The sequence below is a fragment of the Dulcicalothrix desertica PCC 7102 genome, assembly GCF_003991905.1.
GTDB classification, from domain to species: domain Bacteria; phylum Cyanobacteriota; class Cyanobacteriia; order Cyanobacteriales; family Nostocaceae; genus Dulcicalothrix; species Dulcicalothrix desertica.
Genome location: NZ_RSCL01000005.1, coordinates 115,344 through 230,686, shown reverse-complemented (window position 1 = coordinate 230,686; position 115,343 = coordinate 115,344). Strand labels below are relative to the sequence as shown.

The following is a 115,343-nucleotide window of genomic DNA, read 5'->3' as shown; positions in this document are numbered from 1 at the left end:
AGATTATTGAAAAAAATGATTATTTATATGAATTTAATATTTTAAAGTTTTCTAGATATAGTAAATAAAAACTACTTGTAAATTGAAAATATAATTACTGTTGGGTTTGACATTGGGTCATTTTTCCAAAGAAACTCTGTACGCATCAAACAAGAGATAGAAACTATTTTAAGTGCGCTTACTTACTGCATAATGATATGAAAACCTCCAAAAATATTGGTTTAAGCGAACATCTTACTTATAAGGGTAATCTCAAGCAAACTCGCTATGGATGGTTGAGACTAACACCTGCATATTCTGTCCATCTTGTTTCAGATATCTTAAAGAACTACAAAGATAAAAATCTAGTTGTTCTTGACCCTTTTTGCGGCACTGGTACGACAGCACTGGTTTGTGCAGAACAAGGAATAGAAAGTGATACAACTGATATTAACCCATTTCTAAGATGGTTAGCATATGCTAAAGTCAACTCATATTCGACAGAAGATATTAAAAATTTTGAAAAATCTTCTGACCTGATTGTTGAAAAAATATCAATCTCTCAAATAGAAACTTCATGGGTTCCTCCTTTACATCAAATAGAAAAGTGGTGGGATGAAAAAACACTCTTCGCACTGAGCAGTATTATAGAAAATATTAATTTAATTGAAAATTCAATATCTTTTCACACAAGTGGCTTACTTAAACTAGCATTTTGTCGTTTGATGATTGAACGTGCTAATGTGAGTTTTGGGCATCAGTCTATGTCTTTTCAAAAAAATATTCCTCCAAAATATCCATTGTTGGAAATGCTTGAGAATCCAATTATACTTCAATGGAAAGAAATAGTTCATACAATTAAACAATCAGCATCCTCTAAAATTATTAGTCAACCGCGCGTTTTTCTTTGTGATGCTCGCAATTTAAGCCTGAAATTAGAGCCAAATCGCTACACATGTGTCATTACTTCCCCTCCTTATCCTAATCGTATGAGTTATATACGTGAATTGCGTCCTTATATGTATTGGTTGGGTTATTTGCAAAGCGGTCGAGAAGCGGGTGAACTCGATTGGCAAGCAATTGGTGGAACTTGGGGTTGTGCTACTAGTAATGTTGGGTTCAGGGGCGCCGGAATCTGATTTGAAAATTCCCTATAAGGATTTTTACACAATCATAGATCAAATTGCTCAAACAAGTGATTTGCTCGCGCGCTATGTTCATAAGTATTTTTCTGATATTGTCCTTCATAGTCAAGAGCTTTATAAGGTAGTTAAGCATGGAGGTTTTATTCATTATATTGTGGGCAATTCAAAGTTTTATGATGTAATGCTTCCTGTTGAATCTATTTTTGCCAGCATATTTCAAGATGTGGGGTTTATTAATATTAGTGTTTAAATAATTCGTAAACGTACATCTAAGAAAGAGCTTTTTGAGTTTCTCGTTTCAGCCAAGAAACCGGGTTTCTTTCGTTGAGTATCGAAGATTGTCGTACTTAGTGGAAAAGAAACCCGGTTTCTTAATGTTCTCCTGAGAAGGGGTCGCGTTTTGCTTCTATGTCGTTGGGTTGAGGTTGGAGTGCGTCGCGAAATACACATCCTTCTTGGAGTAGACATTCAGAGCTATTTGATGTCCAGTAAGGGATTTCAAAGGCGTGAACTCTTAGTATTCCTTTGGATGTTAGTGATACATAATACCTGCACGGGAATTCGCTACTGACTTGCGGTTGGGGTAGTTCACCAATTAATTCCCATTGTTTTGATTTTGGATTGTGGTATTGAAAGTAAAATGTGTGTTTACCGCTAATTGGGAAGGGTGGTAGTTCTGCTATTAGTCCAGTAAATTCTGATGTTGTGTTTTCTTCATCGCGGAAAATTTCAATTAGGTTACTGTAATCTTTTTCTCCTGAGAATAATAATGTGTGAGCGTCGGTTTTTAAGGCATTTGCTGATTCGATGATGTTTACCGCTATATCACCCGCGACTTTACCATCATCTGTCACCATGATTGGAATATTAATGGCTTTAGCTGCGTCTATATATGGGATGTTGCTTGAGATAAAGTAATGTGGTAAACCACGACATAGTAATAAATCAATTTCTAGTTTCTGATTAATTTCAAACTGGATTTTGATGTGATTTTTAAAATCATCTTCACTAATATCAAGCTGTCTACGCAGTGCATCACCGTTATAACTACCCCAAAGCTGGGGTTTGATATTTTCAAAGTCTTGACGAATAATATTATTCGTTAACTGCATTCCCTGCCAACCACTACGGAATTTAGCTATACCTTCTTTGGGTTGAAGTTGGTAGAGTTCCTGTCCTGCGTTAAATATTGGTTCTGGACTGGCGCCTATTACTTCGCGTGTAAACGAACAAGGTAAAAAGTAAAATAGATTTTTAACATCTATATATAACTGATTGGCGCCTTTTCGCAATAGTTCTTTAGATTCTTTCGGTGCAAACCCAAGTTGACGGAGCTTTTCGGCAAAACAGGCGCCTGCGGATGTGGCAAGTTTAGTATACTCAGGTTCAAAGGTAACTCGTTCAGAGTTCCAAATAAAATAGTCAGACTGGCTAAATACTCTATATAGTTCACGTGTGACTAAATCTAAATTGCATGTTTTACCAGAAAGAATTAACCAATCGACTTGTTCATCGTAGTGATTGTAATTTGGTTTCTCGTGGTATTGATGCGATGTTCCAGATTTATGAGAGAGCGCATTTTCTACCAAACCCTGAGCAATAGCTACAGCTTCCTTGACTACAGGCGCCGTTGCTTTCTCAAATTGTTCTACTGTAAGAGTTACACTCAAACTATCTATCAGCGCACTTGGTAGCTTAATATCATTTTGCGCGAGCAGTTCAGCAATTTTCTGTCCGTCGAGAATGTACATTGGTTCGGGTGCATCTTTGTGACGCTTTTGCCCTAGCGTTAATTTCGCATCTTCTGCATGTTCCCACAAACTGTAAAAGCTTTGAGCGCGTGATGGTGAATTTTTCCACCTTGTTGGAATAACTCTCTCAGCAGCGTTAAGTGCTTCTTTGTAAGCTTCGTCTTCGCGAATTTCTTTATCTACACACGCAAGCAGTGAACCCGGATGAAATTTACCGCTTTCTAAAAATCTATCGCTTAACTCTTCTGGTTGTATCTTTAAAATATCTTTACCCATACGGTCATCAGCGACAGCAGTTAATAAACAATCCGCAACCGCAGCTTTTAACAGCAAAAATAATCGTAGTGTTATTAATTCCCCACCTAACTGTAAATGTCCCGATGACCCCAATAATTTTGGTGTCAACTTATAATATCGGCCTCCGTCACCTCTGTCTTCTCCTGGTTCAAACGGGTTTATTTCTTCCAAAGTTAATCTAATTAGCGCTAAATCGGTCGTTCCCCCACCAATATCTAACACCAATACATTTTGCCACCACTTCTCGTTGTCATAACGACAACGACTTTTAAATGATTCAATTCCTACATTCAAATCACCGCTAAACTCTCTCCATAAAAAGAAAATAGCGACAGATACTGCTTCATCATAAGCCATTTGGACATCAGCAATATCAAGCTTTTGTACCAAACTCTCAATTTCGCGTCTTACAAATGGTGATGCAATCGTTGGATACGTTACAACTGCACGGTAAAATTTACCCTCTGAACATTTACCTACATTTGAGGTGCGATATTTTTCAATTAAATCAATTAGGTGTGCATATGCTGACTGCAACAAAGTATTGATAGGTATTGTTTCAACTTCACCATCGAGCGAAATTTTACATGGTCTATCTTGACCGAAGTAGCGTTTAGGTGAATGTAAAAATCTTCCTTCAATATCTTCTTCACCTCTTTTTATCGCATCTAACCGATGCTGTTTGGCTTGTTCACCTAAAATAACTTTAACTTCCGCATCTTTTTCTGATGTCGCGATTTTATGCAAGCTAATAACTTCTAACTCGCTTGGTATTTCTGTAGAACGGCGATTTTTATCGAGTTCTACTGGTATTAAACTTTGCCACTCTAACGCAGGTACTCGAAATACCTCATGATATATCAAATTAAGATGTTTACTAGCTGCACGACGAAACCAATCCATCCGTTTACCTAAACAGATTTCGATTTGGCGAATTACTTCTAGTAACTGTATGCTATTTACACCTTGAATTAATAACTCACCAAAGTTGTAGCGATTTGCAGCATTAGTACAGGGATAATCTTTGCCTAATTCAGAAAGAAACTTCTGCCATTCTACATCCCAGGCGCCGCGACTAGAGGTAGTAGCTTCTTCGACAGGACGCTTGTTTAACCAAGATGCAATACGTTCGCGCAGTTTTGTCTCTTGCTCAATAGGTAAAGTATCGGGAGTGATAATAACTTTAGGGTCATATAGCGTCACAGTTGAGTTTGAAGTACCAAAGTCAATTGCAAACCAACCAGGGTAGGTAAGATGTGACTTAATAGGCATTGGTTCGGGTGGAATTAATTTTGCAGTCATTTGCACAAAACGTGAGGATTCAGCGGCAAAAGTCCAAATATTACACTCTGCCGTTGTTTTTTTCATTACATTCAAAATCGGATTATTTTCAGCATCAGATTCAAAATATTCAACCGTCACAAGCATTGTACAATTTACCCCAGCTTGTATTGGTTGATACCAGTGACAATTAGCTTGTTTTAATCGCTGTGGAGTAGATAGTTTTAGTAGTTTATTGGTGCTAAAAGCGACACTTTTATATGCCGATTGAATTGCAATAGCTAAATCTTCTGGAACTCCGCCGACTGTGATATTAATTCGAGATACAAAGGGAATATTGGCGCCGTCAGCAGGTTTGATTTCGATAACAGGTAAAACGAGTAAGTCCTGCGTCTTTACACGTAATTGATAGCGGTTTAAAAGCTCAATTTTGATACTCATCGATTATTCTTCTGGATAACTTATGGCGACAATTTGCGAAAGTGCTTCTAACCAAGGTGGTTGTGGCGCCCTACCTTCACGGTTACTTCGTTCTTCAGCACTGGCTATATACCTGAGTAACGGCTCATTTTTAGACTTGAGTAAATCTTGTAAGCTATCAACAATTTCTTTAGTGGCAACCGTGAATGAAGATTTAACCTGTTTAGTTAACTGACTAACATACTGAATTAAATGCAAACCCGAACTCGTAGTAATTTCATCGCGTAACCTTAAAACAGCAATTTGATGATTAAAGGGTCGTGGTGTAACTGGATATGATTTTTGCGGACTCCAGTCAAAAATTTGACATTGATTATGCTTGCTATCTCTTTGTGCCAGAGGAAATAAAGCATCCGCTTGAATAGGTGTAATGCTTCCAGATAAAGCACTGCGTTCAATAATTAACTTTTGCCACTTACTTACAGGCTCAATTGCTCTAAGTAAATTGCGGAAAAGACGAGCTTGTTTATTACCATAATTATGCAGAATATACTGTTCCATTTCTGGAAGAATAAGCGAGTTGATTTTACTGCGCTCAAGTTCGACATTGCGAGAAATTTTACCAAACAAATCAATAACAGCTTCTGTAATGCGGTCGTGAGCAAAAGCTTGCATATCCCGAAGAGTCTGAACAAACGCTGGATAAAAATCTTCTGATGTCGTGGGTATTGAGTCATCAAACTCATCTTCCTCAAAAAATCTTTCACCCTTATCAAGCGAGATAATACCGTTTTTGGTACGGTCTAATAACAAAGTCCACTCGCTCCAGTCAAAAAATATCTTGTTCGTCAGTTCATCCTTAACAATATCGCTAACTGAAACACCGCTACGGTTGGTTAAAATAGGTTGCCTGTCTAAATCTTCTTGAAATTGCCTATAAACACCTACCAAAGTTTCCACCGCTTGTCTTAACGTCAAAAATGCCGGATTCTCTACAACAGGCATGTATGCAGCAACTTCCTGTAATGTATTTTCTAACTTCACCTGTTCACTCCGCAACACTTGAGCAGTTCGCTGCACATCTTCGAGTAACTGCTTCATTCCGTGAACTGATACATGTTCTTTAAGTAAAGAACGTAAGCGACTAATTCCACCATCATCAATATAATGACTAAGTTGTTTAGAAAGCGTGCTAGAAGCTGGTAATAACTCGCTCAACTGCTGCCACTTGTCGCGTGCGCGTAATTCCTCTAATTTATTAGGTATCTCTAAATCTGGCAAAAACTCAGGTGAACAAACTTGTACTAACCGCGAAACCTCAGCCAACTTATTCAAACCATGTAGCTGTGACAACAAAACAATATTTTTCTTCTCTGTCGTTAAATTACTCGCACTCGCAACAATCAATTGCAAAATCGGTAATTGTTCTAATACAACTTCTTCATTTAGCGGTTCGTTGAACACCGAAAATATCGCGTCATTATCTCCAGGTTCAGAAACTTGCTGCACTAATATATCTAACGCACGCTCATCGCTAGGACTCATCGGCAACTGATTAAACCGTCCAACCCCTACAATAATGCGGTCTTTGAGGTCTTCACCCTTATTACGTTCCAACATACTACGAATTTTTGCCGCAGTGGCGCCTCCAGGATATCTACCATTGAGTAACAGCAATATTGTTTGTACTTCAGCTAGTTCGCGTAATGACAAAAAAGTATCACGAACACTAGAATCAGCGGCGCCTAATCCTGGAAAATCGAGCAAGATAAACTCGTTAGTTCCCTGTAAACCCGATAAATCCCAAATTTCGCGCGATAACTCGACGGTTACATCAATTCGACTAATCAGGGAAAACGTGTGTTGTAAATCTTCAGAATTAGGCGCCTGTAAATTATTCCAACGTTTATAAGGAGTAGGTATTCGTTCAAACTCAAGTTCCAAAATATTCATCGGTGGTTCAACAAGTCGTAACCCTTTTTTCGCTATTAATTGGTCAACTTGATAAACTCTGCCACAAATATCTGTTCCATATAAAGTGTAAGTTCGTACAAAAATAACTAATTCACGCAGTAAACACCGTAACTCTAAACTTTGGGTTTGATTCCACGCCAACTCACACCATGTCAGAATACTTTTAGCATCAATAAAGGTAGTGGGTTGTAAAGAACGTAATGTCGCAATTGGCGCCGGAGGTAACTTTGCTGCTTGCGCGCGTATTTCAACTTCTTTGAGCATAAACCGCAAGCACTCACGCACACCTTCGTGCGATAAATACTGCACAGTAAAATGACCAACTTTAGTAGTTTGCAAACCCTGCTGCTGTATTAAATGAATTGCCGTCACGTTACCAGTAGTGGGAGTTTCACTTACAGGTAAAGCATCTGCATATCCAATCAAACTCCCCAGTAACAGAGTTTTACCACTACTAAATTCTCCCATAATGCCAATTTTGACAGGAGAGGAAGAAATTTCAATCGTTTTTTGAGCGTAGTGCTGAAAGGTTTGAATTGATTCACTTATCGTCGTTTGTACCCAAGCTTGTGTAGGAGGAGGATTTTCTGCTACCAAATTCAAACACTGAAGTATCGACTCACCATATTCCTTGTAGCGGCGTAACAATTCAACTGCCGTATCGCTTTTCATAATCGTTTCTTCCCATTTCCCCTATGGCTGTTCAATATAAAAAATGCCAAACGTAGAGACGCGATTAATCGCGTCTCTACAACGCGCGGTTTTTACGTCGGGTTGCGCGATACATCTTTTAAAAACAAATTACTTATATCACCTACAAAGTAAAATTTACTTCTAAACATAATAATCAATTAATAATTTAACAGCTTAATAACAGCACAATATCAAATTTACGTCATACTGAACGTAGTGAAGTATCTCTTGAACCTTCACAACTTTACTAGATTGTTTGCTACTAGAAGAATGACAAGCTACTAGAAGAATGACAAATATATTTTTTTAAAACTGGGATGCTCCCCACTTGATGTTTTTCCGACGCACCTGCTGTTTGGTAGTTGCCCGCTATGTGTTAAATTTTTCCGATTTTGATTACGGCTAACAGTTAGTATAACCACTTATTCAAAATTCGCCAAATATTTATTTTAAAATTTCTCATCATTCAGATTTAATTAGTAACAATAAATACACATTAATTTTTGTAATAAAAATAAATGTATAAAAATATAGCAGGAGTAAATGGAAAAACCAGGCTTTAGCAAGAAACCTGGTTTTGAATTTTGAAGAATGTGTATAAAATAATGTTTTTGAATCACTAAAGTGATTAGTACGAATTTAATGTTTACACTTACCCTCTGCATGGTGATGATTATGCTCGTGACCATGAGCGCAGCCTTGCAAATCTTGACGCATCAGTTCTGCACTAACCGCTCGTTGTGAATCATCAACAGGTTCCAAACCTATCCAAGCACTGATATTATCAACATCAAAACCGACTTCTCTACGTTCTCCAACTTGAATTAACGGGCGCCGAATCAGTAAAGGGTCTTGTATCATCAGCTTAATAGCTGTATCAGCATCGATTTTATCAGGAACTATATCACCCGACTTAATGCTAGGCGCCGCTTTATTGAACCAGTCAGCTATTGGACGGTTGCCAAAAAATGATCTGAGCGCATCAGGTGTCCACGCATAAGTCCGAATATCATACGTTTCTAACTCATGTCCAGCCGCCGTCAATAGTACTTTTTGCTTAGTATTGTTCTTACAACCGGGTTTTTCGTAAAAAACTACCTTTGCCATTTCCCTATCTACCTATCTAGAATTTTTTAGCTTTTTTGTTTACCGGGTCAAACTCATACCGCTGTTTAGGGTCAGTTTCTCCATATATATTGAAAGTGACGGTCGGAGTATCACCCATAGCTTCTACACAATGAATAGCACTACTGTCAAAACTAATAATGTCTCCAGGAAACAAAGTTAATTCTTCCGTCTGTTCAATAGGATAGTTTTGAGTGCTGAGTGCTGAGTGCTGAGTGGAATCAGGATTTGAGTTACGTTTCCAAAGGGTATTTTTTTCCTCTCCTTGTAATACAGCGACAATACCCCATGTGCCATGATTATGAATACTAGACTTAACACCTGGTGCAAAAGTAACAGTTTGAACAGTAAGAGGAAAACCTAACTCATCATATAAAAGTAAAACCTTTTCTCCATTTTCAGAAACCTCTGGTACTTGACTTTGCACCCAGTAAGAGTTCGTAATTAGGCGCCGTACTAGCATCCGCATTTCCGGAAGACAACTAGACTCATCCTCGGCGCCGCTAAGAACATCTTCCACCTCAGTCAAAAACCGATACAAACGATAATTATCTCGTAACAAATCCCACTCACGCGGAGACTTACAAGCAGTATATTGACCATCTTCACCTACAAACCAATCACGATTTTTCATATCTAGAACTCCCGTTTAATTTTTGAAATACAACGTATGGTGGGCACTGCCCACCATACAAATACTAAATAATTAGATTCCTAAAACTTCTTACCAATTAGGAATACTGTGTCAAAATTTATGCTTCCTCACCACTCTTAGCCCCCCTTATTAAGGGGGGTTGGGGGGATTTAATTTATTACAGCTTCATACAAAATTTTCAGTAGCAAAAATCACTATTAATACCAAATTTATATCTTAAAATCAACTAGCTATTATTCGATTATAAACTTGAAAATTTGATTATAAAAAATTGAAATTTGATACAATTTGCAAATTAACCAAACACGTAGAGACGTTACATGTAACGTCTCTACATTTAACGTCCCCATCAAATATTAATCGGGCATCTCATCAATACTGCGTGGCTCAACTCGTGGTTGCTGGTTCATTTCATGGCGGAAACGGCTAGAAGTTTCATAAGCCTTCAAGCGTACCCGTTGGATCGAACCCAGAGGTCGATGCTCAGGAATACAATGCCACGAACTAAAAGACAGTACCTCATCAGCGTAAACACGACGCGCGGGACTATATGCATCCTGTGGGGGAATCGTAATTTTTGCAATTGCCTGGTACTGGCTTTCTTCTTCTGGCCAAACAATCCCAGCATCTTCCACAGGCATCCGCTCTAAATTAGTGCAAAGCTGCGTGCGTAATTCGTATTCGGCGCCGTTCTCACGGAAAAACTCAACAATTAAATCTCTAAGAACGGAATGATTATCGACTTTAATATGCTTTCCAATTAGCGGAATAAGGCTCTCCGATACAGGAACAGCACTAATTTTAGCAATATAGTCACCATAGCGAAGTGCCGCCGTAGTGAAGAAAGTCTCACCCAAAATATGAGTTTCCGGCTTTGTTATCCCCAAAGAAGTGGGGTATAGTTCTACACCAACCTTTTCAGTAACAGCATTTACGGTGCGAAGGGCAGTAGTTACCACTTGCAGTGCTTCTTCGGGAACTGTTACAACTTTTTCCTGCGCTAACTGTTCCAAAAGGTATTTTTTCACATCACCACTTGGGAAAGAAGGATGATTAATCATTAAAAAGTCTTGAGTAAGTGCCGAAGCTTTCTCCTCTAAAACCTTATGCCCTTCAACCCCAATAACCTTAATTGCCATACCACGAAACGAAGACACAGCATCGGGGATAATATCACCAGGGGCATTCGAGAACCGAATAATAACATCATAAGTTCGAGGTTCGCGGAACAAACCCTGCCTCAGTTCTGTTGGTAAATTATCATAAATCGTTAACTTTCCCTTAACGGCGCCGTGACCCTTAGCATGGGCGCCACGTAGTGCATGGCGATGCTTATCATATACAAAACGTCGCATCCTCTCAAAAGAAGCGATAATATCCTCAATAGTTTTTTCCTCATCAGGTTGCTTAACCTCGACGTCATCTGAGTATCGGATATACGATAGGTCTTGGTTCGACATATGAACATTCCTTAGTAATATAGCCACGCTATCAGCACACTTCCACCGCATACTTAGTAGCATACAACACTTTATCTGTGCTGTGTTGAATGGAAAAGATGGAAAAGAATGTGGCGCCAATTCATACTTAACAATAAAAAGCTGTAAATTATACAAATTTCGGGAAAATTCTATTACGCCTTTTGATTCCAACAAAATACTACTAAGAACACTAGCTTATAAAGCCAAAGAGTAATCAAATGTGAGGGAACAATACTTTTATTCTACGTATTCCAAACATGGAAAATCTTTGGGTAAATCTAGCAAGCGTATGGCATTCGCCAACACAGTTACTAGCGGTTTTTGGGTTATCGGCGCCAATAAAAGACCCAGTGGCTGTATTTTTAATAATCATGGCGATTATGCTAGTCGCTCCACTAGTGTTTGAGCGGTTGCGTCTGCCTGGTATTGTTGGCTTAATTATTGCAGGGGTGATTGTCGGGCCAAATGGCTTGGGTCTATTGGCAAGAGATAGCACAATAATTTTACTAGGAACAGTGGGGCTACTGTTCCTTATGTTTATGGCGGGGTTGGAGACAAGTATAGATGACCTAAAACTTAATGCTAATAAAGCGATAATTTTTGGACTAGCAACCTTTGTCATACCAATGGTGTTAGGTACTGGCGCCATGCTGCTATTGGGTTATAGTTTTTTAGCAGCTATTTTAGTGGCATCTTGTTTTGCGTCTCATACTTTGCTAGCACTGCCAGTTGCAACTAAACTAGGCATCATGCGAACCCAAGCGGTAACGGTTACTTTGGGAGGAACGCTAATTGCTAACATACTAGCTTTGTTGGTCTTAGCAGTAGTCGTTAAAGCTCATCAGGGCAGTCTAACCCTTAACTTTTGGCTATTTTTGATACCTTCTTTAGGCATTTACACCTTTGCGACGTTGTGGGGAGTTCCTAAAATTGGTCGTTGGTTTTTCCAGAAATTTGGACATGATGATGGCGCCGAATTTATCTTTGTGGTTGCCACGCTATTTATAGTGTCTTACGCAGCACAGTTAATTGAAATTGAACCAATTATCGGCGCCTTTCTGGTAGGTATTGCAATTTCCCAACTCATACCACAACTAAGTCCTTTGATGAACAGGATTCAGTTTATTGGTAATACGTTGTTTGTACCCTTTTTCTTAATTTCTGTGGGGATGCTAGTTAATCCCTGGATTTTGTTTAAAGAACCACGCTCGATGTTGGTGTCCCTGGTAATGGTATTAGTAGCCATCATCGCCAAATTTCTACCAGCTTGGGGTTCGGGAAAACTATTTAAATTTGATTTTGCCAATATTATGGTTATGTTTGGGCTTTCCGTAGCTCAAGCTGCCTCAACCTTGGCTGCAATTACTGTGGCATTCAATATTAAGCTGGTAGATGAACTCACAGTTAATGGCACGGTAGCGATGATATTAGTTACCTGTATTGCCTCTCCTTGGATAACTAACCGTTGGGGTACAAGCTCAAACAACGGTACAAAAAGTTCAAGTACAAATAGCCAACAGGAATTAGTAACCGTTGGAAACTATAAAGTGCCTCGTTATCGTATCTTAGTTCCCGTCGCTAACCCCAATACAGAAGCGAATATGCTGGAACTAGCAATGATTTTAGCTAAAGCTACCGACGGAACGCTTTTGCCGCTACATATTCTAGTGGATAACCAACCAAAAATTTCAGCAGATGCAAAGACCCAGCAGGAACAGTTGCTAGCAGCAGCAGAAACCATTGCCCATTCTACAGATACAAACGTTGAAGCTATTGGTCGGTTGGACGACTCAATTGAAAAAGGAATTTTGCGAACTGCCTTCGAGCGCAACGCCAATCTGATTATCTGTGGTTGGAAAGGTTTTGCTACATATCGTGATAACTTTTTTGGCGGCGCCATTGATAACGTAATACGGCGCAGTACAATACCAGTATTGATTACACGCTTCACCCATCCAATTAAGACAACTCAACGAGTACTTTTACCAATTGTCGAAACAGACTTAACTTCAGTCACATTTCTACGTACCTTAGCACTGACCCGTATTTTAGCGAATGAACTCAAAGCATCGCTACTATTATTACAAGTATCCCCTCCTCGAAAACGCTCAAAAGATATAGAAATTCCTGAAATTATTTTGGACATTCCGATACAGCGTATACAAGGAAAATTCACCAACAGCATCTTAAAAATTTTGCAACCCGATGATTTATTAATACTAACCCATAACAGTGATTCTACTATCCCAGGTCTACCCAGTTTAGGGATTACAACCGAGGCAATTGCTCGTAATTCTAAAGAAATTTCTTTGATTGTTTTCCACTTTCCCAGTCGTATTCCGCTTGCAGACGATAATTTAGCTACATTACAAACGCAAGCGGTGGCGCCGTCCTAACCGAGGGTTTCGACACGGAGCATCCAACGAATGGAAGGAACATAACAATTATGATTTAGTCCTCTTGAGCGAGGACTTTTTCTCGACCGCATGGGATTTTTGACCCAGAAGCGGGTAGGATTAGTGAGATGGTAGAAATTATGCAGGAAAAAGGTTTATTTGACTAAAATAATTAAGCGAAAGTGAGTAGTTTTGATAATCGTAGGTAATTTTTCTGCACTACTTGACGCTTGTGTTATTATTCCTTATACTTTCTTTTCTCAAATATTGTAGTAAAAAATTCATGATTTTGGCAATAAGTTTAGTTTGAAAGCTGATAATAAAAATAACAAGCATATTAGGCTTATTTGATTAACAATGATGGTAAATTAAATAAACATTGCTTTCATTATGTCTGGAGACAGACATAATGTTAATGTTGCCAAGCAGGTAAATTGAACTTAAATATTTATGGTTAGCAGTGCCCGACTTCTAATTTCTAAGTTAAGCCATGTGCAAAAACAGTTAGAAACTAGAAAGCAAGAATATCCAGAAACTACCTACGTGCATCTAGTCCATTCGTTAGAGGGTCTTATTAATGCAATAATAAAAGTCAATGAGCAACTTTCAAATACGATTATCATAGATAAAAAGAAAAATCAGTATCTAGAAACTTTAAAACTAATTGCAATTAATATAACTAATTTTGGTAACAAATGGAACCTAACATATTTAGCTGATGCATCTGCGGTTGTAGGAACTGACCCTAATAAAGACCTATCTAAACTAGAACGAAAAATCCTAAGTAAAATTAAGGGAGGTACAAAAATGCTAGCACGACTTGATAACCCAAGAGAGACTCTTGAACATAAGATATCTTTGCGGGAAGAAGCAAGAGTTGCTTTAGATGCTGTTAGGAGGGGTGAAAAAGTTGAGGAAGTTCAACAAACGATAGAAAAGGAGGGGAAAAAAGCAGCAAAGAAAGACAAAGGTGAAATTGATGTTTTGACCGAGACGGAAATTATTGAAGTCAAAGGTTCAGCATCTTATGGAACTGCAACGAGACCAGACATTACTCTCATAGGTCAAATCGAAAAATATATTCAAAAAATAAAGAAAGATGCCAAAGTGAATCCTTCCTTACCTCCCAGAAAAATTGTTGTGCATTTAACGCAAGGAGTATCGGACGATGTTCGCAAATGGTTTATAGGTAAAGCAGCAAAATCGGGTGTAATAATAGAAATACGTACTGGACAGAGGTAAAACAGAGATGAGTGATCATTGGGAAATAATCATAATGATGCCTGAAGGCTTACCTGCTAGAGAGGTTGTTCAAACTACACATCAAGTAATAAGCGAGCTTGACGGAATTATAGACGAAGACTGCCTTCTTATTTTGCATGATACAGCAACTGAGAGTCCAGATGTAGAATATGTAGAGGATTCGCAGGCTGCACTTGAGAAATTGTCAACCTGGTCGGAATTAGGAGGCATAGAATATTACATGCCAGATGGAATGATGACTGTTGAATATGCGGGTCCCTCTAATTCTGGAGTTGTAGAGTATATCAAAATAACTATTCCAAACCTAGAATTTTTTAAAGTAGATGGAGAAGAAAGTAAAAATAGATATATTAATCTAGCAAAAGTTTTGCATAGTAAGCTTCAAGCAAAGCGGACAATTATGGACTGGAATGTAGGACTATTGTATACTAGTGAACCTTGGAATCAGGAAATGAATCGGCTTAAAAATAGTGAATTTATTGGAGAACATTTAATTGACATTAGAAGAATCGAAGAACGTTCCAATACAGGAATGGTCGCATAAATTCCCACAGTGCTTATTATACCGATTATGGTTTAATCAAAATAGCAGTCCCTAGCTTGCTGGGGGCTGTTTTTTATAAATTTACGAATTTTCCATATTGTATAGGAAATTTCATATAAAATGAGAGTACAAGCAGGAGAAACACCGATGGAAGCCAAACTCTTTAAAGGTGTTGGAAGTGGTGTTTACGAAATCATCAAACGCTATGATACCGATACCTACAGAGCGGTTTACACTGTTAAAATAGGTAAGAAAGTCTATGTTTTACACGCTTTCCGGAAAAAATCTAAGCAAGGGATTAAAACCCCGCAAGCTGATATCGACTTGATTAAACAACGCTATAAGGACGCACAGGAAAGGGAAAAACAACCATGACACAAGAGTCTGTTTTTGAAGAAAGCAGTGGTAATGTGTTCGCGCTCCCTCGGTTTAGAGGATGCAGACGAACTTTTTACCCGTGGTAAAATTGGGATTCAGGTACTCCGTATTTTAAGACAACGCGACCTCAAGCAGCGTGAGATTTATGGCAGCTAAAGAACCAAAGTATAGTAAAGAAGAATTTGCGCGTCACGGCGCACGCAAATTTACGAACGCGATATCTATCCAGTACTTCAACCAGATAGTAAAGGTAAGATAGTAGCAATTGATATTACTACAGGTGCTTGGGAAATAGATAAGTCGGAAATTGTTGCTTGTCGGCGCCTAGAAGAACGTTATCCTGATGCACAAGTTTGGATTGTACGTGTTGGCTATAAGTATGTTCGTAAATTTAGGGCTAGTCGCAATAAGAGCGTAGCATGATTACTGAATTTTTCTAATACAACGAATTCCCAACGTATAACCAAAGAAATCTCTGCTACTATTAGAAGAGTAGGTAATATCTAAATTTATAATAATCAAAGTGAAAGACTTAACAAATTTGCAGAATGGTCGGGTTTTTCCATCATTCGAGAAATTTCGCATAGAAGGAGCGAAAGCCCTTGAATCGGTTAAAGATGGAAAAATAACCACTTTACAAACGAAAACGGGGCAATATCGAATTTTGGAAGAGAGCGACTTTCAAAATCTTTTAGGCTTGGCTCGTGATGTTGAACGCTTGCGTGGTGGGCTGCGTGTGCTATTACGTACTGCGCGCGTCTTGCAAAAACACCCTGATGCTGAAAGTATTGACCTATTAGTAGAAACAGTTACAATGTTGGGCAACTTACCCGAACTTCCCACGCGCGACCACTTTGAGCCTTTGCAACCTGAAACTGATGATATAGATTTGGACGATGAGGTTATTCTAGACCCAAGCCTTATTAGGCGCCCACTAGATGCATCTAACACTTCGGAATGGGAGTAATGTTGATTGACTATAGCAACTAACTCAGGTTTGCCTGAAAACTTAGCAGAACTTGAAGCACGTCTTTCAACTCTTTCTCACGATGACCAAGCACTCAAAATTATCCAAAATTTTGCTCAAAAACTTGGTAAAACAAGCAAGCGTCAGGATTTGTTTAACTTCAAAGGCGCTCTCGTTCGTGAACCAATCATTTATCAGGATGTGCTAAGTCGGGGTCTAATAAATGCAGACGAAGACCCCTTTACCCTTTTACAAGGTGACATTATTAGTACGGACGCTGCCTATTTTTTAGGGGAGCGTATCACTGGAATGAAATTTGCAGTCGCTACCTCTACCTGTGATTTGGTACCAGGGCGCCGCGAATACGCAGTCCTGTTGCGTGTGCAGCCAATTAAAACCAATGACCCTAACGCTAAACAATTACTTGGGGAGCTATTGAAGTTTAATTCTACGCAGCGTATGTACTTACCACCTTTACCGGGTGATTCATCTGATGTTGTCGCGAACTCTCTAGTTTTTGATGGAATTATACAGGTACGATTGTCAGATTTACTGATAGCAACCAGATACGCAAGTTTAAGCCTAGTAGGATGGCGTATTTTTGGGTCTTTAGTTCGATCAATTATCGTGCGTGCCGGAGCGAGTGAAGTGAGAATGCGGTCTAGCATACAGGAACTGGAGTAAGATTGGCGCACTTAAACAGTATTGTGGATTATGCCAAACATAAAGCTGGGGTGTTTTAATTATCCTGCTTGATCACTATTCACGTTCTAACATCTATAAAACGAGAATAAATCTCAGAATAGTGTATAAATATATACTTAATCTCGATGCAAATCAAAGCTTAGAGCTACTAATGCTTGATAAATAATCTTCAATGCTTTTCAAAAGAAACAGGAAAATCCTAGTATTTTTTCTGATGCAATGTAATAAAAGAGGCTAGCACAATGGTAATTGTAAGTACTATTAAACTCGACAAATGCCTGTAGGACTACCAGAATTTGTTTTTAACCCTGAGCCACGATGCCCTGTTATTTTGCTACTTGATACTTCAGGCTCTATGAGCGGTCAACCAATCAAAGAGTTAAATGATGGAATTATGGCTTTCAAACAGTCAATTCAACAAGACGGACTTGCTAGTCTTAGAGTTGAAGTAGCTATTGTCACATTTGGTGAGTCAGTAAGTGTGGCTCAAAATCTTCGTCACTATCGACCAGTTCGTTCCTTCCGGCTTGAAAGCTTACGGTGCTACTCCTATGGGAGAAGCTATTAACTATGCTTTAGATTTGCTTGAGGAACGTAAAGAAAATTATAGAGAAAACGGTATCCAATACTATCGCCCTTGGGTATGGTTAATTACGGATGGGGCGCCAACAGATTATTGGCAGAATGCAGCACAGCGTGTTAGAGATGCAGAAAATAATCGGAAAATCTCCTTCTTTACAGTTGGTGTCAAAGGAGCGGATATAACGACTTTAAGCCAGATAGCTCCACCAGAACGTCCACCTATATGGCTAGATGGATTGAAATTTAGAGATATGTTTCTCTGGCTAAGTCAGTCAATGAAACAGGTTTCTCACAGCAAACCGGGAGGAACAATGATAGCGCTTCCTTCTGTAGGATGGAGTCAAGTATCTGTTTAAAAGGTGAGGTATTTTATGGGGTGGAAAGCTATTGGAAGTTCTGTTAAAGGAACTAGTCATAAACAGGGCAATATACCGTGTCAAGACTATAGTGAACATAAAGTTATTGATGATGTGATTGTAGGTGCAGTTGCTGATGGGGCTGGTAGTGCCAAATTCTCTAACATTGGTGCAAAGTTAGCAGTTAAAACGGCTCTTTTTCACTTGGAGGAATTCTTTAAAAATCTCAAGGAAGAAAAGAAACGTGATTTACAGCAACCAATAGTAAGTGAATTAGCTAGGGAAGTTTTTAGGGAAGTTTTTAGGGAAATTTTAGATAAGGTAAAAAATGAATTAAAAGCAAAAGCATCTGAGCAAGAATGTGATTTTAACGATTTAGCTTGTACTTTACTAGCTTTTATTGCCACTCCTGATTGGATTGCTGCAATGCAAATTGGGGATGGCTTTATTGTAATACGTGCTGAAAATTCCAATGAATATAAATTATTTTTTCCGCCTGATAAAGGAGAATATGCCAACGAAACAATATTTGTAACATCAAAGGATGCAGATTATAAAATGGATGTATTATACAATCCTAAATTTATTTGTGCTTCCACAGATGGACTAGAAAGACTTGCAATTAACTTCCGTGACTGGAAGCCCTCCTCTGGCTTCTTTAAACCCTTTGAGGAAGGGCTAAAAATTACGGAAAAACTTGAGCAAGAAGAAGAGGATATTAAAAAGTGGCTAACTTCAGAAGATGTAAATACACGTACTGATGATGATAAAACTCTGCTTTTGTGCTTGTATGAAGGAGAAAGTAAATCTAAAATTTACTCATCACATGCACCATCAATAAATTTATATTACATAAAGCCTAAAGAAGTAGCAAAGCAAGCTATTTCATCTCCAATAATTAAGGACTCAGTAAAGGTTTCTTGGGATTTTCTAATAGTTAGCTTCCTATGTAATATGTTAGCAGGCTATTTACTAGCATCTTTATGGATGCAACAAAACCCAAGAAAATGGATAGTTTTTGGATTTGGCATTGCTGTTGTAATTTGTGTTTTATCCATGACTTTTACTAATCTATTTAAATGGTTTAATAAAACCAGGAATAAACCTATTAATTATAAATATAAAATTAAAAATCACAGTACATTAATACAACTTATATATAGGATTAGAGCAGTAATAATTGTGACTTTAAGCAATACTATTTTAGGATTATTGCTAGGGACTGTTTTATACTTACCTTTTCGCTGATGTTAGAAAGATGATTTGAGACTACCCTATATGACACAATATCGTGATAGCAAAGGTCAGTCTATTTTGTTGACAAAAAAGCTGACTAGTGGTGGAGAAGGAGAGGTTTGGCAAACAAATCGTAGTGGATATTTAGCTAAGTTCTATTGTTCGCCTGATGCAGAAAGGGTCAAAAAACTGCAACTGATGCTGGCAAATCCACCAGAAGACCCGACAAGAAGCCAAAATCATATTTCTATTGCCTGGGTACAGGAATTATTAATAGATCTTCAAGGAAACTGCGTTGGCTTTTTGATGCCGATTATTAACCAAGCAAAGGAACTACCCTACGTATATAGCCCGCAGCACCGACTAAACTATGCTCCTAGATTTAATTGGTATTACTTAAACGCGACAGCATATAATGTAGCGCTTATTGCAAGTGCGATTCACGCTAAGGGCTATATTATCGGTGATATGAATCCAAAAAATTTTCTTGTCAATGATAAGGGATTGGTATCTATAATCGATACTGATTCATTTCAAGTGACTGATGCCAAAACTGGGATAGTTTACCGATGTAATGTTGCTTTAGAAGGTTTTACCCCTCCTGAACTGCTGAATAAAGAATTGTCTTCATTAAATCAAACCAGATATCACGACCGCTTTCGATTAGCCGTAATCATTCATCATTTGCTTTTTGGCTATCATCCGTTTATGGGAAAGTGGGTTGGTCATGGAGACCAATTAGAACAAAATGAACTTATTAGGCAAGGCTTTTGGTTGTACAGTCAAAATAGTCCTCTCCAACCTACCCAAAATACAATACCTTTAAATGTTGTTCATCCAGAAATTCAAAAATTATTTTTAAAATGTTTTAACGATGGTCATATATCTCCCAGATTACGACCAACAGCACAAGATTGGTGTAATGCTTTGCGAATAGCGCTTTCTGATTTAACTGCTTGTCGTAAAGTAGCAAATCACTCCTACAGTAAAGTTTATGGCAAGTGCTATTGGTGTGAACGTGAACACCAACTTGGAATAGATATTTTCCCGCATGTTGCAAATGCAGTTACACCACCACAAGCAAAACAGCAATCACAACAAGGGCCACAAACTCTGAATATTCCTGCAAACGGTGCTACTATGTTTACTCCTACATCGTCAAAGGGACAATCCCAACTAAAACAAAATCATAAATTACAAGCACCAATAACCATAGCACAAAAAGGTGAGGATTGGAAAATTGTATTAAAAATTCTCGGTATTGGTTCTTTTATTACGGCTGCGATACCCATAATACATTCTTTCTTTTTTACAGTAAAAGTTAATGATTATAAATATCTAACGCAAAATAACTCTAATCAAATAACTCAAGAAAGTACAGAGACACCTAAGAAGTCTGTAGATTCAAATACTAGCCCAGTATATTATCAACAGGGAATAGAACATTATCAAAAAGGTAATTATTATGAGGCTATTAATAGTTTAAATCTGGCGTTAACAGAAACTCCTCATTTATCTGACAATATTAATCAATATCTTACAGAGTCCCATTTAGCACAAGGAATAATTGAAGCCAAAAATGGTAGGCATATAGTAGCTATTGATAATTACAATCAAGCAATAAATATCAACTCTAAGCACGCCGAAACCTACTATCAAAAAGCTTTAGCTTATCGTGATATGCAAAAATACGCAGATGCAATTATTAACTATAACAAAGCTATTGATTTAAATCCACAAAATTCTTACTATTACAATAGTAGAGGAGTTATATACTATAATTTAGATAAATTTAATCTAGCTCTTGAAAATTTTAATAAAGCTATCGAAATAAACTCTAATATTATATATTTTTATAGTAACAGAGGTAGAACTAATTATCAGCTAAAAAATTATCAAGCTGCAATCGATGACTTTACCAAAACAATTACAGAAGAATCTAAAGATGGTTATTACTACAATTTACGAGGTTTTGCTTACTTTCAATTAGACAAACTTGAGGCAGCAATCAATGATTTTAATAAAGCAATTGAAATTAATTCTAAGGAACCTACTTTTTATACCAATAGAAGTGGTATATACGAGCAACAGGGAAATATCTCAGCAGCTATTAATGACTTAGAAAAAGCTGCCACATTATATTTACAGCAGGGTAATAAGCAAGAATATACTAAAAGAATAAATAAAATTCAGATACTAAAGTCAAAGTAAAAAACTTCAATCAAAAAATATTCAATTGCCCATGAAGCCATAAATAATACATAAATTTTATTTACTGCATCCCTAAATAATAAATTATCATTTTGAGAAATTATTCAGAATTGTAACATATACCAGTCCCACATGATTTGTGAAAAAGACCTAAATGTAGAGACGCGATTAATCGCGTCTCTACAATGCGGGGATTTTAATCATCTTCGTTTTCAGGTGGACGAGTGAGAATATCAAGCAAAATACTGGCGCCAGCAAATTCGTTATTTACATCAATTTCTTTAATACGCTCGCAAATAGTTTTAGCCTGTTCAATATCACCAAGCTTTGCTAGCACTAATCCTGAAGCTGCATAAGCATTTAAATAAAGTCGAATTTGCGAGTCTTCTTTACGACTAAATAACACAGGTTGAAGTTGTTCCCAGTTATCCGGTAAATTTTCTGAGTCTTTAATATTATTTATAACCTGATTAGCTGTACTTAGTGCCATTTCATAATTATTTTTATAGTAAAAGTAACGATATGCAGCAACTAAAACATCTATAGAATTATCTGTTTGACTTAGTGCTTGATTTATATAGTGCTGTGATTTTGACGTATCTTGCCAGTTATCAGCAGCAAGTATTAATAGTTGTTTAATATCATCCGGAACGTTAAACCAAGAAAACATAATAAAAAATATCGAGGAAAATGTTATTGTAGGGGCGGGTTAACCCACAACTTTAAACAGTAACGAAAAATCCTGTAAACCCGCCCCGTCCGAATCGATAACAAAAAACCAAAATCGAAAACAACAATGATTTTTCGTTATCACCCGCCCCCAACATCAAAAAACAAAACCCATACCCTAAAACTGAGTCATTACATACAAAAGCAAAAACAGGATAATCCAAATAATATCCACAAAGTGCCAGTATATTTCTGCCATTTCGATACCAGTGTGCTTATGGGCAGAATAATGGCCCTGGCGCCGCGACCGCCAAATTACACCCAAAATCAACAACAGTCCGATAAAAACGTGTAAACCGTGAAACCCAGTCAAAATGTAAAAGCAGTTGGAAAATATATTTGTCGTTAGACCGTATCCCAAATGCTGGTACTCGTAAATTTGACCAGCTAAAAAGGTGGCGCCCATAATAGCGGTAACAAAATACCAAAACCGCATTCCCCAGACACTGCCACGCTTAATTGCTGCATCCCCAAGGTGAATCACAAAGCTACTAGAAACCAGAATAGCAGTGTTAATAGCAGGTAAATATAACTCTACCTCGGTACCTTTAGGCGGAAAAACAGGAGTTACTCCTTTGAAAAACAAGTAAGTTGCAAAGAATCCACCGAACATCAGCGACTCTGAAGCAAGAAAGGTTAATAAACCTATAACCCGTAAATCAGGATGTTCCTCGTGGTGGGATGTATCTGTTGGTGTTACTGCTGTCATATAAGTTAAAAGTGCTGAGTGCTGAGTGTTGAGTGCTGAGTGCTGAGTTAAGAGTCGTAAGTTAAAAAGTTATGAGTTAGGAATTATAAGTTATTAACTCCCAACTCCTAACTCCTAACTCCTAACTCCTAACTCCGCGCCTCTGATAGTCCGTCCGCGCGATGATTATCGGTTAGACCATATTCATATGGCCCATGTATAACAACAGGTAATTCTTCCCAGTTTTCAATTGCTGGGGGAGAAGCAGTTGTCCATTCCAGAGTGAGCGCATTCCAAGGGTTATCACCTGCGACTTCGCCTTTTCTCCAACTTGTAATCACGTTGATAGTAAAAGGTATTACAGAGAAAGCTAATAAAAAGGCGCCGTAAGTACAAAGTTGGTTGATAGCTGTAAATTGTGGGTCATACATAGCAACACGACGAGGCATTCCTTGTAGTCCCAATTCGTGCATAGGGAAGAAAGTAAGGTGAGTACCAACGAAAGTTAGAGCAAAATGAACTCGTCCCCAAGTTTCGTTAAGCATTCTTCCAGTCATTTTGGGGAACCAGTGGTAAATACCTGAGTAAATACCAAATACTGAACCACCAAATAGTACGTAATGGAAGTGAGCAACTATATAGTATGAGTCGTGAACGTGAATATCGAAGGGAGTGGTTCCAAGCATGACACCACCAATACCCCCTAACACAAACATTGACAGTAAACCAATGGCAAATAGCATTGCACTGGTATAACGAATTTTACCTTGCCAAAGTGTTGCAACCCAACCAAAGATTTTTACACCTGTGGGTACAGCAACTAATAAAGTAGAAATAGTAAAGAACATCCGCATCCAACCTGGGGTACCACTGGTAAACATGTGGTGAACCCACACAAACAAACCTACTACGCAAATCGCCAAGCTAGAGTAAGCAATTGCTTTATAACCAAAGATATGTTTGCGTGAATGTACAGGAATCACTTCGGACATGATACCGAACACAGGCAGAATCATTAAATACACTGCCGGGTGCGAGTAGAACCAGAACAAGTGTTGATATAAAACGACGTTTCCACCCGCATCTGGTTTAAAAAATGATGTTCCAAAGTTGATATCAAACAGTAATAAAACTAACCCCGACGCTAATACAGGAGTAGACACTAACGCTAGAACAGAGGTTGCTAAAATTGCCCAGCAAAATAAAGGTAGTTGGTCCCAGCGCATACTGGGTACTTTCATCTTTAATATGGTGACGACAAAGTTTACCGAACCCAAAATTGATGAAGTACCTACTAGTACAATTGCCAGAATCCACAAACTCTGAGCGATAGGCGCCGTTATCAGTGACAATGGAGGATATGCCGTCCACCCTGACTGTGAACCACCAAAAAAGAAACTTGCAACTAGCAAAAGTCCCGCAGGTGGGTTAAGCCAAAACGCAATGGCATTCAATTTTGGAAATGCCATATCACGGGCGCCTATCATTAGTGGTACAAGATAGTTACCAAAACCACCAATAGCACTAGGCACAATCCAAAGAAATATCATGATGGTGCCGTGATTAGTCATGAAAGCGTTGTACAAGTTTGGGTCAAGTACATCGGGGTCGGGAGTGGCTAACTCAGTACGCATTGCCACTGCCATCAACCCACCAATCAGATAAAAGCCAAATGCAGTAACTAAATACTGTATGCCAATTACCTTGTGGTCAACGTTAAATGTAAAGTAGTGGTACCATTTCCAAGCTTTTTGATGGGTGGTGTGGCTGGTAACGACCACATTCTCTGGTTTTTTCCCAGGAGGACTATTTTGTGGAAGTTGTAATGTCATAAAATTTGTATGAGTATGGATTACCCACCCCCTTTGAAGGGGAGAAAGGTTAGTGGGTTTGTAAAGCTGCTGCTATTTGTTGATTTTGTGCGCTAGCAATACGATTTGATTCGAGCCATTCTTGATATTCATCGGGTGTATGAACAATGACTTGAGAACGCATCGAACCATGATATCCTCCGCAAAGTTCTGCACAAACTATCGGATATGTACCTGGTCTGGTAGCTTTAAATCTTAAACCCGTTGCTTGTCCGGGTATAGCGTCTTGTTTTAGTCGGAATTGCGGTATCCACAAAGAGTGAATAACATCTGACGCTGCAAGATTTACTTGAACATCGGCGCCCACAGGTACATGTAGCTCACCAGATGTAATATCAGTTTCAGGATAATTAAATATCCAAGCAAATTGCATACCTGTTACATTCACAACTAAATCCGCAGCATTACCCAAAACTTTTGGGTTGGCGCCAATACCAATACCTGGTTGAGGTACATTTACCAATTTTTTGACTGGTCTTTTTATTGGTGTTTTAACAGGGAGAGTTATAGGTTCTTCGATAGGCGCCAGTAATGGTGCTTCAACAGGTGCTTCTTCTAATGATGTTTCTGCTCTCGCTGGTTCTGGAATAACTTCGTCTTTCGGTATTTCTTCAGTTAGTGCTTCAATATCAGAAGTTTCACTCAGTGTTCCAGCCAAGGCAGTTCCCTTAACTGGTGCAGCAGCATGTTCAGCCATTGAATGATGCCCTACACTCAAACCACCCATCTGCGTGTATACATCAACGCTGTATATTCCAAGTCCAATGACTATTATCGAGGGAATCGCTGTCCAGAATATTTCTAACGGGAAATTTCCTTCGATTAACGTTCCATCACGGTCATCACCTTGACGCTGCCGATATTGAAACATGAAAAGAACAATGGCGCCTTGCACTATCAAAAACAATGCCGTACCAATACCAACCAAAATTTGGAAAAATCTGTCTACTAGTGGAGCTTGTTCAGATGCTTGCACTGGTAACAAACTAGCCGAGTGCTGACCTACCCAGATGCTTACAAGTGTAACGAGTATGCCAGCAACAAGGGTCAAAAGAGAAACAGGAACTTGTTGCATACTAAAAACGATAAGTGTTTCTTGTCGTTGAGGGTGTTGCTTTTATAGATACGTGGGTATTGCTACAAATAAATACTTGAAGGTTAATAACTTGATAGCAATTGCCTCTTACACCTTTAAACCTGTTTTTACTATTTCTAGTTTTGACACACTTTGATAGATTTTAGTTAAATTTTTAAGTTTTTTTAATATCTTATTTTTTATTATATATGTTAATAATAAACATAAATGTAGAGACGCAAATTTGCGCGTCTCTACAACGTGTTATAAAAATATTTAAAAACAAATTGTAGCACAGGCATCTTGCCTGTGCAGCCTGTGCATTCAATTAATTATCCAACGACGCATGAGTATAGCAATTTTTCGAGCAAATTTTGGCACAAGCTTCACAACCAATACAATTGTCAGGATTTTTTACAGTCATGACTTTCTTTTCAATTTCATCGTCTTCTTCATCTTCGACAAACTCACCTTCTTCATTCATTGCTTTTAACAGCAATACATCGTGTCCACAGATTTTGAAGCATCTGCCACAACCGATACATTTATCTTGGTCAATTTCTTGAACAAATTTAGGTGTCCAAGTTTTTCCACCAAATGTCAAACCTGTTAGAGTAGCCATGTGTTAACCTTCAGCAATTTTTTGTTTAATTTTGTGCTAGATTTTACCCTATGCACTAGTACTTTATTCACTCTCTAGTTTTGATGTTATCAGATGCTTTTTTTTGAAAAAGTAACATTATTGTCTATGTTAAAAAATAGTTTTTATTCTTTTTTGTAAATATGCTAATTAAATATTTTTATTTGTAATGCAAATTATTTTTATTAACCGTTTGTTAAATGTCATGATTCACCGTAGTGAAGCATCTCTTTCCAACTGCAATATTATAGATTCTTCGCTACGGTGACTAATGACATTTTATAATTTTTAAAACATCCTTCATTGATATTTGTTCTCAATTAATAAAAAATTATAATATGGTGCGTGACGTTACGGGGTTATTTGCTTCGTTTGAGTTTGTTGTAAACGTCACGCACCCTACAATATTATTTATACAAAGGGTTATTTTGGTTACATTTTTATATTTTTTATTATTTATTAATAATATTAACAAAGGCGCCGAAGTTTTAAATATAGTCGCTTGTGTTACTCAAGAACTATTAGCTTGTACAGATAAATAAATAGGAAGGATTAGGAAATTTTATTGGGGCTATGAATATGAAAAATCAAGACATCTTGGCTCGTTATGAACAACTTTGTAAAGTTGTTTGTGGAATTGTTATGAATAGAAAACATTCAGAATAAAACGAATCGACTAATAACCCTGAATAGTATTCAAATCAAAGTATTCTAAATACTTATATGAACTAACATTCTGCTATCCAGGGGCTAATTTATAACCAAGCATACGAATGAAGTAATGTGGCCATTACCTTATGCCTTACACAATTCCAAATAGCAGTTGCATTGAATGCGATAAATGTCGTCCTCAATGCCCTGTGGGTGCTATCAAGCTTGTAAATGACGAATATTGGATTGACCCTTGTCTATGTAATAACTGTGAGGGTTTTTACTCCGAACCTCAATGTTTGACCATATGTCCGACTAAATCTCCTATTCCCTTACAGGTGAAACGCGGAAGATGCAAGATTGAACCACGCGAAGTCACTAGTTCAAATTTATTTGCTAACGGCAAGAATAATCCCTTTGCTTCTGCAATTGCAATTTGGGAAGCTTCTAATGTTTTAGCACAACGCACGTCTCTACCGTGGGAACTCGATGAAGATGGGTATATCTGCTATCAGCGCCAAGTTAACCAAGGTAAGGGTAACATAGCATTTCATCTAGCAGTACCATTTAGCGACCAACTGGCGACAACAACAGCAGCAGTTGAAGCTCTAGATATTCGTGCTGCACTCGTAAATCTAATTTTTGCAGCACATGCAACTGCCCTCCTCGAACCGTGGAACCAAGAGTTTGTTATAGATGACAAACAAATCGAGAAATATTTGGGATTAGAGAAGCGTAAAGACCTCAACAAAACTGCGAAGCTAACATTAATGAAAAACTGGGTTCGCAGTTGTTGTTCACTAATGACATCAATTAGTTGGGCACAGCAGGGTAGAGTACCAGGATTTGAAATAGAAAAAAGTCCTTTGTGGCACTTGGTTGATATTCAACACCACTTCCAAGAAGACGACAAGGGATGTAAATATCTAATTGGATTAACTTTTAAAGTCAAAGCCGGAATTTGGGCACAATATTTTCTAAACAAGCAAGGCTGTAAGCAGCGTAACGCCTATTATCAATATGGTAGTTTGCCTAAATCGCTGTTGAATACAGTGATGAGTATATGGCAGCAACACGAAGGCGCCGCGCGTTTAATGCTGTGGTTATTATTCAAAACCAAAATGGGTAAAGAACAGCGCATCACCGTCCCTACATTACTGCGCGTAGCCTACGGAGAAAAAAAAGTTGCCACAGCTTGTAGACAGCGTGACGACCGTAAACGCTTATTGAAAACCTTTGAAAGTGACTTGGAAGTACTAAATCACTACGGAATGAAACCCAAATTCGACCCCATCACCTATCCACCCAATATTCAGCCAATGTGGGCAAAGCTAGTTGATATTCCCGAAGACCCCGACGAAGCTATCGAATTTTGGATTAATGACGGAGGTGGTAACTCACGTCTCACCGACGCAGGTCCAAGAGGCAAATGGAATTTACTCATGAACGCGCGCATTTTATCATTCGACCTACCACCCGAACTTGAGCAAGCACTATCCGAAGCTAAAAAAAAGCATCTCACCACAACAAGAAACCGAAAAAAGACTAAAACCACATCAGGACTAATAGGTGACCAAATTTCCCAAGCAAGAAAAAAACTCAACCTCTCCCAACGCGAACTAGCTAAACTCGCAGGCAAAAGCCAAAGCTGGATACGCGACATCGAAAATGGGCGCCTAAAAGTCAAATCAGAAGACCAAACAGTTCTACGCAAAGTACTAGGCATCGCGTAACCCAATTTGTAGGTTGGGTGGAGGAACGGAACCCAACACCAAATATATGGAGCAATTGTTGGATTACCCACTCGCGTTCCAGTCAACCTACAAATCTTCTTAACCCAGCATTACTGCGTCTAAGCAAGTTTGGATTCAGGCACTTCCAAATAATAAAACACCCAAAATTATCTTGTAAGATGGGCTTTCTCTTGCCCTGTCGATATTGAGGGCGTTTGCGTTGATGCCCACCCCACAAGATAGTTAATTAAATTTTGGAAGTCCCTAATTGCAACGTTGTGCTAAAAACTTCAAAATTAACCTCCTCTTACGTGTAGGTACCTGTATGTTGTTTAATTAGGTGTCGTCCACAAATGCACTGAATAAACTGTTTAACTTAAAACAATCTATTTTTTACCTAGCTATATCAAAATAAAGAATATTTGTAAACTTTTTTATTATCGCTAGGTTCTTCATTATCGCTATGTTGTTTAACACTATAGTACTGTCTTATAATTGATGGCTCTTTCTGTTTGATAAGTTCTACGACTTTGCCTTGTTTTACCAGTGTTAGAGTATCCTGTATTAAATAATCATCGCTGCTTTCCTCAAGAAATATGTCGTTGATAGTATCTATATTTTCATACATACCTAAAATTAAAATATAGTTCTTTTTAAGTCTAGTGAATGGCTGAGGGTTGCTTTTTAAAGCATTAACAATACTTTGAATATGCGTAGATTGAACATAAATTAGTTTTTATACGACTATAAAAAAACACCTCGCGATAAAGCAGGGGTGTTTACTTAATTAATAAATTAAAAACATGAATTATTATAACATGTTGTCTCCTGATTCTTTACCACTAGAGAGCCAGGAACACCAGGTTGACTGTGTTTCTGAGGCGCAAATCGCGCTCAAAATTAGCTGCTTGAAAACAATAGGAGAGTTAACTCAAACGCATGGTGTAGATACTGTGGAGCGTTGGATGCAATCAATTGGGTTGTTTCAACTAAAGCCTGACTTTTCGCTTAATCGTAAAGATGACTTAAATATTTCTCTTGTAAGTGGCATTGACATGATTAGCGATGTTGAAGCTCTAGGGGTAAAAATGACTCCTGACATCATTGCTTTAGTGGCTAATTCTACTGTTAAGCAAGTCAAAATTGCTATTGCTAACTACAAAACTACGAAACCATACAAAAGTGCGGAAGACTTGTTTTACACAATTCTAAAGAACGTGCATAAATCAAGCCAATAGCGATTCTAGAAATATCAGGAGGTATTACATATGCCAGATGGAAAGAATCTTTATAATCAGCCAAAACCAAAGCGGCATCGAAGAAAAATTCTCAGGCGTATACTTCATTTAGAAGAACGCATTGATTGTATTGAGCAAAGACTTGATGAGCTAGAATTTCTACCAATCGACGTAGCTGGCGAAATAATTTCTGTTGCGGATTGGCGCGAAAGCGATAGCTTAAGACATTGACTTTGCTTGGATGAATACCCGGTTTTATACCGGGTTTTAATATGCTTAATAAATTTCCTTGGCGCATCTGTTGAGCGCCAAAATAAAAACGTGATTATAAACCTTTAAAATAACAATATACCATATAAATGTTTAATCTGCTTAACGTGTGTATTTTGAAAGAAAATAGTTCTTTGGCAGGGAAAAATAATGTCCGGGGCTAAAGGCGCCTGTGATAGAGTAAATTGGCAGAGACATATTTTATACCATATTTAAGAACTGCGTTACATAAGATTTGGTTCAGGTTTACCGATTCCTAAGTCCATTAATTTAGTTCTAATGTCATCCCACTCTGTACCACAGTAGTAGTATTTTTTGTGCAAAACGTTTGCCAAGTAGTAACCTGGAGCAGCATTATTGATTGAGCGCAGGTGTTCGATAACCTCGCTTATTGATGTGCGAAAACACCAAAGTAAAACTTCGATACTTTGAGGTATTGGCAAATTTAAGGGATTCCAAAATACCTCACCATGCAAAAAACACCATCTATCACTTTTGCGCTCGATTGGTAGGTAGTAAACGGGTCGAATAAATGAATTGTTACTCATAGTATGAATGTAAAATAGAGGAAAGCCCCTAGTTGCTGCTAGGGACGGGTATAAAAAGGGAGCCTCATTTAGCTGTCAGTGTCCGGGAACTCTGGGGGGTCTAGTCTATCCTCCAGTTCCTTGGAAACTGTGTCACCATCAACCACATCAGTTGAACCCGATACTCGGTTCTGTCTTATCCAAATATTTTGAAAAAGACGAATAAATACAATTACCGGGTCGAATAAGTTGCGACGACTTTTTCCATTGCCATTCTCGGACATTTATATCACCTCCTCCTGGTTGTTGTTTTAGCGTGAGAGTTTGCGTTCCTCTCACGCAGCCAATTTTACCATGATTTTTATCATGATAAAAAAGAAATTATGCTAATTTATATCTAAATAATTATCATGATATATTGGAGCAAGTGGAATTGAGGAAAAACAGTGCCCCGGAAAAAACTAAACCGTCCAAGAGATTTTATACAGATAGTTGTCGATCCGGAAGATAAGGCTGCTTTTGACGCTTGGTGTATGGCTAACAGTACCACTATGAGTGAAGTGATCAGAAAACAGATAGCCCCTTTTATAGCCAAGGGTAAAAAAATTGTGGCTCTGCCAATCTCAGATAAAACTGGTTGAAAAATTTGTCAGTCTGTTGCAAATGAAAAACGCCCAATTGTCAAGCATTTTGCTAGTTTTTACATCAACTGCAAAAAGCAGAGGCAACATCCTGTTCATGAAAGATGGCGGGCAAGGAGTAGAACCATGAAAGTTACAGCACGCAATCCAGAAATTTTAAAGTCTGTAAAGTTAGAAAATTTAAGAAATTATTTGCTTGACTCTGGTTGGTATGAAGACCGTCCTTTCCTTGAAAATGCGACTATTTGGTTGAAGCAAGAACCTAACAATGGTGAGTTTGAAATTTTACTTCCTTTAAGGCAAGATGTAGGAGATTATGCTATTCGAGTTGGTGAAGCAGTTAAAACTCTAGCAGAAGTAGAAAATCGTACACCAATTGGTATTTTAGGTGTAGCTCTTGACAACGTTTCCTACACTTCAAATTCAGGGATTAGTTTCTCGCTCTTCAGGCGCCGAGTAATGAAAACAGTGGAAAAGTGACACTATTTGGCGTAGTTTTTGACAAATTACGTAAGATTAATGTTTTACTTACTGGTGACTATAACAATATTGCCATAAAAGCTTACCAAGAACGCTTACCAGTTTTATGTGTAGGAAATCTAAATAAGGTAGATGATGTTTTGATGTTGAATAATTTGCTCCCGTTTGAACTGGATAACATCTAATTAAGTTAAAATTACTTGTCCTAGCCGCTTCATAATTCGCAACACTTCCCCTAACTCATGGCGCCTTGGCAACATGGAGAAAGTTCTTGATACATCATATTGCGGCGCCTCTCCAGTAACAAGTTTCAAAAATACAAACTCATCACCATTGGTTGCCATACCAAAAGCTGGTTTATCACGTTGAGGTGTAGTAAGCATATAAGCTAACAACTGCGGTAAAGCTGCGGGTACAGGAACACTTGTACGCTTAGATTCCACAAGTAAAATCCACAGTTGTTCCTGCACAACCAACGCATCGATAAAACCTCGAACTGGTTCATCTGGGTCTTCTAGTTCCAGAAAAATACCGTAAGGTGAACGGATACGAAACGGAGGGTCTAGAAAACCAGCAACTTCCAACAAAGGAGACACAACTATTAAGTTAACGGTACCTTCAAGTAACAACCCGTCAACTTGATGATAATCGTAACGCTGCTTAATACGTGCGACTCCTAATTGCTCTTGTTGAGTTAGTTCTGGTAAGTCTTCTACCCATTCACGAAAAAATTGGTCATCTGAAGCTTGACGAAGGTGGAGAGCGTTTTTCCAAGTCGCTTAAGCTTTTTATTTGGTCGGTTATCCCTTGTGTAGATACCATCTGCTATCAAATATAGTGTAAATACTAGTATAGCTGCACCAGCTACATTCTGATTACAACTCATACCGTTCCATTTGCCAAAATGCAATTAGTAGAAACAATATAGTTAACAAAAGCGTTGTACCCATAGCTATCCAAGCTTCGGGATGAAAACGACCGGATACTATTTCCACTGCGTAACGTTGTAATGCTGAAAATGTATAAGGCTCTATCTTTTGCAATTGTTGATTAGAATTTAAACTTGCTCCCCCGACATAAACGAAGAAGGCAATTGCTGTTACAGTTCCAATATGATTAAAACAGGCGCCAAGCATTAGGGTCAGTGCTAAAAGAAATAGAAGTAATAAATATATCATTAGCAGGCTGATGAGAAAACCTGGTAAAAACGTCAGTAGAGGAAGTCCATATATTATTGCAGTAATATAAGTAATGAGGGCAGGCACACCAAGAACAATAGAACCAAGAAATACTGCATAACCTGCAAATTTTCCCATAATCAAAGCTGGACGTGATAAAGGTTTAGAGCATATCCACAGTAAAGTCTGGGTCATTTTCTCTTCAATAATGGCGCCTTGAGTCAGTATTATTGTTCCAATAGACATTGGCACTGTACCCAGCCACAAAAATAATGTTAAAAGTGAAGTTCCTCGTACTATGGGTAATTCTGTACTGCCACCGAAAGTAAGTCCGATAGCAGGAGATGCAGAAATTGCACACCACAAAACTAATTGAGATAAAAAGCGCTTATTACCAAAGTGACGCACGAGTTCTTTATTATATACAGCACGAAAACCGCGTAACCAACTGTTTGTAATGGGTTGTAATTCAGATTTACTTCTAACTACCATTTTTTGTTGCTTCCTCGACTAAATCTACAAACACATCTTCAAGTTCGTAAGATACTCTCCCATATTCCGTTACCACAACTTCATTATCTGCCATCATTACAATCCGCAAAAGCTCATTTTCTGCAACGTTTGGGTTAGTTACGTTAATTTGAAGCTTGGTTGTGGGATTATTATCGACATCTGGTAATCCCTCTTCAAGGACAATCGTTTTTATCCAAGGTATACTTTTCAAAAGTTCGCGCGTTGTTAACCCATCACCACGCACCGTTAAGTAAAATTGACTGCGGTCTCCTGCGAGTAGTTCTTGGATGGAACCTTGAGCAATTAATCTGCCACGTTTCATAATTACCACAGTATCGCTGACCCGCTGCACATCATCCAAAATATGCGTCGAATAAAAAACTGTACTGCGTCCGCGAAAACTCTCAAGTATTTGTAACATATCCCGGCGCCCTAATGGGTCAAGGGCAGATGCAGGCTCATCGAGTATAATTAACTCTGGGTTATTAATTGCAGCTTGAGCAATACCAAGACGTTGACGTTCACCACCTGAGAAACCTCGAACCGGACGGTCGGCTTTTCCATCCAACCCGACAAGCTGAATCATTTCATCAATTCGATTTTCGATTGCTATTGGAGAACCTTTGAAAAAGAACGAAGCAACAAAACGCAAAGTTTCACGTGCGCTCAAATATCCATAAAAGCGTGGGTCTTGCGCGAGAAACCCAACTCGCTCCCTAATTGCTACACTATCATTTACAATATTTTTACCAAGAATGGCGCCGTTCCCACTAGAAGGCTTTATTAATCCAAGTAACAATTTAATAGTAGTACTTTTGCCCGCCCCATTCGGACCAAGGAAGCCACAAATTGAACCACGTGGTACAGCTAGATTTAGTTTATCAACAACAGGCTTTCTACCATAGGTTTTTGTTAGGTCTTTCGTAGAAATAATTAAGTCAGATTGTATGGCCACGTTCTTCGCAATAATTTACACTCTACCGGACGGGTGTTTTCAGCTTGAAGTTTCTGGCATCAGTTGAGCGATGAAATACACTAAATATAATATTTCCCGCTTTGATGAAGTACACAAAGGCGGGCAAGGATGACCGCTCCACAAGAACTTTACTAATTTGATTTGTACCTAACTTGACTAAGAAATGCTATGTTACAAACAAAAGTCTCATTGTCAATAGCAATTTATATTTAATTTGCAGGTGGATGCCAATTACTCTTAATCCACAATGCTCTTGCCTCTGTAATAGTTTCATTATTAAGTCGCAAAGCAATTACAGGTTCGGGAAGTTCAACCGTGACCTTTTGTGTTGCCATTGATTGCTGTATGTGGCATGAGTGTTGATATCTATAATATTAGTGTATCGTCCGTTTGTTCTACGGCGCCATCTATAATTAAGTTCTAATATAAACTTGTCAAAGTCACAAAATATAAGCTGAGTGGGGGTTATAATCGAATATGGCAAAAACACTTACTTTCATACTAATAGTTGTACTTAGCTTTACAATCGCGCTTCCTGCTAAGGCTTTCACATGTCGTAGCGACAACGGGCATAAGATTTGTATCCTCAGTATTAAGCGAAGTGCTAAAAAATACTGGCAATATCAGGCATCAGTAAGCATTGATGGCGCCAAAACACCAGTTGAAACATACGACTGTCGTCAACATCGGATTCAAAATGATGGCAAGATTATACCGTTTGGAGAAGATAATGCAGGCGCCCTGATTTGCAGCTTTTTCAAAAACGCTTAAAACCCTGACATCATGACGACTTTTCTCTCTACTAAGCTGCTTGATCTAAATTGTTACAGCCACTATTCTGACAAGGCGCCAAGTTGATTAAATCTTCTACATTCCTTTTCATCGTATTACAAATCACATCTAGAGGCAAATCATTCGGGTCATGTCCAAAGGGTTCTTCAATCTCGGAGCCAATTTCGTCAATGCCAAGCACTATAAAGCTAATAAAACCTAATATTGGACTTGTCCACCAAGTTAAACCGTTGACTAATTCCCAAGGTAGTAACAGTAAATAAATTACCAGTAATGTTTTCAATGTGATAGTGTAAATTAGTGGTACTGGTGTTTTCAAGATGCGCTCGCAACCTCCTAAAATATCTACTAACTTATCAATCAATTCATGCAGAGTATTCAATTGAAATATATTTACCTGTTGACGCTGATAGCGACTTTGCAAATAATCTCCTATCCACAATGATATTTCTAATGGTGGATGGTTTACATCCTTGAGTTGATGGTACTGAAACGATGACATTAAAGGCGCCAATTCTAAATTTACAGGGTCACGACGTAAATGTAACTTCATTGCGACTGTAAAAGCTAACACTAGGCGCATTGCTGCTTCTTTTTCACTTCTATGTCCCGGTTCGGGTTCTTCGATATATATCCACATACCCCTGGCTAAATTGCGAACCGCGTTCACTAGGGCGCCCCAGAGCTTTCGTCCTTCCCAAAACCGCTCATGCGCTGTGTTTGTACGAAAAACCAATAGCAAACTCAAAACAATGTTCAGACTCAAGACAACATGGGGGAGAACTTTACTGTCGCTAAAAACTGATAAATGTCCAAAATGATTGAGCAATGAAACAGTAAACCCATATCCACTCGATAATAAAGCCCAAGGCAAAATAGCGGAAATAAGTGTTTTTGCCAAACGAAAAATCACTTGTGTTCCATGAAGCTGTTCGCCAGTATAAAGTCGGAACTTCTCTTTGAATGAGCGCAAAGAAGTGTTTGCGCTTTTACTACCTTTAGACTGTCTTCGATCCGTATTCGACTGTTTATTGAATGAGCCACACAGAATATTATTTTTATTGGCTTTTTTGTAACCTTGTTTGCGACGAGCATTTTTATTGATTGGTAACACCATATTTAACTCTCCATTATCATGTAGTAAAATTTTCTTACTCTTCCCTCTGCGTTCTCTGCGTCTCTGTGGTAAATTAGTAAAGATTATCACCACAGAGGCACAGAGGTAACAGAGAGAATTATTCATTCATATTTCTAAGGGTTGCGACTGCTGAGGGAGAAATTTTGCTTAAGTATCTAAATATCCAATACTTACAGATTGTATCTAGGACAACTGGGAATGTAGCGATAAAAAGACCGATGAAGCTTTTATTTGCAGCGATACCTAGATGTGAAGCTATACCTTCTACAATTACTTCCCATCCATGAGGAGAGTGGAAACCTACAAAGATATCTGTACACAAAATGATAATGAATGCTTTGGCACTATCACTCAGTCCGTAAACAATATCATCCATAAAAGACTTCAAAACAATGATTTCTTTGCGGCTTGTAATAATCACTAAGCCGAAAGCTATAAGTGCAGCCATATCCGCAAAAACATTACTAACAGCACTGTTACTTTTATGATGGAACTCTTTTGCTAGTTCACTTGCTTTATGTTTAACTTTATCTTCAACTACTTCTGGAGATAAAGGTGGCGCCTGATGAATTAAGTTTTCAAATTTCAAAACTTCTTCGTAGCTTTGTAATTCGTGTAGTGCTTCTTCCTTCATTTCGTAATTAAGAAACAGTTGCGAATCATCTGTACCCCTAGTTTTCTCTACAATTGGACTAATCAAGAACTGTTTAGAAAAATGCTGAGTTAAGACAGGAACAATGATTAAAGTAATAATAAACCTAACTGCGGTTTTTGTCTTAGCTCTAGAATTGCGGTATTTTCTGACATATTCTGCTTCTGCCTTGGGGTTAAATTCATCGGAAATTTTATGCAATGTACGACCGATTGACCTAGGTAACACAGCAGTTTTATCATTGACTGTTTCTACATTTATTGCATCTGCATTACCGACTACATTTACCGTATTTGCAAGGGGTTCGCTGATTGTATACTTTGCCAAAAATTCTTCTACTAGCTTTAACTTTCCTAAATTTTTGGTACTTAGATTGCCCAGAACGAAACAACTTGCTTTAAATTCAGCTAATCTCATCTTGGTCATCGTTACTTGCTTTTCAACATCTGTACGCAAAACTGATGCAAAGCAAGTAGAATCTTGAACGGGTTCAGTTAAAATTGTCTTACCGCCAAAATGCTCATCTTCAATGGCTTTAATTTTTAAGACTGACTGATAAGCACAATCAAGCGAACGCTCTGGTGTTTTTGATATTCTTTCGCTAGCAGAATGCCAGTAATATTTGAGCTTGTCGAGTAAATATGTTTGTTTACTGGATAAACTAGAAGTCATGACATGAAACTCCAATTTTTCACTTTCTATTGGTCAAAAGTCATTCGTCGTTCGTCATTAGCAAGCAAGAGCAGCTATTCTCTAGAATTAATTTTGCTACGAGTAAAGGGTAAGCAGTTTGCGGCAGCTTGAGTATTAACTATTGCTCCTGCCGGAATTCGTCTATTATCTGAAACGTTTAAGTTCTGGCTGATAATATGGGGTTGACAAGTGTGGCGTTTGCCCCCATTAATTACTCTTAGTTTAGGAATTGTCATGAAGTTTTCCTCCTAATAGTTTTTTACAGTGCCCAGTGCTGAGTGCTAAGTGCTGAGTCAAGATGTATTTACGCGATTGAGAGAAACTAAGCACTCAGCACTCAAAACTCAGCACTCTTATTTATGCAGCGAGGAAGAGTGTAAGATTTTCTTTGTCGTGGTAACCTTCAGCAAGTTCTGTGTTTACGTGTACTACTGCTTTGTTCAGACTTCTGAGGGGGTAACTATTACTGATCAAAGGTAAATTATCGGCAGCTTCTTGAGTCGTGATTAAGGCGCCTGCAGGTACATATCTGCCATCGGATATATTGACACCCATAACTAAAGCTTTTGGCTCGATAACGCAATTTTTTCCAACCGAGGCACGAAAAACTAAAGCTTGCATTCCCACAAAAGTGTCAGAACCGATATAAGCAGGGCCATGCACCTGACACTGATGAGCTAAAGATACGCGCGGGCTGATATATACTCCATAGAATTCACCATCAACTTCCACCACTGCTTCCCGCACTAATACCCCATCAACATGGGTTTCTAAAGCATGAAGCACAACACAATCTTGGATATTTACATCATCATCCACCCAAAGTGGTTGACCTTCATCACCACGAACAGAAGCTGCTGGTGCAACCATCACTCGTTTCCCAAGATGAACATTACCAATTACCGCTGCTAAAGGATGAATATAAGCTGTATTGTGGATTTCGGGATTTTTTTCTACAGAGTTGAAAGATGTACGTACATTGCCGTGAATGTGGATGTTGTTGAACGCAATGACATTGTTCATAATCCTTTCCTGTTTCTATGAATGTGGTTGAGCTTACTTCCAGTGGCATTAACGTCAGAAACGAATCATTAGTAATTTTTATGCCATCTAGAAGCTTTGTTTATGTCTATGTTTTTATTTAAGTACTACGAACGTGACAAAACCGGGACAAAAAAAGGACAATTCGAGGAAATTTGAATTTAATCTAAAATTTACTCATAAATTTATCGCGCATAGCTTGCATTGCCGTATTTTTCGATGTGTGGACAGTTTCCAAAGTGTCCTCTACTTGTGTATTGTAGATATCATTGCTTGTAGTGTACTTAGTAGTTCAATACTTTGGAACTACACAATCTAACCTTTTGGGAAGAATTACTTAGTGATGATTTCTAAAGGGTTTTGAGAAGAGTGCCCAACTTTAGGTAACAGAGGTAACAGTTGATATGACATGAAATTCATACAATAATACCGATTATTGTGAGGCTCGATGCTTCCCTTGAAACTTCGGTCTGACCATTTTAAGTCGGTATATCTTGTTCAGCTTATCTAGAGTCCAAACGCTATAGCTAATTGATTGTTAACCAAAGTATCGAAGTCTCTGTCCCGGCTCTTGAGTAGCTAACAATTCTAAGTACTGTAGATACCAGGTAAAATATAAAACATGAAAATTCTGTTAGCAGAAGATGACTGTCGAATTGCACAATCGCTTACAGAAGCACTTGCTGACCAACATTATCTAGTTGATGCCGTTGCCAATGGGCAAGAGGGTTTGGATTTTGTAACGGCGTTTACTTATGATTTACTTATTTTAGATGTAACACTACCAAAGCTGGATGGTATCAGTTTGTGTCGTCGCTTACGTTCTCAAGGTAATCAAGTACCCGTAATGATGTTGACAGCGCGTGATACTCCAGTAGATAAAGTCGAAGGTTTAGATGCAGGAGCAGACGATTATGTAGTTAAACCTTACAACTTGCAAGAACTATCTGCACGCATCCGCGCACTACTGCGTCGAGGTAGTAGTACCTTGTCTACGCTCTTGGAATGGGGAAAGTTGCAAGTCAATCCAAATTTACATCAAGCTACTTACGATCAGCAACTTTTACAACTTACTCCTAAAGAGTATTGTCTTTTGGAACTTTTAGCCCGCTCCGGTGGTAAGGTGTTAAGTCGCAGCACAATAATCGAAAGTCTATGGTCTTTTGATGAACCACCTACAGAAGATGCCGTCAAAGCCTTGATTAAGCGTTTAAGACAAAAACTCAAATTAGCAGGCGCCTGTGATGATTTTGTCACGACTGCTTATGGTTTTGGCTACCACCTCAAAGATTTTGGGAACACCGCATTATTGTAAAATAGTTACTCTTAGGTAAACTACTTCCAGTCGAGATTTGATCATGAGAAGCTTCTCATCGGACTTTCATAGTTTCTTCATTGAGACATGTGAAGCTGTATACACATAATCAGAAACCCGTGCGTGTTTCTCTCCACTCACTTTAGTTTGTGCTTTCTTAAGGAAGTGATTCCCAATGCCGAAAACACAAATTAAAGCGCCTGGAGCTACTAATGAGTTATGGTGTGATTGCTGCCTATGACTTGGACTACGGTCTCAAGGTATATCCAAAGTAAAATATCAAAATCTTTATCCTGGCGTATTTGGCTGGCATACCTGACAGCTATGTCAGCAATTTTTAGTATATCCGCAACGTCTATTTATTATTTTTTTCGGGCGGACTTGCTTAAAGACCAGGATGAACGCTTGCAAACTTTGGCTCAAGCGGCTGTTCCCAGCTTACAAACAATCAAAACCAAAGGAACTAAAGACCTTAATAAAGACCTGCCTTGGCGGAATCTATTTGACAGTCAGCAAAGCTTAGAATGGTTTGATGCCGATGGCAAGCTGATAGCTAGAGAGGGAACTAATTTCCCTAACTTTCCCCTAGCCAAAAGCGCTTCTACTAATCGCTTAAATGAAGGTTCTCCTTTAGTTGAACAGCATGGTAACATCCGCTCTGTATCAATAGCCGTCTACACAGATAGCTTAAATAAAAAGATATTACAACTTGAAGGCTATATTCGCGTCAATGAATCGACTAAAGAATTTGATCAAAGAATGGGTCAATTACAACTTGGTTTGGAAGTAGGAGGTGTAATTGTTTTAACTCTTAGCAGTGTTAGTGGTATGTTCTTAACATTGTTAGTCATTCAACCCATCAAGCAAAGTTTTCAAAATCTCAAACAGTTTACTGCTGACGCATCGCACGAGTTACGCAATCCATTGACGGTAATTATGACTACCGTTGAACTCATGGAAAGCCACTCAGAACAATTTTCTGCCGATGATGTGCGAAAATTCAAAACTATTAGCACCGCTACACAGCAAATCCGCCATTTAGTTGAAGATTTACGCTTCCTCTCTCACACCGATGCTCTTACTGATACTAATGTCCTAGATTATCCGAAAGTTCCCCTGGATGAAATATTACAGGATTTAGCAGATACCTTTGAAACAGATGCTCAAAATAAAAAATTAAGTTTTGAGTCATATTTATCAACAGATATCCACATTAAAGGTGACACTCGTCAGTTAAAACGCTTGTTTGCAAATCTATTAGAGAATGCTATCAAATACAGCAGAACTGGAGGTGTAGTAAAACTTTTCTTAGAAAAGCACAAACTATTCGCTGTTGTGCGTGTAGAAGATACTGGAATCGGTATTCCTCAAGAATATATACCCCTAGTCTTTCAACGGTTTTGGCGCGCGGAAACTGCGCGTCTTCAAGCCAAAGAAGGTTTAGGATTGGGGTTAGCCATTGCTCAAGCAATAGTCCAACGGCATTTGGGAAAGATTACCGTCAGTAGCAAGGTAGGAGTTGGTAGTTGCTTTCAAGTTCACTTGCCATTGGCTTAAAGATAAAGTGTGGCATCACAACCGCATTCATCTACTAAGTAACATAAAGCACGCAGCCGTAGACTTACAATTTCTTCATACAATGGATTAAGCTTGCACAAGGGTGGGATGTGAACAACATTACCACCCCAAAATTTAATTGCTTGCTCAAAAGGACAACTAGCTGGTATTAATTTACATAACCAATCAGCTAATTTGTAATCATGCACTTCTAAATTATTTAGCCATCCGCGCGCAAAAGTAAGTATACCGAATCTAAAGCTGTATAAATGTTGAATTAAGCTTGCCACAAAATACCTCCTTGATAAATCATGGTGGAAAAAACTCTTATTTGTATTCAATAGCTTTAGTCATTGATACGTAATTACAAGTTTTTTAACCTTTGTTTACAAGACTAACTTCAAGGAGGTGATAAAGTTAGAACAAAAAAGTGGCATTTATGGGACAAATTCTTGTAACGGATACAACGGATGAGTTACTCATATAAAACAAAGTTTAGTTATTTAAAATCGCCTATCCGTTACATCCGCTTATCATCCGTTGCCAGGATTTTAGTTATAACTGTAATCAACTGCACGGGCGCCTATAATTTGTGGGGCATCAACTCGCAAGTTCAAATTATCGCACCAAGCACTTAAAAGCGGCGCCCCCAAATTTAACGAAGCAAACGGACTTTCTAGAGGAACTTCTAACTTAGAACTAATCAAACCTAAATTAAACTCAAATCCAAACGGAAAAGATAGTATATTTGCATTCTTGGTACTAAAACTCGACCATCCCAAAGGTAGGCGCCAATTCATCCAACTTTGCTTATTAAAATCTAGAGTACAAAGCGTTCTACCTGCTTGCTGTACAAAAACACGTTTGTCAAGCCAAGTGAAATCAGCAAGTTCCTTGGGTAGTCCCCAAATTTCTCGACCACCTGCAACTGAGTCAAGATTATCTACATATATATGTGATACCCAACCACTAACCTTGCCTTGATATGTAACTAAAGCAGGTACAACAATCAACTCGCTATATTCGAGTACCGAACCTGGTTGATAATTAGACACATACACTGCACCAACTGTTTTACCAGGAAAAACAGAAAAAATCTCAAACTCAGAGGGAATTAATGGACGAACGCGGTCTATATCTGTTAGATGCACAGTTGCCACCGCATAACCCTGTAAATTCCAAGGCGCCATCGGATATGTCATTTTTGCCTCCTGCATTAACTTATGAATCTATGGTATTACCGAAATATCTAGGTTATGCTCCCACCAATATATTAAATAGCTTAGGGTCATCATCCAAAATTACCTGCTTCAAATTTTGGTCTTATTTAACCTTAGCAAGAGTATAGATTACTGTTATCGTTCGCGCTACTATCAAAGGTTTTAGCTTAAAAGACATAAGCTTTCTTCTTAGGCACCGTTTACTCATTATCCAGTCATAAAAGCGTACAACCTCTGGAGCATAATATTGTTCTTTGTTGTCAAATGTTAAATAATATATATTTAAAACCCAGCAAAACCTGTATCATTTTTCAAAGCAATGTCAATGATTTAGTTTGCAGTTTTTTTTTACAAGATGTAAATTAACTATGGAAAACCAACAGCAATTTTTAGACGCAATCAAACACACTATTATTGATTATAATATCAATCTTACGAGTATACCAATTTTAAAAATTTTGCTTTTTGTCCTAATTATTGTAATCACACAAGCTTCAAAACATTTTTTTCTATCTGTAATTATTCGTAGGCTTGAATTATTAGCAAGTGAAGATAAAACGTCTTTAGATGATGAATTAATTGAAATTCTCAAGCAACCGACTGGCTGGTTAATTTTGTTAGCTGGACTGTGGGTTGGACAGTTAATTCTGGCGCCAGAACTTGGAGTTCAAATAACTCAACTAAGTGGAAAAATTATAAATTTTCTAGCTATTAGTATCGGTGCCTATATTGTATACCATGTTTCACCGTTACTTGGCAAAGCGCTCAGAAAGTTCGCAGCTAGTACCGAAACTGAACTTGATAATTTACTTCTTCCCTATTTACCAAAGTTATTTCAGGTCGCTGCTATTTTAGTTGTAGTTATCAAGGCATCTGAAATATTGCTAGGTGCATCTGCCTCAGCGCTAATTGGTTTATTAGGTGGAGCAGGTGTAGCTTTTGGTTTACTAATTAAAGATGTGATTTATGACTGGTTTTGCACTGTAATTATTTTCCTCGATAAGCTGTATCAACCGGGAGATAGATTAATTATTGCAGGAATTGACGGTTTTGCCAACGTTCTAGAAATCGGTTTGAGAAGTACAAAATTGCGTGTTGCTAAATGGAATTCTATCCAAAAAATTCCTAACTCAAAAATGATTACTGGTATTGTAGAAAATTGGACACAAAATCCCTCAGATAAACCTTCATATGGTCTTAATTTCACCCTAAAAATCGATAAACTTTCTGCAGAACAATCTGCTATTATTTACCAAGCTTTACAAGAAATACCAAAGACCATTGATTTAGTTTCCCCTAACTGTCAAGTTCGACTACAAGGAATTGAAGCAAATGCTCGCGTGTTTAGGCTACGCACGTTTACCGACGATTTTAACAAGTATCACGACGCTGAAGCCGCGATTAATTTAGCTATAATTCAAATGTTGGAAAAGCAATCAATAGAAGAATTACAAGTTTCGCTTTTGGTGGAAATAGACAAATATTAAGCGAATTAAACTGCATCTTTAAAGTGTAGTGTTCCATGTCATTAAATTTGGTGGGTAAAATAATTAGCAACGGATGATGAACGGATGTAACGGATAAGTAGTTTTAAATAACTAAACTCTGTTTGTAACAAATAAATCATCCGTTACATCCGTTACATCCGTTGCAAAACAACCCCCTCTTAACAACAAAAACCCACACTAACAAAAGCTAGTGTGGATATTTTAATGTTCCCAGATTTAACCTGGAAATGTAATTACGAAATAATTACTTAGATTCAGTGAAATCCGCGTCAATTACGTCATCACCGCTACCACCTTCCGATGCTCCGCCAGCAGAACCAGGATCAGCACCAGGGGCACCAGCACCAGGGGCGCCAGCGTCACCACCTTGTTGATAGATGCTGCTACCAACTGCAAATAGTGCTTGTTGCAATTCGGGCATAATGCGTTTGATTTGCTCGTCGTCTTCTTTTGCAACAGCGTCTTTGAGGTCTTTAACCAAACCTTCAACTTTGGTTTTGTCTGCTGCGGGTACTTTGTCACCAAGTTCTTGAATTTGCTTCTCTGCTTGGTATGCCAAAGAGTCAGCTTGGTTTTTACGGTCGATTTTTTCGCGACGTTCTTTGTCGGTTGATGCGTTTTGTTCTGCATCACGTACCATGCGCTCAACGTCTGTCTTGTCGAGGGTGGAGGCGCCAGTAATACTAATAGACTGTTCCTTACCTGTACCCTTGTCTTTTGCAGTTACGTTCAAGATACCATTAGCGTCGATATCGAACACAACTTCAATTTGGGGAACACCACGAGGTGCTGGAGGAATACCATCAAGACGGAAAGTTCCTAAGCTCTTGTTGTCGTTGGACATTTCACGCTCACCTTGGAGGACGTGAATTTCTACGTTTGTTTGTCCGTCAACTGCGGTAGAGAATACTTCTGACTTCTTGGTAGGAATGGTTGTGTTACGAGGAATAATCTTAGTCATTACACCACCCAAGGTTTCCACACCTAGAGAAAGTGGTGTTACGTCTAACAATAAGATACCAGTAACGTCACCAGCTAATACACCAGCTTGAATTGCGGCGCCAACAGCTACCACTTCATCAGGGTTTACTGTTTGGTTAGGGTCTTTACCTAATGCAGTCTTAACTAACTGTTGTACTGCAGGGATACGAGTCGAACCACCAACTAATACAACTTCATCAATATCAGTCTTGCTGAGTTTCGCGTCACGTAACGCATTTTCAACAGGAATGCGGCAACGGTCAATCAAGTCAGAGCAAAGTTCCTCGAAGCGTGCGCGTGTTAACGTTGTGTCGAGGTGCTTAGGACCATCTTGTGTTGCAGTGATAAAAGGCAGGTTGATTTCGGCTTGGGTAACGCTCGAAAGTTCGATTTTTGCTTTCTCTGCTGCTTCTGTTAAACGTTGTAACGCTTGTTTGTCCTTACGAAGGTCGATACCTTCCGCTCTGCGGAATTCTTCAGCAAGGAAGTCAACGATTTTTTTGTCGAAGTCGTCACCACCTAAGTGGGTATCACCAGAGGTTGCAAGTACTTCAAATACTCCATCTCCTACTTCAAGGACAGATACGTCGAAAGTACCACCACCAAGGTCAAATACAAGAATTGTTTCGTTGCTCTTCTTATCAAAACCGTATGCTAACGATGCAGCAGTAGGTTCGTTGATAATCCGTAATACTTCAATACCCGCAATTTTACCTGCGTCTTTGGTTGCTTGACGTTGTGAGTCGTTAAAGTAAGCAGGTACGGTAATTACTGCCTGAGTGACAGTTTCACCAAGATACTTACTAGCGTCTTCAACTAATTTACGAAGAACTTGTGCGGAAATTTCTTCTGGTGCAAACTGCTTGCCTGCTGCAGAGCAGTCTAATTTAATGTTTCCACCGCTCTGTAAAATTTTATATGAGATTTCCGTAGCTTCATTTGTAACTTCCTCGAAGCGGCGTCCGATAAAGCGTTTTACTGAATAAAAAGTATTCTCAGGGTTCATTACCGCTTGACGTTTGGCGATTTGACCAACCAAGCGGTCTCCATTTTTCGCAAACGCAACAACCGAGGGAGTGGTGCGAAAACCTTCAGCGTTAGCAATAACTGTGGGTTTACCACCTTCCATGACTGCCACGCAGGAGTTAGTTGTTCCTAAGTCTATTCCAACTACTTTTGCCATTGTAGGTGCTGGCTCCGTTTAACTACAAATTAATAAATGGACGTAATAAGGGCGAGAAAATTAAACCAACCTAGTTGCGCGATTTGCAACCAGTTCAGCACTTCAAACCTTAGATTTTGGCTTCAAGAGGGTGAAAACCCATAACTATGCTGATATATATACTGAGCCTGTGTAGCCTCTCCATGAAGGGTGGTTTCCCGAACAATTTAACGGACGGTCAGCCAATTGACTCCATGCAGCAGCTTTCAAACTCACAATTTGTTTTATTTCACTTCGTCTAATGTATGAGAAATAATACTGTAAGTAATTCGCGTCAACCGTAAACCCTAAGTGGTGTTTGCCGCCAAAATCCACTATAGTCGCAATATTTGGCATCAAAATCAGCATTACACTCCTGTAACGCAGCATTTTTGAGCGTGAAATTTCGAGTGGCGCCGTTCAAAATACCTAACCTTAGATGCAGGATACCAGTTAGCAGTTAGGGGTAATGTTGACGAATATTCAAGTTGACTTCATAGCCAAAACGCTTATCTATATGGTTGTGCGTTTGTTTTGGCATGTCAATCAAACTCAACATCAGGCTAAGTAACAGAGAGAATAAACATGACTAACTCAAACGGAAACAACGGCGACAGCATCAAAAAAGTTAGAGAATTAATCAAAGATATCGACTATGCCATGCTAACGACTGTTGACAGTGAAGGTAAATTACACAGTCGTCCGATGGCAACCAATAAAGAAGTAGAGTTTAACGGTGATGTATGGTTTTTTACCTACGCAAGCTCGCTTAAGGTCAATGAAATTAATCGGCGCCATGAAGTAAACGTCAGTTACGCTGACCCCAAAAAACAAAGCTATGTTTCTCTAACTGGTACGGCAGAAATTGTTAGAGATAGAGAAAAACTTGAAGAGTTATGGCAACCCCAGCTTAAAGCTTGGTTCCCCAAAGAGCTTGAAGAACCAGATATTGCCCTTATTAAAGTCAATGTTGAAAATGCTGAGTACTGGGATTCTCCTTCAAGTGTTGTTGCTAATGCTGTCAGTTTGGTGAAAGCTGTAGCAACAGGTAAACCTGCCAGTAATGTTGGTGAACATGAGAAGCTGGAATTGAAATAATATCGTGTTTGGTTAATTGCCACCCCTGTAGAGACGTTACATGTAACGTCTCTACGATGATTTTATTATGTCATGCTGAGGTACGAAGCATCTTAGACAACTCGAATTTTACCAAGTTTTTTCGCTTCACCAAATCATGTTGCTGGTAATATTGATAGTTATAGGTGAATTAGCAACAACTTCAGATGATTCAAGTTGGACATCAGTCAACAAAGATTTCACGGTGATAATAAATAGTTTTTTTGTACTTTTTATTATAACTAGAACTGATGCCAAGAAATCGGCGCCACTGTTTAATGGTGCGGTCTGCGCTTTACTGCCACTCACCTTGCATTGTAAACGCCGCCCAATAATATGGCGCCTTTGTAGCTGGTGTTTTCCACATTTCTAATTGTGCCGCGCCTTATATCTTGCAAGACGATTATTAATACTAACAAAGCGCAAAGATTACTCACAAATAAAACATTACAAAATGAAATCGGGTTTTTACCATCCACAAAATTGTTAGCACCAATTTCCGTCAGCTTGCGGGTAACAGAATTTGCAGCACCAAAGATAAGAACAGCACTCCAATACAAAGCTAAAAACAAAATGGATTTATCACTCTTTCAAAATTCATGAAAATGGATACAACCCTTGAGTGCAGTCTAAAATCTGGAACTGCCGCCCAACGCAATTACACTTTTTCTTTGTTGCTCAACTTCACTAAAAGCATTTTGCTGTAAGTTTTCTAGCACCCGCGATAGAAAATTTAAGTATTGTCTAGCTAAAACAATACCTACAGCTAATACACTAGTTATAAAAAAATACTAATAGTAAACGCTTGTAATGATAAGATGTGCTTTTGTAAATAAGGTCAGCTATATTTTTGTATTGACTATTAATATTTTTTTTTCATTATTGTATTAACTCCAAATGGTCGCCACCTTCAACGTTGTTAATTAATACAGCGATAATTAGTTGTTTTGGCTGTACTGGTGTGCCCGCAGTATTACAGTCGCGCCACAGAGCGTCAACTAATGATGATGTAAAAACAAGCATTAACAAGATTACAAATAGACGAACTTTATAAATACATCTTTTTGACGCTGACCTTATATTTCCCTCTTTAATCGCCAAAATTAGTCAATAATTGCTTATAATGCGGATTTATTGACAATCTTTATTTTAATTATCATTATCAAAATATTCAGTATCCGTAAGTATACTCTGCCCTAATCTTAACATGTAAGTTGTTTCAAATCCTTATAGTTATGATGATTGCTGCTAGCCAAAAGTAATCTACCGTCTTTAGTTCTGACTAATTGAATAGCCTCTTCAATCCTATCACCGGCTTTCCAAGAAGATAATTTAGAACTTTCAGGTACTATAGACTGTGCGTTTACACTTGCTGACGTTGGCATCACCTGCAATAGAGAATATTCTATATTTGGAGTATCAGGAGCTTCTGGAACACCTCCATTACCTGTAACCACAAATTGACTAGTTTGAGCATTGCGATTCACTAAACAACTATTTGCCACAATAGTTTCCTGTATCACAAAATTACTAGGTTGTTGTTGTAAATTATTTTCTTGCTTAATATCAGGAGTTATAATTTGAACTACACCATCGATACCAACTTCGGAAGAAGCTGTAATTTCACTATTGGGTGAGCTAAAAATACCTTGAGTATTAATATTAATACGTCCTCCTTGACCGCGAATAGCATTTGCAGTAATATTACTGTTTTCTAGCAAAACAATGCTATCGGTATTTAAATTAATGTTTCCTCCTTGACCTGTACCACCAGCAGCAGCACTAATCAGACTATTTTTTTGTAATTGCATTTCATTAGCTTGCACGTAAATATTACCACCGAAACCATTTTGACTCCGTGATTGAATTTTCCCCCCCTTTTTGAATTGAATTGAATTTGCAATAATTTGAAGCTCCCCACCGTTACCTTGACCAGCGTTTCTCACGCTAACCGCACCTAGATTTGTTATGGTTAATTGTGGTGTTTTAATTAACACCGTGCCAGCATTTGCTGTCGGGTTGCCAGATATTCCTAATATTCTTTGAAATTCAAGAGGCGCTATAGTTACAGAGGAGTTAATAGTACTGTTACCTAGGGCTTGGTTTGAACCAATAACTTTAATTGAGTTAGCAGCATTGATATTAACATTACCAGCGTCTCCACTAGCAAAAGCGGTTGCTGAAACTGAAGCACTTTCTAGAAGTTGCAATGTTTTAGTATTTACAGTTAAATTGCCAGCTTTTGCTGCACCAAAACTTGCAGAAGCGATTGCAGTTGTTGATGCTAGGGGAGTGGCGCCAGAAACTTGAATATCATCAGCATTGACAATGACATTACCACCCATACCCAAACTAGAACGGCTGTAAGTATTACTAGATAAGAAAGAACCACCTAACATTAATATCTTTTGGGCATTAACTTTAATATTTCCAGCGACTCCTGTCCCATATGTTGCCGTAGTTAGCGCAGTTGCAATTGCTGGATTTGTAGCAGAGGCACCGATTAATCTAATATCATTAGCATTTACGTTTATTTCTCCGGTAGTACCCACATTAAAGCTAGAATTTACTATACCAGCACCCTGTTGTTGTAATAGTAATGGTGTTTTGACATCAATATTACTACTTCTACCCCTAGCTAAAGTTTCGCTATGAAATCCTGTGCGAACTCGACCATTTCTATTAGTACCGCTTAACTCAATAGCTTCAGATGCATGAATTTTCATGTCCGACGCATTATTATTGCCCAAATTTTGAGAAAGTACCACAGAAGCATCACTGAGATTGATTCGACGACCTTGAATTTGTAGTTGACCCGCATTTACGCCACTAACATCAACTAAGGATTGGTTTTTAAGAAAAATATCACCAAAATTTGAGGTACTTGCATAATCCAAAGCAAATCCTGAGTCAGTTGGTGTTATTTTAACTTGTCCACTACCGACACCACCAATTTCTATCCTCCCTGTTTCTGCAGTCAAAACACCACCATCAAGGTTAACATTTCCGCCGACTAATGCTAATGTTTTACCTGGAGATACACGTAAACCCTGATTAAGAGTTCGGACAGTTGGTGCATTTCCTGCTGGTAGTCTTGTATCTGTAGTGAGATTATGACCTTTACCATTAACTGTAATAGACGCTTGTTGACTTCCAAATCCTAATCCTATTGGTACACTTTGAGTAATTAGAGGAGTGCTTTGTGTTGAATTGGTGGCAGTAGTGAACATAGAACCGTCAGCAAAGTTAATTGTATCTGCTGTAGTTCCCAAAAACGAACCTTTTATATCTAATTTCGCATTAGTTCCAAATACAATTCCATTCGGATTCATTAAAAATAAATTTGCATTCCCCAATACTCCAAGCGTATCATTAATACTTGATGAATTATTGCCTGTAATTCGGGTAAATATATTGGTAATATTATTAGGGTTGGCAAAGTATACTGCACGTCCAGCATTGACATTAAATTCGCTAAAACTATGAAATAAGTTACCACCACTTATTAAACCACCGTTGATTATGTCACCATTCATCAAGGTATCAGGTATTATTTGCGTTTTAGTCGTTCTATCAGGAAGAATCTGTGCAGAACCAACACCTGGAAGTAGTAGCAATAACCCTAAGAAATAAGTCGATATATATGATGGCTTCATCTATTTTTTATGATTGAATAAAAATAATATCACTAATGTTTGATTCTATTCCATTATCATTATAAATGTGTTTAGTGAAAATACTTATTTCAATTATTCCGAACTCTCAGTTGTGGTTATAGGCTTCAATACTTCTGATTATTTTTTAGTTCAATCTGGGAACACTAAGTTAAGAAGAACAAAAAACAAGCTGTTTGCAGGATGATGGGGGATACAATGGTCAACGTTTTGGGTTACAGCATCAAGGAACAAATCTACGCAGGTACTAGAACATTAGTATATAGAGCCATACGGGAAAAAGACCTTCAGACTGTTATTATCAAGCTGATGCGGAATGAATATCCCAGTTTTAGCGAAATTGTTCAGTTCCGTAACCAGTACACTATTGCCCTCAACCTGGACATTCCTGGCATTATCAAACCCTACAGCTTAGAAACTCACTACAATGGCTATGCTCTGGTGATGGAAGATTTTGATGGTGTTTCCCTTAAAGAGTGGGTAGTGCAAAACGGGGACTGGGGAGCGAAGGATAAAGCAGATTTTTTGAGTATTGCTGTACAAATTGCCACAATTCTTGACGGATTACATCGTCACCACGTTATCCATAAAGATATCAAACCTGCAAATATATTAATTCATCCGCAAACGAGACAAATAAAACTCATAGATTTAAGCATTTCCTCACTTCTACCACGAGAAACACAACAACTACAAAATCCAAATATTTTGGAAGGTACTTTAGGTTATATCTCGCCAGAACAAACAGGACGAATGAACCGCTTGGTTGATTATCGTACAGATTTTTACAGCTTAGGCGTTACCTTCTACGAATTACTAACAGGAAAATTGCCTTTTGTTAGCAATGAGCCAATGGAATTGGTGCATTCTCATATTGCCAAACAAGCATTACCAGCACATAGCATTAACCCAGAAATTCCATTAGTTATATCAAACATTATTGCCAAACTGATGGCGAAAAATGCCGAAGACCGCTATCAAAGCGCTTTAGGGTTGAAATATGACCTAGAAAACTGTTTGTATCAATATAAAGAGACTGGTAAGATTGCTGATTTGACATTAGGACAAAGGGATATTTGCGACCGTTTCTTAATTCCAGAAAAACTCTACGGTCGAGAAAAAGAAGTTGAAACATTGCTAGAAGCATTTGATAGGGTGAGTCTAGGTAGTACACAAATGATACTTGTAGCAGGTTTTTCTGGTATTGGTAAAACTGCAGTTGTTTCTGAAGTTCACAAACCAATAGTTCGTCAACGTGGTTATTTTATTAAAGGTAAATACGACCAGTTTCAACGTAACATTCCATTCAGTGCTTTTGTGCAGTCTTTCCGTGATTTTATGGGGCAATTATTGAGTGAAAGTGATGCTCAATTACAAAAATGGAAGGCGAATATTTCAGCAGCAGTGGGTGAAAATGGACAGGTAATTATCGAAGTTATCCCCGAATTAGAAACAATTATTGGTCAACAACCACCAGTGCCTGAGTTATCTGGAAATGCTGCCCAAAATCGATTTAATTTATTATTTAAAAATTTTATTAAAGTATTTACTTGCAAAGAACATCCACTAGTAATTTTCTTGGATGATTTACAGTGGGCTGATTCAGCATCGCTAAAGTTAATCCAATTATTAATGAGTGAAAGAAATAATGAGTATTTATTAGTTATTGGAGCATATCGAGATAATGAAGTGTCACCATCTCATCCGTTTATTTTGACAGTGGATGAGATGAAAAAAGCAGGGGCAACCGTAAAGACTATTACGTTAGATGCGCTAAGTGAATTAGATATAAATAATTTAGTTGCAGATACGCTCAGTTGTAATTTTTCTATTTCCCAGCAGTTTGCAGAATTAGTTTATCAAAAAACAAAGGGTAATCCATTTTTTACAACGCAGTTCCTTAAGGCACTATATGAAGATGGGCTGATTACTTTTGATTTTAATATCGGAATTTGGCAATGTGATATTGCTCGAATAAGAGCCTTAGCAATGACTGATGATGTTGTCGAATTTGTGGCGCTGCAATTACAAAAATTACCGCAGCCAACCCAGTCATTATTAAAATTAGCGGCTTGTATTGGCAACCAATTTGATTTAACTACCCTCTCCGTTGTTTCGCAAATATCGCTGCAAGAAACAGCCGCAAATTTATGGAGAGCTTTACAGGAAGGATTGGTCTTACCAGAAAGTGAAATTTACAAGTTTTATCAAGAAAATAATCTTAAATCGAATAAGCAGTTACAAACAAGTCATCATGAGTTAGTTAAATATCGCTTTCTTCATGACCGCGTTCAACAAGCAGCTTACTCTCTAATTCCTGATGATAAAAAACAAACGACTCATCTAAAAATTGGACAATTATTATTAAATGGAATTTCTCAAGTAGAACTGGAAGAAAAGTTATTTGATATTGTAGGTCATTTCAATTTGGGAATTAACCTAATTACGCAGGTTGCTCCCCGTCAACAGCTAGCTCAATTAAATTTGCAAGCAGCACAAAAAGCCAAGAGTACAATAGCATATGTGGCAGCAAGCAGCTATTTAGCTGTCGGAAAACAACTATTAGAAGCAGAAGCTTGGAAAAATCAGTATGAATTAACACTTGCAATTTACGAAGAGGATGCTGAAGTTTCCTATCTTTTAGGAAATTTTGACCAGATGGAAGAAAATGCTCAAACAATTATAAAGCATAGTAAAAAAATTTCAGACCAAGTAAGAGTTTACGAAATAAAAATTCAAGCTTATGTCGCACAAAATCAATCACCAAAAGCGATTAATGCTGCTTTATATATTTTAAATACACTCGGTATTCAATTACCAACCCAACCGAGTATGGCACAAGTTTTACTAGGTTTAGTTGGAACCAAGATTGCATTAGCTGGGAAACCAGTGGATGCTTTGGTGAGCTTACCAAGAATGAATCATTCTGAGACAATAGCAGCGACTCGCCTATTATTCAGCGTAGTTTCTGCTGCTTATATTAGTTCACCCAAGTTGATGGCACTACTAGTATTTAAAAATCTTAATCTGTGTCTGAAAATGGGAAACCATCGTCTGTCTGCATTTGGATATGTCTGCTACGCATTAATTCTATGTGGAATTTTAGGGAATGTCCAAACAGGTTATCAGTTTGGAGAACTTTCTTTAAAAATTCTCCAAGCCTTTAATGCTAAAGAGATTGAATGTAAAGTTATTTTCATGGTTTACGCCTTCATAAAACCTTGGAAAAACCATGTTAATACAACATTAGATTCTTTGTTAGAGGCTTATCAAGCTGGTATAAACAGCGGAGATATTGAATATGCTTCTTGGTCAGTAATGATTTACTGCCAACATCTTTATTTAAGTGGTTTTGATTTAATCAAATTAGAAAATAAATTACAGATATATCATAATGTTGTTGCTCAACTGAAGCAGTCAGCTGCACAGAATTATATTGATGCTCTCGCTCAACTAGTTCTTAATTTAAAAGGGAATTCTCAATCGCCACATATTCTCAAAGGTGAAGTTTTTGATGAAACAGAAAAATTAAATTTACAAATAGAATTAGGTGATAAACCAGGTGTATTTTTTACTTCTGTATTTCAATCTATTGCTCGTTACTTATTTGGAGAATATCAGCAAGCTCTTGAGTCGGCAGATGTAGCAAAAAAATATGCAGAAGCTGCAACTTCGACATTTATTTTACCAAACTCCTATTTTTATGACTCTTTAATTTGTTTGGCTCTCTTTAACCAATCTCCACCTGCTCAACAAAAACAGTTGATGAAACGAGCGCAAAGCAATCAGAAAAAGCTGCATAAAGTAGCAAGTACTGCTCCTATGAATCATTTGCATCAATACTATCTTGTTGAAGCTGAACGACATCGGGTTTTAGGTCAAAAATTTCAAGCTATTACGCTCTACGACCGCGCTATTTCTCTTGCAAAGGAAAATGAATATCTTAATATTGAAGCTCTTGCTAATGAGCTTGCTGCTAAATTATATCTTGATGATGGTAGAGAACAATTTGCTAGAGTTTACATAACAAATGCTTATTATTGCTATGGACGTTGGGGTGCTAAAGCTAAAGTTGATGATTTAGAAAAACGCTATCCCGAACTGCTTTCCCCCGTTCTCAAATTCGAGCCTAACTTGAGTGCAGAACGTGGAACTATTTTGATAAACTCTGCTAACACCATTCATTCCACCAGCACCACAACCACATCAATTCTCGACTTACCAGCAGTAATTAAAGCATCTCAAACAATTTCTAGCGAAATTCAATTAGACAATTTGCTTGCTACCCTCATGCAAGTTGTGATAGAAAATGCAGGAGCGAAAAAAGCTGCTTTGTTGTTGCACAGAGATAACAATTTAGTCATTGAAGTAATTGCTCAAATTTCTCATAACCAGCAAGAAACTGAAACAAAAGTCCTACAATCTATCCCTATTGCAGAAAGCCTTGATATCCCTCATAGCATTATTTACTATGTAAAAAATACTCTAGAAACATTAGTAATTGATCATGCAACTGCAAAAATAGCATGGATAGCTGATGACTACATTCAACGGGAACAACCTCGTAGTATATTGTGTACTCCAATTATCAACCAAGGTAATTTAACTGGGATATTATACTTAGAAAATCGTCTGATAACTGGAGCTTTTACAACAGATAGAATACAACTTCTTAACTTGTTAGTTTCACAAGTGGCAATTTCTTTAGAAAATGCTCGTCTTTATAAACAAGCGCAAGACTATGCGACTCAAGCACAAAATTATGCTCAACAATTAGAACAATCTTTGTCAGACTTAAAGCAGATGCAACTGCAACTAGTACAAAATGAAAAAATGTCAGCTTTGGGTAATTTGGTTGCAGGTGTAGCACATGAGATTAATAACCCAGTTGGCTTTATTGCTGGAAATATAGAACCCGCACTTGATTACGTAAAAGATGTGTTTGGTGTAGTTGATTTATACCAGGAAAAATTTCCCAATCCCGGTGCAGAAATTAAAGATGAAATTGAAACTATAAACTTAGAATATGTGCGCGAAGATTTACCCAAACTACTTTCTTCAATGAAAGAAGGAGTGAAGCGCATCCGAAGTATCTCCAATAGTTTACGGACATTTTCTCGTGCAGATACAGATATACCAGTTAGTTTTAATATCCATGATGGTATCGACAGTACAATCCTCATCCTCAAACACCGTCTTAAAGCCTCGGAAAATCGTCCAGCAGTTGAAGTCATAACAGACTATGGTCAAATTCCCCAGGTGCAGTGTTTCCCCGGTCAACTAAATCAGGTATTTATGAATTTGCTTGCTAACGCAATTGATGCTTTGGAAGAGTCAAATAACGGACGTACTTTTGCAGAAATTAAAGCCAACGCTAATCGCATTACAGTTAAAACCTCGGTTAATATAGACGAAAAACAAGTAACAATTAGTATTAAAGATAATGGAAAGGGAATAAGCGAGTCAGTTAAGGAACGTATTTTTGACCATTTATTTACTACTAAAAGCGTTGGTAAAGGTACGGGGTTGGGATTGGCAATTGCTCACCAAATTGTTGTTGAGAAACACGGTGGAACTATTAAAGTCAATTCAGCACCTGGGGAAGGCGCCGAGTTTATGATTAACCTTCCTGTTATTTAGTGACCATTGTCCCTGGTATGCTAAATTTACTAAAGACGGAACCTAACAAATGCTCCATGCTTCTGATGTTGGGTTCCGTTCCTCCAGCCAGCCTACGGTGCTTGATAGGCGCCTTTTACCGCTAACCAGTTACTAGCAATGGGCATTCGCCATCCTGTACCGAACGCTCGGTCTGTTATTTTGATTCCTGGTGGCGCCTGTCTTCGTTTAAATTCTGCGCGTGCTACCATTTGAATGACTCGGTTTACTGTAGCAGGGTCATGTCCAGCAGCTACTATTTGAGCAGCAGATTGATGTTCGTGTATGAGTTTTTGTAAAATATCGTCCAAGATTTCGTATTCTGGTAATGAGTCTTGGTCTAGTTGTCCGGGTTTTAATTCCGCACTTGGTGGTTTGACTAATATATTATTGGGGATAATTTCGGTATTTGAGTTTAACCAGTTACATAATGAATAAACTCGTGTTTTTGGAACATCGGCAATAACTGCGAGTCCTCCATTCATGTCACCGTATAAAGTACAGTAACCTACAGCCATTTCTGATTTGTTACCAGTTGAAAGTAGTAAGTAACCAAATTTGTTTGCCACTGCCATTAGTAAATTACCGCGAATTCTAGATTGAATATTTTCTTCGGCTAATCCAAATTCTGTACCTGCAAATAAACCAACCAAAGCATTATCAAACCCTTCCATCAAGTTTCCGATAGGAATAGTTTGTGTTTTTATACCAAGGTTATCACTTAGTGCCAAGGCATCACTAATTGAATGGTCGGAACTGTAAGGTGAGGGCATTAAGATACCGAGGACATTTTCTTTACCAAGGGCAGCAGTGGCAATAGCAGCGACAAGAGCAGAGTCTATACCACCGCTTAAACCTAAAACAGCTTTAGAAAAGCGGCATTTTTGGGCATAGTCACGAACTCCTAACACTAAAGCACGCCAAATTTCTTCGTCTTCGCTTTCACATGCTGAAATAATCGAACTTGGTAGTAAGTCGTGGCGCCCCCCTGAACAGTTACTATCAAATTCAATATATGCTAAATCAGTATCAAAACCTGCTGCCCGACAAACAATTTCTCCTTTACGGTTGAGTGCAAAACTGTTGCCATCAAATAATAAATCATCATTACCACCAACTTGATTAACATATATTATTGGATGCTGATATCGAATCGCGCTGTATCGTAGCATTGCTTCGCGTAAATTTTGTTTGCTAACGCTATAAGGAGAAGCAGATAAATTGATGATAAAATCTACACCTAGAGTCGCTAAATCTGCAATTGGGTTGATGGCATAGCTACGTTTTCCCCAATACTCTTCATCATTCCACAAATCCTCACAAATAGTAACACCAATCTTAGTGTCATCTAAGGTAAAGTGATTAGCTTGTAACCCTGGCTCAAAGTAGCGATGTTCGTCAAAAACATCATACGTTGGTAAAAGACGCTTATGAAAAACTTGTGTAATCCTGCCTTCATCCAGCAGTGCCATACTATTAAATAAGCCTTTACCACCGTTAATGCTTGACTTCACATTTGCCTCAACAGTACCAACTAATACAGCTAAATTCTCTGGAATATCATGTGCTAATTGCTGTAACGTGCTATTCATCGCCTCAACAAAACTAGGATTTAACAATAAATCTCTAGGTGGATACCCACATAAAGACAGTTCCGGAGTTAACAACAAACGGGCGCCACACGAAGCCGCATTACGTGCAGCATCCAGAATTTTCGCAGCATTTCCCGGCAAATCACCAATAATAGGATTCAGTTGTGCAATTGAAATTTTCATAATTGTTGATATTGTAGGTATGGTAAAAATATTGGCAACGGATACAACGGATGTAACGGATAGTTGATTCGTTTCTAAGAGGATGTTTGAAAAGTATAGAATGAGACTATAGCCTTAGAAAATCCCCCCTGACCCCCCTTGATAAGGCTGTCGTGTACACACAACTTTCTGGCATCGGGGGTTCTTAAGCTTCAGGTGCAGGGGGGGTACGGAAAATCAAGCAATTGGAGAGTTGGAGGATTTCAAAAAACCATACTTTTCCCCCCCCTGCCACCCCTGCTACCCCTGCTACAAGACCTTTTTAAGACTTATGTGTACACCGTAGCGTAGATTCGGGGGGAAAAAGAGCATCTGAAAAAAAAGTCATTGTTTATAATTTATAAATCATCCGTTATATCCGTTACATCCGTTATATCCGTTGCCAACGTTGCCCAATATTATATAAAAACCAAAGGTTTATTTTTAAACGGTGCAAAAGCATCAGCATCAAAGCGGTACAAAGAAGCAGGGCGCCCAGCCCCTCTAGAAACCTTAACACCAGTATCTGATAAAAACCCTAACTTCAAAAGTCGGGAACGGAAATTAGAATAATCAGAAAAATTCTCACCCAAAACTGTTGTATATAACTGATACAAATCATTAAGAGTAAACATATCAGGCAACACATCAAAAGCAACAGGACTATATTCCAACTTGTTTTTCAGGCGCCGATGTCCATATGTCAAAATTTCGTTATGGTCAAATGCTAGTAATGGAACATCTTTAACAGGATACCAAGCAATTCCAGTCACTCCATCAGCAATTAGTTCGGCTTCTTCAAATCTGACTAAAGCAAAATAACTAACCGATAAATATCTAACTCCATAACTGTCGCAATCCTCCCTAGGGTCACGCTTCGGTCCACCAAATGTATATAACTGTTCTAAGTAAAGATTATTCACACGAATTTTTTCCGACATAATTCGGTACGCAGCATCTTCTAAAGACTCTCCTTGTCGTACTAGAGTACCAGGAAGACTCCAAGAATTGATAAACGGCTGCTGCTGCCGCATTACTAACAGAACTAATAGCCGATTTTGGGCAGTGTCTACTGAAAATATCACATTATCAACACCAACTTTGAAATCTGCCAAAGATTGTTGATTTAGCGAGCGTTCAGGCAATTTTGAGTTACGTCCTGGCATTTGTACAAATGCTGTTGATTGATATAGTCTATTACAGATGGTGTTAAAGCATCAGAGTTGCCGTGTTCCCGGTACGATGTAGAAGAAACATCTAAACCAGTTATTGGCGCAATTGTTATTTTGGCGCCCCCCTGAACGCTTAGTTGCTTTACTCGAAGCATACTAGTTTCATTTATTGCATATCCTGGACGTGGTACTACCAAAAGTTTTACCTGTTGCAATAAATCTTCAATTCGATACCAGCGGGGTAGCTGAGTAAGCAAATCTGAACCAACTACTAGAGTATACTCTGCCGAATGCCATTTTTGCTTGGCTTTATCTAACGTTTCTAAAGTTCGTAAACTGCTGAGGTCTTGTTGTAAATGTACATTACTAGGGTGTGACTCTATACCATCAATAAGCATTTGTAACATTATGACGCGATGCTCTAATGATACTTTATGCGATTTAAAAGGATTTTCTGCCGCCCATACCGCAACTAAATCAAAACATTCTGATAACCATTTTAATACTTTTTGATGTCCAGCAGTTGGCGGGTCGGCACTTGTTCCAAATAAGGCTATTTGCATAAGTTAGTTCTGATTTTTTTTGGTTATTTGAGTCAGTTGCTCTAAATCTTCTGATATCACAATTTTCGGTGCGTGGCTATTTTCTATTTGTCTTGTTTGCTCAGGTAAGCTTGCTACTTGCGCTTGAGTACGTTTTTTGATAGTAGCTAAATCTTCTTGCTGTTTTATACGTATACCTTCTTTGATAAATACTTGTAATAAAGGTTGTTCTCCTTCTAATGGTTCTTCTGTCATTAACCCCAAACGGTCGTTTTCTAGTTTAATACCATTGTCATTCTTTACATAACGTCGAAAAATTTGTTTTCGTCCTGGGTATGTTGTTTTACCGCTCGACTGCTTCATTACAGGTATACTATCTATCTCTACTAATTTATAAACTCCATTCACAGGAGAACCCGTTACTAGTTTTGTACCTAAACCATAACCGTCAATTTGGGCGCCTGATTTTTTCAAACGGCTAATTTCCCACTCATCCAAATCTCCACTGGCAAAAATTGGTACATTTGGTAAGTAAGAACGTACTTGATTTGACAAATTTACTAAATCTCCAGAATCAAGTCTAACCCCTGCCAATTCTATTTCTCCAGAATTTAATTTCTCAGCTAACTTTTTAGCTGCCGCTACCGTATCATAGGTATCAATTAATAATGCCGCACCAGGAAAATAACGATGGAATGCCGTAAACGCCTGGTCTTCACTACCATCAAGTGCTGAAAGTGCCATAACTAACGCATGAGCCATCGTACCACTCGGTTGCGTACCTAACTGTAACGCAGCGAACACATTTGATGTAGCATCTAAACCTGCCGCTAACGCTGCACGTGCCGCCCACACGGCGCCTTGAGGACTAAACGCACGTCGCGTTCCAAACTCCAACAGCGTCGCATTTTCACCTGCCACATCACGAATGCGCGCAGCACGTGTTGCAATCAAAGTTTGATAATTAATCGTATTTAATAAATACGTCTCTACTAACTGTGCTTGCCATAGAGGCGCCTCAACCCGTAAAAATGGTTCATTTTCAAAGACAGCGGTACCTTCTGGAACCGCCCAAACATCACCTGTAAACCGAGCGTTTTCTAGTAGTTTCCAAAATCTATCTGGTGCGTTATCAAAAATAGAAGTTCGCTTCAAAGCTTCTATTTGCGTCTGATTAAACCGCAATTTCTCCAAATACTCCAACGCTTGCGCCAAACCCATTGCAATCAAATAACCAAACCCCGATGGTAAACGACGCACAAATAGCTCAAAACTCGCTCTTTTGTTTTCAACCCCTTCACCTACATAACAAGCTGACATTGTTAACTGGTAAAGGTCTGTCAGCAAACTACAATCATCCTCACTCACAAATAGCGATGATTGCTGCATGTCTCTTTCCAGATAGCCCAACCCCGAATAAATGGTCATTGTCAAAGGCGCCTCCGAAGAATGCTTATAACAATTATGGTAGTTTTCACCAAAAATAATGTCAAGTGACAAAAGCTAGAAAGTAGACAACCTGGCTGAAATAGTATATTTACGGTAAATATAATGCTCAATTAATAAAATATTTAACATTTTGTAATGGTTGTACTTAAATTTATTGGCAACGGATGATAAACGGATGTAAAGGATGGTTTGTTTTAGATAGCAAGTCATTGTTCATGACAAATAACTTATACCCCAAAAGGGTGAAAATTAAACTTTGTCATGAGTCGTGAACGTAAACAGAGTTTTCCCGCTTTAGAGCGCATTTTAAAGATTTTCGTTTGCTTGAAAAGTCTAGTTTTAACCCGTTTTTAGTATATCCGTTACATCCGTTCCATCCGTTGCCAGCTATGTTACGAAAAGTATAAAAAACAGTAGTAGAACTTCACAATAACTTCAAGTAATATTGCATCTAATTTAAATATGTTGCGAATATAAGCTAACTAATGTCATCGGAACTAGAGTATGAATATCACAAAAAAATAGTGATTAAAGAAATCACACAAGGGGTATAGTGTTATGTCTATCTCGAAGATTGTAGCAGTCGTCACCCAGTATATTAGCGAAGCTGCGATGGAAATTTTTGCTCCTACGCACGATTCTTATCCAAATATTGGTGTACAACCTTTCAGTGGTGAACCGTTTAAAGGTCACGTTGACAAGTTGTAGGTAAAAAAATAATTATTTAGAAACCGGGTTTTTTAAAGAAACCCGGTTTCTCGCTTTTTACAAATGATCCCATTCAAATTCTGCCAGTAATAGTAAGCAAAATGCCATCAAAGCACCTGTTGCTAAAAATTGCCATTCCCCAATAAATCTTAGTATATATATACCTAGTAAATGTACGGCGCCTGTTATTAAAAGCGTGCGAGAACGTACAGCTAAACCAGTACATAAATATCCAGTAGCGCTAAGTCCTAACCATAACGGACATAAATTCAGCAGTATTTCTCCCCAACCAAAAGAAATACCTAAATCAGTTAGAATAATTCCTACTAGCATTAATGCTGCCCATAAGTATAGCAACCATTCCACTTGTCTGCGTTTTACCCAGTAATGCGACCAACTCATCATCACAATAGTGCCAATAAAGCTCAGAACCGACCATAATGTTGCTTGTAGACTCCAATCAACTGGTAGAAACTGGGCTGTTATAAACATAGGAATAAGCAATAAGCTCCACACCAAAAATGCTTGGTCAATGCGAGTATAAAAATTAGAATAAAGTCTAAAAGAGCCAATTTGCCAATTGACAAGCCAAAGTCCCTCGATATCATGTATATCTAGAGTGGCTTGTTTACGGCGTAACGGTGGTACTGAATAATTAAAGAAGGTCATTATTATTACGTTGCTTTATTTTTATGAAAATTTAATGATTTACTGACTCGCGGTACGTCATATTTATGTTTTATATTGTCTGGCAACGTTTTATTTTTACTCTGCCTACGGGTAGTGAGTTTGGTTATTTTATATTCTGTCTCATGCAGTATATTCTGCTATTCCTTTTACAAATCCGTAGTCCTGCTGTCTAGGTTCTCCACTATGCGGCTTATAAAGCTACACACGCTTACTTACAAATTTTATTAAAATTTAACAATTGGGCATAAATACTATCAAAAAAACCGGGTTGATTGTAAAAACCCGGCTTCTATTTCTAAATAAAAGATAAAAATATCGTGAAAAGTACAGTTGCGCTCACGAGTAACCATATCGACTATGAGTATTGTGATAACTATTTCTTAAAGCTTCTACCAATGGGACAGAAATTAACGAAGGACTTTAGATTCAAGATTTTTATCAATTGGCGAAAATCATTTGCAGCAGTCAAATGCTGTATATAAATCTAAAACGTCCACAGTTTAAGCATAAAAGCAAGTAGCACGCTACAGACGATTATATCTCTTGCATTCAAAAGTTAAACATTATCAGGAGTAAAACATAATGCTTTGGAAATTAGCAGTTGGCGCCCTCATGTTGCCCGCTTATTTAGGGATTAGCACAGTTTCTGCACAAGCAGCAGTAACTCCTCAAAGTAGCGCACAATCAGAAGTCGCACAAAGTGTACAAGATTCGGAGCCTCAATATTACGCCAACAACTATAACTACCAATCTAATTGCAAACCTCGTTACAAACGTCAGTCATATGGCGGATATAAGCAGCAAAATTACTACCGTCCTCGCCATAGTGGCTACCATCAAACCAATTACTACCGTCATAGTGGTCACAAAAAGTACGGTCATGGTTCCCACAATAATGGGTACCAAAATAACGGGTACCACAATAATGGGTACCAAAATAACGGGTACCACAATAATGGGTATGGCCATTAATTAGTGAGGTGCGTGACGTACATTACCTGGTTGAGGTAGAAGGCTAGGGCAGCAGTTCCTAAAGGGACGGTTAGATTATCGATACCTAGGAAGGAAAATGATTCTAAAACTGTTGCCACGACAGCAACAATTAAGGACACAACCCAAGTTTGCCAAATATTGCCTTGAACGCTATATAAAATCAAACTAGAGATAACAAAGCTGACGAAGGTCATTGATAATGAACCTTCCCAGCTTTTTTGCCCGCCTAGGACTGTATATTTATGTTTCCCAAAACGCTGTCCTACTAGTGCCGCAGAACCATCACCCCACGTCATTATTAAGATACCTAACGCTGCGTAGTAAGGTTGATTGAGGTACCAAAACCAGGCGACTAAGATACCAATACTCACAGCGTAAAAAAACGTGCCCAAGCTTTTGCGCCCCACACTATTGATACCGGGTAAAATCGGAAAGCGATAGGATAATAGCGTTATGGCGCCTGCTAAAATCGAAGCAGTAATGCCTAGAATAGCGGGTATATCAAGCCACCATGCCAGTAAAATTACGTTACCTGTGCCAATGTGAACAATTTTTCGCAAAATTTCAGTGTCTTTACTCACAGTACGGCTAACGACCCATGCGAGAGACAGGACAAACCCAACCCAAGCTGCAACACTAGAAATTTGCAGCCACAAAGGGTAACTTGAATCTAAATCAGTAAGTAAAGTTATCAAAGATACAACACTAAATAATAAACAGTAAATTTTGTCTTTTATAGTTCCAGTTTACATTTAAAATGAAGCAGTTATTTATTTGGTTGATTCGCGGTTATAGGATGTTTATCTCTCCCCTATTTCCGCCAACTTGTCGCTTTCAACCGACTTGTTCAATGTACGCCATTCAAGCTATCGAAAGATTTGGCGCCATCAAAGGTAGTTGGTTAGCTACAAAGCGCATTTTACGCTGTCACCCCTTCCACCCAGGTGGTTACGACCCAGTACCCGAAGTTTCTTGTGCATGTAAACATGACAAAACTAACTCCTAACTCCTAACTACATAATGCGACCATATAACAATATACCAATCATCGAATGTAATGAACCACTGGTAAAAATCCCTCTAGAAAACTTCGCCGTAGAAACACCCCACCCATACGAAAAATTAGGCGCCCCTTACGGGCAATACTCACCATATTTCTTAAGACAGAGTGTAATAGACTGTTTGATTGAAGCTCAAAATTATCTGCAACAAAAGTATCCTAACTGGCAAATCCAGATATTTGATGCTTATCGTCCAGTCGCAGTACAGCAATTTATGGTCGATTATAGCTTTACATCTTGGATTCAACAAAAAAAATTAATCGAATCAGATTTAACACCAACACAACGTCAACAAGTTTGGGAAGAAGTATATAAAATCTGGGCAGTACCGAGTTTAGACATGAAAACTCCACCACCTCATAGTACAGGCGCCGCACTCGATGTAACTTTAGTAAATGAAAATCAAGAAATACTTGATATGGGTTCACCTATCGATGAAATGTCTGATAGGTCACTCCCCAACTACTACGATAATAATAATCATTGTACTTCAAACCAATATCACTCAAACCGCAAACTATTGTGCGAAGTCATGGAAAAAGCAGGTTTTCATCGTAACCCACGTGAATGGTGGCACTTTTCATATGGCGACCAAATGTGGGCATGGCAACACAACGAAAAAAACCCAAATAATATCGTCACCGCAAAATACGGAAGATTGGCAACGGATTATAAACGGATGTAACGGATGATTGATTTTAAATAACTAGATTTTGTTTGTAATCAATAAATTATCCGTTACATCCGTTGTATCCGTTGCAAAGACTCTTATGCATCTTGAGGATTTAGCTGTACTAACTCTTCAGTAGTATAGGCGCCGACAGGACTCCAAATCAAATAAGGTACAAGTAGCAGTGCTGCAAAACGAGAAACAGGCAGAACAGAGAATGTTAAAAGCAAACCCAAGATTACACCAACAGAACCAATAGTTTCTCCAACACGCAAACTACGGAATCTAAGCATTAAAGGAATATACGTGACAGTAATTATTTCCAACAGCAAATAAAAACCCATAAATAACCAAGTTTGTAAGGTTCCTGGATTTTTCTGCCATACAAAGTTAGCAGATGCGGCGCCACAAATAAAGATAACAGTCCAAATAACAGGAATTAAAGGTTCAAATACCAACCAACGTGGACGAGCTAGTTTAGCAAACCATTTAACATCGCGGGGAGTAATGAAAAAACTTCCGAATTGTACTATTAGTGTAATTGCACCAATTACTATCCAAGATTGCAACATAGTATTCAAACTCTGCAAGTAAAGTTATAAATCTATTTTGTCAACCCTGACTGTAACTATTAATCAATCTATGGTTGGAGAAATTATGGGTATAGTATTAAGCATCGCGAGGGTTTAAACGAGCCATTACCCAAGTAGTATAAGTACCTATAGGACTCCACAGTAAGTACGGTACAAGAAGTAAAGCTGCTGAACCAGAAACGGGAAGCACAAATAATGTGAGTAATAAACCTACCACAAATCCGGCGCCACCAATGATTGTACCGACTTTCAAACTGCGAAGTCTAAACATTACAGGCGTATATGCAATTGTGAGTATTTCTAATAGTATATATGTAGCCATTCGTAACCAAGTTTCTGTAGTACCTGGGTTACGTTCCCAAACAATATAAGCAGACCATCCAGCACAAACAAAAACAACAGTCCAAATTACAGGTATCAACTTTTCAAAGGTCAACCAACGTGGACGCTGTAAACGATTGAACCACTTACGGTCATCAGGAGTAAAAAAGTTGGCGCCCAGCGCGATAATAAAACCAACGCCAAGAATAACCATCCACGATTTAATCATTGTGACACCACCATCTGCCATTTAATTCTAATTTTGGTAAATTTCACGGTATTACTCTTCATCCCTTGGTTTGAAAATATGTGTACATGACGTAGAGACGCAATTAAATTGCGTCTCTACGTGCATATCATTTTTACAATTCAGATAGGACTGCTATAGCAAATCCAAGACCGACCATACCAATAATGAGATGGCGCCATATCCCCTAGTAAAAACATCCGAAATTACTAGGGGATATCAAAATCAGCCCTAGTAATCGACCACACCAATAATGAGATGGCGCCATATCCCCTAGTAAAAATATCCAAAATTACTAGGGGATACGAAAATCAGCCCTAGTAATCGACCAGCGTAAAATGGAGATGGTGCCATATCCCCTAGTAAAAACATCCAAAATTACTAGGGGATATCAAAATCAGCCCTAGTAATCGACCAGCGTAAAAATGGAGATGGTGCTATATCTCCTAGTAAAAACATCCAAATTACTAGGGATATCAAAATCAGCCCTAGTAATCGACCAGCGTAAAAATGGAGATTATGCTATATCCCCTAGTAAAAACATCCAAAATTACTAGGGGATATCAAAATCAGCCCTAGTAATCGACAAGCGTAAAAATGGAAATGATAATATATCCCCTAGTAAAAATCTACATTAAACAAGTCCTGACCTTAGAGCGACTACAGCAGCTTGTACTCGGTCGTCAACAGAAAGCTTATTCATAATTCCGCGAACGTGGGTTTTTACTGTGTTAGGACTTAAATATAGTTTCTCTGCAATTTCAGGGTTACTCAAACCATCTACCATTAACTTCAATACTTCTAACTCGCGCTGTGATAAATTTGCAGAATTGGTTTTATTAGCTGGTGGTTTAAGATTTTCAATGACTCGTCTTGCTATTTGTGGGTCTAGATAAGCTGCTCCTTCAACTGCGGCAGAAATTGCGCTTAATAACCGCTCGACGGTGGCGCCTTTGATACAATAAGCATCGGCGCCGCTCGATAAAGCAGCGATAATTTCGGTTTCGGTTTGATGGGATGTCAACATTACGATATGAGTTTGGGGTAATGCTGCCTTGATTTGTTGTGTTGCGGCAATACCATCCAACCGAGGTAGTCCAATATCCATTACGACTAAATCAGGTTTCAGTTTAAGCGCTGCTTGAACACCTAAGTAACCATCTTCTGCTCGTCCAACTATTTCTAATTGTGGATATGACATTAATGATTGCTCAAGTCCCAATTGCATCATCGGGTCATCTTCAACAATTAGTATCCGTAGCGGTGGAGCATCGAGTGGTAGATTTAAAGACATAATATTAAATTCTAATAATTAAAATTCAATTCCTGGTTGTGCTTTTACCCCTTGTTCACGGAAGGGATGTTTTACTAAAGTCATTTCTGTTACTAAGTCTGCCCGCTCAATGAGTTGCTTAGGCGCCCCTCTTCCTGTAAGAATAACGTGATTCAAGTCAGGTTTCTGTTCTAATCCTTTGATAATATCTTCGAGATTTAGATAACCAAGTTTGAGGGCAATATTAACTTCATCCAAAAGCACGACGCGGAAATCCGGGTTTTTGATGTAAACAAGCGCTTTTTCCCATGCAGCTTGCGCCACCATTATATCTCGCTCACGGTCTTGAGTTTCCCAAGTAAACCCTTCTCCCATCGCATGAAATTCTAACTGGTCAGACCATACACTTAATACTTTCTTCTCTGCTGGTTCCCAGGCGCCTTTGATAAACTGAATTATTGCGACTTTATAACCATGTCCAAGCGCACGTATAACCATTCCCAACGCTGCCGTAGTTTTACCCTTGCCATTACCTGTATTAACGATAATCAAACCTTTTTCTGATATCGCGTTTTCTATACGCTTATCTTGCACTTCCTTGCGGCGCTGCATTTTCTTATTATACTGCTCGTCAGTTAATCTCGCAGCTTCAGCTACTGCCGCATCACTTGTACATTCTTCCCAATCTTTATTAACTTCCATAGTTCTAATATACAATATCGTTGTGTATAAAAATTACGCTAATTATAAAAATTAACTTGTAAAATAGCGTCTTTTTTGCGTTAACGCAGTTTGCCCGGAGGGCGAATAACACTTAATTATTCCAAAAATTGGTAGTAATATTTACTAATGTAATAACTCTTCTACCTGGTGCTGACTCCACAAAGTTCGGTATAAACCTGGCTTTTGCACCAAATCCATATGTGTTCCTATTTGAACAATTTGCCCTTTGTCCATGACAAATATTCTGTCTGCTGCTGCTGCTGCTGATAATTGATGCGTAATAAAAATTACAGTTTTACGAGTTGTACCACCCGAAATATTACGTAAAATTGCCGTTGCAGTTTGATTATCAACGCTAGAAAGGGCATCGTCTAAAATCAATACCGGTGCATCTACAAGCATCGCACGCGCAAGAGCAGTACGCTGTCGCTGTCCACCCGAAAGAGTAATACCACGCTCACCAACAATAGTTTCGTAAGTCGCTGGAAAGTTCATAATTTCAGGATGAATTTGCGCGCTCTTAGATGCTGCTTCAACTTCTTGAATTTCAGCTAAAGGGTCAGCGTAACGAATATTATTTCTTATGGTTGTACTAAACAAAAAGCTATCTTGAGGTACATAAGCTATTGCACCCCGTAAGTCAGCAATAGCTATTTTAGTTATATCGATACCATCAAGAAACAATTGTCCCGGAGCTATATCGAGTAATCTTGGTAGCGAGTTTGCCAAGGTTGTTTTTCCTGAACCTATCGCACCAACTATCGATATCGTTTCTCCTGGTTCTATTTCAAAGTTTATATTATCTAGAACTAATGTATTTCTCTGTGGATAACTAAAACTGAAATTTCGAGCAGTGATTTTACCTTTAACATTTTCAGGCGCCAAATGAATCGCATTTAATTCATCAGCGATTTTTGGTTGAGTAGATAAAATTGCTTCGATACGGTCAATGCTGACTTCACCACGCTGGTAAGCTGTAATTGTAAATCCTAATAGCGCAGTTGGAAAAACTAGACGTTCAACATAAATAAGCAACGTCACAAAGTTCCCTACCGATAGACTACCATCTGCAATTTTTGTGGCGCCTAACCAGATGATGATTAAAGAACTAACACTCGCTAAACCACCAATTAATGGAAAAATTGTGTTACGAGTCCTAGCTAGCTCAAGGTTTGCTCCCAATAGTCGCTGATTTTTTTCGGCAAACGCACGTCGTTCGTTGTCCTCTTGTGCGTAAATTTTAATCAACGCCATACCACTAACATCTTCTTGTATGAGTCCGCTGATATCTGAGATTTTTTCTTGAACCCTCGCTTGTTGGTTACGAAGCTTTTCACTGTATAAATGTACTAGCAAAAACATTAATGGATACACAGTCAGCGATGCCAAGGTTAAATCGACATTAATACTCAGCATTATAGGTAATGTCAATGTGTAAGCAAAAAATGTATTCGCCAAACTCAAAACAGCGAAACCTAGTAACCTACGGATATTGTCTACATCGCTTGTCGCACGACTAATTAAGTCACCAGCAGTGTTAGTGGCAAAATATGAAGGTTCTAATCTCAGCAAATGTTCAAATATATTTTGTTTCAGGTCAAACTCAACCTGACGACCAACACCAAACAGCCAAATACGCGAAGCCATGCGAATTAGCCACATTGCCGATGTTAAACAGACAACAGGCACTATGTAACCTAGCACTTGGTTAATAGTAAATTCAGAACTTAGTCTATCAACAGCAGAGCGTATTAGTAGAGGTATATAAACCCCCAAACCGTTTACAGTAAATAATGCACCTACTCCTAATGCTGCATCACGCCAATGCGGACGCAGGTAAGAACCCAATTTTGCCAGCCTTCTTGATGTTGCCATTACAGCATTGTTACTTCTGATTACATTACTTATCTTATTATCCAGCTACTAATTATAAATGAATCACATTTAGTACATACTTCCTATACAACTCAGCACTTTATACTCAGCACTTTCTACAGAGACAGAACGAGCCACGAAGGCGTGGCTCAAAGCAAGTGATAATGATTATCAAATTCAGAAATTAACGACCACGAAGGAATATAAAGCCTTGATTTAGGAAAGCTTCCCAAGCAGCGGTTGTTTGTGCAAGAGCTTGTGCATTAGGAATAAAATCCTCAAGCGCTATCCTTCCCCGACGAGCAGTATCTGCTGGTGTTGTTTGCATCAAGTATGAAGGCACGTCGCTACGAGCTGAACCACTAACGATAGCATTAACATCAGATTGAGAAGCTAATGCTACGAGGGTTTGCTGTGGTTGACCTTCTGGTAACATCTGAGCTAAACGAGGGCTAACCAAGAAGTAAGCAAACGCTGGTGTGCTAGCAATTAACAAAATCGTTAGTGCCCAACCGAGTAAATATCCACCTGGTTTGCCGATGCCACCATCTTTCAAACGCTGTGCAGCAAAAATCATTAGCAAAATCGACGCACCCAGCGGTTTGAGCGGGAACGATATGAATTGCCATAAGGGAGATACGACTGTTCCTGTACCACCAGGGTTAAAGAACGATAGTAGTAGTACAACTGCAAGAACGGCTAAAACGAATCTTCCAAAAAAGCCCCCAGAAGGATAAAACCTTTGGAACAAGGAATAAACGATAGTACCCAGAAGTAGCCAGAGTAGTACCCGGCTTAACATTACAAACATAGGCTCACTCTCAAATCGTATATAAGCGACAGCCTTTTTGATTTGGGCGATTGACTTATTGTTACCGTCAAATTGTAGTAGGACTTCTTTTTGACCGCAATAAACTCCTCACACCCCACACACAAAGACTACCGTCGTAGTGATTTTAGAGCATAATCTCGAACTTGGCTTACTGAATTGTGATTTTCCTGTTAGGTATTTTGTATTAAGTAAATTAAATTAGTTGAAGAGACTTCTACATGTAAGGAAAAACTATGTCGTCTGCAAAGCCCACCATCCTTGTCACAGGGGGAGCTGGATACATTGGCTCCCATACCGTGCTTGCCCTTAAGCGAGCAGGTTACGAGATAGTAATACTTGATAATCTTGTGTACGGGCATCGTGACTTAGTTGAAAAGGTTTTACAGGTCGAGTTAGTTGTAGGCGATACAAATGACCGAACCTTACTGGATAAGCTATTTACAACGCGCGCATTCGATGCGGTCATGCATTTTTCGGCATACGCATACGTAGGTGAATCGGTCAGTGACCCTGCAAAGTACTATCGAAATAATGTAATTGGTACCATAACGCTGTTAGAAGCGATGTTAGCGGCTTCTATTAAGAATTTTGTATTTTCGTCAACTTGTGCAACATACGGTGTACCAAAAGAAGTACCCATCCCCGAAGACCATCCACAAAATCCCATTAACCCCTACGGCGCCACCAAATTGATGGTAGAACGTATACTTACCGATTTTGATGTTGCATACGGACTAAAATCAGTTAGATTCCGATACTTTAACGCTGCTGGCGCCGACCCAAGTGGAAATTTAGGCGAAGACCATAACCCCGAAACTCATCTGATTCCCTTAGTTTTACAAACCGCTCTTGGTTTACGCGACTCAGTATCAATTTTTGGTACCGACTACCCAACACCAGATGGTACGTGTATTCGAGATTATATCCACGTCAGCGACTTAGCAGATGCTCACATATTAGGGCTAGAATACCTGCTCAAAGGTGGCGACAGCGCCGTATTTAATTTAGGCAACGGTAGCGGCTTCTCAGTGCGCGAAGTAATTGATACCGCCATCAAAGTTACAGGTAAAGAAATTAAAGCTATTGAATGCGAACGGCGCCCAGGCGACCCACCATCATTAATAGGCAGTGGCGACAAAGCGCGACAAACATTAGGCTGGGAACCAAAATATTCTTCCATCGAAGATATACTTACCCACGCATGGTCTTGGCATCAAAAAAGACACAAATAAAAAATATAATCTCTTGTAACTCATTTGTGAATTACTTGTGAATCACTTGTGGAGCGGGCATCCCTGCCCGCCCTTATATAAATAACCCCCTTCACTTCACACAAACACAAGCGCATTGAAACCAAACCGCAAGCGCTGCGCTTCTAGAGTAATCATTCCAAGGTTGAATCCAAATATCTCGAAAAGAATTTTCACGCATAATTTTACCGTTTAAAATATGGTAGTGAGCCACATCACCAGCCAGACAAAGATAATTTTCTCCAAATCTTTGATAAACAGTATTCACTAAACGTAATATTATTTCTTCTATCACTTTTTGAATAGACGCAGCAACATCCATTTCCCATTGATTAATTTTGCCTTCTAACCGGGACGATACTTCAACAAAATTATCAGAATCTCTATTAGTTGTCGTCAATTCAGTTACTAAGTAATCTGTATTTATCTGAAAAATATCATTTTCTTTAGATTCTAATAATTTATCAAGAAAAAGTTCAGCATACTTTGGTTTTCCATAAGGAGCTAACTCTCTAAGCCTATTTTCATCAGAATTTATTTTCAAACCAGTATAATAACTGAAAGCAGTACAAAGAATTTTAAAAGAGTTAGGAAAATTTAAGCTCCATTGAGGTAATAGCTGATTTTTTTTACCTAACCAAACCGACGCGGTTGCCCATTCACCAACACTGTTAATACAAATTACTGCCGCACGTTCAAAAGGACTCAGAAAAAAAGCTGAAGTTGCTTGTGATTGGTTATGTTCTATAAATTCAACAGGTGGTAATTCAGAGCGTTTACAATTTCCAAAGGCAGCTAGTTCTTTTTTTAACATAGCTCTAAAAAATTGCTTATTTCTCTGTAAAGAAATTACCTGTAAAACCGGATTAAACCCTTTAATCGATGAATTTGCAAATTCATATTCATTAATAAGCTGAGAAGCAATTAAAGGTTTTTCATAGAAAACAATACTATCTAGTTCTTTCAATTTAATTCCTGATTCTGCAAGACAGTAAGAAATTGAATTTGTTGGAACTCCAATATGCGTAACGTTAGTAAAACGTGTTTCTTGAACAGCAGTAACAATCTCACCATTAACTAGTAAAGCGGCGCCGCTATCGTGGTAGTATGCACAAACTCCAAGTATTTTCATTGTTCTAAAAAAGAAAATATAGTTTTATTAATTACTAAGAATAGTTATCTTAGATACAAAATTGCAAACTAATTGATTTTGCCCACAACTAAGTTTGATGATGATTTAAGCACAATTAGAATCTCAATGCAACTCAAAATTACAATTACATTACGCAACTAAATAAATACATCAAACATCTACAACATAAAATTTGTAACAGTCATTAAGGGTAGAAACTTTAGGAAGTTTATAAAGTTTATAAAAGTATGATTACACCAATAATTATATAAATAAGCGACAGATGCAAAAAATCAATTTTTTACTTAATACTTCGTAAACGTAATAATAATACACTCAACATCAAAATAATTAGTGCTGTAACAGCTAATTGATTTCCCCAGGTTATAGAAAGGGCGCCTAAATAACGCGAACCAGTAGTAATAGCGTGAATAACAGCAAAAATCAAAGCCGGAACACTTAATAAATGAATATGGCGCCAGTATTGACCTAATTTGTTCTGCATCGAATCAAAACTAGTAAGTGCAGCAGGTGTCATTAATACTAAAGCTACACCACCGGCAGCAATACCCCATTGAAATTGTAATGGTAAAAACCAAAATGCTTCAAAATTCCAATCCAAAGAATGTTGCAGCATATGAGTTGTATGAGCTATGGAAAGAACATATGCTCCCACACCTAAAGCGCGACGATAACGTAATGGCGCCGACCACAAATTACTAATTGGACGCGCAATCAGAGCTAACATTAAACAGAACAACGCCGCATGTCCTGTAAAATCAACCATCATATCGCCCGTTCGCAGCAAAGTTAAGGCGCCAATTATTAGCGTTACCCATCCACCCAAACGGAACAACTGGCTGCGCTTATCTTTGCTAAGAACCGACGTTGATATTCCTACCCCCAACATAGTTGGTAAAGTTCCTAAGCCAAAAGCGAACATCGTGGTGGCGCCTTTAATTAAATCACCAGTTTCAGCAGCTTTAATTTGTGCTGCATACAAAAAACCACAAGGTATCAAACCCCAAGTAATACCAAGTAAAGCAGGAGTCCACCAAGTTGCTTTAAGAGAAAGCTTAACCATGAGCGTACTTAGACGGTCATGTAATTTGGATTGTAATAAAGGATGTAATAGAGGTACACGGGGTAATAAGTCGGGTTTAATTTGCCGTAATCCAAACCAAATCAACATTAAACCAGTAATAATAGCCAGAAAGCGACGCATATCACTCCCAACACCTGCCATTTGACCGCTAGCTAGAAACACCGAACCAATAGCTCCAATAGCGGCGCCTATTATCATATAACTAAGTGTTCTACCGAGGTTGAGAAGAATATGGAACTGTAATTGATGGCGCCAGTCACGAGTATTTTGGGTTTGAGAAAGAGAGAAAGCAGCAGCAAGAGGGCCGCACATACCAACGCAGTGACCAAAACTTCCCAAGAACCCAAGAGTAAAAATAAGCCAAAAATCTAACATCTTCTTTTTAATTGTTTTATGAAAAAATTAATCTGGCTGGTACTGCTGGTAATAGTAGCGTTAGGTATAGTTGCTGGTAGAAATTTTTTTGATAAAGCACCGCAACCACCTGTTGACACAATTCGAGTTCAAAATGATATTAATGAGGCGCCGCAACAAAAGTTAGAAAGTGCGGTAAGTTCTCCCCTAGTACAAACAGATACTTTACTCGCTCATCTTCAAAAATTAAATTTTCAGCGATACACTGATGCAGAAAGAGCTTCCGCACGTAGTTATATTACAGCAGAACTCAAAAAATACGGTTTTAAACCAAAATTACAAAACTTTGGTCAGGGAGTTAACGTAGTCGCAGAACGTGCAGGAACAGATAAAACAGCAGGTAGTATTTTAGTAGGCGCCCACTATGACACAGTATATCAATCTCCAGGTGCAGATGATAACGCAAGTGGTGTAGCAGTTGTATTAGAAGTTGCCCGACTTTTAGCACAACCAACACCACGAGGTTTACAGCTAGTACTATTCGACAAAGAAGAAACAGGGTTATTAGGAAGTCAAGCTTACGTCAAAAAAGCAAAAAATATTCAGAAGAACTTACGCGGCGCCGTAGTCATGGATATGGTAAGTTACGCATGTTATACTCCAGGATGTCAAAAATACCCACCAACCTTACCAATTACACCTCCTAGTGATAAAGGAGATTTTCTAACAGTAGTTGGTGACATAGAACACTTACCACTACTAAATTCATTTCAAAATAACGCATCCGAACAAACCAATTTACCAGCTATCCTCACAGTACCCATACCACTCAAAGGATTATTAACACCCGACACCCTGCGTAGTGACCACGCACCATTTTGGTATCAAGGAATAGGAGCAGTATTAGTAACCGATACAGCAAACTTACGTACTCCCCACTACCATAAACCTAGTGACAAACCAGAAACCATAGACCGTAATTTCTTTACAGGTTCAGCACAAATAATAGTAAACGCAACTCATAAACTACTAGAAAGTCCCAATGATTTGAAAACACCACCTTCAAGTTAATTACTGGCGGCGCCTAATTAAAGCTTTTTTCCCAATAAATACGCAAGCAATTACAATGCAGGTAGCTAATAACATCAGGGGTGTAACTTGCTCATGCAGCAACCAAGCAGAAAATAAAATAGTTAAAAACGGTTGTAATAACTGTATTTGACTAACTCTGGCAACACCTGCTACCTTCATTCCATGATACCAAGCAAAAAATGCCACAAACTGACTAATAATACTGACGTACCCAAACCCTAACCAAGCATGAGGTGAAGCTATTAACCCATGTTGAAAAATACTTAACGTAACAGGAATAACTAAAATAGGGGCAATAAATACCAATGCCCAGCTAATAACCTGCCAACCTCCTAATATAGAAGCAAGGTTTCCACCCTCAGCATATCCAATAGCTGCGGCAAAAGAGGCGCCTAAAAGTAAAACATGTGCCCCTTGAATACTGCCACCACTTGAAAGTAAAACAAACAAAACGATTGTTGTACTACCTGTTATACTAGCAATCCAAAATTTGAGTGAAGGACGCTCACCAACTCTAACAGTAGCGACGATAGCAGTAGCTAAAGGTACTAAACCTGTAATAATGGCGCCATGTGCAGCCGGTAATTGCTGCATTGCCCAAGCAGATAATAAAGGAAATCCAATAATTACACCCATTGCTACAACAATAAGACTTCCCCAAAGTTTACGTGGTGGAAAAGGTTGACGAGTTACCCATAGTGCCAGCATTGCCAATACACTAGCAACAACCGCGCGTCCAAGTCCCACAAAAACAGCGTCAAAATCTGTAACAGCAACACGAGTAGCAGGTAAAGTTAAACTAAAACCCAACACCCCCAGAAAACCATAAAATAACCCTAGTGTTTCTGAATCAATACGAGAAAGAAGTTGTTTCATTATAAATACAGTCGTTTTTCAATCCACGCACGCATATCATCTTCTGAACCGAAACAAGCAGAACGTCTTGTAGTGGGGTCATAAGCGTACCAGGATATTTCACCGTTTTTATTATGAGTTGACCAAACCTGTAACTCAGAATTTTCTATAAAAAGGAGTGTTAACTTTTGCCAAACACTGTTTAAATTAGATTTCAGTGCGAAAAATGAGTCTATAATCTTCATTTTTATACCCTCATGTAGATTCCTGCGGCGCCTACTTTTAGGTTCGCACCAAGTACAGCTTCACGAGAAGGTACAAATTCAGCTAATTTTACCTAATACAGTTACAATAATCTCAACTGTTCTAGTTCAATTTTGCATAACTGTACCAACTCAAATAATCAAAAATCACTTATATTGCCTGTAGTAGCTTTAATTACTAGCCGTTCATGGAAAGGGGTAAGCTTGTGAATATTGTTTTAAGCCGTCATTCCTCGCAGCCAGTTTATCAGCAAATTCACAACCACTTCAGTCGCTTAATCAAATCAGGCAAACTTACACCCGGGCAAAAGTTACCATCAATTCGCACTTTATCTCAACGCATTCGAGTAAATAAATTAACAATAATACAAGCGTATAGTTACTTAGAAGCCGATGGGTTAATATATGCTCGTCAAGGAGCAGGATATTTTGTTAATCGTGTAGTAGCTTCAGATTTAACATTACGCTCACGTAATATATCTTACACAGAATCACATTTTGCACCTGCTCAGAAAGTGATAATTTCAGAAGGGGGAAGTTCTTTTTTTGAACAATATATAGCTTCATTACAGGCACAGCACACAACAGGCATAATTGATTTTAGTTCAGGGTTTCCACGTAGTCATGGTGTAGATAATCTGCAAAAAATTGCTAAACGCGCGCTTGCTAAACCGCTCGACAATCTATTTCGGTATGATTTTCCAGAAGGGCAATTAATTTTAAGGCAACAAATCTGCCAAATGCTACTTCAGCAAGGTTTGGAAGTTCTACCAGAGGAATTAATTATTACCAGTGGTTCCGAACAAGGTATATCACTAACGATAAATTACTACCTTCAACGTGGTGATTGGGCAATTGTCGAAACACCAACTTATCACGGCGCCTTAAGTATTTTAGAAAATATCGGCGCCAAAGTAATCGGTATTCCCATGACAGGTGCAGGAATGAATTTAGAATTACTCGAACAATACCTTAAAAGTCACCGTCCCAAATTAATATATACTATCAGCACTCTTCATAATCCTACTGGCATAACAACTTCACTAACACATCGTCAAGAATTACTCAGGTTAGCACAACAGTACGAATGTCCGATTTTAGAAGATAATGCTTATGAAGGATTGAACTTTGATAAAGGGACGGCGCCTATCAAAGCATTAGATAATAACAACTTAGTTACATATATTAGCACCTTCTCGAAAACCCTAATGCCAGGACTGCGAGTTGGTTACATGGTCGTTACAGGAAAACATTACCGAGAATTAGTAAAACAAAAAGCACTTCATGATATGCATGTTTCCACAGTATCACAAGCAATTGTAAGCGAATATTTAGCATCAGGTCAATTTAGGCGCCATCTCAACCGCTTACAAACACACAACCTTCAGTCTAGAAATGCTATGTTACAAGCATTAGAATCTTATTTTCCCGAAGCAGTAACATGGACTATTCCTAAAGGAGGTTTATTTTTATGGGCACATTTACCAGATTCTTTTCCTATTCAAGCAATTTGTAAAGAAGCTTTAGCTCAAAATATACTCGTTGCCAACGGTGCGGCATTTTTCCCAGGTGTTGGTTATCCCGCAATGCGCTTAAACTTTTCTCACAATATAGAACAAATTGAAATTGGGATTAAAACGCTTGGTAACTTGCTCAAAAAATATTCATCTCTTGTAGCACAGGCATCTCTTGTAGCACAGGCCGGAAAGCCTGTACAGTGATTAAAAACCTATCATAATCTTACATATACAACTGACAAATCAAAAACACTATCATTCCGACACAAATCGTTAATAAAAGATTTTGGCGCCAAATACCTACAACGAATGCAGCAATTGCTCCTATTAATCGAGGATTAGTAATAATATCTATTTTATCACCTGTAGGTATGAGTACTGCAGGAGCAATAATTGCCGTCAAAACTGCGGGTGGAACATAACGAAGAATTTGGATGAACTGTGGCGCCATTTTAATCCGCGCGCTGACTCCTAACACAGGATAGCGGATAATAAATGTTACTATTGCCATTCCAACAATAAGAAAAAATTCATATAATTTATTGGTATAGTCAGTTATTTTGCATATAAAATCAAAGAAAAGACGGGCAGGGATGCCCGTTCCACAAGAGTTAGATACACACAATGAAACATTTTTATAGAATCAGTTATGCCGCAAGCTAATAATCAAAATCAATTTGTTCTTTGTATCAATAACAAAGAGTATCAAGCTTCTTTACGAATACAGAAAATTTATCAAATAATCTTTGATTTTAAAGCTTCTCAATATCAAATGATTCGAGTAGTTGACGAATCAGGTGAGGATTATTTATACCCTAGTAATTATTTTATACCTATTTAATAATCTTTGTTGATTTTCAATATATGTAGAGACGTTACATGTAACGTCTCCACATTGTATATATTGTATATGCTACGAAAAATTAATCCCACCAGAAGTAAAGATAGTCGCTTGAGCGCAATCTCTCAACTAAGTTTTCAACTGAACCACAACCTTGGTCAACAATATCAGAACAAAAATCATACATCCTTGTGGCAAGTTCTTCTGGGTCTTTAATTGGTGTAAGGAAGCGTCCTTCTAAAGTATCATGAGCTATAAGCGTTAAAATAAACGGTTGTTCGGCTTCAAGTTCCCGTAGCCATTGAACAACAGAACTTGGACTTATGCCATAATTACAGCCGTTGGTTTGATGTAAGGCAATTACATCATATTTATTTGTAGTTGGTAAAATACAAAGTTTCTTAGGTCCTTCCCCATCAAAGTATTTGTTAGGTTCATAGACAAAGCAACCACATTGCAAAAACTGTTGTTGTAATTGTTCTGTTTTGATATCACGGCGCCGTTTGGTGTTAACATGCACTTGAAAGTAGCCAGGAAAATCATCATACATGGGTACTGGTTGGCTACCACAAATTTCACCTAATTCTGCAACTGCTTTTTGATATTCGGGGTTTTTAGCTGCTTCTGTAAAGTCTGGTTGAGCTAGTTCAATATCCCAACCCTTATCTTCATCGTCTTCCTCATTTTCGTCATCTTCGTCATTCTTGTTATCTTCATTATATGAGTCATCACTATTCCAACGGCTTTTCCAGCTAAAATCACCAGCACGTTGTTCGAGAAATTCTAACGCTTCTTCTCTTCCGTATAAATCAGCCATATCAAATGCTGTATAACCATTATTAGTGCAAAGTTCTATCCTTGTCCCAGCATCTAATAAACGCTGCATAACGCTCAAATATCCTTGACTCGCAGCTTGAGCAAGTGGGGTCATAGAACAGTTCGGTAAGTTAGGGTCGGCGCCTGCTGCGATTAAAAATTCTACTGCTTCTAGTACTTGTGCTGTAATATTACAAGTGGCGCCAGCAACTAATGCTAAAGCGGTTTCTCCCGAACTAGAAACAGCGTTGACATCTACATCTGTTTCGATAAGTAATTTAATCAACTCAAGGTTACATTTTTGTGCTGGGCGAAATAATATTGTTTCTTTGTAATGGTTTGTAATGTTGACATCTGCTCCTGCATTGATTAATTCTCTAACTACTTCAACACTTCCATCTTGGCAAGCAAGGTGTAAAGCTGTGTAACCCAATGCATCTTGAGTATTTAGTTCGGCGCCTCCACTTAGAAGCCTTTGTAAAATTGCTAAATTATTAACAGCTAGTATTAGTGGTGTTCTGCCCAGACGATACCCTATAGCAGCAATAGTTTCAGGCTTAAATTGCCCAAACAAAGTTAATGGAGTTTTGGCTGTCTCGTCTCCTACATCACTTAAATTCGGATTGGCGCCAGCTTGCAGTAGTGCCTCAACAACTTCTATATGTCCACAGGCAGCAGCTAACATCAAAGGTGTACTATTTTTAGTTTTGCGTCTTTGGTCGCGTGCGTTGATATCAGCACCTTGTGTTAACCACTCGCTAACAGTAGCTACATCTCCTTGTTCAGCAGCTAGTATTAAATTTTCATTTTTGTCTACTCTTGTTCCATCTACACCAAATCGTCGCAAAACTTCCAGAATGCGTGAATGTTCGTTTCGTCCTGCCCATTCGTAAGCTGATAATCCTTCTCCATCTTTACAGTAGGGGTCGGCGCCTGCTTCCATAAGAACAGTCAACGCTTCTGCATGACCACAACGTGCTGCTAAAATTACAGGAAATGTATCAACTGCATTTTCTGGCTGAGGAATGTTATTACTTGATAATTTGGCTCGATTTGCGGCAATATCAACTGATTCTACTACTTCGTTAACTTCAGATAGCGATGTTTCTGTTTCAACTGCGTCGAGTTTTTCGATAGCTTTGCCTGCTGTTTCTAACATCTCAAACGCTGATTTTAATGCGGCGCCAGTTGAATTACGAATTTTTGCTTGATTAATAGTAATTTGATTTATTAAAGCATTAACATCTGCACCAGCAGCTAAAAGGGCACGAATTACGGATGGTGAACCTTGTACTGCTGCTATTCCAATTGGTGGAACTTTAGCATATGTAGCTGTTTGGTTTGGATTGGCGCCGTTATTAATCAGTTTAAGGGCTATGTCAAAATGTCCTTCCTCAATCGCTGTTAATAAAGGAGTTGAGATTGAATTGCCATCATCAACATCAGCACCAGCTGCAATTAACACATCAACGATTTCTAAACTACCTTCTCTTGCAGCAGATTGAAGTGGACTTCCCAAACCAACAGATGCCATATTAACATTGGCGCCTCTTTGAATTAGAGCTTTTACCGTTTCAACTCGACGTGTCCCAACTGCCCAAACAAGCGAGTGTCGAAGTGATGCGTCGTTGGCGCCAGCTTCAATAAGCGTGCATTTAATATCATCTCTACCATGAGGCACAAGTTGATATGCTGTGTTACCACCCTTTTTCGCATTCGGATTGGCGCCTGCTTCAAGTAATTCTCTCACACGCTGGATATCACCCGACTCAATCGCAGCAATAAGCTGTTCGTCCATAAAATTTTATACAAATAGTTTATTAAAGCTGTATTATTATTCTGCCCATTTTATTTTTGGGAATTAACATGATTTTACAGACTATATTTGATATAGGCGCCATCCAATTTTTGCATCTATATCAAATTTTAGCCCAACTTCCATTCCATCTGTTGTTTGTACCTGTTCTACTGGACTGTTATTAATTCTTATACTGACAATAGTTGCTGGTTGACAGTAAGATATTTCTTCTTTAACAAGGAAAAGACTTGCTCCGACTGATAAACTAGTTGCCTATGATATCGAATGGTTGTCCAAATTTCTTCTAATTTCAATAGGAAGTTCTCTATAAGTGCATCCTTCAAATTCATACAAAAATTCAAGTCCGTTCAATTGGTACTTGTTATTGTAAAAATCACGAATAGCTATAATTCTCTGCCTTCCATCTATCAATTCATAAGATTTATACCCATACCTTTTCTCAAAAAGAATAATTGGTGGTATTGTAATATTAATTAATATCGACTCTATCAGCCTAGATTGCTTTTTTACATCCCAGAAATTGCTGACCTGAGCGAAGAGTTCTAAATCTATATAATCACGATTTTTTAGCGCTTCTAAAAATCCTGGAAGCTTCTGACGGCCTCTTTCGTTAAGTATTCTTCTTTTTGCTTTTAAATAGTTGGTATCTATCTTAACATCACTATACATCTCATCCACTTTGCTAATATTGTATTTTATGGGCTGTTCTTCCCACATCTTTTCTTCGTTTGGTGCAATTAGCATTGATTCGACCCTCCTTGTAGAGTTACTATAACGCCTATTCTCTTCTATAATACTATTTTTTAAAGGTATTGATTGCTAGAGCGCCATAATTACGAGCGTAAATAACTGGCGCCATTCACATCAACAATATTACCTGTTATAAACTCAGAACCTGGTGAAGCTAAAAACAAAACTGTGTGTGCAATTTCTTCAGGATATGCAACACGATTTAATGGACTTTGTTGTCTAATAAAATCCCCTGCTGGACTTTCTAAAACTGCACGCGACATTTCGGTTTCTACATAACCTGGAGCTACTGCTGTCACAAATATATTATAAGGCGCCAAGTATTGAGCTAATGATTGACTCAAAGAATTAAGAGCAGCTTTACTGGCGCCATATGCAGTAGCTGTTGGTTCTCCTCTAAATGCACCACGTGAAGTTATATTAATAATCCGTCCACTGCGTTGTTCTATCATATGTTTTGCTACACAATACGAAACATTCGCGGCGCCTATTAAGTTAACATTTATAGTTTGTTGCCATACTGTTTGCCAATCTTCATAACTGGTTTGATTCAAAGGATGCTCTTGATAAATACCTGCATTATTAACCAAAATATCAATTTGCCCAAATTCATTTAACGTCGAAGTCACCATTTCCTCAACTGCTACAGGGTTGCCAAGGTCTGCTCCAACTGTAATATGTCCCGTACCTTCCAAAGAATTACACACACTTTCAGCAACATCATACTGCTGATGATAGTGAACTGCTACACGGGCACCACTTCTTGCAAAACCTGTTGCTATTGCTTCCCCTATTCCTCGCGAGGCACCTGTAACTAATACTTTTGTTCCTTGGAAATCGAAAGTAATCATAATATTTGCCAGTACTACTGCTTGAAATTGTAGGTTGGGTGGAGGCTTTGCGTAACCCAACATATCCTCAACCAGTAGTACCACCAGAAAGGCGCCTGTCAAGTAAACATATCAAACAGTACTACTGGTAGACTCTTAACCAGTAGTACTAGTTGCAAGCTTGAATCCTGACTGTGCTTTCTTCAAGTAACATCAAAACCATTTGTTAGGTTCCGTTCCTCCACCCAACCTACAGTTTTAACCAGTAGTACTCGTGGCGCCTGCACTTGAAACCACCAAAAACGGTACTACTGGTTTGCACAAAGCTGTAGTAATTTGAATTTATTTTTCTCTTGTGGGATGGGCATCCTTGCCCGTCCCTTAATAAAACTTAAACAAACTTAAATATATCAAGATAGTAATTTACAAATAGCTTCGAGTAATTCTTCTGAGTCTACAGGTTTAGCAATGTGATATTGAAAACCTGCTGTTAATGCTTGCTGCTGATTCATTTCACCAGCATAAGCTGTTAATGCAATTGCTGGTATTTGTTGTATATTTTTCTCTTTTTCCCTAGTCCGTATTTCTTGTATTAACATATACCCATCCATTTCTGCCATGCCAATATCGCTGAGTAAAATATCGGGCTGAGAATGTGATAGTAATTGTAAAGCTTCGGTTCCTGATGACACTGTTGTAACAGTAGCTCCATACTCTTCTAAGATAAAGCTAAAAAATTCAAGATTGTCTGTATCGTCATCTACGATAAGAATATTTTTACCTGCAAGAGGCAGGGTATTTGAAGGAGTATCTAATAAGTTCATATTTATTTCTTCGGTTTTTGTTAAATTTTGTATCACAGGTAATCTAACTATAAAAGTGGCGCCAAGTCCTTCACCCAGACTTTCTGCCTTAACTGTTCCACCATGCAATTCAACTAAATACTTAACAATTGCTAACCCTAGTCCCAGACCGCCAAATTTTCGGGTTGTGGCACTATCTTCTTGACGGAAGTGTTCAAATACGTAAGGTAAAAAGTCTGCACTAATACCTTTACCATTATCGCTAACTGAAATTTGAGCTTGATTCTCTACACATTCTAAACAAATTTTAATTTGTCCAGTAGGGGGCGTGAATTTGACGGCATTAGATAGAAGGTTCCAAATAATTTGTTGCAAACGTCCAGCATCACCTAGAACTTGTCCAATTGAGTCAAACTGCGTTACTATACAAATATTTTTAGCTTCTGCTGCTAAACGCACGGTTTCGAGTGCTGCCTCAATAACAGGTATCAAGTTAACACTAACCATATTCAGGCTAAGTTTACCTTGTAAAATTCGTGAAACATCAAGTAAGTCTTCGATAAGTTGCGCTTGTAACTTGGCATTACGTTCAATTGTTGAAAGCGCACTTTTTAAAGCTGCTTCGTCAAATTTACGGGTTTGTAATAATTTTGCCCAACCAAGAATTGGGTTGAGAGGTGAGCGTAACTCGTGAGATAACACTGCTAAAAATTCATCTTTAATTCGGTTTGCTGCTTCAGCTTCCGCCCGTGCTGCTTGCTCTTGTTGCAATAAACGTTCGCGTTCCTGTTCTGCTTGCTTACGCTCGGTAATATCTCGATAAAAAATACTTAATCCGCTCTCGCTAGGATAAGCATGAATTTCTAGCCAAACATCGTAAACAGTTGGCAGATAATAATGGTGTTCAAAGTGGACTGGAACTTGATGCTCCATTGCCCACCTATACTGATATTCTACATTTGTACCAACCGAAGGCGCCCATTCCTCCCAGTGAGTTTTACCTAGTACCTCTGTGCGGGGTTTAGCATTGATACGTTCGGCTGCTGCATTTTGATAGACTACTCGCCACTCTTTGTCTACAGCAATATATGCATCGCTCATATTTTCTAAAAGAGATATAAGCTGGTTATAAGTCTCTTCACTTTGTTGACGCAATGCTTGTTCACGTATTAATGCTTCTTTGCGTAACTGAGCTAATTTCAAAGTTGCTGCAACGCGCGCTTTTAGTTCACGAGCTGAGAATGGCTTCACTAAATAATCATCTGCTCCAGCTTCCATACCTTCAACGCGCGACTCTTCACCCGCACGCGCTGATAACATAATAATTGGAATATCTGTAGTATCAGGGTTTGCTCTTAGTTCTCGCAATAACCCAAAACCATCAAGTCCCGGCATCATTATATCTGTCAGAACTAAATCAGGAACTTGTTGACGAATCGCAGCTAAAGCTTCTATCCCATCTCCTACAACTTCTACTATATAATTTTCTTCTAATAAACGCTTGACATATTCACGCATATCCGCATTGTCATCTGCAAGCAAAATGCGCTTCGAGTGTTGAGTGTTGAGTGCTGAGTGCTGAGTAGAGACGTGATTAATCACGTCTCTACGAATGGTTTGTAGTTGACTCAGCACTTGTACAGACCGAATTAATTCGGTCTCTACACTTTCCACTTTTTGGAGTGTTTGAGGTAGCCAGCGTAAAGCTTCCTCGACATAAGGTGTGGCGCCTAAAGCAGTTGAGGCAAGTGTACTAGTTGCACCGATACGGTCAGCAGGTAAATGGGCATACCCTCTCTTGATTGATACTGTAAAACAAGTGCCTTTATCTACAATGCTTTCTACATAAATATTGCCACCGTGCAGCTTGACTAATTCTTGTACTAGTGATAGCCCAATTCCTGACCCTTCTAAAGAACGTCCTTTGGCGCCTTCAACACGGTAAAATCGCTCAAATAAATGTGGTAGTTCTGTAGTTGGAATACCAATACCAGTATCGCGCACTTTTAGTTCAATATTGTCACCAATAGCGTGCAGCGCAACTTCAATTTCTCCTACAAAGGTAAATTTAAAAGCATTAGAAATCAAGTTTAAAACGACTTTTTCCCACATCTGTTGGTCTACATATGCTTCAATGTATTGTGGGCAATTGATTATTAGCTGTAGTCCCGCTTTTTCAATAGCAGAACGAAATACACTTGCTAGTTCTCTTGTCAGCGTTGCTAAGTCAGTTTTGTCATACACTGCTTGTACTCGTCCTGCTTCGATACGAGAAAAATCAAGCAGCGTATTAACGAGTTTCAGTAAACGTAAGCCATTACGATGAACTAATTCCAATATTTGTCTTTGCTGTTGCGTAAGTTCTGCATCTTCTGCCACCATGTCTTCTAACGGAGATAGCATTAATGTCAGTGGAGTTCGGAATTCGTGACTAACATTACTAAAAAAAGTTGTTTTAGCTTTATCTAATTCTGCTAACACTTCCGCGCGTCTCTTTTCTGCTTCATATGCCGAAGCGTTGGCAATTGCAGTTGCTACATTGTTAGCTACTAATTCAAAAAATCTTTGGTAAGTGTCATCCATACTGCGCTGGGGACTAATACCCATAACTAGCAATCCAGCTAGCTGCTTTTTTTGTCCCGATTGAGCAATTGGCATTACAATACAAGAATTCGGCGGTGTACTCCAGACACTCGAAGGTATTGCATCAAATTTAGATGCTAAATCATCTATAATTACCGCTTCGCAAGTTTGACAAACTTCTGCAAGGTTCCAAACATCACTGCTTTGATTTTGTGTTAAATCTACTTGTGTTGGACTTGCATCACATCCCGTCTCAATCCCTACCGCACCAACAATACGCGCAAATGTTGCCGTTTCAATTTCTTCTACTAAGTACAACAAAGCAAAAGGAATATCGTAAGGATTATGAGATAAAGTATTAACAGCAAACTTGCAAGCTTCCTCAACAGTTTTTGCTTTGGATGTATTGGCGCCAAGTTCGCGTAATGTTCGTAAATGTCGCTCACCAATTACACGCTCGGTAGTTTCCGTAACAGCAGTAAATACTCCTCCAACTTCTCCTGTTTCTATAAGAATAGGACTGTAAGAATAAGTAAAATAACATTCTTCTATAAAACCAAACCGATTTATAGGTAAGTATAAATCATCAGACCATGTAGCTTGCCCTGTATTTAATACACCGTTGAGTTGCGCTCCAATAATGTCCCAAGCTTCTTGCCACATCTCGTATCCGGGTTTGCCTAATGCTTTGGGGTGCTTAATTGGACCAAGAATTGGGCGCCAAGCGTCGTTGTAAATTAAAACAAGTTCTCGTCCCCACCAAATTACCATTGGGAACCGTGAATACAAACAAATATCTACAGCAGTTCGTAAACTTTGTGGCCAGTTTTCCTTTGAACCGAGTGGTGTTGCAGCCCAATCCTTATTCTGCACAAGCCCCACCATTTCACCTTCAGAAGAGAAGAGGTTATTAGGACTAACTGGCTTTGCCTCCATCATAAGTTATACTTCATGCTGATAGTTGTTCAATATTTTAAGATGCTTTACACAACAGAGAATCTACCTCTAGTATTACTACTTCGATATAAAAATCTATCTATTGGTTAAAGACTATAATCCTATTTTTTGCCAGCGATAAATATGGCGCCTATCACAAACACCGTTAAACCCAAGTATGTAAAAACTGTCGCCCACTCTTCTATACTGCCAGCTACCAAAAAATAATCATTCATTAATATAACCATAATTAAACAATCAAATTGTAGAGACGTTACATGTAACGTCTCTACAATTTTTGTATCATAACCCGTATGAAATTGTGAATTAAAATCGTAAACCCACACCACCTTGTAACGAAAGTGCAGTACCACCACCATCGCGGTAAGCATCAAATGCAATAATCGCATTACCAAAAATTACTGTATTACTGTTGGGAACAACATAATCAACACCAGGTTGTAGCGCAAAGCTAATTTTGTTACCAACAGGAGAAGGGTCACTACCACCAGCAAGTACTAACCCGGCGCCTATATAAGCATCGGTTTGCCAGTTTAAAGGAATATCATAAGATACCGTAGGCACAACAGCCACATTATTACCTACAAAAGCTTGCGCGCGGAATGATACGGGTACTTCTAAAAGCTTGTAACGTGCTGCTAAAACACCTCCAACTTGAATACCATCCGAAAGACCAACAGCAGGCCCAACACCTACATAACTTCCATATGCAACTTGTGCAGAAGCGGGTTGAGCAAACGGCGTCAACCCCAATATCGAACCAGCGAATACAAGTGATGTCAAATATTTAAGATGCCTCATTGCCCTACTCCTCACATAATTTTGAATTAGGGGTAAAGGGTTATTTTTCTTACTTTTCCCTTTCCCCATTCTTCATTTATAACACTACGGGCATCGTGGATGAATGCCACCTTGAGTACAAATGTAGGCTAGTTGCTTGGCATCTAGATTTCTGGCTTGACTAAAATCGACACCTTTTACTACTGCTGACTGAACACCTATTTGAGGTTTCTGTACAAATTGCTCGTTCGGGTCTTGACCGGAACTAGATAAAATTGCTCCTTGAAAATCGGCGCCTGCTACGTTTGCACCTTGTAAGTCTGCTAGACTCAAATCGGCATTTCGTAAACTCGCATTTTCTAAGTTCGCAGAACGCAATATTACGTTTGTCAACCTAGTCGCATTCAAATTCGCGCTACTTAAATTCGCATGGTCTAAATAAGCACCTGATAAATCTGCTGCTTGCCAGTTTGTTTTGGTTAAGTTGGCGTAAGATAATTGGGTGCCTATTGCAATTGACCTGCCTAATTGGGCGCCAAACATTTCGGCATCATTCAATTTAGCTTCGCCAATATCAGCACCTGTAAGGCTTGCATTTTCTAAAATAGCACCACGTAAATCGGCGCCTACAAGTTGAGCGCTACTTAGGTTTGCACTTAACAAACGTGCGGAAGATAAATTAGCTTTGTTGAGAGTGGCACCACTCAAATCAGTTTTGTTTAACAACACCCGACTGAGGTTAGCTTCGGTAAAATTTGCCTGCTTCATAGAGGCAAACCGCAAATCCGCTGTCCAGTCATCATATGTATCCCAGCGACCATCTGAACCCGGACCCCGAAAACGAGTGTTTTTAAAACTAGCTTGATTCAGATTGGCGCCTCTAAAATTCATGCCCCACAAATTCGTTTTGTCAAGTACCAAATTAAAGAAAGCAGTTGGATTGGAGACAGTTTGTGATAACTTAGAACGGCTTAAATCAACGTTTAGTAATTGACCACTATAAGTTCCAATAATTTTGTTAATCGCTTGTTGGTTAACTTGTAACTCTTGTTGGTTTTTCAATTGTTCGTTTCCAGAACTCGTATCAACGGCAGTTGCAAGTTGTAAATTTTTACGCTTTAAATAAGGAATCGCATCAGCACCAACATTAACTAAAGCTTGCTGAATTGTATTAAGAAGAATTGGGTTAGTTTCTTCTGCTAACAAATCTACTAAAAACTGTGTCGCTTGTGAGTAGTTCAAAGTTCCCATTGCCATAATGGTGCGCTGACGCTCTTCGACACTGGCATTAGAACTTGGTGTCAAACGCTTTTCTAATTCTGTAAACTGCTTACGATTACTTTCTTCTGTTGTTCGATTATTTTCTTGTGACTGAATGTATACTTGAGTACCGACTAGCGTCCCTAAAACCGCAGTCATACTCACTAGTGCAATGCTAAACAGAGTAATACTAGGGTTGGAAACCATCCAACGCCATAGTCCTGAGCGTCGAATTGTGTCTGGAGACATTACCACTGAGGCAATAGCAGCTTCTTCATCTGATTCGTTCCACTGTTCCCTAGATTGCTTTAACCCAGTGTTTGGTGGTATAAAGGGTTTTGTTGCGTCAATTGTATAAGTGAGTGCAATTTGGTCGTGGAACGCACGACGATTACGCTTTAAAGAAAATCCTGTTGCTTCGCTTAATATTGCAATCCCAGCTAAACCAGTTAGAATTACTAAATTGGGAAACGCTGGACTATAACGCCATAATATATAAGCAACAGACATTGGTACACCCCAACGCCCAATTCCTTCGCGTACTAAAACAGCCGCCAAACCCGGTGATGTTCCTTGTTCAGAAACAACCCGCACTGCAAACCAACGCTTGGGAATCGTACTGCCTGTCTTTGCTAGTAAATATAATTGCCAACACGAAAACGTTAAAGGTGCAATTGCAGCAATCGTCCACAAAATATTTGTAGGTAATGAAACGTTTCGATTTCCATAGCTTACAGGCAATGCTAAAGGACGCGAAACTTCACGCTCAATTACTCCAATCACCGGATTCAACGGTACTCTACTAAATTCGCTTCTTGTATTCGCAAAAGCTCCTATTCCATAAGGTACCAACCCACTTACAAACACAATTGCCACTTCTGCTGCCCAAGCTGCAAGGCGCCTTGTTTTCAAAGACATTGAACGCGCCTGTTTGCCAGACTCTCGTGGCTTATTCTCGTTTGTCCCTCTCCTCACAATTGGGGTTGTCATAAATATTTCCTTTATTCTGAAATTTTTAAGCAATCACAACCTTTATAAATTAAAGGCTATTTAATAGTTAATAGCGAACGAGTTACAACTTAATATTTCTCAACATATAACTAATCTTTACGTGGGACGATTGGAACCTCTTAATAGTTGCCTTCGTCTATAAAATTAGCTTTTATCAACACTTTATCGCTCGTGCGCGAGTTGGCGGGCATTATTAAAATGAAAACAGGTTTACTATTAAGGCTTGTTCCAGCTGCTTTAGCGATGAGTCTAAGTCTCACCATTGCCAAACAAGCAACAGCAGAGCAAGTAAAAATCAGTCCCAATTTCAAACCAGACCCTCTCACCCTAACAGGTAAATCAGGAGGTTCTAACAAAGGTAACTGCGGTAATATTGCACCTACTCCAAATCAGGTTATCCAAGTCACCGAATCATTACCGTATTTACGGTTAACGGTCGAAGGTTCCGGACAACCAACATTACTAATTGATGGACCTGGGGGTCGTTTTTGTGTACTACCTGATAATTACTCAGGCAAGAAGCCAGAAATTACAGGGTTTTGGCAAGCTGGTAGTTACTCGCTATATGTAGGTGAATTATCTCAGGGACAGTATAACTATACGCTCTCGATTTCGCAACAGAAAAAATAATCAATTGACAACTGTTTAACAAGACTAAGCTGTCAATTGTTAAAAATACCTACATTTATCATCCAAAATAACTATTCTTCGAGTAATTTCGTAGGTACTTCAACTGCGGTAACATCGATGGTACCTGCGGGAGTTATGCGATGAAAATGTGAATTTTCCACCGATAACCCTTCCCCACAGTTCGGACACTCTAATTGTGTATTATTTAATCCTGTAAATTCAAATTGACATACTGGGCATTTATCTGCTACTAAGCTTCGAGAAAGCCACCACTGAAAGCCAAAAAAAGCAATAGCTGGCGCCACAAGCAGCAATCCAACGATAATTAAGACTGAATTAACCAACCAACTCAACCCTAGTGACCCTAGTAACCAAGCGATAGCGACTAGAGTCAGTACTGGACGGAGATTCGATAATTGATACTGGGGGGATTTAAAGCTCATTGTCAAACTTATAAATTCAAATTTCTTTTTTGTTCTCTTCCTAGGATAACGATTTTGAAGAAGCGAAGTTATAATCCGTTATTGAATAGTGGTAAAAACATTAGAACTGTTTTCTGAGTCGCGCGCTAAAAGCATCAATACCAAAGTGTGATACGACCTGTTCACGTAACCACTCACCATTACATCGATGGTCATCACCCTTGAGTATTTCTATACAAGCTATTGCTACCGCTTTAACATCACGATGTGGAACACGCCAACCAAGCCTACCATTTTGAAGTGGGTCAGCAGAACCATCAGCATCACCTGCTACAACAGGCACACCACAAGCCATTGCTTCTAAGTACACAATCCCAAATCCTTCTTGCGAAGGCATAACATAGGCATCAGCTAAACGATAATGCTCTACTAATTCTTCATTAGCTACAAACCCAGCAAACACTACACGCTCTTCTACACCACAATCTGCTGCTAAAGACGCTAATCTCGGTTGGTCATCACCTCGACCAATCACTAAATATTTTACGTCTGGAAAAACTTTGGCAATTTCAGGTAAAGCTTGTATTGTTATGTCTACTCCCTTATATCGGTCTCCAGACCATAGTCTTGCCACGGTCATCAGCACCCTAGCATCCTTCAAACCATAACGTTCTACAAGTGCCGTCGATTTTTCTCCCGGCGTAAAATAATTATTATTTACTGCACAAGGTAATATTTTAATTTTTCGTGCGTCTAGCTTCGACGCGCCATTTACAATTTGGTCACGGGTATAATGGCTTACTGTCCAAATCGAAGTTGCTTTTTGTAAACTTTTAACTGTGAGTGCTGGTAAAGGTTGCCAAACTTCTTTACCATGTGTCATCACCGTGTAAGGAATACCTAAAAAATTACAAAATATTCCAATTAAACTGGCAAGATTAACGTGTCCACAATAAACATGCTTTGGTCGATGAAGCAGCAAATGCAAAAATAATGCTGCTGCCATTCGTATTCTGTCGAGTTGGGGCCAATTCGTTTTAAAGTAACGAAACCGCAAATTCGCAGATTCAAATTTATTCACGCAGTTAGCAGCATCCCGTAGCAAAAAGACTTCTGCACGAATTGCTTCGTTCTTGTCTGTATAAGAGCGAAATACATCTTTTACATAAGATTGAATCCCACCCTCACGGGCAAAAATCTCTAAAAATACAAATACGTGACTTGCTGCTTCGATTTTGTTCACAGCTAAATCGTTTATTTTTCTATAACTTGTTTTTAGCATTTGCTTTATATATAAAAGGGTTCGTTTGTAATATTAAAATGGTACGCACCCTAAATTTAAGTATTTATCCTGAATATTTTCTGAATTTTGGCACAAATTTTACTTGACATATATAATTTTCCACATCATAGCAAAAAAAAACCGCAACTAGAAATGCGGCGTTTACGTAATTATTGATTTAATTTTATACAAATTCATTCAAAATTTACTCTTCAAATTTGCTGTGCTGTCAGTGAGTGAGGCGCCGAGTCTTGTTATGATTCGTTGACGTTGATTATTGACCGATTAAAGCGTATTTAACGATGAGCAAACAATTTCGACCGTCGAGCGTGCGTTCGTAAACAACACGGTCAGCCAAACGTCGTAGTAAAAACCAACCATAACCTCCAACTTGAAGAGTACCTGGTTCCGGTTCCCTAATCGCATCAGGGTTAAAAGGTTTACCCCGGTCCCAAATTCTAATTTCGAGTCGGTCAAGAAACAAACAAACATCAATATCAATAGTTGTCTCTGGTGGTAAAGCGTGGTGAGCATGACGAACAGCGTTGGTAAAACCTTCTGCCAACGCGAGATTAAGACGGTAAAGTTGGCTCTCAGACCAGAGGGATGGCGATAGGTAGTTCAGACAAAATTGTTCAAACCATTGTTGTACTAGGTTTAGAAGCTTTAGTTCGCTCTTTACCGTCAGATGGTCTTGCTGCTCCATGCCTAGCATTGACCTTGACTTAAACACTCTTCGGTTAATCGTTATTTTTAGTTAGGATTGTGATGTACAGATTTTATACTAAATGATTGAAACTAATGTCAAACGAATTGAGGCAAATCTTACCGATTCTTATTATTTTGCTTCATATTGACGACATTCTCCACAGAACATATGACGCCTGCGCTCATTTCGCTCTGTGGAATTATCCCACAATAACGAAACTCACAGGCGTCAAACCGTTAAAAAACCATTATAAGGCTATTGGCTTAGAACAGTCCTAAAGTCAAAGACTTGTCGATTGGGAAGGTGGCGCCAATACCAAGCCAAATTGTTACCAAAGTACCGAACAAGAATACAGCGGTAGCAACTGGACGACGGAATGGGTTTTGGAATTTATTAACGTTCTCAATGAAAGGAACGAGTATAAGACCCAGTGGTACCGCTGCCATTAAGAATACGCCGATAAGTTTGTTAGGAACCGTGCGTAAAATTTGGAATACAGGGTACAAATACCACTCAGGTAAAATTTCCAAAGGTGTTGCAAAAGGATTTGCTGGTTCACCAGTCATTGCGGGGTCAAGAACTGAGAGTGCTACGATACAAGCGAACGAACCCATGATTACTACTGGGAAAATATACAGTAGGTCATTAGGCCATGCCGGTTCACCGTAGTAGTTGTGACCCATGCCTTTCGCCAGCTTGGCTCTTAAAGTTGGATCCGAGAGGTCAGGTTTCTTTTGTGTTCCCATTTTAGATATGCTCTCCTGCTCAGGTTTAAGTTAATTGCGCTCTTCAATAAGCGCGTTTTACAATGGACCGGAAATACCTTGCTTGCGAATCATCAAGAAGTGGAACAGCATGAATACTGCAATTAACCAAGGTAATACAAAGGTATGAGCGCTGTAATAACGGGTTAAAGTAGCTTGTCCAACGCTGGCGCCACCACGAAGTAAATCAGCAATTAAAACGCCAACTACAGGAATAGCTTCAGGTACACCGCTAACAATTTTTACAGCCCAATAACCAACTTGGTCCCAAGGCAGCGAGTAACCAGTTACACCAAATGAAACTGTGATTACTGCCAAAATTACACCACTGACCCAAGTCAATTCGCGGGGCTTTTTAAAACCACCTGTTAAGTAAACTCGGAAAGTGTGGAGAATCATCATCAGCACCATCATGCTGGCAGACCAGCGGTGAATGGAGCGAATTAACCAACCAAAGTTCACATCGTTCATGATGTGCTGTACAGAAGTATAAGCTTCAGCAACGGTTGGTCTGTAGTAAAAAGTCATCGCAAATCCAGTTGCAAACTGAATAAGGAAGCATGTCAGGGTTATTCCACCCAGACAATAAAAAATATTTACGTGAGGAGGTACATACTTGCTGGTTACGTCTTCAGCAATTGCTTGAATCTCCAAGCGCTCCTCAAACCAGTCGTAAACGTTAGCCATACAATCTCTAGTTCCTAAAAATCGATACTTACTGTGATAAAGTTCCCAAACATCACTGCATGGGGTTTTGGCTTATAGAGGTTCGCTTGTTGTCTTGGCGCCCAATTGTGCTAAGACTATGAAACTAAACTTAACACTCTTCAAAGTTTGTTCGTATTATGGCGTACTTTGCACCCAATCTCAGAGGATGATAGACACAAAGTAAATTTTAGCGTTTATGAAGAAGGATGAACCACATCAATTGGTCACCTGTTTGATGAGAGAATGCATCACTCCTATAAAAAAAGTAACATAATCGAGAGACATATTTCATCAAATCCGCACTTCCCCGCGCGATTAATTTAGCAATTGAGTTAAACGTGTTGCTTCTAATGGTCAAAATGCAAAAGAAAACTTTTCGGGTGGTATTATCGCTGCTAATGGCTTTGGTTCTTAGTTTTTTTAGCTTCAGTCAAAGTGCAACAGCATTGACTGACGAGCAAAAACTTATATCAGAAGTTTGGCGCATTGTCAACCGTACTTATCTTGATGATAGCTTTAATCATCAAAATTGGGCATCCGTTCGGCAAAAAATCTTAGAAAAGCCCCTCCAAAACCAGCAAGCTACATACGCAGCTATTCAGACAATGCTCAAGAGTCTAGATGACCCTTTCACTCGTTTTTTAGACCCAGAGCAATATCGTAGCCTACAGGTCAACACTTCTGGGGAGTTAACAGGAGTTGGGTTGCAAATAGCGCTCAATCCTGAAACAGGTAAATTAGAAGTTGTGGCGCCAATAGCAGGTTCACCAGCAGAAAAAGCTGGCATTCAACCACGCGACCGTATTGTTACCATTGAGGGTATTTCAACAGAAAAACTAACTCTAGATGAAGCAGCAGCTAGAATGCGCGGACCAAACGGTAGCATTGTAACACTCGTTATTGAGCGTGAAGGCGCCCCAAACCGTGAAATACAGCTAACACGCTCACGCATTGAACTCAACCCAGTTATTGCCCAACTACACAAAACAGAACAAGGTAAGTCAGTAGGTTATTTGCGCTTAACTCAGTTTAATGCTAATGCCCCAATGGAGTTAGCACACGCTATTAATAGTTTAGAGAAAAAAGGCGCCGATTCGTACATACTCGATTTAAGAAATAATCCAGGTGGTTTACTGCAAGCAGGAGTTGAAATAGCGCGTCTCTGGCTTCCAGAGGGTACGATTGTTTATACAGTTAATCGTCAAGGTATCCAAGGCAGTTTTGAAGCCTTTGGCTCGGCTTTAACTAACGACCCATTAGTTATTCTAGTCAATCAAGGTACAGCTAGTGCTAGCGAAATTTTAGCAGGCGCCTTACAAGACAACGGTCGAGCAACACTAGTAGGTGAAACAACCTTTGGAAAAGGCTTAATTCAATCACTATTTGAACTTTCCGACGGTTCCGGGTTGGCAGTAACCATTGCCAAATACGAAACACCGCAACACCACGATATTAATAAAATTGGTATAAAACCTGACAAGGTAGTGAGTTCTGAACCTTTAACACGCGACCAAGTAGCAACCAAGGACGATGCTCAATACCAAGCAGCACTATTACTTCTACAGCAACAAAACGTCGTCGTAGGAGCAGCGTAATATTTCCTGTCGTAGAGACGTTACATGTAACGTCTCTACAAAAATTCGTGCATCCCATCACTAATTTGATTGTAGGCATTCTCGATAATTCGCTTACCTCGAAGGAACCCTGTATTTGCACCGGGACATAAGTATTGCAGCGTATCAGGGGAGAAACGTTCCAGTAGTAACTGTAAACTTTTGAGTTGACGTTTCCAATGAAAAGTTTTAGCGGTTCGCAATGGCATTGGTTTACCCGAACCGTCAGGAAGTATATGGCGCCCAGAAAATAATATCCCTCCAAAATCGCTATAGTAGAGACAAGAGGAACCAGGAGAATGTCCAGGTGTCCAAATCAACTGCAAGGTTGAGTCCAAGCTTAACTCTTGATTGAAAGTAGTTAATTCTACTTCAGGTAACAAATAAGCTTCTTGTTCTTGGATAATGACTTCGCAGTTAAGTGCAAGTTTTAGTTCAGCAGTTTTACCAATCGCTGTACGGTGAGTAATAAATAGCCAACGTACCCCACCATGTGCTTTGATAAAATCCTGGTTTGTATCATCCTTCGCTGGACAATCGACTAATATGTTACCTTCATTTCTTACAATGAGGTAAGCAGTTCCTCCCAAAGTGTCCCGATTCGGTGCAAAGGCATAAATGGTATCGAGTATAACCCGTGGTTGCTTGACTGTTTGGTTTTTGTCTTGATTCTCTTGAGACATGGGAAGAGCTTATTTTAAGAGGAGTGTTTGTGTAAATGTTGCTTTTATCAGGTTATAACGATTCAAAATATATAAAAATCAGATGACATTTTGGTTTCTCCTTTTACTGGGAATAATTACTTATTTCATGGTGCAGCGCAGTGTTGCCAGAATCACTAGAACACCTGTTTGGCTGCTATGGTTGGTACTAATGGCGCCACCACTCATTTGGACTGCATGGTCTGCTGTGTATGGTGTACAAGTCCGTCCACCTAGGGCATTAATGATTGCTCCTTTGGTAATTAGCCCTATTTTATACTGGGTATTATTTCAAATAGGGCGCCGTCCGAGTGAAGTCACCCAAACTCAATCAGCAACACCTCAACCTCAATTAGCTATTCATCGAGTAGCAGAATCGTCTGTATCAGTACGTCCAATTAAACCAGACGAAGAAGCTCAATTAAGAAATTGTTTTCCTTGGTCGTTATATTACCTTCAAGATATAGAATATCGACCACAAGCAGTGATTTGTAAAGGTCAACTGCGGACAGATGCAACAGCAGCTTACCAACAAGTTAAAGAAAACGTCGAAGCAGAATTTGGCGACCGTTTTTTAGTAATGCTTCAAGAAGGTTTTAACGGAAAACCAATATTTGTATTAGTCCCTAACACTCAATTAGCCAAATATCAGAATAGTTCAGAAAAATTAACACGACCTGGATTAGCGTTAGGTTTACTATTTGCAACCCTAATGACAACTACTTTGGTAGGAGCAAGAATTGCTGGAGTTGAAGCACAACAACTAAGACAAAATTCGGGTGTATTGTTACAAGGATTGCCTTACGCTTTAGCATTATTAACAATATTGGGAATTCACGAATTAGGTCATTACATTACAGCCAGACGCTATAAAATTCGTGCGACACTACCATACTTTATACCAATGCCCCTATTCTTAGGAACTTTTGGCGCCTTTATTCAAATGCGGAGTCCAGTTCCTAACCGCAAAGCATTATTTGATATCAGTGTAGCTGGACCATTAGCTGGCTTTATCGCGACTTTGCCAATACTAGCGTGGGGATTAGCAAATTCAACGATTATTCCTCTAACCGAACAATCAGGATTATTTAACCCAGATTCTCTCAACCCCAGATACTCAATATTGTTAGCATTAATATCAAAATTAGTCTTAGGCAGTCAATTAATTACCAAAACGGCGATTGATTTACATCCAGTTGCATTTGCTGGGTTATTAGGTTTAGTAGTAACAGCATTAAATTTAGTACCAGTAGGTCAACTTGATGGTGGTCATATTATCCACGCCATGTTTGGACAAAGAAACGCCATTATTATCGGTCAAATTGCGCGTTTCTTACTGTTATTACTGGCATTGGTACAACCAGGATTTTTACTATGGGCAATCATTTTGATATTTGTACCTTTAATTGACGAGCCAGCATTAAACGATGTAACAGAACTTAATAACCAACGTGACATTTTAGGAATTCTTTCAATAGCTTTACTAATACTTATCGTCTTGCCGTTGCCAAACGTCTTTGTGCGACTTTTGGGTCTTTAATAATTTAGTAAAGTTGCTACGATTGTTTTAAATGGCGCCTGTCATTCTACATCGTTTATTTACCACACCATATGCTTTCTCCATTTCCGGGAATGAATCCCTACCTCGAAGACCCTGACCTTTGGGCAGAAGTGCATCATTGGTTAATTACACTCATTGCTAATAACTTAGTTCCCCAGTTACGTCCTAAATATCGGGTAGCTATAGAGAAGCGAGTTTATCAAACGGTTGGAGAAGAAATTGTTTTAGTAGGAATACCGGATGTATCTGTGGGACGCTCCAAAACCGACTCTAATGACAAAACCGCTTCGACTGTAGCAGTTGCTTCACCGGAAGCTAAACCTGTAACTGTAACAATTCCAATGCCAGAGGAAGAAAGAGAAGGATACCTGGAAGTACGAGAAGTTGAAACCGGAGCAGTTGTAACAACAATAGAAATTCTCTCTCCAAAGAACAAGTGCGCGGGAGATGGACGAAAAGCTTACGAAACTAAACGTCAAAAAGTATTAAGTAGCGAAACTCATCTTGTAGAAATTGACTTGCTACGAGGTGGAAAACCGATGCCAATCGTGGGTAGATTTATTAACAGTAGCTACCGAATTTTAGTTAGTCGTAGCAATTACCGTCCTAAAGCTGAATTATATCCTTTTGAACTAACTGAACCAATACCATCTTTTCCCTTACCTTTACGTCAAGGGGATACCGAACCATTATTAAGTTTACAAACTTTAATACAAGAAGTTTATGATCGTGCAGGCTTAGACATGGCTATAGATTATACACGTAAACCTATACCTGAATTATCTGAAGCTGATGAAACTTGGGCAGATAATTTATTACGCCAGCAAGGTTTACGCTAATTAAATTACAATTGATTTAAGAAAAAATTTAAAATAAAGACTTATGGTTTCTCCATTCCCTGGAATGAATCCTTATCTTGAGAATAGTGACTTGTGGCCAGAAGTTCATAGTCGTTTAATAGTGGCAATCTCTGATGCTATTTCCCCACAAGTACTACCTAAATATCGAGTTGCCATTGAAAAGCGAGTATATCAAATAAATGAAGCATCTTTATCAGTAGGGATTCCAGACGTTTTAGTAATTAGCTCAAAATCTGATTCTACTGATACAAACTTAAATGTAGCAGTTGCTGAACCATTAAATAAACCTATAAATGTAAATATTCCTATACCTGAAGAAGTAATGGAGGGATATTTAGAAGTTAGGGAAGTAGGAACTGGTGAAGTGATAACTGTTATTGAGCTTCTTTCACCAAAAAATAAACTCTCTAAAGAAGGACGAAATGCGTATGAAAATAAACGTCAGAAAATATTAGGCAGTGCAACTCATCTTGTTGAGATTGACTTGTTAAGAACTGGAAAACCAATGCCAATAAGTGGTAAAGACATTCCTAGTAGCTATCGCATTTTAGTTAGTCGTAGTAATTACCGTCCTAAAGCTGAATTATACCCTTTTGAACTCCAAGAAGCTATTCCTAAATTTCCATTACCCTTACGCACGGGTGATAATGAACCTTTATTAGATTTGCAATTATTAATAAATCAAATCTATGACAGAGCAGGTTTTTATCTAGCAATAGATTATACTAGCGACCCGGCGCCGAAATTATCCAAGACTGATACTGTTTGGGCTGCTAATTTATTGCAACAGCAAGGTTTAAGGTAAGGGAAAATAAAGCTATTTTTAGCCCCCCGAATTCGCGGGGGGTTGGGGGATAATCTTTAACTAGATGCTGAACTTGCAGCTTGAGATTCTTTAGCAGGAGGAACACCCATACGTATTTCGGTAGTGAAAGAAGTAGTATTTACACCACCTGCTTGCTTAATGACATTAACGCGCATTCTCAGATTATCGCTGGCAAACCACAAACGTTCTTCATAAGAAGTTGTGCCAGATTCAAACGATAGCGATAATGCTTCATCTTCACCTAATTTATATTGACCCAGCGAAGGTTTATCTTCGTTACTAACCTGACGTAACAGCTTACCCTCATCAGCATTATTGCCAGGAACTAAAACTAAAACTGTTGTACCTACGTTTTTTTGGTTCAGTTTAGTTGTATCATTCCAATTAACCTTAGCTGCAACAACAGAAGAATTGGAGTTTACTTGTAAAACTTCGCAAAGTTTCACTACATCAGGGTGAGTTGCTGATAATTTTTCTATAACAATTTCTGATTTAGCTTCGTTTGCTTTATTGGCGCCTAAGTCTTGAACAGTACGATGGGCAAACCATTTTCCGGCACTTAATTCAAAAAAGTCTTGAATATTCATCGTTTCTCACGCCTTAATTAAATGATGTTCGTATTAAGGACTTTAGTCCTTATCTTCTAGTTTTTATTATTGAGCATTAAGGTAGTAAAAACTTCAGTCTTTATGGGGAAAGCACTGAAGTGCTTACAACGAGTGCTTACAACGAGTGCTTACAACGAGTGTACTTCTTTAAACTGGATAACCTGCTTCTTCTAGGCGTTTTAAAGAAATTTTAGCAGACTCAGAAACGTGATAATGACTGTCTTTTTCAAGATATTTCAATGCTGAAACGCTTTTTGGACTAGGAAGATTTCCTAAAGCTTCTGCTAGTCGTTGACGCACTAACCAATCTTCAGCTTGAGCAAAGCGAAGTATTTCATCTACTGCGGTTACATCTTTAATTTCACCAAGCGCAGCAATTGCCGCTTGTTGCAATACTACTTCTGGCCCATCTAACGCGCTAATTAATGTTTCACGTGCCCGTGGGTCTTTTAAATTACCCAATGCTACAGCAGCGCTAAATCTTACTAACCAATTAGTCTCTTCATAAAACACCCGTACCAACACTTCAAACGCGCGTTTGTCTTCTAAGTATCCCAAGGCGCCTGCCGCATCAGCGCGAATACTATAGTCGGGGTCGTTTTCAACGATATTCACCAAAATTGGATATGATTCAGCAGTTTGCTTGATACCAAGTGCAAAAACTGCCATCGCTCGAATTTGCAGCGATTCATCATTCAACACCTTCTTAATCAAGGGTACTGCTTCCTCGGCAGACACATCGCGCAAATTTGCAAGGGCAACCATGCGGTCACGTAAGCTAGAACTTTCTAGCTGGGCAGATAGTTCGTCTAAACTAGGAGTAGCCATCTATTGTATGAGAGCGCTTTTGCTACTTATATTTATGATTCTAGTATTCTAGAATATTAAGTATTATTGCAATTTGCTCCATGTCAGGAAAGGTGTATTTTTCCTCTTAGAGTAGAGAGATAACCGTCATTTATTTAATTCAAACAGTCCCAAATGCTCCTCCCCTTGACGCGATGCCACTGAATTCGCCACAAGATTTAAATAATGAATTTTAAAATTATCCTGAAAATACTCCCTTATTTCCTCTGGTGTGACGCCAAATGGAGGGCCACCAGGACGATTATGTGTAAAAAACAACCCAATTAGCTGACCATGTGGTTTAAGTATGGAACTTGCAACTTCTACGTAAGAAAGGCGCCGTTCTATATCAATTGCACAAAAACAGGTATGTTCCAGAATATAGTCAAAATAACCTGTAAATTCTTCAGGTAAATCAAAAATATCACGCTGTAAAAACTGAATGTCACAATTTTCTGACTTAGCAATTTGTTCCGCTTCCACAATTGCGGAAGTTGCAAAGTCAAACCCAGTAACTTCAAAACCATGTTTGGCAAATAGTACCGCATCATACCCACGTCCGCATCCTAGTATTGCCATACGTCCAGGTAAAGGCGCCGAATCTGAAGATAGTAGACTAACAAAAGGTGGCGCCGCTTGTCCAATATCCCAACGAGTATTTTTCTCTTGGTACTGTTGTTCCCAATCTTCTTGGTTTGGCATATTTTAATTCTCTTTTGCTTCTTGACGCTGTTTTAACTTTAATAATATTTCGGCGTGCATTTCCCGCGTGATGGGATAGAAGTAAGTTAAAACCAAACCTAATATTAGTGAAACCAATGGCAGGGGACCAACCGCGATGCGTATAGCATGAAGTGCTGACTCTGGTTGAACTGGTAAGGCGCCACTTCCAGCAGATACTGCTTTAAAACCAGATGCTTCGAGTGACAAACCCACAACAAATAAACCAAATGCTAACCCAAATTTTTGTAGCAGCACCATAAAACCATAGAAAATTCCCTCACGTCGCTGTCCTGTTTGAAGTTCATCGAGTTCAATCACATCAGGAATCATTGACCAAGGAACGAGATATGCTGTGGAAACACCAAACCCTGCCATTACCGCCAAAACGTACATTAACCCAATTTGACCAGGTTGTAAAAAATATAATCCTGCTGCTGCTAATATCCACAAAGTCATCCCCGAAAAGTAAACGATTTTTTTACCAACACGCTTACTTAAAGCACTCCATACAAATAACATTAGTAAAGCAGTACCCTGTACCCCTATCATTACCGTTGGTACATCAGATTCTTTCAAACCCATACACTCAACAACGAAATAGGGAATAATGCTAGCAGTGATTTGCACGGCAAGCCAGGAAAAAAGATATATACCAATTACATATAAAAAAGGAATATTAGTAAAAACTGCTGTTAGCTGCTCTTTTATTGAAAAAGCAGATTCTTCTTCGGTTTGAATACGCTTTGCTTCAAAAGCCAAAACCCGTTTACGTGTTCCAAACACACACCAATATAAAGAAGCTACAGAAATCACTCCACATATCGCAGCTAGAACAACATACTGCATCTGACGGTCAGGAACGGCGCCAAAAATAATTCTTGCCAATATTAATGAAAAAATACTACCGCCAATCGAAAACGCAAATCGATAACTATTTAAGCCTGTGCGCTCATCATAATCTTGTGTCAGTTCGGGTGTCATCGCCGTATATGGCAAATTCACAACCGTGTAAAACACCTGTGAACATATCCCTATTGCCACATAGTACCAAAACAAACCCCAAGTATTACTCTCACCACTACCAAACCGTGGTACTATCCATTGTAGAAAGAAAAATATTCCAAACGGAATTGCACCATAAAGCAACCAAGGTAAACGGCGCCCCCACCGCTTTGATTTTGTCTTATCCGTCAAATACCCAACAAACGGGTCGTTTATAGCATCCCAAATTTTCCCTATCATCAAAATACTGCCAGCCATCCCCGCCGGAATACCCGCGACGTTAGTAAAAAAAACCAGCAAGAAAAAAACTGAGATATTCGCAGTAATCGCTGGACCTAAATCTCCGGCGCCGTAAGCTAGCTTAGTACTTAAATTCAGCTTCTCACCAGCCTTGCTCCTCATATAATCTAAATCAGAATCCTTCATAAATCTTCGCACTCATAATAAGATAGTCAAAGCTCGACAATTAGTATTATTAGCTATCACCAGGTTGTTTATGCCAGACCTTTACGTTTCTTGGTCAGATTACCACCAAAAAATCGAACTACTCGCGGCTAAGATTTATCAGTCTGGCTGGGAATTCAACCAAATTATTTGTCTAGCACGCGGAGGACTCAGAGTTGGAGATATCCTCTCACGCATTTACGACAAGCCCCTAGCAATTTTCGCTACATCATCTTACAGCGGCGTGGGCAAGCAAGAAAGGGGGAACCTAATCTTTTCCCAACATTTAGCAATGACAACCGATACCCTAGGCTCGCGGATTCTACTAGTTGACGATTTAGTAGACTCAGGCGTTACCCTCAAAGAAACCATCCCTTGGCTTAAACAATATAGCGCAACTCAAATCGAAGATATTCGTACTGCCGTACTTTGGTATAAAGCCTGCTCAGTAATTGAACCAGATTACTACGTTGACTACCTAGCCGATAATCCGTGGATTCACCAACCATTTGAACCATACGAAACAATGGCGCCAGCAGATTTAGCGACCAAATACGCAGCAGTCGCAAATGTAATCTAAGCCTAATTAACCATCCTTGTAGGATAGGCATTGCAAGCCTGTCCTATTCCGAACTACAGTGTCATGCTGAGGAACGTAAACGGAGTTTTCCCGCAGGGTAGCATCTAATGTCATGCTGAGGAACGTAAACGGAGTTTTCCCGCAGGGTAGCATCTTCAAGATTATCACTTTGTTCTAAAGTAAACTTATAACCCTTTTTTAGAGCCGTTAGAGATTTTATAATAAACCTAACTTTGACACTATGACAAAAGCCGAACTTAGAGCTTACTTAATTAGTCATCAAGATGACCAAGCAGCATTTTATGCCTTTGTTGACCGTTTCATAGGCTCGGTGCCGCAATTAATATTCGCATTTCCAACATCTCAGGCTGAAATTGAAGAAGTAAAAAAAATCATTTAGGAAAAAGTAAAACAGCAAAAAAATAGCCAATAAAATTATTTTTTAAATCAATGAGTAATTTCCATATTAACAGCCCAGTTCTTGGTAATTTGTTTTATAACGCTGAATTGGATTGCTATAAAGGAGAAATTAATTTTGAAGAAATATCTATTCGACTGATTCTTGAGTTAGACGATAAAAGTTCAACAGAAGACTCCTTAAACAAAGCAGTAGATGTTTTTCTTCAGTTAACACACTATATTGAGGTTACAAAACAATACGCTGTTGAGCAGCTATTGAAACTCAAAAATAATTCATGGTTAGAAGAAGATGAAGAGCTAGTCTCATCTCAAGCTTTCAAAAAACTAATAGTCTTAAACTGTTTGGTATTTCATCCAAATGGTGAAATTACATTTTACTACGATGACAATGATTTATTTGCAGGTCATCAAATTGCTATAACTATAGATAAAAATAATTATTTTGTCTACGCTAGTATATAATTTCGTATAAAATTATATCCTTATAAAAAGACAAATAAACCTGTAAAAGCTGCAATAAATAAGAAATATTAACTTTATAAAATAACAGTAGATTACGCACATTTTCTTGTAATAAAATAAATATGGGGACACAAATATAGTCCCCAGTAGTAAAAAAAGGAGGTAATAATTTGGGAAAAAATGGTAACGGTCATCGAGGATTTTGGAATCCCGTCAAAATCTTTATTCGTACTTTACTTGGTCAATGGGAAAAGCGTAATAAAGTCGATGACGAGATATACCTCGTTAACTCGGAAGTCGTGAAAAACGATATTGACGATGTGGTAGATGAGCCACATGACGAGTCCCAAGACGACCGTAACTAATCTAACTTAATAGATCTCTGTCCCTAGAATAATAGTCTAGGGGCTTCCTTCATTTTAATATTTTTGCTAAATAAACTCAAATATAAACAATGTCAGATTCAGATACTGTCTATTACCCAGTTTACTATCGAATTGTTGAACGACGAAGTGACGGTTGGGCTTTTGGTAAAGGGAAACCATTTTTAAATTTATTTAACGCACCTTGGTTATCTCACAAAGCTTTACTTGCAGCTTTTGGTACTTCTAGTAAAAAGATTGCCATTGAGTTGTTTCGTATCAATGGTGGTAAGCAAGGTTATTATATAGCGGATATTCTTGATAAAAAGTACTATTACTGCGGCACCGAGTGGGATGATGTAAGAATCAAGTTACAAGAATTGGGCATATGTAAACCTGACCCACTAGGAGGCATAATATGAACCGCGATAATTTTATTGCAAAACCAGGCGCCAAGTTTTCTCTCAAAGATTATGACCCTGAATACACAGCGCAATATGGAGATAAAACCGATGCTTCGGAAAAACTACGAGTAGGTATCGAGCGAATAGGAAAATACCAAGATATTCTCTATGCTCATGATCAATACGCTCTATTAATAATATTCCAAGCAATGGACGCAGCAGGCAAAGACAGCACAATAAAACATGTGATGTCAGGAATTAATCCTCAAGGGTGTCAAGTTTACAGTTTTAAGTCTCCAAGTACAGAAGAATTAGACCATGATTTTTTATGGCGCAGTACAAAAGCTCTACCCGAACGCGGTCGAATTGGTATTTTTAATCGTTCGTATTACGAAGAAGTACTAATTGCTCGTGTTCATCCTCATATTCTGCTAAACGAGCGTTTGCCTCATTCACCAGGTAAAAAAATATGGAAACAGCGATTTGAGGATATTAATAATTATGAAAAATACTTGACAAACAATGGTACTGTTATTCTCAAATTTTTTCTAAATATATCAAAATCTGAACAAAAAAGGCGATTTTTGCGGCGAATTGAATTGCCTGAAAAAAATTGGAAGTTTTCTATGAGCGACGTTGAAGAACGCGCATATTGGGACGATTATATGGAAGCTTACGAGGACGTATTCAATCATACTAGTACTGACTGGGCGCCTTGGTATATTATCCCAAGTAATCACAAGTGGTTTGCACGTCTTGCAGTTGCCGATATTATTTGTAGCAAGCTCAAACAACTCGACTTGGAATATCCAACTCTTAGCGACGAACACCGTCAACAACTTCTCAAAGCCAAAGCTGTTCTAGAAAGCGAAGCATCTTAAATCAAGTGACTAGCTGGTTATAGTTTTTACAGATTCGAGTGAAGATGCGTGTTTTTTCCAGATTAGCACAGGCATAACTTGGCGACAGTTACGACAGAACCAGTAAACTTCAGTCTTTCGGACATGTCGCAAAAGTCTGTCAGAACAACAGGGACAAGAATTCATAGGTGTATAATAGGTAACAAAAATTTTGTGAGTCAAAATTTCTTTCTTCAAAGCTAACCGCGATTTCTTATCTACACCATAAAAAACTTAAAATCTTTAAATTCTCGCAATATTTCTACATAACCTACTATCAAGTTAATTGCTTGATAGTAGGTTATGTTGTGTAATTGGTAACTAAGGTAACACCACACTGCATCTATAAGCATTACTAATAATTTCCGGCAAGGAAAAAAATATGTTTAATATCCTCTCAGGGTGCGATTATAACTATTATTTTCATCCTGTCTAGTCTCTTTATTTACGAAGAGAGTATTCAGTAACTACATGTTATTACTATTTTTTTGACAAAAAAATAATACAAATTATACAGGTTATTTTGAATGAAATATAAAGCTAATATGAAGTATTTTTGGCGATATAAGTCTTTGTACGTAAGAATTTGACAGATTATTATCCAAAACTAACCAGATGATGATATCTACACCTTGGTCTTGTAAATTTTAGACTAAAAGTTAGTGAAGTAAAAATAAGTCAACAAGTATAATTGTGGATTGATGTATGGTGATTTAAAAATAAGTGAATGTACTGATTTATTAGTTTCAAGAATTCAACTAACATCTATTCAATAAGCGCGTATATGTTCAATACAGCTAATTTAGCTTTCTGTCTGATGTCAATACCACAATATTAAGGAGAGTCTATGGTGAACAAAACTGAACTGATTATGGTTATTAGTTATGTGTTAGTGACCTTCTGTTTTTTCTTTAATTGGATAATATTTGCGTTGCGTCACCCCAGTTCGTCTGTAGAAGACACTTTCTTATCTTTCGTTATGTGTTGCATCACCACTATTCTGTGGCCCCTCATCATTCCAATCTCTGTGCTTGAGATTCTCAAAAAGCGTAGATTAGAGTTTGGCACCGCTGTTCCTGTCGCAGGCGCCCTTCTTGCTTTAAGCTTGTCACTATACCTGAATTAGCAATTTCCGCTTTACGCTTCGTTTTGGATTTTTCCCCGTATAACGCACACCACCCGTTTAATATTATTTGTAACCCTACTGGTATGCTATAAAGCTTAGATTTATTTACCTTAAAAAAATACAATTTTGCGATAGATAGCGCTTCAAAAAACCTCAAATTTTAGAAACCCAGTTTCTTCATTTAAATCTGTGATACAAATTAAGATTTGTCTGCGACAATGAAAGCGTAGAAACCGGGTTTCTTTGAAATACACAAAAAACCTCGATTCTTTGAGTGAATCGAGGAGATTGGGAGAAAATGTAATAATCAATAAAACTTTTACTATATTTACAACTTAAAACCTTATAAACCCGGTTTTTGTCATAAACCGGGTTTTTTTTGTTAAGATATTAAAACTTTTGTAACAATTTAGCAAGAGTACTTGACAATAAAAAACTAATGCCAACTATGAGATTTACTTATCTCATTCACCTGGACATATTGAGCTATTCTAGGGTTTCAGAGTATTCAAAATCACAATGATGTAGAGACGTTACATCTAACGTCTTTACATCATTGCGTTATTGTGGTTGTGCTTGAGTTGGGAAAGCTCCAGGACGAACAGAAACAACTACATTTTGACCATTGCGACGTACATCCATACGTAAATCGGCGCCGATTTTGCTATCTTCGACAACTTTTTGAACGCTCGATGCATCAGCAACGGGTTGACCATTAAGTTTTTGAATAATGTCACCTGCACGAATTCCTGCTTGTGCTGCGGGAGAGTTGGGAACTACACGACGTACCAAAACACCTTTATCGCTGTCAACATTTAAACCGCTATTTGGGTCAGAGTTAATATTTTCTTTCAACTCCTGGCTCAAAGCTTGCATTTGAATACCCAAGTAAGGATGTTGAACTTTACCTGTTGCAATTAATTGGTTTGAGATGCGCTGCGCTGTGCCAATTGGAATTGCAAACCCTAAACCTTGCGCTCCTTGAATAATAGCGGTATTCATCCCAACAACTTCACCCCTGGAGTTGAGCAATGGACCACCTGAGTTACCTGGGTTAATTGCTGCATCGGTTTGAATGTAACTAACACGCTTATCTTGGGCGCCAATTGAATTACTACTACGACCAGTAGCACTAATCACCCCTGTAGTAACTGTATTATCCAAACCAAGCGGGTTCCCAATAGCAATAGCTGATTCACCAGCTTGCAGTTTGTCGGAATTTCCAATTGTTACCGTTGGTAAGTTGTTTGCCTGAATCTTTACAACCGCAACATCAGTTAATTCGTCTTTACCAATAACTTTACCTTGAAAACTACGACCATCTTTCAACGTTACTTTTACTGTATCGGCGCCGTCAATTACATGGGCATTCGTCAAAATGCGACCATCTGCACTGAGAATAAACCCTGAACCTGTACCACGCTCGACTCGCTTTTGCTGAGGAATTTGTCCTTGGGCGCCAAAAAAGCGACGGAAAAACGGGTCATTGAATTCATCGGGTAACGAAGCTTTGACGGTACGCGCAGAATCTATCCGAACAACCGCAGGCCCAACTTTGTTGACAACGTTGGTTACAAAATTTGACTCCCCAATGGCAGCAGAAGCAGCTTTCACCGACCCAACAACAAGGTTCGATGCATCTTTTTGTTGCTGTCCAGCAATATAACCACCTGCAAGCGTCATACCTGACCCGACTAATACCAGGGATAGATTAAAAATAGCTCTTCCCCAAAGTCGATGACGCTTGGAGTTAGGAGTTTGATTATTCGATTCGTTACTATATTGGTCGTGTGGTTCTTTGTTTAACATTTGGTGTAAGCAATATATTTTAGAAGAAGTACTTCCAATCTAGATACTCGTTGTGAAGCTTTTGTTGCACGGGTATTAAGACTGTATGTACTGCGATACGTATATTAGTTTCTACCTTAAGCCATACTTTGTCCAAGTCCCTATGTCGTTTCATTATTTGAAACAACCTGTTTTTTCCTCTCCTATCCAGCTTTATCAGATGAAGATTTACGCTATTATGTGTATTTTGCTTAAAACCTGGGCACTCTATAAATAAGCTTTCATAGCAAAAAAATATTTGAGTGTGTTATTATGTCTACCGAACTGCTTCATGAATTGAATACTTTGCAAGCGCGCATTTCTGAGCTAGAAACCGCCTTCTCACAGCAAACGCAGTTAGAAGCAGCACTACGCCAGACAGAAAGTACATATCATCAAATATTAGATGCTATCAATGACTTGGTTCTAATTAAAGGCGCCGATTCACAAATTATATGGGCGAATAAAGCATTTTGTGAATTTTATGGCATGACCAAGGATGAGTTACAAGGTATTACTGATATTGCTTTTGATGAACCCGAACATACGCAAAAATATATAAAAGACGACCAGTATGTTTTTGAAACCGGACAAACTCTAGTTATTCCCAAAGAACGCGCATTAAGACATGATAGAAAAGTTCGTGTCTTGAATACCACAAAATCTGCTGTACGCAACGCTCAGGGCGAAGTTGTCATGACTGTGGGTATTTCACGTGATGTCACAGTCGAAATGGCAACGAAAAAAGCACTCGAAAAGAAAGCTATAGAATACCGTAATATTTTTGAAGCTGTCACCGACGGAATATTAATTTTCGATATGGAAACAGCAAATTTAGTAGAAGTTAATCCTGCAACTTGTAAAATGCACGGTTATTCTTACGACGAATTTATTAAGTTACCACCAACAGCATACATTCATCCTAACTCCCAGCATAAATTTGAGCAATTTCTGGAAACTGTTAGAAATGGGAATGATTATAGGTGCCAAGCTATTGATATACGTAAAAACGGTACTAATTTTGACGTAGAAGTTAACGCTAGTAGATGTATTTATAGTGGAAAACCTCACCTTTTAGCAGTTGTGCGTGATATTAGCGAGCGTAAACAAGCAGAAATTGCATTGAGAGAACGAGAACAGCGTCTGATTAATATCAATAGCTTAGTACCTGGAACAATTTATCAGCATGAGTTTGACTTAAAAACTGGAGAATCACATTTTAATTATTTAAGCTCTAAAGCTAAAATCATATTTGAGTTAGATGAGTCTGAGCTTACAGAAGGGAGTAATCCTATTTTGCCTTTGATTCATCCAGAAGATTTTACTTCACTAATATTTTCTATAAACTCTGCTGTACATCAACATGCACCTTGGGTTTCTGAATTTCGCATTATCACTCGTTCTGGTAAGCAAAAGTGGATTTACGGTCAATCTGAACCAGTTGGAGAAAAATCTAGAAATGTATTGCATAATGGCATATTTATTGATATTACCGAGCAAAAACTAGCGCAAGAGAAAATAAAGCAGCAATCACAAGAATTAGCAAATGCGCTTCAAGAAATACAGCGTACACAAACCCAATTTATTCACAATGAGAAAATGTCATCACTAGGACAACTAGTAGCAGGAATTGCACATGAAATCAATAACCCAATTAGTTTTATATATGGGAATATTGAACCTGCACGCGAATATGTTCAATATTTATTTAACTTAATTATCGCTTACCAAGAAAATTTAAATCATGCAATTATAAATAATCAAAGTATACCTCAAATTGACACTACCGAACTAGAATATATAATGGAAGATTTGCCCAAATTACTTCAATCTATCAAAATTGGGGCAGACCGTATCAAAAAAATAGTCCTTTCGCTGCGTAATTTTTCCCGAATGGACGAAGCAGAGTATAAAAAAGTTAATCTACACGAAGGAATTGATAGTTCTTTAATGATATTAGAGCATCGTCTCAAACAAAACAATCGTATCCATATTGAAGTAGTGAAAGAATACGGTGATTTACCTTTAATTGAATGTTATGCAGGACAGTTAAATCAAGTATTTTTAAATCTTTTAACTAACGCAATCGATGCATTTGATAAATCTTTAATTACCAACGCATCATTAGTAAACAACTCGATAAACAATAAACCGACAATATACATCGCCACTGAACTTACAAACAATAATAACATAGCTATTTGCATTTCTGATAATGGAGTTGGAATTCCTAAAGAAGCACTAGCTAAAATATTCGACCCTTTCTTTACCACTAAACCAGTCGGTAAAGGTACAGGTATGGGTTTATCTATTTGTCATCAAATAATTACCCAAAAACATAATGGCTCTATACAATGCCTTTCGGCGCCGGGTGAAGGCACAACATTTATTATCAGAATTCCACCATCACAAGAACAATTAACTAATTAATCATTCTTCAACCAAATTAAAATCAACCCGTGTGTAAATATCTTTAAAGCTAATTTCAAATTCCACTGACTCAAGCTCTAAAATTGCATCTTCCCCTTCGTATTCTTTAAATAACCATTTTCCTGGAGATGTTTTTGTATACTGTTCAATAGAGTAACTATACTGGTCAATCAAAATATACTCCTCAAACTCAGGAATGGAACGGTAGTATTTAAACTTATCGGTTCTATCATAGTTTTTTGTAGAGTTAAACAAAACTTCTACAATAATTGACGGGTTAGTAATAGTTGATGTACCAGTACCTTTATATACAGGTTTCCCTTTAATCACCATGACATCAGGGTAAGTGGATAGACCGTAACGAGGTATCCATACTTTGACATCACTAATGTAAGTCTCATAATTTTGGTCATTGATTACAAGAGGAAACTTTTTATAAAAATTACCAGCAATCTTATTATGATTGGTAGTGTCCCCAGTCATTGGTATAATTTCTCCATCAAGGTATTCACTTCTATATTCTGCTTGGTCTTCAAGCTCTAAATATTCCTCTAGAGTATAATCACGTTTTTCAGTTTGTAACACCATTTCCCTAACCTCTATTCACAAAGCGTGCTTTATCTCATTTTACAATTTATATCCCCCCATCCGTTACATCCGCTCTTATCCGTTGCCAGCGTCTTAATATTTACAAAAAATCCGGGCGCCTGTTTTGATTAGACTTTAATATATTTTCTAAGCTTTCCCAATCTTCTTGCTCGATTAAATTAATAATTTCATCAAACTGGTGGCGATATTGATGCATTGATGTTAATAAAGCTTCACGATTATATTTTGCCATCATTACGCCTAATTCGGGATTACCCCCACCAACACGACTTGTATCTTTAAAACCAGAGCTTGCTAAGTTTTGAGCTAGCTGTAAAACTTGATTATCTGTTTCTCTTATACATGACGCTATTAACGAAGCACTTACCAT

The 115,343-nt window shown here is 38.5% G+C and carries 105 protein-coding genes and 4 pseudogenes (1 of these 109 only partly in view); 45 read left to right on the top strand and 64 right to left on the bottom strand.

The window, feature by feature from the left end; all coding sequences use genetic code 11:
- Positions 1–197: 197 nt before the first annotated feature.
- Together DSM106972_RS12400 and DSM106972_RS12395 are read left to right on the top strand one after the other, a co-directional pair.
- The gene (locus DSM106972_RS12400; protein ID WP_127080996.1) at positions 198–1,118 is read left to right on the top strand and encodes a DNA methyltransferase; all 921 of its coding nucleotides are present in this window, start codon (positions 198–200) and stop codon (positions 1,116–1,118) included.
- On the top strand, positions 1,078–1,374 hold the full coding sequence (locus DSM106972_RS12395; protein WP_127080995.1) for a hypothetical protein: 297 nt from the start codon (positions 1,078–1,080) through the stop codon (positions 1,372–1,374). The genes DSM106972_RS12400 and DSM106972_RS12395 overlap by 41 nt, the downstream gene beginning before the upstream one ends.
- 121 nt (positions 1,375–1,495) lie before the next feature.
- Here the strand turns inward: DSM106972_RS12395 and DSM106972_RS12390 are convergent, their stop codons facing one another.
- The 5 genes from DSM106972_RS12390 to DSM106972_RS12370 form a co-directional block, all read right to left on the bottom strand.
- Positions 1,496–4,894 carry an acetate and sugar kinases/Hsc70/actin family protein gene (locus tag DSM106972_RS12390; RefSeq protein ID WP_127080994.1) on the bottom strand — a complete coding sequence of 1,133 codons (3,399 nt, stop codon included), beginning with the start codon at positions 4,892–4,894 and terminating at the stop codon, positions 1,496–1,498.
- 3 nt (positions 4,895–4,897) lie between these two features.
- Positions 4,898–7,519 carry a GTPase family protein gene (locus DSM106972_RS12385; protein ID WP_127080993.1) on the bottom strand — a complete coding sequence of 874 codons (2,622 nt, stop codon included), beginning with the start codon at positions 7,517–7,519 and terminating at the stop codon, positions 4,898–4,900.
- Between the two features lie 660 nt (positions 7,520–8,179).
- Positions 8,180–8,647: an ArsC/Spx/MgsR family protein gene (locus DSM106972_RS12380; RefSeq protein ID WP_127080992.1), complete on the bottom strand. Its 468-nt coding sequence runs from the start codon at positions 8,645–8,647 to the stop codon at positions 8,180–8,182.
- A 16-nt stretch (positions 8,648–8,663) separates the two neighbouring features.
- Positions 8,664–9,299 (bottom strand): cysteine dioxygenase family protein, encoded by a 636-nt coding sequence (locus DSM106972_RS12375; RefSeq protein WP_127080991.1) that lies wholly within the window; start codon positions 9,297–9,299, stop codon positions 8,664–8,666.
- A 377-nt stretch (positions 9,300–9,676) separates the two neighbouring features.
- The gene (locus tag DSM106972_RS12370; protein WP_127080990.1) at positions 9,677–10,780 is read right to left on the bottom strand and encodes a catalase family protein; all 1,104 of its coding nucleotides are present in this window, start codon (positions 10,778–10,780) and stop codon (positions 9,677–9,679) included.
- A 278-nt stretch (positions 10,781–11,058) separates the two neighbouring features.
- Between DSM106972_RS12370 and DSM106972_RS12365 the strand changes: the two genes are divergently transcribed.
- From DSM106972_RS12365 to DSM106972_RS12315, 10 genes and pseudogenes are all read left to right on the top strand, one after another.
- Positions 11,059–13,197: a cation:proton antiporter domain-containing protein gene (locus tag DSM106972_RS12365; RefSeq protein WP_127080989.1), complete on the top strand. Its 2,139-nt coding sequence runs from the start codon at positions 11,059–11,061 to the stop codon at positions 13,195–13,197.
- Positions 13,198–13,647: 450 nt separating this feature from the next.
- The gene (locus DSM106972_RS12360) at positions 13,648–14,439 is read left to right on the top strand and encodes a hypothetical protein (RefSeq protein WP_127080988.1); all 792 of its coding nucleotides are present in this window, start codon (positions 13,648–13,650) and stop codon (positions 14,437–14,439) included.
- A 7-nt stretch (positions 14,440–14,446) separates the two neighbouring features.
- Positions 14,447–15,004, top strand: a complete 558-nt coding sequence (locus DSM106972_RS12355) for a hypothetical protein (RefSeq protein WP_127080987.1) — start codon at positions 14,447–14,449, stop codon at positions 15,002–15,004.
- Between the two features lie 126 nt (positions 15,005–15,130).
- Positions 15,131–15,379, top strand: a pseudogene (locus DSM106972_RS12350) (type II toxin-antitoxin system RelE/ParE family toxin); the annotation flags it as partial.
- Positions 15,376–15,526: pseudogene (locus tag DSM106972_RS12345) on the top strand (XRE family transcriptional regulator); the annotation flags it as partial. The pseudogenes DSM106972_RS12350 and DSM106972_RS12345, both read left to right, overlap by 4 nt.
- Before the next feature lie 379 nt (positions 15,527–15,905).
- A complete protein-coding gene (locus DSM106972_RS12335) occupies positions 15,906–16,349 on the top strand; it encodes a hypothetical protein (RefSeq protein WP_233786970.1) in 444 nt (147 codons plus the stop codon).
- A 6-nt stretch (positions 16,350–16,355) separates the two neighbouring features.
- Complete coding sequence (locus tag DSM106972_RS12330) at positions 16,356–17,033, top strand: hypothetical protein (RefSeq protein WP_127080984.1); 678 nt, start codon at positions 16,356–16,358, stop codon at positions 17,031–17,033.
- 295 nt (positions 17,034–17,328) lie between these two features.
- Positions 17,329–17,992: pseudogene (locus DSM106972_RS55775) on the top strand (vWA domain-containing protein).
- Between the two features lie 15 nt (positions 17,993–18,007).
- On the top strand, positions 18,008–19,240 hold the full coding sequence (locus DSM106972_RS55335; protein WP_127080983.1) for a PP2C family serine/threonine-protein phosphatase: 1,233 nt from the start codon (positions 18,008–18,010) through the stop codon (positions 19,238–19,240).
- A gap of 30 nt (positions 19,241–19,270) precedes the next feature.
- Positions 19,271–21,439 (top strand): tetratricopeptide repeat protein, encoded by a 2,169-nt coding sequence (locus DSM106972_RS12315; RefSeq protein ID WP_127080982.1) that lies wholly within the window; start codon positions 19,271–19,273, stop codon positions 21,437–21,439.
- Between the two features lie 196 nt (positions 21,440–21,635).
- On the opposite strand, the gene DSM106972_RS12310 is transcribed toward DSM106972_RS12315, so the two are convergent.
- The 5 genes from DSM106972_RS12310 to fdxB all read right to left on the bottom strand — a co-directional run bounded on the left by DSM106972_RS12310 (position 21,636) and on the right by fdxB (position 26,424).
- On the bottom strand, positions 21,636–22,109 hold the full coding sequence (locus tag DSM106972_RS12310) for a hypothetical protein (protein WP_127080981.1): 474 nt from the start codon (positions 22,107–22,109) through the stop codon (positions 21,636–21,638).
- 177 nt (positions 22,110–22,286) lie between these two features.
- The gene (locus DSM106972_RS12305) at positions 22,287–22,877 is read right to left on the bottom strand and encodes a cytochrome c oxidase subunit 3 (protein WP_127080980.1); all 591 of its coding nucleotides are present in this window, start codon (positions 22,875–22,877) and stop codon (positions 22,287–22,289) included.
- Between the two features lie 128 nt (positions 22,878–23,005).
- Positions 23,006–24,688, bottom strand: coding sequence for a cytochrome c oxidase subunit I (gene ctaD, locus DSM106972_RS12300; protein WP_127080979.1), 1,683 nt, complete (start codon positions 24,686–24,688; stop codon positions 23,006–23,008).
- 49 nt (positions 24,689–24,737) lie between these two features.
- On the bottom strand, positions 24,738–25,802 hold the full coding sequence (locus DSM106972_RS12295) for a cytochrome c oxidase subunit II (RefSeq protein ID WP_233786971.1): 1,065 nt from the start codon (positions 25,800–25,802) through the stop codon (positions 24,738–24,740).
- 328 nt (positions 25,803–26,130) lie between these two features.
- Positions 26,131–26,424 carry a ferredoxin III, nif-specific gene (gene fdxB, locus DSM106972_RS12290; RefSeq protein ID WP_127080978.1) on the bottom strand — a complete coding sequence of 98 codons (294 nt, stop codon included), beginning with the start codon at positions 26,422–26,424 and terminating at the stop codon, positions 26,131–26,133.
- Between the two features lie 356 nt (positions 26,425–26,780).
- Here fdxB and DSM106972_RS12285 point away from each other — a divergent pair, with 356 nt between their 5' ends.
- The 4 genes from DSM106972_RS12285 (at position 26,781) to DSM106972_RS12270 (ending at position 30,295) form a co-directional block, all read left to right on the top strand.
- The gene (locus DSM106972_RS12285; protein WP_127080977.1) at positions 26,781–26,984 is read left to right on the top strand and encodes a hypothetical protein; all 204 of its coding nucleotides are present in this window, start codon (positions 26,781–26,783) and stop codon (positions 26,982–26,984) included.
- A gap of 255 nt (positions 26,985–27,239) precedes the next feature.
- Positions 27,240–28,826, top strand: a complete 1,587-nt coding sequence (locus tag DSM106972_RS12280) for a helix-turn-helix domain-containing protein (RefSeq protein ID WP_127080976.1) — start codon at positions 27,240–27,242, stop codon at positions 28,824–28,826.
- An 803-nt stretch (positions 28,827–29,629) separates the two neighbouring features.
- The gene (locus tag DSM106972_RS12275; protein WP_127080975.1) at positions 29,630–30,064 is read left to right on the top strand and encodes a hypothetical protein; all 435 of its coding nucleotides are present in this window, start codon (positions 29,630–29,632) and stop codon (positions 30,062–30,064) included.
- A 30-nt stretch (positions 30,065–30,094) separates the two neighbouring features.
- A complete protein-coding gene (locus DSM106972_RS12270; protein WP_127080974.1) occupies positions 30,095–30,295 on the top strand; it encodes a hypothetical protein in 201 nt (66 codons plus the stop codon).
- 263 nt (positions 30,296–30,558) lie between these two features.
- Here DSM106972_RS12270 and DSM106972_RS12265 read toward each other — a convergent pair whose 3' ends face one another.
- A complete protein-coding gene (locus tag DSM106972_RS12265; protein ID WP_127080973.1) occupies positions 30,559–30,882 on the bottom strand; it encodes a hypothetical protein in 324 nt (107 codons plus the stop codon).
- A 68-nt stretch (positions 30,883–30,950) separates the two neighbouring features.
- Positions 30,951–31,145 carry a hypothetical protein gene (locus DSM106972_RS12260; RefSeq protein ID WP_127080972.1) on the bottom strand — a complete coding sequence of 65 codons (195 nt, stop codon included), beginning with the start codon at positions 31,143–31,145 and terminating at the stop codon, positions 30,951–30,953.
- 483 nt (positions 31,146–31,628) lie between these two features.
- Here DSM106972_RS12260 and DSM106972_RS12250 point away from each other — a divergent pair, with 483 nt between their 5' ends.
- Both DSM106972_RS12250 and DSM106972_RS52520 read left to right on the top strand, forming a co-directional pair.
- Positions 31,629–31,982 (top strand): hypothetical protein, encoded by a 354-nt coding sequence (locus DSM106972_RS12250; RefSeq protein ID WP_201800712.1) that lies wholly within the window; start codon positions 31,629–31,631, stop codon positions 31,980–31,982.
- A complete protein-coding gene (locus DSM106972_RS52520; protein ID WP_201800711.1) occupies positions 31,979–32,167 on the top strand; it encodes a hypothetical protein in 189 nt (62 codons plus the stop codon). Before DSM106972_RS12250 ends, DSM106972_RS52520 begins: the two co-directional genes overlap by 4 nt.
- Here DSM106972_RS52520 and DSM106972_RS53365 read toward each other — a convergent pair whose 3' ends face one another.
- The 4 genes from DSM106972_RS53365 to DSM106972_RS54860 all read right to left on the bottom strand — a co-directional run bounded on the left by DSM106972_RS53365 (position 32,168) and on the right by DSM106972_RS54860 (position 34,984).
- Positions 32,168–32,578 carry a hypothetical protein gene (locus DSM106972_RS53365; protein WP_233786972.1) on the bottom strand — a complete coding sequence of 137 codons (411 nt, stop codon included), beginning with the start codon at positions 32,576–32,578 and terminating at the stop codon, positions 32,168–32,170.
- A gap of 279 nt (positions 32,579–32,857) precedes the next feature.
- Positions 32,858–33,652 (bottom strand): ABC transporter permease, encoded by a 795-nt coding sequence (locus DSM106972_RS12240; RefSeq protein ID WP_127080970.1) that lies wholly within the window; start codon positions 33,650–33,652, stop codon positions 32,858–32,860.
- Positions 33,642–34,628 (bottom strand): ABC transporter ATP-binding protein, encoded by a 987-nt coding sequence (locus DSM106972_RS12235; protein ID WP_127080969.1) that lies wholly within the window; start codon positions 34,626–34,628, stop codon positions 33,642–33,644. The genes DSM106972_RS12240 and DSM106972_RS12235 overlap by 11 nt, the downstream gene beginning before the upstream one ends.
- Positions 34,629–34,858: 230 nt before the next feature.
- The gene (locus tag DSM106972_RS54860) at positions 34,859–34,984 is read right to left on the bottom strand and encodes a hypothetical protein (RefSeq protein ID WP_267901098.1); all 126 of its coding nucleotides are present in this window, start codon (positions 34,982–34,984) and stop codon (positions 34,859–34,861) included.
- Positions 34,985–35,126: 142 nt separating this feature from the next.
- Here DSM106972_RS54860 and DSM106972_RS12225 point away from each other — a divergent pair, with 142 nt between their 5' ends.
- Positions 35,127–35,420 carry a hypothetical protein gene (locus DSM106972_RS12225; protein ID WP_127080968.1) on the top strand — a complete coding sequence of 98 codons (294 nt, stop codon included), beginning with the start codon at positions 35,127–35,129 and terminating at the stop codon, positions 35,418–35,420.
- Positions 35,421–35,451: 31 nt separating this feature from the next.
- Here the strand turns inward: DSM106972_RS12225 and DSM106972_RS12220 are convergent, their stop codons facing one another.
- The 4 genes from DSM106972_RS12220 to DSM106972_RS12205 form a co-directional block, all read right to left on the bottom strand.
- On the bottom strand, positions 35,452–36,558 hold the full coding sequence (locus tag DSM106972_RS12220) for a bestrophin family protein (RefSeq protein WP_127080967.1): 1,107 nt from the start codon (positions 36,556–36,558) through the stop codon (positions 35,452–35,454).
- 118 nt (positions 36,559–36,676) lie between these two features.
- Positions 36,677–37,903, bottom strand: coding sequence for a proton extrusion protein PcxA (locus DSM106972_RS12215; RefSeq protein ID WP_127080966.1), 1,227 nt, complete (start codon positions 37,901–37,903; stop codon positions 36,677–36,679).
- A 74-nt stretch (positions 37,904–37,977) separates the two neighbouring features.
- On the bottom strand, positions 37,978–38,160 hold the full coding sequence (locus DSM106972_RS12210; RefSeq protein WP_127080965.1) for a hypothetical protein: 183 nt from the start codon (positions 38,158–38,160) through the stop codon (positions 37,978–37,980).
- Positions 38,161–38,281: 121 nt separating this feature from the next.
- Positions 38,282–38,947 (bottom strand): LbetaH domain-containing protein, encoded by a 666-nt coding sequence (locus tag DSM106972_RS12205; protein WP_127080964.1) that lies wholly within the window; start codon positions 38,945–38,947, stop codon positions 38,282–38,284.
- A 640-nt stretch (positions 38,948–39,587) separates the two neighbouring features.
- Between DSM106972_RS12205 and DSM106972_RS12200 the strand changes: the two genes are divergently transcribed.
- A complete protein-coding gene (locus tag DSM106972_RS12200; RefSeq protein ID WP_127080963.1) occupies positions 39,588–40,280 on the top strand; it encodes a response regulator transcription factor in 693 nt (230 codons plus the stop codon).
- Between the two features lie 324 nt (positions 40,281–40,604).
- Positions 40,605–41,837, top strand: a complete 1,233-nt coding sequence (locus DSM106972_RS12195; protein WP_127080962.1) for a sensor histidine kinase — start codon at positions 40,605–40,607, stop codon at positions 41,835–41,837.
- Here DSM106972_RS12195 and DSM106972_RS12190 read toward each other — a convergent pair.
- Both DSM106972_RS12190 and DSM106972_RS12185 read right to left on the bottom strand, forming a co-directional pair.
- Entirely contained in the window at positions 41,834–42,127 is a 294-nt protein-coding gene (locus tag DSM106972_RS12190) for a Mo-dependent nitrogenase C-terminal domain-containing protein (protein ID WP_233786973.1), read from the bottom strand. The genes DSM106972_RS12195 and DSM106972_RS12190 overlap by 4 nt on opposite strands.
- Positions 42,128–42,388: 261 nt before the next feature.
- On the bottom strand, positions 42,389–43,039 hold the full coding sequence (locus tag DSM106972_RS12185) for an acetoacetate decarboxylase family protein (RefSeq protein WP_127080961.1): 651 nt from the start codon (positions 43,037–43,039) through the stop codon (positions 42,389–42,391).
- A 386-nt stretch (positions 43,040–43,425) separates the two neighbouring features.
- Here DSM106972_RS12185 and DSM106972_RS12180 point away from each other — a divergent pair, with 386 nt between their 5' ends.
- Positions 43,426–44,544: a mechanosensitive ion channel family protein gene (locus DSM106972_RS12180; protein ID WP_127080960.1), complete on the top strand. Its 1,119-nt coding sequence runs from the start codon at positions 43,426–43,428 to the stop codon at positions 44,542–44,544.
- Between the two features lie 265 nt (positions 44,545–44,809).
- On the opposite strand, the gene dnaK is transcribed toward DSM106972_RS12180, so the two are convergent.
- Together dnaK and DSM106972_RS12170 are read right to left on the bottom strand one after the other, a co-directional pair.
- A complete protein-coding gene (dnaK, locus tag DSM106972_RS12175; RefSeq protein WP_127080959.1) occupies positions 44,810–46,729 on the bottom strand; it encodes a molecular chaperone DnaK in 1,920 nt (639 codons plus the stop codon).
- A 144-nt stretch (positions 46,730–46,873) separates the two neighbouring features.
- Positions 46,874–47,116 carry a hypothetical protein gene (locus DSM106972_RS12170; RefSeq protein ID WP_127080958.1) on the bottom strand — a complete coding sequence of 81 codons (243 nt, stop codon included), beginning with the start codon at positions 47,114–47,116 and terminating at the stop codon, positions 46,874–46,876.
- Between the two features lie 216 nt (positions 47,117–47,332).
- Here DSM106972_RS12170 and DSM106972_RS12165 point away from each other — a divergent pair, with 216 nt between their 5' ends.
- A complete protein-coding gene (locus DSM106972_RS12165; protein WP_127080957.1) occupies positions 47,333–47,845 on the top strand; it encodes a pyridoxamine 5'-phosphate oxidase family protein in 513 nt (170 codons plus the stop codon).
- Positions 47,846–47,971: 126 nt separating this feature from the next.
- Here the strand turns inward: DSM106972_RS12165 and DSM106972_RS53360 are convergent, their stop codons facing one another.
- From DSM106972_RS53360 to DSM106972_RS12155, 4 genes are all read right to left on the bottom strand, one after another.
- Positions 47,972–48,172 carry a hypothetical protein gene (locus DSM106972_RS53360; RefSeq protein WP_145837522.1) on the bottom strand — a complete coding sequence of 67 codons (201 nt, stop codon included), beginning with the start codon at positions 48,170–48,172 and terminating at the stop codon, positions 47,972–47,974.
- Positions 48,169–48,435: a hypothetical protein gene (locus DSM106972_RS12160; protein ID WP_127080956.1), complete on the bottom strand. Its 267-nt coding sequence runs from the start codon at positions 48,433–48,435 to the stop codon at positions 48,169–48,171. Before DSM106972_RS12160 ends, DSM106972_RS53360 begins: the two co-directional genes overlap by 4 nt.
- Positions 48,436–48,742: 307 nt before the next feature.
- Positions 48,743–48,886 carry a hypothetical protein gene (locus tag DSM106972_RS51355; RefSeq protein ID WP_158632813.1) on the bottom strand — a complete coding sequence of 48 codons (144 nt, stop codon included), beginning with the start codon at positions 48,884–48,886 and terminating at the stop codon, positions 48,743–48,745.
- Positions 48,887–49,065: 179 nt separating this feature from the next.
- On the bottom strand, positions 49,066–51,519 hold the full coding sequence (locus tag DSM106972_RS12155) for a two-partner secretion domain-containing protein (RefSeq protein ID WP_127080955.1): 2,454 nt from the start codon (positions 51,517–51,519) through the stop codon (positions 49,066–49,068).
- Positions 51,520–51,735: 216 nt separating this feature from the next.
- Here DSM106972_RS12155 and DSM106972_RS12150 point away from each other — a divergent pair, with 216 nt between their 5' ends.
- On the top strand, positions 51,736–57,177 hold the full coding sequence (locus DSM106972_RS12150; protein WP_127080954.1) for a trifunctional serine/threonine-protein kinase/ATP-binding protein/sensor histidine kinase: 5,442 nt from the start codon (positions 51,736–51,738) through the stop codon (positions 57,175–57,177).
- A 92-nt stretch (positions 57,178–57,269) separates the two neighbouring features.
- Here DSM106972_RS12150 and DSM106972_RS12145 read toward each other — a convergent pair whose 3' ends face one another.
- The 4 genes from DSM106972_RS12145 to DSM106972_RS12130 all read right to left on the bottom strand — a co-directional run bounded on the left by DSM106972_RS12145 (position 57,270) and on the right by DSM106972_RS12130 (position 62,130).
- Positions 57,270–58,970, bottom strand: coding sequence for an NAD+ synthase (locus DSM106972_RS12145; protein ID WP_127080953.1), 1,701 nt, complete (start codon positions 58,968–58,970; stop codon positions 57,270–57,272).
- A gap of 437 nt (positions 58,971–59,407) precedes the next feature.
- Complete coding sequence (locus tag DSM106972_RS12140) at positions 59,408–60,154, bottom strand: NUDIX hydrolase (protein WP_127080952.1); 747 nt, start codon at positions 60,152–60,154, stop codon at positions 59,408–59,410.
- Entirely contained in the window at positions 60,115–60,723 is a 609-nt protein-coding gene (locus tag DSM106972_RS12135; RefSeq protein WP_127080951.1) for a nicotinate-nucleotide adenylyltransferase, read from the bottom strand. Before DSM106972_RS12135 ends, DSM106972_RS12140 begins: the two co-directional genes overlap by 40 nt.
- A 3-nt stretch (positions 60,724–60,726) precedes the next feature.
- Positions 60,727–62,130: a nicotinate phosphoribosyltransferase gene (locus DSM106972_RS12130; RefSeq protein WP_127080950.1), complete on the bottom strand. Its 1,404-nt coding sequence runs from the start codon at positions 62,128–62,130 to the stop codon at positions 60,727–60,729.
- A gap of 579 nt (positions 62,131–62,709) precedes the next feature.
- Here DSM106972_RS12130 and DSM106972_RS52170 point away from each other — a divergent pair.
- Complete coding sequence (locus tag DSM106972_RS52170) at positions 62,710–62,859, top strand: hypothetical protein (protein WP_019490121.1); 150 nt, start codon at positions 62,710–62,712, stop codon at positions 62,857–62,859.
- 57 nt (positions 62,860–62,916) lie between these two features.
- Here DSM106972_RS52170 and DSM106972_RS12125 read toward each other — a convergent pair whose 3' ends face one another.
- On the bottom strand, positions 62,917–63,528 hold the full coding sequence (locus tag DSM106972_RS12125) for a hypothetical protein (protein ID WP_127080949.1): 612 nt from the start codon (positions 63,526–63,528) through the stop codon (positions 62,917–62,919).
- A gap of 603 nt (positions 63,529–64,131) precedes the next feature.
- Between DSM106972_RS12125 and DSM106972_RS12120 the strand changes: the two genes are divergently transcribed.
- Entirely contained in the window at positions 64,132–64,521 is a 390-nt protein-coding gene (locus tag DSM106972_RS12120; protein ID WP_127080948.1) for a hypothetical protein, read from the top strand.
- Here DSM106972_RS12120 and DSM106972_RS12115 read toward each other — a convergent pair.
- Positions 64,518–65,237, bottom strand: a complete 720-nt coding sequence (locus DSM106972_RS12115) for a diacylglycerol/polyprenol kinase family protein (RefSeq protein ID WP_127080947.1) — start codon at positions 65,235–65,237, stop codon at positions 64,518–64,520. The two genes, DSM106972_RS12120 and DSM106972_RS12115, sit on opposite strands and share 4 nt — an antisense overlap.
- Positions 65,238–65,299: 62 nt before the next feature.
- Here DSM106972_RS12115 and yidD point away from each other — a divergent pair, with 62 nt between their 5' ends.
- Positions 65,300–65,548, top strand: a complete 249-nt coding sequence (gene yidD / locus DSM106972_RS12110; protein WP_127080946.1) for a membrane protein insertion efficiency factor YidD — start codon at positions 65,300–65,302, stop codon at positions 65,546–65,548.
- A 14-nt stretch (positions 65,549–65,562) separates the two neighbouring features.
- On the top strand, positions 65,563–66,288 hold the full coding sequence (locus DSM106972_RS12105) for a M15 family metallopeptidase (RefSeq protein ID WP_127080945.1): 726 nt from the start codon (positions 65,563–65,565) through the stop codon (positions 66,286–66,288).
- An 83-nt stretch (positions 66,289–66,371) separates the two neighbouring features.
- Here the strand turns inward: DSM106972_RS12105 and DSM106972_RS12100 are convergent, their stop codons facing one another.
- The 6 genes from DSM106972_RS12100 to fraI all read right to left on the bottom strand — a co-directional run bounded on the left by DSM106972_RS12100 (position 66,372) and on the right by fraI (position 72,116).
- A complete protein-coding gene (locus DSM106972_RS12100; RefSeq protein WP_127080944.1) occupies positions 66,372–66,845 on the bottom strand; it encodes a TspO/MBR family protein in 474 nt (157 codons plus the stop codon).
- Between the two features lie 97 nt (positions 66,846–66,942).
- Positions 66,943–67,416 carry a TspO/MBR family protein gene (locus DSM106972_RS12095; protein WP_127081203.1) on the bottom strand — a complete coding sequence of 158 codons (474 nt, stop codon included), beginning with the start codon at positions 67,414–67,416 and terminating at the stop codon, positions 66,943–66,945.
- 652 nt (positions 67,417–68,068) lie between these two features.
- Positions 68,069–68,728 carry a response regulator gene (locus DSM106972_RS12090; protein WP_019490114.1) on the bottom strand — a complete coding sequence of 220 codons (660 nt, stop codon included), beginning with the start codon at positions 68,726–68,728 and terminating at the stop codon, positions 68,069–68,071.
- Positions 68,729–68,746: 18 nt separating this feature from the next.
- The gene (gene cobO / locus DSM106972_RS12085) at positions 68,747–69,409 is read right to left on the bottom strand and encodes a cob(I)yrinic acid a,c-diamide adenosyltransferase (protein WP_233786974.1); all 663 of its coding nucleotides are present in this window, start codon (positions 69,407–69,409) and stop codon (positions 68,747–68,749) included.
- 144 nt (positions 69,410–69,553) lie between these two features.
- Entirely contained in the window at positions 69,554–71,305 is a 1,752-nt protein-coding gene (locus tag DSM106972_RS12080; protein WP_127080942.1) for an ABC transporter ATP-binding protein, read from the bottom strand.
- A gap of 184 nt (positions 71,306–71,489) precedes the next feature.
- Positions 71,490–72,116, bottom strand: coding sequence for a septal nanopore formation protein FraI (gene fraI / locus DSM106972_RS12075; RefSeq protein WP_127080941.1), 627 nt, complete (start codon positions 72,114–72,116; stop codon positions 71,490–71,492).
- Between the two features lie 254 nt (positions 72,117–72,370).
- Between fraI and galE the strand changes: the two genes are divergently transcribed.
- Positions 72,371–73,369 carry a UDP-glucose 4-epimerase GalE gene (gene galE / locus DSM106972_RS12070; protein WP_127080940.1) on the top strand — a complete coding sequence of 333 codons (999 nt, stop codon included), beginning with the start codon at positions 72,371–72,373 and terminating at the stop codon, positions 73,367–73,369.
- A gap of 91 nt (positions 73,370–73,460) precedes the next feature.
- Here galE and DSM106972_RS12065 read toward each other — a convergent pair whose 3' ends face one another.
- Positions 73,461–74,519, bottom strand: coding sequence for a carbamoyltransferase N-terminal domain-containing protein (locus tag DSM106972_RS12065; protein WP_127080939.1), 1,059 nt, complete (start codon positions 74,517–74,519; stop codon positions 73,461–73,463).
- Between the two features lie 301 nt (positions 74,520–74,820).
- The gene (locus tag DSM106972_RS12060; protein WP_127080938.1) at positions 74,821–75,999 is read right to left on the bottom strand and encodes an urease accessory protein UreH domain-containing protein; all 1,179 of its coding nucleotides are present in this window, start codon (positions 75,997–75,999) and stop codon (positions 74,821–74,823) included.
- An 18-nt stretch (positions 76,000–76,017) separates the two neighbouring features.
- Here DSM106972_RS12060 and DSM106972_RS12055 point away from each other — a divergent pair, with 18 nt between their 5' ends.
- Positions 76,018–77,049 carry a M28 family peptidase gene (locus DSM106972_RS12055; RefSeq protein WP_127080937.1) on the top strand — a complete coding sequence of 344 codons (1,032 nt, stop codon included), beginning with the start codon at positions 76,018–76,020 and terminating at the stop codon, positions 77,047–77,049.
- Here DSM106972_RS12055 and DSM106972_RS12050 read toward each other — a convergent pair whose 3' ends face one another.
- On the bottom strand, positions 77,050–77,946 hold the full coding sequence (locus DSM106972_RS12050) for a DMT family transporter (protein ID WP_127080936.1): 897 nt from the start codon (positions 77,944–77,946) through the stop codon (positions 77,050–77,052).
- Entirely contained in the window at positions 77,946–78,170 is a 225-nt protein-coding gene (locus DSM106972_RS12045) for a hypothetical protein (protein ID WP_127080935.1), read from the bottom strand. The genes DSM106972_RS12050 and DSM106972_RS12045 overlap by 1 nt, the downstream gene beginning before the upstream one ends.
- A 224-nt stretch (positions 78,171–78,394) precedes the next feature.
- Between DSM106972_RS12045 and DSM106972_RS12040 the strand changes: the two genes are divergently transcribed.
- A complete protein-coding gene (locus tag DSM106972_RS12040) occupies positions 78,395–79,909 on the top strand; it encodes an aminotransferase-like domain-containing protein (protein ID WP_127080934.1) in 1,515 nt (504 codons plus the stop codon).
- Positions 79,910–79,928: 19 nt separating this feature from the next.
- Here the strand turns inward: DSM106972_RS12040 and DSM106972_RS12035 are convergent, their stop codons facing one another.
- Positions 79,929–80,330, bottom strand: a complete 402-nt coding sequence (locus DSM106972_RS12035) for a branched-chain amino acid transport AzlD family protein (protein WP_267901097.1) — start codon at positions 80,328–80,330, stop codon at positions 79,929–79,931.
- 24 nt (positions 80,331–80,354) lie between these two features.
- Here DSM106972_RS12035 and DSM106972_RS12030 point away from each other — a divergent pair, with 24 nt between their 5' ends.
- A complete protein-coding gene (locus DSM106972_RS12030) occupies positions 80,355–80,546 on the top strand; it encodes a hypothetical protein (protein WP_127080932.1) in 192 nt (63 codons plus the stop codon).
- Positions 80,547–80,628: 82 nt separating this feature from the next.
- On the opposite strand, the gene DSM106972_RS12025 is transcribed toward DSM106972_RS12030, so the two are convergent.
- The 3 genes from DSM106972_RS12025 to DSM106972_RS12015 all read right to left on the bottom strand — a co-directional run bounded on the left by DSM106972_RS12025 (position 80,629) and on the right by DSM106972_RS12015 (position 84,782).
- Positions 80,629–83,160 (bottom strand): ankyrin repeat domain-containing protein, encoded by a 2,532-nt coding sequence (locus DSM106972_RS12025; protein ID WP_127080931.1) that lies wholly within the window; start codon positions 83,158–83,160, stop codon positions 80,629–80,631.
- A 273-nt stretch (positions 83,161–83,433) separates the two neighbouring features.
- Positions 83,434–83,925 (bottom strand): DUF262 domain-containing protein, encoded by a 492-nt coding sequence (locus tag DSM106972_RS12020; protein ID WP_127080930.1) that lies wholly within the window; start codon positions 83,923–83,925, stop codon positions 83,434–83,436.
- 89 nt (positions 83,926–84,014) lie between these two features.
- Complete coding sequence (locus DSM106972_RS12015) at positions 84,015–84,782, bottom strand: SDR family NAD(P)-dependent oxidoreductase (protein ID WP_127080929.1); 768 nt, start codon at positions 84,780–84,782, stop codon at positions 84,015–84,017.
- Positions 84,783–84,787: 5 nt separating this feature from the next.
- On the opposite strand from DSM106972_RS12015, the gene DSM106972_RS54855 reads away from it, so the two are divergent.
- Positions 84,788–84,913: a hypothetical protein gene (locus DSM106972_RS54855; RefSeq protein WP_267901096.1), complete on the top strand. Its 126-nt coding sequence runs from the start codon at positions 84,788–84,790 to the stop codon at positions 84,911–84,913.
- Between the two features lie 258 nt (positions 84,914–85,171).
- Here the strand turns inward: DSM106972_RS54855 and DSM106972_RS12010 are convergent, their stop codons facing one another.
- From DSM106972_RS12010 to DSM106972_RS12000, 3 genes are all read right to left on the bottom strand, one after another.
- On the bottom strand, positions 85,172–89,086 hold the full coding sequence (locus DSM106972_RS12010) for an ATP-binding protein (RefSeq protein ID WP_127080928.1): 3,915 nt from the start codon (positions 89,084–89,086) through the stop codon (positions 85,172–85,174).
- 324 nt (positions 89,087–89,410) lie between these two features.
- Complete coding sequence (locus tag DSM106972_RS12005; RefSeq protein WP_127080927.1) at positions 89,411–89,905, bottom strand: hypothetical protein; 495 nt, start codon at positions 89,903–89,905, stop codon at positions 89,411–89,413.
- 84 nt (positions 89,906–89,989) lie between these two features.
- Positions 89,990–92,134 carry a pentapeptide repeat-containing protein gene (locus DSM106972_RS12000; RefSeq protein ID WP_127080926.1) on the bottom strand — a complete coding sequence of 715 codons (2,145 nt, stop codon included), beginning with the start codon at positions 92,132–92,134 and terminating at the stop codon, positions 89,990–89,992.
- 219 nt (positions 92,135–92,353) lie between these two features.
- Here DSM106972_RS12000 and DSM106972_RS11995 point away from each other — a divergent pair, with 219 nt between their 5' ends.
- On the top strand, positions 92,354–92,785 hold the full coding sequence (locus DSM106972_RS11995; RefSeq protein WP_127080925.1) for a hypothetical protein: 432 nt from the start codon (positions 92,354–92,356) through the stop codon (positions 92,783–92,785).
- Positions 92,786–92,856: 71 nt separating this feature from the next.
- Here the strand turns inward: DSM106972_RS11995 and DSM106972_RS11990 are convergent, their stop codons facing one another.
- The 5 genes from DSM106972_RS11990 to petB all read right to left on the bottom strand — a co-directional run bounded on the left by DSM106972_RS11990 (position 92,857) and on the right by petB (position 96,649).
- The gene (locus tag DSM106972_RS11990; protein ID WP_127080924.1) at positions 92,857–93,228 is read right to left on the bottom strand and encodes a hypothetical protein; all 372 of its coding nucleotides are present in this window, start codon (positions 93,226–93,228) and stop codon (positions 92,857–92,859) included.
- A 100-nt stretch (positions 93,229–93,328) separates the two neighbouring features.
- Complete coding sequence (locus DSM106972_RS11985) at positions 93,329–94,489, bottom strand: glycosyltransferase (protein ID WP_127080923.1); 1,161 nt, start codon at positions 94,487–94,489, stop codon at positions 93,329–93,331.
- Positions 94,490–94,763: 274 nt separating this feature from the next.
- Positions 94,764–95,204, bottom strand: coding sequence for an ATP-binding protein (locus DSM106972_RS11980; protein WP_127081202.1), 441 nt, complete (start codon positions 95,202–95,204; stop codon positions 94,764–94,766).
- A gap of 257 nt (positions 95,205–95,461) precedes the next feature.
- Positions 95,462–95,944, bottom strand: coding sequence for a cytochrome b6-f complex subunit IV (petD, locus tag DSM106972_RS11975; RefSeq protein ID WP_019490100.1), 483 nt, complete (start codon positions 95,942–95,944; stop codon positions 95,462–95,464).
- 57 nt (positions 95,945–96,001) lie between these two features.
- Positions 96,002–96,649: a cytochrome b6 gene (gene petB, locus DSM106972_RS11970; RefSeq protein ID WP_019490099.1), complete on the bottom strand. Its 648-nt coding sequence runs from the start codon at positions 96,647–96,649 to the stop codon at positions 96,002–96,004.
- Positions 96,650–97,020: 371 nt separating this feature from the next.
- Here petB and ctpA point away from each other — a divergent pair, with 371 nt between their 5' ends.
- Positions 97,021–98,265 (top strand): carboxyl-terminal processing protease CtpA, encoded by a 1,245-nt coding sequence (gene ctpA / locus DSM106972_RS11965; protein WP_127080922.1) that lies wholly within the window; start codon positions 97,021–97,023, stop codon positions 98,263–98,265.
- 35 nt (positions 98,266–98,300) lie between these two features.
- Here the strand turns inward: ctpA and DSM106972_RS11960 are convergent, their stop codons facing one another.
- Positions 98,301–98,966 carry an MBL fold metallo-hydrolase gene (locus tag DSM106972_RS11960; RefSeq protein WP_127080921.1) on the bottom strand — a complete coding sequence of 222 codons (666 nt, stop codon included), beginning with the start codon at positions 98,964–98,966 and terminating at the stop codon, positions 98,301–98,303.
- 82 nt (positions 98,967–99,048) lie between these two features.
- Between DSM106972_RS11960 and DSM106972_RS11955 the strand changes: the two genes are divergently transcribed.
- The 3 genes from DSM106972_RS11955 (at position 99,049) to DSM106972_RS11945 (ending at position 102,210) form a co-directional block, all read left to right on the top strand.
- Complete coding sequence (locus tag DSM106972_RS11955; protein WP_127080920.1) at positions 99,049–100,524, top strand: site-2 protease family protein; 1,476 nt, start codon at positions 99,049–99,051, stop codon at positions 100,522–100,524.
- A gap of 71 nt (positions 100,525–100,595) precedes the next feature.
- Positions 100,596–101,384: a DUF4058 family protein gene (locus DSM106972_RS11950; RefSeq protein ID WP_127080919.1), complete on the top strand. Its 789-nt coding sequence runs from the start codon at positions 100,596–100,598 to the stop codon at positions 101,382–101,384.
- A 43-nt stretch (positions 101,385–101,427) separates the two neighbouring features.
- Complete coding sequence (locus tag DSM106972_RS11945) at positions 101,428–102,210, top strand: DUF4058 family protein (protein ID WP_127080918.1); 783 nt, start codon at positions 101,428–101,430, stop codon at positions 102,208–102,210.
- 56 nt (positions 102,211–102,266) lie between these two features.
- Here the strand turns inward: DSM106972_RS11945 and DSM106972_RS11940 are convergent, their stop codons facing one another.
- From DSM106972_RS11940 to DSM106972_RS11925, 4 genes are all read right to left on the bottom strand, one after another.
- Positions 102,267–102,818, bottom strand: a complete 552-nt coding sequence (locus DSM106972_RS11940; protein WP_127080917.1) for a phycobiliprotein lyase — start codon at positions 102,816–102,818, stop codon at positions 102,267–102,269.
- Between the two features lie 168 nt (positions 102,819–102,986).
- Positions 102,987–103,667: a HEAT repeat domain-containing protein gene (locus tag DSM106972_RS11935; protein ID WP_019490093.1), complete on the bottom strand. Its 681-nt coding sequence runs from the start codon at positions 103,665–103,667 to the stop codon at positions 102,987–102,989.
- Positions 103,668–103,793: 126 nt separating this feature from the next.
- Entirely contained in the window at positions 103,794–104,387 is a 594-nt protein-coding gene (locus DSM106972_RS11930) for a methyltransferase domain-containing protein (protein WP_127080916.1), read from the bottom strand.
- A gap of 3 nt (positions 104,388–104,390) precedes the next feature.
- On the bottom strand, positions 104,391–105,836 hold the full coding sequence (locus DSM106972_RS11925; RefSeq protein ID WP_127080915.1) for an MFS transporter: 1,446 nt from the start codon (positions 105,834–105,836) through the stop codon (positions 104,391–104,393).
- Positions 105,837–105,906: 70 nt separating this feature from the next.
- On the opposite strand from DSM106972_RS11925, the gene DSM106972_RS11920 reads away from it, so the two are divergent.
- The 6 genes and pseudogenes from DSM106972_RS11920 to DSM106972_RS11900 all read left to right on the top strand — a co-directional run bounded on the left by DSM106972_RS11920 (position 105,907) and on the right by DSM106972_RS11900 (position 108,963).
- A complete protein-coding gene (locus DSM106972_RS11920; protein WP_127080914.1) occupies positions 105,907–106,434 on the top strand; it encodes a phosphoribosyltransferase in 528 nt (175 codons plus the stop codon).
- Positions 106,435–106,669: 235 nt separating this feature from the next.
- Positions 106,670–106,834, top strand: a pseudogene (locus DSM106972_RS52165) (DUF6887 family protein); the annotation flags it as partial.
- Positions 106,835–106,884: 50 nt separating this feature from the next.
- Complete coding sequence (locus DSM106972_RS11915; protein ID WP_127080913.1) at positions 106,885–107,316, top strand: DUF2262 domain-containing protein; 432 nt, start codon at positions 106,885–106,887, stop codon at positions 107,314–107,316.
- A gap of 170 nt (positions 107,317–107,486) precedes the next feature.
- Positions 107,487–107,681, top strand: a complete 195-nt coding sequence (locus DSM106972_RS11910; RefSeq protein WP_127080912.1) for a hypothetical protein — start codon at positions 107,487–107,489, stop codon at positions 107,679–107,681.
- Between the two features lie 89 nt (positions 107,682–107,770).
- Entirely contained in the window at positions 107,771–108,100 is a 330-nt protein-coding gene (locus tag DSM106972_RS11905; RefSeq protein WP_127080911.1) for a hypothetical protein, read from the top strand.
- Positions 108,097–108,963: a polyphosphate kinase 2 family protein gene (locus tag DSM106972_RS11900; protein WP_127080910.1), complete on the top strand. Its 867-nt coding sequence runs from the start codon at positions 108,097–108,099 to the stop codon at positions 108,961–108,963. Before DSM106972_RS11905 ends, DSM106972_RS11900 begins: the two co-directional genes overlap by 4 nt.
- Positions 108,964–110,668: 1,705 nt before the next feature.
- On the opposite strand, the gene DSM106972_RS11890 is transcribed toward DSM106972_RS11900, so the two are convergent.
- Entirely contained in the window at positions 110,669–111,916 is a 1,248-nt protein-coding gene (locus DSM106972_RS11890) for an HhoA/HhoB/HtrA family serine endopeptidase (RefSeq protein WP_127080909.1), read from the bottom strand.
- Between the two features lie 291 nt (positions 111,917–112,207).
- Here DSM106972_RS11890 and DSM106972_RS11885 point away from each other — a divergent pair, with 291 nt between their 5' ends.
- A complete protein-coding gene (locus DSM106972_RS11885) occupies positions 112,208–114,364 on the top strand; it encodes a PAS domain-containing sensor histidine kinase (protein WP_127080908.1) in 2,157 nt (718 codons plus the stop codon).
- Here DSM106972_RS11885 and DSM106972_RS11880 read toward each other — a convergent pair whose 3' ends face one another.
- Complete coding sequence (locus DSM106972_RS11880; RefSeq protein ID WP_127080907.1) at positions 114,365–114,952, bottom strand: Uma2 family endonuclease; 588 nt, start codon at positions 114,950–114,952, stop codon at positions 114,365–114,367. It abuts the gene before it with no gap.
- A 100-nt stretch (positions 114,953–115,052) separates the two neighbouring features.
- Positions 115,053–115,343 carry the 3' end of a prephenate/arogenate dehydrogenase gene (locus tag DSM106972_RS11875; protein ID WP_127080906.1) on the bottom strand. It continues 546 nt past the right edge of the window, so only the last 291 of its 837 coding nucleotides appear in the window; the start codon falls outside the window, past its right edge; the stop codon is at positions 115,053–115,055.

Bases quoted from the DNA above. Each gene is read 5' to 3' on its own strand.
- ctpA (WP_127080922.1), top strand. From the start codon at position 97,021: ATGGTCAAAATGCAAAAGAAAACTTTTCGGGTGGTATTATCGCTGCTA.
- DSM106972_RS12170 (WP_127080958.1), bottom strand. From the start codon at position 47,116: ATGCTGATTTTGATGCCAAATATTGCGACTATAGTGGATTTTGGCGGC.
- DSM106972_RS12360 (WP_127080988.1), top strand. From the start codon at position 13,648: ATGGTTAGCAGTGCCCGACTTCTAATTTCTAAGTTAAGCCATGTGCAA.
- DSM106972_RS12250 (WP_201800712.1), top strand. From the start codon at position 31,629: ATGAAAGTTACAGCACGCAATCCAGAAATTTTAAAGTCTGTAAAGTTA.
- DSM106972_RS12270 (WP_127080974.1), top strand. From the start codon at position 30,095: ATGCCAGATGGAAAGAATCTTTATAATCAGCCAAAACCAAAGCGGCAT.
- DSM106972_RS12355 (WP_127080987.1), top strand. From the start codon at position 14,447: ATGAGTGATCATTGGGAAATAATCATAATGATGCCTGAAGGCTTACCT.
- DSM106972_RS12400 (WP_127080996.1), top strand. From the start codon at position 198: ATGAAAACCTCCAAAAATATTGGTTTAAGCGAACATCTTACTTATAAG.
- DSM106972_RS55335 (WP_127080983.1), top strand. From the start codon at position 18,008: ATGGGGTGGAAAGCTATTGGAAGTTCTGTTAAAGGAACTAGTCATAAA.
- DSM106972_RS52170 (WP_019490121.1), top strand. From the start codon at position 62,710: ATGTCTATCTCGAAGATTGTAGCAGTCGTCACCCAGTATATTAGCGAA.
- DSM106972_RS11950 (WP_127080919.1), top strand. From the start codon at position 100,596: ATGCTTTCTCCATTTCCGGGAATGAATCCCTACCTCGAAGACCCTGAC.
- DSM106972_RS12280 (WP_127080976.1), top strand. From the start codon at position 27,240: ATGCCTTACACAATTCCAAATAGCAGTTGCATTGAATGCGATAAATGT.
- DSM106972_RS12140 (WP_127080952.1), bottom strand. From the start codon at position 60,154: ATGCCAGGACGTAACTCAAAATTGCCTGAACGCTCGCTAAATCAACAA.
- DSM106972_RS11940 (WP_127080917.1), bottom strand. From the start codon at position 102,818: ATGAATATTCAAGACTTTTTTGAATTAAGTGCCGGAAAATGGTTTGCC.
- DSM106972_RS12385 (WP_127080993.1), bottom strand. From the start codon at position 7,519: ATGAAAAGCGATACGGCAGTTGAATTGTTACGCCGCTACAAGGAATAT.
- DSM106972_RS12265 (WP_127080973.1), bottom strand. From the start codon at position 30,882: ATGAGTAACAATTCATTTATTCGACCCGTTTACTACCTACCAATCGAG.
- DSM106972_RS12015 (WP_127080929.1), bottom strand. From the start codon at position 84,782: ATGATTACTTTCGATTTCCAAGGAACAAAAGTATTAGTTACAGGTGCC.
- cobO (WP_233786974.1), bottom strand. From the start codon at position 69,409: ATGGAAGTTAATAAAGATTGGGAAGAATGTACAAGTGATGCGGCAGTA.
- DSM106972_RS12145 (WP_127080953.1), bottom strand. From the start codon at position 58,970: ATGAAAATTTCAATTGCACAACTGAATCCTATTATTGGTGATTTGCCG.
- DSM106972_RS12275 (WP_127080975.1), top strand. From the start codon at position 29,630: ATGAATTATTATAACATGTTGTCTCCTGATTCTTTACCACTAGAGAGC.
- DSM106972_RS12125 (WP_127080949.1), bottom strand. From the start codon at position 63,528: ATGACCTTCTTTAATTATTCAGTACCACCGTTACGCCGTAAACAAGCC.
- yidD (WP_127080946.1), top strand. From the start codon at position 65,300: ATGAAGCAGTTATTTATTTGGTTGATTCGCGGTTATAGGATGTTTATC.
- DSM106972_RS12240 (WP_127080970.1), bottom strand. From the start codon at position 33,652: ATGGTAGTTAGAAGTAAATCTGAATTACAACCCATTACAAACAGTTGG.
- DSM106972_RS12375 (WP_127080991.1), bottom strand. From the start codon at position 9,299: ATGAAAAATCGTGATTGGTTTGTAGGTGAAGATGGTCAATATACTGCT.
- DSM106972_RS11925 (WP_127080915.1), bottom strand. From the start codon at position 105,836: ATGAAGGATTCTGATTTAGATTATATGAGGAGCAAGGCTGGTGAGAAG.
- DSM106972_RS11995 (WP_127080925.1), top strand. From the start codon at position 92,354: ATGAAAACAGGTTTACTATTAAGGCTTGTTCCAGCTGCTTTAGCGATG.
- DSM106972_RS12310 (WP_127080981.1), bottom strand. From the start codon at position 22,109: ATGTTTTCTTGGTTTAACGTTCCGGATGATATTAAACAACTATTAATA.
- DSM106972_RS11920 (WP_127080914.1), top strand. From the start codon at position 105,907: ATGCCAGACCTTTACGTTTCTTGGTCAGATTACCACCAAAAAATCGAA.
- DSM106972_RS12155 (WP_127080955.1), bottom strand. From the start codon at position 51,519: ATGAAGCCATCATATATATCGACTTATTTCTTAGGGTTATTGCTACTA.
- DSM106972_RS12120 (WP_127080948.1), top strand. From the start codon at position 64,132: ATGCTTTGGAAATTAGCAGTTGGCGCCCTCATGTTGCCCGCTTATTTA.
- DSM106972_RS12380 (WP_127080992.1), bottom strand. From the start codon at position 8,647: ATGGCAAAGGTAGTTTTTTACGAAAAACCCGGTTGTAAGAACAATACT.
- DSM106972_RS12200 (WP_127080963.1), top strand. From the start codon at position 39,588: ATGAAAATTCTGTTAGCAGAAGATGACTGTCGAATTGCACAATCGCTT.
- DSM106972_RS12215 (WP_127080966.1), bottom strand. From the start codon at position 37,903: ATGACTTCTAGTTTATCCAGTAAACAAACATATTTACTCGACAAGCTC.
- DSM106972_RS12065 (WP_127080939.1), bottom strand. From the start codon at position 74,519: ATGAAAATACTTGGAGTTTGTGCATACTACCACGATAGCGGCGCCGCT.
- DSM106972_RS12365 (WP_127080989.1), top strand. From the start codon at position 11,059: ATGGAAAATCTTTGGGTAAATCTAGCAAGCGTATGGCATTCGCCAACA.
- DSM106972_RS11935 (WP_019490093.1), bottom strand. From the start codon at position 103,667: ATGGCTACTCCTAGTTTAGACGAACTATCTGCCCAGCTAGAAAGTTCT.
- DSM106972_RS12150 (WP_127080954.1), top strand. From the start codon at position 51,736: ATGGTCAACGTTTTGGGTTACAGCATCAAGGAACAAATCTACGCAGGT.
- DSM106972_RS11885 (WP_127080908.1), top strand. From the start codon at position 112,208: ATGTCTACCGAACTGCTTCATGAATTGAATACTTTGCAAGCGCGCATT.
- DSM106972_RS12010 (WP_127080928.1), bottom strand. From the start codon at position 89,086: ATGATGGAGGCAAAGCCAGTTAGTCCTAATAACCTCTTCTCTTCTGAA.
- petD (WP_019490100.1), bottom strand. From the start codon at position 95,944: ATGGGAACACAAAAGAAACCTGACCTCTCGGATCCAACTTTAAGAGCC.
- DSM106972_RS11990 (WP_127080924.1), bottom strand. From the start codon at position 93,228: ATGAGCTTTAAATCCCCCCAGTATCAATTATCGAATCTCCGTCCAGTA.
- DSM106972_RS11880 (WP_127080907.1), bottom strand. From the start codon at position 114,952: ATGGTGTTACAAACTGAAAAACGTGATTATACTCTAGAGGAATATTTA.
- DSM106972_RS12390 (WP_127080994.1), bottom strand. From the start codon at position 4,894: ATGAGTATCAAAATTGAGCTTTTAAACCGCTATCAATTACGTGTAAAG.
- DSM106972_RS12080 (WP_127080942.1), bottom strand. From the start codon at position 71,305: ATGGCAACATCAAGAAGGCTGGCAAAATTGGGTTCTTACCTGCGTCCG.
- DSM106972_RS54860 (WP_267901098.1), bottom strand. From the start codon at position 34,984: ATGGCAACACAAAAGGTCACGGTTGAACTTCCCGAACCTGTAATTGCT.
- dnaK (WP_127080959.1), bottom strand. From the start codon at position 46,729: ATGGCAAAAGTAGTTGGAATAGACTTAGGAACAACTAACTCCTGCGTG.
- fdxB (WP_127080978.1), bottom strand. From the start codon at position 26,424: ATGGCTACTCTAACAGGTTTGACATTTGGTGGAAAAACTTGGACACCT.
- DSM106972_RS12180 (WP_127080960.1), top strand. From the start codon at position 43,426: ATGGAAAACCAACAGCAATTTTTAGACGCAATCAAACACACTATTATT.
- DSM106972_RS12055 (WP_127080937.1), top strand. From the start codon at position 76,018: ATGAAAAAATTAATCTGGCTGGTACTGCTGGTAATAGTAGCGTTAGGT.
- DSM106972_RS12225 (WP_127080968.1), top strand. From the start codon at position 35,127: ATGGCAAAAACACTTACTTTCATACTAATAGTTGTACTTAGCTTTACA.
- DSM106972_RS11930 (WP_127080916.1), bottom strand. From the start codon at position 104,387: ATGCCAAACCAAGAAGATTGGGAACAACAGTACCAAGAGAAAAATACT.
- DSM106972_RS12210 (WP_127080965.1), bottom strand. From the start codon at position 38,160: ATGACAATTCCTAAACTAAGAGTAATTAATGGGGGCAAACGCCACACT.
- DSM106972_RS12205 (WP_127080964.1), bottom strand. From the start codon at position 38,947: ATGAACAATGTCATTGCGTTCAACAACATCCACATTCACGGCAATGTA.
- DSM106972_RS12020 (WP_127080930.1), bottom strand. From the start codon at position 83,925: ATGCTAATTGCACCAAACGAAGAAAAGATGTGGGAAGAACAGCCCATA.
- DSM106972_RS11985 (WP_127080923.1), bottom strand. From the start codon at position 94,489: ATGCTAAAAACAAGTTATAGAAAAATAAACGATTTAGCTGTGAACAAA.
- DSM106972_RS12030 (WP_127080932.1), top strand. From the start codon at position 80,355: ATGCCGCAAGCTAATAATCAAAATCAATTTGTTCTTTGTATCAATAAC.
- DSM106972_RS12100 (WP_127080944.1), bottom strand. From the start codon at position 66,845: ATGTTGCAATCTTGGATAGTAATTGGTGCAATTACACTAATAGTACAA.
- fraI (WP_127080941.1), bottom strand. From the start codon at position 72,116: ATGTTTGTAATGTTAAGCCGGGTACTACTCTGGCTACTTCTGGGTACT.
- DSM106972_RS12105 (WP_127080945.1), top strand. From the start codon at position 65,563: ATGCGACCATATAACAATATACCAATCATCGAATGTAATGAACCACTG.
- DSM106972_RS12000 (WP_127080926.1), bottom strand. From the start codon at position 92,134: ATGACAACCCCAATTGTGAGGAGAGGGACAAACGAGAATAAGCCACGA.
- DSM106972_RS12165 (WP_127080957.1), top strand. From the start codon at position 47,333: ATGACTAACTCAAACGGAAACAACGGCGACAGCATCAAAAAAGTTAGA.
- DSM106972_RS12130 (WP_127080950.1), bottom strand. From the start codon at position 62,130: ATGACCATTTATTCGGGGTTGGGCTATCTGGAAAGAGACATGCAGCAA.
- DSM106972_RS12060 (WP_127080938.1), bottom strand. From the start codon at position 75,999: ATGTTAGATTTTTGGCTTATTTTTACTCTTGGGTTCTTGGGAAGTTTT.
- DSM106972_RS11890 (WP_127080909.1), bottom strand. From the start codon at position 111,916: ATGTTAAACAAAGAACCACACGACCAATATAGTAACGAATCGAATAAT.
- DSM106972_RS11955 (WP_127080920.1), top strand. From the start codon at position 99,049: ATGACATTTTGGTTTCTCCTTTTACTGGGAATAATTACTTATTTCATG.
- DSM106972_RS12025 (WP_127080931.1), bottom strand. From the start codon at position 83,160: ATGGACGAACAGCTTATTGCTGCGATTGAGTCGGGTGATATCCAGCGT.
- DSM106972_RS12005 (WP_127080927.1), bottom strand. From the start codon at position 89,905: ATGAGGCATCTTAAATATTTGACATCACTTGTATTCGCTGGTTCGATA.
- DSM106972_RS12220 (WP_127080967.1), bottom strand. From the start codon at position 36,558: ATGGTGTTACCAATCAATAAAAATGCTCGTCGCAAACAAGGTTACAAA.
- DSM106972_RS51355 (WP_158632813.1), bottom strand. From the start codon at position 48,886: ATGCTTGTTTTTACATCATCATTAGTTGACGCTCTGTGGCGCGACTGT.
- DSM106972_RS11915 (WP_127080913.1), top strand. From the start codon at position 106,885: ATGAGTAATTTCCATATTAACAGCCCAGTTCTTGGTAATTTGTTTTAT.
- DSM106972_RS12185 (WP_127080961.1), bottom strand. From the start codon at position 43,039: ATGACATATCCGATGGCGCCTTGGAATTTACAGGGTTATGCGGTGGCA.
- DSM106972_RS12050 (WP_127080936.1), bottom strand. From the start codon at position 77,946: ATGAAACAACTTCTTTCTCGTATTGATTCAGAAACACTAGGGTTATTT.
- DSM106972_RS12370 (WP_127080990.1), bottom strand. From the start codon at position 10,780: ATGTCGAACCAAGACCTATCGTATATCCGATACTCAGATGACGTCGAG.
- DSM106972_RS12285 (WP_127080977.1), top strand. From the start codon at position 26,781: ATGGTGCGTGACGTTACGGGGTTATTTGCTTCGTTTGAGTTTGTTGTA.
- DSM106972_RS12095 (WP_127081203.1), bottom strand. From the start codon at position 67,416: ATGATTAAATCGTGGATGGTTATTCTTGGCGTTGGTTTTATTATCGCG.
- DSM106972_RS11945 (WP_127080918.1), top strand. From the start codon at position 101,428: ATGGTTTCTCCATTCCCTGGAATGAATCCTTATCTTGAGAATAGTGAC.
- DSM106972_RS12045 (WP_127080935.1), bottom strand. From the start codon at position 78,170: ATGAAGATTATAGACTCATTTTTCGCACTGAAATCTAATTTAAACAGT.
- DSM106972_RS11960 (WP_127080921.1), bottom strand. From the start codon at position 98,966: ATGTCTCAAGAGAATCAAGACAAAAACCAAACAGTCAAGCAACCACGG.
- DSM106972_RS11900 (WP_127080910.1), top strand. From the start codon at position 108,097: ATGAACCGCGATAATTTTATTGCAAAACCAGGCGCCAAGTTTTCTCTC.
- DSM106972_RS11905 (WP_127080911.1), top strand. From the start codon at position 107,771: ATGTCAGATTCAGATACTGTCTATTACCCAGTTTACTATCGAATTGTT.
- DSM106972_RS12260 (WP_127080972.1), bottom strand. From the start codon at position 31,145: ATGTCCGAGAATGGCAATGGAAAAAGTCGTCGCAACTTATTCGACCCG.
- ctaD (WP_127080979.1), bottom strand. From the start codon at position 24,688: ATGACATTACAACTTCCACAAAATAGTCCTCCTGGGAAAAAACCAGAG.
- DSM106972_RS11980 (WP_127081202.1), bottom strand. From the start codon at position 95,204: ATGCTAGGCATGGAGCAGCAAGACCATCTGACGGTAAAGAGCGAACTA.
- DSM106972_RS12305 (WP_127080980.1), bottom strand. From the start codon at position 22,877: ATGACAGCAGTAACACCAACAGATACATCCCACCACGAGGAACATCCT.
- DSM106972_RS12315 (WP_127080982.1), top strand. From the start codon at position 19,271: ATGACACAATATCGTGATAGCAAAGGTCAGTCTATTTTGTTGACAAAA.
- petB (WP_019490099.1), bottom strand. From the start codon at position 96,649: ATGGCTAACGTTTACGACTGGTTTGAGGAGCGCTTGGAGATTCAAGCA.
- DSM106972_RS12135 (WP_127080951.1), bottom strand. From the start codon at position 60,723: ATGCAAATAGCCTTATTTGGAACAAGTGCCGACCCGCCAACTGCTGGA.
- DSM106972_RS12195 (WP_127080962.1), top strand. From the start codon at position 40,605: ATGTCAGCAATTTTTAGTATATCCGCAACGTCTATTTATTATTTTTTT.
- DSM106972_RS12295 (WP_233786971.1), bottom strand. From the start codon at position 25,802: ATGCAACAAGTTCCTGTTTCTCTTTTGACCCTTGTTGCTGGCATACTC.
- DSM106972_RS12090 (WP_019490114.1), bottom strand. From the start codon at position 68,728: ATGTCTTTAAATCTACCACTCGATGCTCCACCGCTACGGATACTAATT.
- galE (WP_127080940.1), top strand. From the start codon at position 72,371: ATGTCGTCTGCAAAGCCCACCATCCTTGTCACAGGGGGAGCTGGATAC.